This window comes from Flavobacterium sp. F52 (assembly GCF_000278705.1).
GTDB lineage: Bacteria > Bacteroidota > Bacteroidia > Flavobacteriales > Flavobacteriaceae > Flavobacterium > Flavobacterium anhuiense.
Genome location: NZ_AKZQ01000019.1, coordinates 57,672 through 173,014, shown reverse-complemented (window position 1 = coordinate 173,014; position 115,343 = coordinate 57,672). Strand labels below are relative to the sequence as shown.

The window sequence follows — 115,343 nt, the reverse complement described above, 5'->3', positions numbered from 1 at the left end:
TTTGATATAAGACATGATTTTTTCTTTCTGAACAATTGAAGTCTGAGCTCCAATCATAGTTGATTTATCCAACGGATTTCCAGCTATAATAGCTTCAGTTCTTTCAATCACTTTTTTAATGAACTTGTCATAAATGTCTTCGTGAATTAATAATCTAGAAGGACAAGTACAAATTTCTCCCTGATTTAAAGCAAATAACACAGCACCTTCTACGGCTTTGTCAAAGAAGTCATCATCGTGATCTGCTACCGAAGGGAAGAAAATATTTGGAGATTTACCACCCAATTCTAAAGTTACCGGAATAATATTTTCTGTTGCATACTGCATCACTAAACGTCCTGTAGTAGTAGAACCTGTAAATGCTGCTTTTGATACTTTTTTATTGGTTACTAACGGACGTCCTAATTCAGCTCCAAATCCGTTTACAATATTTAAAACTCCAGGAGGAAGAATGTCGCCAATTAATTCCATCAAAACCATAATAGAAATCGGCGTGCTTTCAGCTGGTTTTAAGACGATTGTATTTCCTGCTGCAAGAGCTGCAGCGATTTTCCAGACTGCCATTAAAATCGGAAAATTCCACGGAATAATCTGCGCGACAACACCAAGAGGTTCGCTTAACGCAATAGAAACCGTTTGCGAATCTAGTTCTGAAATAGCACTTTCTTCTGCACGAATTACGCCCGCAAAATATCTAAAATGGTCAATTGCCAGCGGAATGTCTGCCGCAAGCGTTTCGCGGATTGGTTTTCCGTTGTCCACAGTTTCAACTGCTGCAATATATTCTAAATTGTCTTCAATTTTCTGTGCAATCTTATTCAATAAAATACTTCTTTCGGTTACAGAAGTTTTCCCCCAAGTCTTAAATGCTTCATAAGCAGTATCCACAGCCAATTCTAGATCTTCTTTTCCAGAATGCGCTGCTTTAGTAAATACTTTTCCATCAATAGGAGAAACTACATCAAAGTATTCTCCTGTAATTGGTGCGGTAAATTTTCCACCAATATAGTTATCGTATTTTGCCTTAAATTCAGGTCTTTTTACTGCGGTACTCATAATATTCTTTTTTTGATTTACTCCAAATTTAGTTTCATAAAAAGAAACAGAATAGCACTTTTCATTCATCTTGTAGCACAAAAATTACACATTCAGTTTTTTTAGTGTTTTATAATAATCATTTAATAAAATTTTAGCCTATAAATTGCTAAATAATTAGTAGGCAGCATTTTTCGGTCAATTAAAAACAACTAGAAAAAACTACTCAATTTTTTCCTACTCCAACACGCAATCCTTATATTTGTAACCTCATACAAAGAATTAAAGAACTACAATGAAAATATCTTACAACTGGTTAAAACAATTTATTAAAACAGATTGGACATCTGAGCAGACTTCTGAATTACTAACAGATTTAGGTTTAGAAGTTGAAGTTGTCGAAAAATATGAATCTATTAAAGGAGGCTTGGCAGGCGTTGTTGTTGGACACGTTTTGACATGCGAAAAACATCCTGATGCGGATAGATTGAAAGTCACTACAGTTAATATTGGTTTAGAAGCTCCTGTACAAATTGTATGTGGCGCTGCAAACGTGGCTGCAGGACAAAAAGTGCCAGTTGCTACCATTGGAACCGTTTTATATGATAAAGAAGGTGCAGAATTTACCATTAAAAAAGGAAAAATCCGCGGACAGGAAAGTCACGGAATGATCTGTGCTGAAGATGAATTAGGTTTAGGAACTAGCCATGACGGAATTATGGTTTTGGCTGAAGATTTAGTTCCAGGAACTCCTGCGTCTGAAGTTTTCCAAATTGCAAATGATGAAGTTTTTGAAATCGGATTGACGCCAAACCGTGCCGATGCGATGAGTCATTTTGGAACTGCTCGTGATTTGAGAGCGGGAATGTTACAGCGTGGTGTAAACGTAGAATTGATTACGCCTTCTGTAAGCAATTTTAGAGTAGACATGCGTACGTTAAAAATCGACGTAAACGTTGAGGACAATCATTTAGCTCCAAGATATTGCGGTGTAACTATCTCTGGAATTTCTGTTCATGAATCTCCAAGCTGGTTACAAGATCGTTTAAAAGCTATCGGATTAACTCCAAAAAACAATATTGTAGACGTCACTAATTATGTTTTACACGAATTAGGACAACCTTTACACGCTTTTGATGCTGCAAAAATCAACGGAAAAATCATTGTAAAAACAGTTGAAGAGGGAACTAAATTTGTAACTCTAGACGATGTTGAAAGAACGCTTCATAAAGAGGATCTGATGATTTGCGACGAAAAAGGGCCATTATGTATTGCCGGAGTTTTTGGAGGTAAAAAATCTGGAGTTTCTGAAGGAACAACCTCTATTTTCTTAGAAAGTGCTTATTTTGATCCAGTAAGCATTCGTAAAACAGCAAAAAGACATCAATTGAGTACAGATGCTTCTTTCAGATTTGAAAGAGGTATTGACCCAACGATTACAGAATATGCATTGAAACGTGCAGCACTTTTAATTCAAGAAGTAGCTGGCGGAAAAATCACTTCTGATGTTGTGGAAGTGTATCCTAAAAAAGTGGAAGATTTCTCTGTTTTATTGAATTTCAGCCATGTTTCTAAAATCATCGGGCAAGAAATTCCAAAAGATACCATCAAAAAAATCTTGGTTTCTCTAGATATCAAAGTAAACAGCGTTTCTGATACTGGTTTAGGTTTAACAATTCCAGCATATCGCGTTGACGTTCAGCGTGAAATTGACGTAATAGAAGAAATCCTAAGAGTTTACGGTTATAACAATATTAATTTCTCTAAGAAATTTAATGCTACGGTAGCCAATTCGCCAAGAACAGAAGATTATAAAGTACAAAATGTAATTGCTTCTCAATTGAATTCTCAAGGCTTCCACGAAATGATGGCCAATTCGTTGACAACTGCTGCTTACGCCAAATTATCTGCTTCATTAAAAGAAGAACATAATGTATCAATGCTGAATCCGTTGAGCAGTGATTTAGCAACACTTCGCCAGTCTTTATTATTTTCTGGTTTAGAAGCGGTTTCATACAACATTAATAGAAAAAATTCGGATTTAAAATTATTTGAATTCGGAAAAACTTATCATAAGTACTTAAACGGATACGAAGAGCACAAACACCTTTCTTTACTGATTTCTGGAAATAGAAACAAAGAAAGCTGGACAAATCCGCAGAAAACAACAGATTTCTTCTTGTTGAAAGGATATGTAAAAGCAATCTTATCTCGTTTAGGAATTGAAAAAATTTCAAATGCGCCAGTTCAATCTGATGTTTATTCTGAAGGAACTGCGATTACTTACAACAATGATATTTTGGTTGAAATGGGTGTTATTAAAAAGCCTATTTTGAAACATTTTGGCATCAAGCAAGATGTTTACTATGCAGATTTCAACTGGGATTTAGTTCTAAAAATAATTACGGGAAAAATTAAGTATTCTGAGATTCCTAAATACCCAGAAGTACGTAGAGATTTGGCTTTATTAATTGACCAAAACACTACTTACGAAAGCATTTTCAACTTAGCAAAACAAACTGAGAAAGCGCTTTTAAAAGACATTAATTTATTTGATGTTTATCAAGGAGACAAATTGCCAGAAGGAAAAAAATCGTATGCTTTGAGTTTTACTATTCAAGACAATACTAAAACATTAACCGACGCTCAGATCGATAAAATCATGTCTAAATTACAGCAGACATTTGAAACTGAACTTGGAGCGAGTTTAAGATAAAATCTTATATTAATATACAAACCCGACTTGTTTTTAAAAGAACTAGTCGGGTTTTGTTTTTTGTTTTAGATTTCAAGTTTCAGGTTTCAAGTTGATATACTTTGAGTATAGTTTTACCGCAAAGAGTGCTAAGATTTACGCAAAGTTTCGCAAAGGCTAAATTTTTAATTTTTAATTCTCAATTTTTAATTCACGCATATTTCTGATACGCTTTCATCAGCTTTTCGTCATATTTATTGCTTTTATAGGCTGGTCCGTTGTATTTTAAAGCAAACGAAACCCAATTCTTATTTCGCAGCAATCCAATCAAATTATTCTTCTCAAGAAATCGTCCGAAGGCTTTTAGATGCTCTCCTTCGTTTTGATTCATTTTATCTACAAATTCATCAATATTACTATATCCGATAGAGACCGCATTAAAGCCCATAATTTGAAAAAGTCCCCAAGAAGCTGAACAATTTGCCGCATCGGCTATTTTTTTGTCTGAGCCGAGCTTTTTTGCCTTTTCTAATCGCGTATATTCTGCAGTTCCGCCAACGTAATACTTCTTAGTATATTTTTCGAATAAAATGTCCTGTGTATTAGCATTCACATACGTTTTCGGATCGATATTTCTTTTCTTCAATTCATTCCAAAAAATATGCCCTTCAAACAAAATCTTCGGACGTCCATCAATTAAAAAACCTTTTCCATTGCTTTCGACTTCGTTTACCGCTTTTACAACTGCCAGTTCTAATTTAAACTGATTCGAAAAATCAATTAAATCCTGCTCAGACAATAATTTATTGTTTGTCTGAAAACCATTCTTACTTTTTTCCAAAAGTGTCGACCAAGTTTTAAGCCCTACTACTCCATCAACCACAAGATTGTTTTTTAACTGAAAATCTTTGATTGCATTATCTGTTTCTTTTCCGAAATAATCGGAAACAATTACACTGTATTTTAATTTAGCCAAAAGCTCGTTTAAGTAATAAACTTCGGGAGATTTTGTTCCTGCTTTAATAGTTCTCATTAGGTTTGTTTTTGGTGATAATTGATGCTTGAAGAAATAAAAAACATCTTTTTACAATTGATGTACTGTAAAATAAGAGCAATATTGTTCGTGATACTTTTATGAAAACTGAACAATATGAGGGTCGAGAATTGAGATATTGATTGCAAAACAGCCAACTTAACTCAGAACTAATATCGGTTGCAATATGTTCTCAAAAAATAAGCACTAACAGCCAACATTTTTGAATGCCTGTTTTATCTCAAAACTGGCGATGTAAAATTATATTTTTACAAAATACTAAACAACAGTACTTTAACCCGATTTTTTAAATAATTTTACCTAAACAAAAAAGGGTATATTTCCCCTTGCCGGAATTTTCTGTTTCAGATAATTTTGCCCTGTAAACAACTCAAAAATCTGTTAACTAAACATTTAAACCAATTAACAATAAAAAACTATGAAAAATCCACCCGCAAAGCCTAGCCAATTAATTACAAAAGAATTTGCTAGACAATTAAATTCAAATTACAACAATAAAAGAGCTTCTCTTGTTGCTGGGAAAGAAGAAAAAGAAGATGCCAATGCTATTTGGTATTCTTTAGAAGAATTGGAAAACTATATTCATTATATAAAAACTAACGGCGCAAAAGACGGCTACAATGTTGACGGAATACGTTTTTATTTTGGAGTTTATCCAGATGATGAAAAGCATGGAGAAAAAGCAGGCTTAACTACCTTATTTTTAGTTCCTACAGGCAAAAAGGCAGAAAACAATACACAAGTTCAAAGTTTTGCTTTAATAAAAGAAGCTGCATCTTCAGACATAGAAAGCCTAGATCCAATGAATTACGGAAACATCGGAAGACCGCCAAGCTTAATTTACTAAAAAAATATGTTCGAATTTTTAAGATCTTATATCATTTATATGGCTTTATTGTCAGGAACGATTGGTTTGTTTGCACTGCCAAAACTTCCTAGCAATAAAGCTAAATTTTTAGTACTTTTAATCTGGTTTTCTATCGTAATCGAAATTATAGGCTATTATTTCACCGAATGGACTGGTTTGCTGAATTTTTACGTTTATAATTTCTACATGCTTGCCAGCCTCTCTGCCTATATTTTACTTCTAAAAGCCTTATTCGCTAAAAAAGATCATAGAATTTCGGCTATTCTTTTTTTAATTCTGTTTATTGTTTCTTTCTTTTTAAATATTTTATATTTTAAAGAAGACATAAACCGTTCTTATACCTATAGTTTTGCAATTGGTGTATTAGTAGTTTTAATATTATCCTGTCTGTACCTGATCGAGATGTTCAATTCAGAAAAAATATTGAATTTTAAAAAATCGGTTTTTTTCTGGTATATACTCGGCATACTTGTCTTTCATGTTCCTTTTACACCCTTTATGCTGGCTATCAATTGGTTTCTAATCAAGCAGGACGATTCTATCTTTAGTTTGGTCTTGTTTATTTTAAATTTTCTGGCGCATAGCTGCTTTATAATTGGATTTATATGGAGCGAAAAGAAATACAACTATTAGTTATTTCCCTGGGTATTGTTTTCTTTACCCTAATCGTTATTTTGCTTGTTATTTTTTTCTATTTTTTAAAGAAGAAAAATAAGTTTTTGGTAGAAAAAATGGAAGCCGATTTGTATTTCCAATCTGAATTGGTCAAAACAAGAATTGAAATAAAAGACCAGACTTTATCTCAAATCAGCAAAGAACTGCATGATAATATTGGACAAATTATTTCGGTTGCTATTATGCAGCTGAATATCTGCATTAGCAGCAAGGATGTCCAAATCAACGAACTTAAAGATTTAAAAACTCTTCTAGCAAAATCTTTAGACGAACTAAGAATTCTTTCGAGAATTATAAACAAAGACAATCTACTTCAAAACAACTTTCTCGAAGCTATTCAGCAGGATTTAGACAGAATTAAAAAGCTCAAAAAGATTAAATTCAATTTTAAGCAAATTGGAGCAGTTCCTGCAATAAATAAAGAGCATGAACTCATTATTTACCGAATTTTCCAAGAAGCGCTTCACAACAGCTTAAAACATTCCAGAAGCGATTTATTTGACGTTCATATCGAAACCACTGATTTTCATTTTATATTAAAACTAAAAGACTTTGGAATTGGTTATGACCTAGAAAAGTCAAATTCAGGAATAGGACTAAACAATATGAAATTAAGAGCCAAGCTTATTGGCGCAGAATTAATTCTAAATTCAGACAGCACCGGAACCAGTGTTACTATCGAATATCCTTTAACCCAAGACCATGAAGACTAACCTTAAAAGAAAATTAATAATTGTAGACGATCATTTGCTTTTTTCCCAGTCGCTTGAACTACTTATTAAAAGTTTCGGCGATTATGAAGTTATAGAACGTTTTGAAAACGGAAAAGTTTTTATAGACTATCTGGAAGAAAATAATTCTACTGAAATCGATCTTATTTTATTGGATGTTAATATGCCAGTTCTTGATGGATTAAGTACTATGCAATGGCTTAAAGACAATAGGCCTGACCTAAAAGTAATTGCTTTGTCTGTTAATGATGACGAAGAAATTATAATCAAAATGATTACAAACGGAGCAAAAGGCTATCTGCTAAAAGATACCTCGCCTGAAATTTTTAAAGAAGCAATTGAATGTGTCATCGAAAAGGGTTTCTATTTTACCGAGCTTGTTTCTGGAATGCTGATTAATAAAGTCAACAGCGATAACAAAAAGATCTGTTTAAAAGAAAAAGAGATTGTTTTTATCAAACACGCCTGCACCGAAATGACGTATAAAGAAATCGCATCAGAAATGTGTTTAAGCCCTAAAACAATTGACGGCTATAGAGAATCGCTTTTTGATAAATTGGAAATAAAAACCCGAATCGGACTGGTGCTATATGCTATTAAGCATAAAATTGTTTTTGTTTAATATGTCAAAGCTGCAAAAACAGGGTATGCCGCAATTTTTTCTCTTCCGTTAAGAAAAGTCAGTTCCATCAAGAAATTGCATTGCACGATTTCGCCTCCTAGTTTTTCAACTAATTCGCAAACTGCTTTTGCGGTTCCTCCAGTTGCCAATACATCGTCATGTATTAAAACTCGGTCGCCTTTTTTAATGGCATCGGTATGCATTTCAAGACTGTCAGTTCCATATTCTAATTCATAAGAAGCTGAAATGGTGTTAAACGGAAGTTTTTTGGGTTTTCTTACGGGAACAAATCCAGCATTTAATTCTTGAGCAAGCAGCATTCCGAAGAAGAAACCACGTGATTCTGCACCAACAACCTTGTCTATTTTTTGATTTTCTAAAGAGTTCACCAAAATTCTTAAGCAATTTGTTCGCGCTTCAGGGTCAATTAGCAAAGGAGTTATATCTTTAAACAAAATTCCTTCTTTTGGAAATCCCTGAATATCACGTATATAATTTTCAATCTTCATTTTTTTTTATTTTTCTGTTATTTTTCGCTTGTATATCTCACTTTTATGTCTATCTTTGCACCCGCAATAAGCAATCAACAAAGCTACAAAAAAATAGCTAATTGATAACAAAAAGGCCTCGTGGCGCAACTGAATAGCGCATCTGATTACGGCTCAGAAGGTTACAGGTTTGAATCCTGTCGAGGTCACAAAAAATAATAACGCATAAGCGAGATACTATAGCAAAAAAAGCTAAGTATCTCGCTTTTTGCATTTTACGGACTTTTCAAAACTCTCTTACGTATGCTACGAGTACAAAAAAACTTCCACAACTTCCCAATAAACTTCCCAATGAATTTTAGTGGGAAGTTATCAGCGAAAATAGTAATGAAAAAGGATTACGTTCGCGCAGATGGCACATGTGCCTTATACTTGCAAATTTTTTTGAACAAGGAAAAGAAAAAGATAGCTGCAAACATTTCTGTAAAACCGGAAGATTTTGATCCGATCAAACAGCGTGTGAAATCTAAATGCATTTATCACAAGGATTACAATCTTTTAATCGAAAAGATGCTTGCTGACCTAAATAAGATTGAAGTTAATTACAGACTGTCACATGTACCTCTTACTTTGGCAACACTATTAAATGAGTTTGAAAATCCATCATCAAGAATCGATTTTCTTAAATTTTGGGAAAAAGAAATGGAAACTCAGAAAGAAATTTTAAATCCTAGCACATACAGACAGCAGGTTTCAGTCATGAATAAAGTTAAGGGATATCAAGAAGTTATTTATTTCTATGAAATAACAGATGAGTTTTTTGAAAAAATGAAGGCACATTTTAAAAAGAAAAAAAACACTGATTCTACAATAGGATCTTTAATAAAATCGTTCAAAAAATATCTCCACATTGCCAATAAACGAGGCATTGTTACACCTTTGGACTATTCGGATATAAAAAACAAATCGTTTCTTGGAAATAGAAGTTTTTTAGATGCAAAAGAACTAAAGAAAATGCACGACTATTTTAATTCCGATTTTATTAATGCCACACACAAAGCAATTTTAGCAAGATTTCTATTTTCTTGCTTTACAGGATTGAGAATATCCGATTTGCAGAGAATCACAACCGAAAATATTATTGGCGACGTTCTTGTTTTCTCAGCTCAAAAGACTGGAAAATTACACAGAATACAACTAAACAAAAGCGCTTTACTTTTTATAGATAAAGAACAACTTTTCCCAGGTAATTTTAATGAAATTTATATGAATCGCGAATTAAAGTTTATAGCGAAGATTTGCGGCATAAAAAAGAAGGTTAGCTTTCACGTGGGCAGGCATACTTTCGCCACAAACTTTTTGATATGTGGAGGGAGAATTGAAGTCTTGCAAAAAATACTGGGACATAGTAAAATTACAGACACAATGATTTATGTGAAAATAGTCGAAAGCATTACAAATGTCCAAATTCATAACATGGATGAGATATTAAATCCAAATTTAAAGCCTCTTAAATAGAGGCTTTTTTTTTTAAAATGTGACCGTTTGTAGCGCAAACTTAACTTTAAAATTATTTTGCTTTGTCTCAGTAATCTCTGTGGATGCGATTAAGTATTCTTGATTATCTATAAATATTCTTTTACATCTTGCAATTTTGTTTTTCTCAGTTTCTGTAAAAGCACCAATTAATTCGACTGAAGAGCTATTAAATAGAAATTTCAAGAAGACTTTCCAGAAGACGTTATATATTCCCTTTGCACCAGTTATTTGTAAAGTCTGGCCTAAATAATCAGCTGATATGTAAGGTTTATTTGTTGGATCGTAGATCATTAATCCAGCCCCATTTTTGCCTTCAAGATCCTCAGATAAATTAGCCGTGTATGTAACCGGCACATATTTGAATTTAGAACTGAGAGTTTCGGAAAAATTAGATTTTTGCTGATCGTATAATTCTACCGAATCAGTTGTTATCCAAAGCGCATCGTCTACTTCATTTTCATATTTAAGCAAAAAGGCATCAGATTTTGGGGGATCATAGCTACTAAGAAGAAGAGATTTTTTAGAAATATAGGTATCAGACTTAGCGATAGATTCTTCGTTGAAGTTTAATGTCAAAGTTTTTTCAATATCATTCGGTGTTATTTCTAAATTGAATAGATTTTGAAGTTCATTTAAGTAAGTTCCAAATGTCCAATCAGGCAAATAGCGCCCCAACTTAATGGTTGGGTGCATTTGATAATAAACATTAGTGAATCCAATAGTCTTATTGACTGAATAAGATGGATAGGTATCGATTGGTGAATAATATCTAACATAAATGTTTGTCCCTACTTGATCCTCAGATATCTCTATTTTTACGGTACCCTGATAATGTTGCGCGGGTGAATTTTGGTATTGTGTATACACAGTATAAATAGGCTCAGAAGATAAAAATATTTGAAACATTTTCCTATCAATAAACCCATCTACAGGCTCATAGCTTGGTTCTAGAAGATCATATTCAAATATGTATGTTCCCGCAACTGGTGTGTTGATAATCTTTATGGCATAGTAAAATCTATATAGTACTGTCGTTCCATCTTCATCAAAATAATCGTACATAACCAAAGGAGGCATTGTAATTGTCTCCTGGTCTTTAACAGGTTTAGTTTCAGTTAAATTATTTTTTGTACTGAGGAGAAGAATCCTTTTTATAAACTCAGATTCAATGAAATTTCCTTTTAAAGAGTAGCCTAAATATTGTAATGCATAAAATGCTGGGCTGAGCAAAAATACTTGAGGTGAAACTACATTTTTATTATAGGTTTTACATTCATCTCCGATAATTGTGAAATAGTTTTCGATCAATCCTTCCGCATCATATTGATTGATTTCATCTTTAAATAGATACCAAGGGTCATCCGCTTCAAGATTGACGCCAAATTTGTTAAGCCATTTCATTGTAGGAAACTGCCATTTAACATCTGGAAATACTTTTCCCAAAAAAGGCAAAGGATATAATTGCCAATATTCGGATCCCACTATGGTTGAATCTGATTTTTCAGAATACTCAACTGGATTAACTTCTTCAGGAATTACCGAAATGGTTGGCATAAACTCTCCAATTTTTCTAGACATTATGGACAAAATCACTGAAGAATAGCGTAGGTTACATTTGCGAAAACCATTTAGATATGATAATACTTCAAGCTCCCCAAAAAATTTATTTTCTCCATCTAATACAACTACATCTATAACTTTCTTTTTTTTGATTGAAGATAAATCACGAGTGCCTAGTGCCAATTTAGTTTTTTGATTTTCAATGATTAAAAACGGTATTACAGATGCTGAAACTTTAAAATCCCTTGACAATGAATTATTTTCATTTTTTATTGTCAATGTTTCTCTAACAAAATCAAGCTCGATATTATTAGCAATAATTTTTATACTCATAGCTTTATCAAGAATAGTACGATAGTATAGGGTTGCATGTTATTGTGTGGTAATCCTCCCCCAGCAGAGGAAGTTTTAACTGTTGCACCGCCTCCGTTAGGAAATTCCGCTCCACCAATCGAACCGGTAAAATTTCGTGCTGGAATTGTATGGTCGTGAGGAGGGATCTCATCAAGCGATAAAGTGTGCTTTTCGGATCCTCCCATTCCTCCAATTTCGGAGTATTTGTCACTATATCCTAACGGTACGCGACCACCCATTAGCGGTCTTCCCTCTAATCCGTTGCACTGCGCCCAACCTGCTCTTTTCCCTTTTCCTACCCCTGTAGAAGTATAATCTGAAATAAGTTCTTCCTGAGTACAATAAACCATTTTAATATCGCCAGGTAAAAAAATTGATTGGATTAAATTTCTGAGAATATTTCTTACCTCTGAAGCTGTGTTTTGTTCTCTATCTCTTAATCCGTCAATTAAAAAATTAAATCCGTCAAAATCCATATTATGATATTTAAGTTAACCAATCTAGTGGTAGAAAATCTTTATTGTCCCAATCTGCCCCTTCAGAACTTTCATAGTAATTACTTATACTTCCATTTTTTACAAAGGAAAACACTAAGTCTTGCGCATATTGATGTTTTTTATCTCTATACTCAACTATTTTCTTTGTTTTGGATTGGATTTTTCGGTACTGATTGTTGACCTTAAAAAGTATTTCCAGAGAGTTTGCAATTTGATTTACAATAACTCTCTCATTCTGTAATAGCGACCCTGTATTTAATGTGTAAGTAGCCTCTTCATTTATTTCAAATGTGACGCTCGTTCCATCGGCTTGGGAATAAGTTTCATCTGAAAAAGCACCTTGTATTTCCAGTTCTCCGTCGAAATAAGCAGGCAGATAATAGCCAAAATTGTTCTTAAAATATATTTCTTTAACGGGAAAATCTGGAAATCTTATCAACTTATAGATTTTGCTTTGTTCCGAAGATCCACATATAACTTTTAATTCAAAATAAAGCGTGTCTTTTATTAAGACTACTGGAGTTAAATCAAATGCATACAAGTAAATTCTTTTATCATTGAAAGGATCAATTGACTGGCTATGTATTACATTTCCAAAGTTGTCTTTTAAGACAACTGTCAAGATATCGCTAGTATTTTTAACGTAAAAAGGCATAACAATTTTGCCCCAATTTGGTACTAAGATAACAGGTGCAATAATCCCCAATAAGTTTATTTTGGTATAATCGTCAAAGTAAAAAGGAGTCGTATTGTACATTAAGTAGAAAACAGGCAAGTTTACTGTTTCAACTATTTCGTCAGTAGAAAGAGATCGTTCCTGAATAACGATTAGAATTTTCTTTTTTAGGTGAGTTTGTTCTGTTAACCCATTTTCGCTAAATGTTGAAATAGCACTTTCAAAATAAGCATTGTATAGTTTCACCAAATCCTTGCTTGCAACATAATCATCCTTTCTAGACCATCCTTGTTCATCGAACAATTCATCGTTTACATAAATTATAGCACGAAAATAAAATCCAGCTCCATTGGTTGACTGGATAACAATTTCTGTATTATTTGCATCTAAAATAACTCGATTTAAAGCAGGAGATTTTACAATTGTTATCATGAAAATTTCTATTACTATGCGAAATTAACATTCACAACAGGTATTTAATAGGACATAAAAAAAACCGTCTTTATAGACGGTTTCATTTTTTTATTACCATTGATCCGCGGGATCTTTCTTTAAATTTTCCTTCAGGTTTGAAATTAGTGCATTAAAATAGCTTTCAATTTCAGTTTTTGCTTCAGGCTTTTTCAATTCATCTTTCATGTTATAAACGTAATAACCCCTTAGCGCACCTTCACCTTTGAATAACAGCTTAAATTTCCCTGACTTATCATACATGTCAATAGATGTTACTTCAAATTTTATTTTTCCGTCTTTAAAAGAAAGTTCTATCAAATAGTCAGCAGTAATTGGCACTTTGGCAAATGAATTTTTTATTGTGATGAAATTTGGCGCGTGTGTATTAAAACGAATGTATTCATTTTCAACTTTAGCCTTTATTGCTTGATCTGGATTTGCATATGCTTTTACTAAGTACTTGCTTGCGCTGTCAAATAATTGCTTGGCAGTTTTTCCTTCTTCAAGAATTACAATAAATGATTTCTCTGGATCTTCAGCATTTTTTAATCCTTCTGGTGTAACAATTATTTTTTGCCCATAGGTTATTGAGCTTAAAAATAAGACGAACAGTAAAATTTTTCTCATAATAATAAATTTTGAATACTAACAAACCTACAAAATTATTCGTTCACAATGCTATTTTGATCTGAAGCAATTCTTTCTTTATTAAGCTCTTCGATTGATTTTGCATCCTCATACCCAAAAAGAAGATTTGGAGCTACTGGATTGTCTAATCTATGTAGTACAGCTTTTAAAAGTAATTTCATTTCATTATCATTTTCAATGATGACATCCTCAGGGATTACGCCACCTGATGTGGCACCACCTTCAAAGTATCTACGTGTATTTTTCCCAGTTCTTTCATTTTCTAACCATGCGATTGTATTAGCATATCTTGGATTCTGAGTCATTGACTTCGGAATCACATATTCATGATCATGAACTATCCCTGTCATAGGCCCGAATTCGTCAACCCCCAATTTTGCAGAAGAACCTGTATATCCACCAAAATAAAACTTCGGGGTTTTCGGAGCTTTTTGTTTTTTAATGTTTTTTATTTGTGCACCTGTTTGAATTACAGAAGCTGCAGTTAAAACACCCTTTAAAATTGCATCATAAGGTTGCGGAAGTGCTGCAGGCGCAGTCCAAATCGAAAGAATTGCCTGTGCTCCTGAAATGCTTGCCTGTGCGATCGCTAATTCCTTACTTTGCCCAAACATTTCGCCCAATGCGCCTGCCAATGCATTAAATCCACCTAAAGCTGATTGCGTTAATTCAAGTTGACGCTGAAATTCAAGTTCTTTTTGCTTATTAGCTGCTGCATTTCTAAAGCGATTATATTCATCTTCAGAAATTATTTTATCATTTAGAAGTTTTTTATAGTCTGATAATTGCTTTTGGTAATCCTGTTGTTGTTTTATTTGATCTTCCTCATACTTGCTCTGCGCTTCCGCAAGAGCTAATTCATTATCTGCCTGTAATTGTTCTGCTTTTAATACTTTTTGTTCCTCTTCGTATTGTTTTTTTAAGTTAGTAGTAGTTTCAAGAAATGAAAGTTCTAAATTTTGCCTTTGCGTTTCATAAGCATAGTCTATTGTTTGCTTTAAAAGCGCTAATTCCTCTGCTGATTTAGCTTCGCCTTTAGCTTTTTCAATATCATTTAGCCTTTTTTCAGCGAGAGCAGTTAATTGAGCGTCCTTAATTCTATCTAAACGCAAAGTCTCTTCTGCAATAATCTCTGGAGTAAGCTTTTTGGTCGAATCTATTTTACTTCGGTTTGTCGCAATAAAGAAATCCAGCTCTGCCTTTGCAAGATCTGTTTTTGCTTTCGCTAAAGCTAGAAGTCTGTCTAATTCTTCTCTGGCTGCTTTTTCTTCTTCTGCACGTTTTTTCTCTAATGCTTTTCTTCTAGCTTCTTCTTCTTTTTGCCTTGCTGCATCTCTAATTGCTTTTTGTTTTGCTAACGCCTCTTTTAATAAGCGCTCTTCTTCCGCTAATTCTTCAGGAGTCTTTGTTACTGTTTTACTTTCACTCGTCGTTTTTACAGTAACATCTTTTGATTTTAGAGATTCCAATCTCTTTTTCAATTTTTCTACGTTGATCCCAATTGCCTCAAGCAACGGTGCAACTGAAGAAATAGTCCCTTGAATTGTTTCTATAATTATATTCTTTACTTTACCAAAAAAGCTCAAAATTGACTTGCCTAGAGTGGAAAAATAATCGCCAACTAATTTTATGGCTCCTTTAAAATCACCCGTAATAATCGCTTTTATAAAGTCAAAGACAAATTTTATGTAATTAAAGAACGTTTTTACCGCAAATCCAACAATTGTAAACGCCGAAACAATTCCAAACTTCATCTGAAGAAAGGCATTTAGCAGGACAACACCGACAAGCTCGATTAATGGAGCAATGTCTTTTTTAAGATCCGAAAAATAAAAAATGATATCTGCAAGAGCATTTGTAACTTTTGCTTTTATTTCGTCCCACATTGCTCCGAAACCTTGTATTTCAAAAAGTTCAGACTGGGCTTTATTTAATTTCTCATTTGCAGCAAGAAGTTCCAATTGTGCTTTTGTAGAAGCATTAATCTCTGTTTGCGTAGTCTTGGAAATTGCCTCAAGAATTTTAAGTGATCCTCCAGCGTCTTCACCTGCACCTTTAAATATATCAGCTGTCAACTGTGCTTGCTGTTGTTGTGAAAGCTGAGTCTTTTGCGATTCTGCAGCAATTTCTTCTAAAGCTTCTTTAGTTGTGGTTTTTCCAGCAGCAATTCGTGCTAAAATATCATCAGAAAATGATGCTCCAAAAGCATTTTCCAATGCGTCTCGCGTTGCTTTGGTCTGCTCTTTTAAAGCCAAATCAGCTTCTTTCAGAGCATCTGGCAACTTATCGGAGTAAATTCCTAAATCATATCCTTTATTAATTATATCAATAAACTCATTTGCAGAGTATCCTGCTCTTTTAAAGAATTCATCGTATTCACCTAAACTATCAAGAAATTCCTCGTTGTACTGACCTCCATTTGCAAGACCTTCAGCAATTAATCTGTTTGCTTCCGACATAGAAATGCCATAAGTTTTCGATAACGAGTTAGCTTTACTTGCAATTTCATCGAATTCTTTTTCAAAAGTTTGTGCCGTAGCAAGAATTTCAGATCTTACATTTGTAAGCTCTTCATACGCAGTCACTCCGTATGATCTTAAAACATTGTTTGACTTTTCAAGCTCTTGGTTAAATTCAATTAGTTTCTTCGTTCCAATAGCAATTCCTGACATAACCGCGATAGCTGCGCCAAGGGGTGTGCTAACAAATTCCCAAGCCGTAGTTATTAGATTTTTTAGTTCTGTCCTCAAGCCTAGCAGACCTTCACGTGCGCTTTCTAAGTCTCCTGACAGTAAACCATCTCGGAATTTTCGCCAACTTCCTGCTGCGCTTTCATAAGCATCTGAAACGCTGCTAATTTCTCTTCTATATTGTTGCTGTAATTCAATCAAGTCATCAAGATGCCTTCCCAATTCTGCTAAATCTTCGTTGTATGTCTCAGAATTTCTATTTAGGTTGTTTATAGCGTTTCTAGTCTGATTCACCGCACGACCAATACCTGCCAGAGAATTGACAACCTGTTGGTCATTGATATAAATGGAAAGTTCTCTAGGTATTTCTCTTCTTCCTGCCATTATTTCTGGAATTTAATTAAGGCACTAACCTGATCTAATCTGATTTCGGAAATTTCATTTGCTAGATTATCCAGAACATTCGCAGATTGAACCGCTTTTGTAAAAACATCTGTTGCTTTTAATCTTTGGTTTACACTATTCGACTTCTTGCCCTCGAAACCGTAGTGCTGCATAAAAATGTAATAAGGCGCAGTCAATGTAATTCGCTGCAACCTGTTGTTTTTAAATCGGCTTCCTGCTCCACCAACTCTCAAGGCATTTCCAGTTTTCGAATCTGTTGTTTTTCCAATCTGTTCCCTAACAGCTGATCGCAGATGTTTAACAGCTTTTCCTGCTACCTCTTTTTCCTTAGAAAACATGTCAATTATACCAGTCATACCTTATTTTTTATGCTAAAGTATTTGCATGTCAGGCCTTAAAATAGGACATAAAAAAAACCTTTCGGATTGAGAGGTTTCGCGCTATTTACAAATTCCAATTGTCTGGTTTAAATGTTAGGTCTTCGTGATTTTTTAAGGTGTAAAGGACATTCCACCCATACATATTGTCGAATATTGGCCCGACCTTTTCATAGCTTAAAAATTGGGGATCAAATTTGCCAAAAAGCCAGGAATCTCTTTCGCAATTTAATTTTTTAAGATAAGAGGCAATATCAATAACGATGTTTTCCAAACGATCCAGAACTTCTTCCTGCTTATCATAATCATCTGACTTGCCAGCAAAATCTATGACCAAAAATGAAATGCTCCTACCATTGAAAGTAGTAGTTTTGGTTGAGTTGGTGCTTAACTCTGCGGAGTGGCTTTCTAATAGCAATGCAGGCATTTGTACTCCCGATCTAAACTGTCCGTTTATTTCGTTCCAATTGAAGCGATAGAATCCATTAATTCCTTTATGGTGTTCTGCTATACTACGATGAAATTCTACAATTGGCCTATGTGTAACTTCTCTCATTTTTTCTGCTGTGTTAGATCCTCTTCAAATTGCTCTAAAAAGGAATAGATATTTACTCTTTTTATGGACTCTAATTTTGATAGATCTCCTCGGGCCATGGTCAATATAACTTTCGAGAATCCATACTTTTTGTTTTGTGGTTTAGCATTTTTGCTATTCTTAGGAAATGCTTTTGGAAAACGCTTCACAATGCTGTTTTTACATCCGAAATAAGCTAATTCAATTGCAAATAATTTGTGTACCGGAACTTTGTAAAACGGTAAAGCTTTCTCGTGCAAATCGTCCTTATCAAAGACAGGCCTTTTCTTATCTTCAGTGTATAAAGCGGCAGCCATATATCGTAAAAATTCAACGTTTTTGGTTTCGCGCCATTTCAAGTGCAGATCATCAATGACTGCAAATTCATCAGCAGTAAGATTCGCAATTCTCTTTTGCGGTGGATAATATTTTTTTCGCCCTATTTTCAGCACTGAAGGAAAGATCGTTCTGTTATTTTCAGTAAAAAGGAATTCGTATGTTTTCTGTAAATCTGATAACCGATAATTTCGAAGAATAATTCTAAGTTTTGCCTTTCTTGAGAACTGCCACCATTTAACTCCTGAAATGAGGAAAAAGATCTTGACGTAAAACAAAATATTAGTTTCGGATGTATTGAAGAGAAAAGCAATTTTCTCAAACTGCTTTTCTTTCATTTCGTCCCATGATTTCGGAATCCTTAAATGTAAAGCTTTCATTGGATTAGGTTTTCATTTTGCTCGAACAGCAGTTTTTCTTTTTGCTTGATTTCGGCCACTATTTTTCCAAGTCTAGCATACACCGAATCGTGAACTACTGATAACATGGAAATTTCATCATATACAAGGGCTAATCTGTAATTTAGCACCCTTAAGTCTTCTTCAATATTCATACGATTGGTGTTTTGCTTTTATATTTTTTGAAGGCTTTCCAGATAGCATAAATTATGACAACAGGAATTAAAAGCCATAATAGGTTCCATGCGCTTCTGGAAGTGTTTTTTTTGGCGTCCTGCACTCCAGTTTTATCGTTTGTCTTTACAGATGCTTTCTGGTCGTGATTTTCTTTTTTTGCCTTTGATTCTTTTTTTGTTTCTACTATTTTTTGGGAATCTTCTTTATTTATGCCCTTGTTTTCCCGAGTTTTTTTGGACGTCAGTTTTCCGTTTTCTACTACATGCCTTTGCCCATTTGGATCAGTATATATTGCAGGCTTTGAATTATCTTCCGGCTCGAACGTAAACTCAAAAGATTCGATTTTGCTCTGATCCGTTAGTATATTTTTGTATTGCGATTGCAAGACAATATCTGTATTTAGGAATTCCTCGGAATTCCCAGAAATCCTGAAAAATCCTGAAAAATCCTTTTTCGTTTCAATGCTGTTTTTTTCGGTTTCAGTTTTTCTTGCACCACACGAGGCAAGCAATACAGCTGCCAATAGAATTTGAGTGATTTTTTTCATAATTAAAGAAGAATATAGTTCTGCGAATCTCTCTTTTTTGCCTGAAGAACGCGCCAGTTATTAAAACCTATCTTTTCAAAGTGAGGGAAGTCTTTAAAAGAAGTCCAGTTTCCTCCCCAGCTCCAGCCGTATTTTGCAAATATTTTGACGCATTCGTCCCAATCTGCAACTCCATCATTGTCAAAATCCTTTTTAAAGTCCCAACTCGCTGTTTTTCCGTCAAGAATTAGAACTCCATCGACCGCAAAACCATAATTGTGGACAGACTGGCCACCTTTCGCATTTGTAACCTTTTTACCTGGCTTCGTTCGCCCTTGTGCATAAAGCTCATCCTGTTCGGAAAAAGTTCGCAAACCCTGAGAGATTCTAATTTGTGCGCGACCTGTCAAAGCCTTATTGCATTCGTTAATTATACATGTCACTTCATCTCGGACGCTTGGATGGAGCAGTGCAATTCTTTCTTTTGTAATTTTATCCATGATCATTCTTTAATTTCCTTTTTTACTTCCTTATATGCACCAAAAATTCGTTTCAAAATCTGTAAATAGTTAAATCCGCATTTTGGCAGATTCTCATGAAAAATTGAAAACATTTCAACTAAAAAGAACCCAATTAAAGCAATGGTTGCCCATTCAAACTCAGCATCAGATAACCTGCTGTATTTAAAATTTTTAAGAAACAAAACTTGCTGTAATCGAATTAGAATTAACGGAAGCCCTGAATAAACAATAGCTTTTACGCCCATTTTTTTAGCTTTGTCACTTGAAAACCCTTCACCTTTTCCAAAAAACCAACGCTCTTTGTGATCGCTTTTTTTCCACTCGCAATATGATGCGCCCAATCCTGACCCTAAATCAGCTAAAAAAGTATAAAACAGAAGCCAACACATAGATTCGAATGAAACAACCAGATTGGTTACAGCTATTACAGGCACAACTGGCACTAGTAGTGCTGGCTTTTTTACAAGTAAAGCTAGCAATGTAAATTTCGGAACAGATAGGGAAATTACCGTTTTCATATTTTTTTATTAGTTATTAATATTACAGCATCTATGCAATGCTTTTCAGTTAGAATCCAGACCAGTATTTTTCCTGTATAAGAAAGCTTTTTGATCAATATATTTTTGCCTAAAACACCGGAAATAGTTTCATCCATGTTTCCAAATTTGTATCCATCACTTTTAATTAATGTTTTATTCCATAGAGACCTAAATTCCCTATTAGCCAATCGATCCAACGTAAGTGCTGAATCTCTAAAATAACCTTTGGACATCACGACAAAAAAGTTAATTATAGTAAGTGGAAGATATAATAGGTAAGCGACTACAAAAAGAATAAACCCCATTACTGCACAAATTGAAATTGTTGTCCAATCGCCTCACCTTTCATGACTACAGAGTTTAAAATCCAATCTCTCACAAAATCATTTTTTGGAAATAATTCAGGACTTTGAAAGCTTCCTCCATCCAAGTAAGTAAGAGCGTCCTCGAAACTCGGAAAACCCCACTCGACTATTTCACTATTTTCAGGATAAGCACCTTCATTATCAATAAAATATTGGATGAGACCATGAGTCTCATTTGAATCAGTATATTTAAACAATGTCTTAACGTTCGTTGAGATTTCGTCATCATTCATTCCCTGAAAAGCAAGTGACGCTGAAGAAATAACTATCCGTTGATCATTTCTGAAATAATACATCTCAAAATTGATTCTTAAAATCGAATTGTTCCGATCCAATTGATAAGAAGTATCTTCAATATAAACATCGTCGAACTTTCCTTCTGTAATAATTGGAGAAACATAAAGTGTGGTATTTAGTTTCATATTTAATTTTTTAAGCTTCAGTTACTTCTACGGTTATAGCCGCATCCCATAAATTGGTAGATCCAGCTGTCACGCCATCATTTTTGAGAAAAATTCTTATTTGATCTAATTCATTAATTAAAATTGTTTTATTCATGGAAGCCTCGGCAAACTTATACACTTTTGTTCCAGAGCTTCCTGTTTTTACTTCACGAGCTATAATCTTGTTATAAAGAGGCGAAATTCTTTTAATTTGCACAGCTATATCTATATAAAATGTGCTGTTATTAGGCGACATTGAGCAAAATACATTTGAAATATACCCACTCATAGATGATAAATGATGTAAAGTAAGCGACGAATGTCCCGCAAAATCATCAGTATCTACAGCAGTAGTAGTTGTAATTGCAGTATTATACAAACCAGTTGTAGTTCCGTGCGGATATGCGTACCAGCTAGAAGACATAGCAAGTTGACTGCTAAAAAGAAATTGGTAATACACTTTTCTTTTGGTCGGAATAAAAGCACTATTACCGCTGACTATCCAAGTATTTGTATCAATTTTAGTAAAGGTTCTTTTTTCATATTGGGCAGAACTCAAAGAAACATTAGACTGCAGTGTCACACCAGCTGCTCCACTTGTTGTTTTAATGCCTGTACCTGTTGAAACACTTTCAATTGTAGTTCCAATCGGAAAAGCAACTGTTGCATTGTTTGGTATAATTTCCGAAATAGCTGACGAACTTGAATGCACCACCATGCCTCCATCTTCATCTCCCAATTTAAAGGTGTAGTAAATTGTTGCGTTAGGAATAATTGCTTTTCTGATTTTGGCATAGGTTGCTTTTCCAAAATCAAACCATGCTTTAATTGATCCGTAAAAAGAGTCACTAGATTCATTGCCAACTATTACTGTTTTTTTATTTGATGAATCTTCTTTTCCTGAAACATCAGCAGGAATTGATCCTACATATTCCAAGACCAAACTACTTAAATCGTTAGCATTTTGATTAAAGAGAATTACTTCTTTATTTTTTATAACCAAATCTGCGCCATTAGGAAACGAGAATTTATTATTGCCAGTTCCCGAAAATCCCCATAATTTTACGTCATGACCAGTTCTATTTTTGATATAAAAAGGCTTTCCAGGTCTAACGAACTCTAAAGAAACTTGAATTGATTTTAAATCTGTAACGGCTCCTGTCAAGGAAATTGAACTTCTGCGGTCAATTAAATCAATCTTTTCTAATATAGTTGTCGCTCCGTAGTTTATAATTAAATCTTGGCTTTCTGAAACAGGTACGTAATAGCCTTCAATAATAGGAATTTCTGGTTCTCCAATTTCATCACCATATATAGATGTAAACGAAATTTTAATTGTACCATCTGGGGTATCGGGTTCTTGTGCTGATTCTAAAGACTCTTCCCCTCTAATCTTGAGTATACTACCGTATTTAGTAAACACTAATATGTCTATTCTATACATTCCCTCTGCTGCTGCATCAATTGTGGTATGATAATCTTCAAAGTTAGTAATGATGCTACCGTCTAGGGCACAAGTAAATTCACCTGCATCAATAAATAATTCATCCCCAACTTTTCTAATATTTCCGCGTACTAAAATACCGTCTGGCGTTTCAATTGAATTTATTTTGTCTACAATATCTTGAGCGGTACCCATATAGCCACCTCTATCTAATTTCTGTTTCCAGTTATCATCTGGATCGTGCGGAAAAACGTTATTTGAAGCTTTAATTCCCATAAGGCTAAATTGAAATTTTTAGGATTTTTATAATAGGACAATCTTAAAGTGAAAGAATGCCAGGAGTATCATACGGCGTGTATCCTGTACCATTGCTAGGAGACTGCTTTAGTGGAGACTCGCATTGTGTAAATAGAGGACGGTTCTCGAGAATCAGTTCTCTAGCTGCAGATAAATATTGATTTCCATTATTTGAAAGTTCTTTGACTAAATTCGAAACCTGTTCGGCTGTTTTCCCTGCAGTTATGCTTTCTTTTCTCCCATCAATCAGAACATCGAAATTTAGCCTCAAACCATTTTCATCTAAAAGAAATAGGCCAATACTTGCGACTTTTGACACGGTAAATGCTACGATCGCTTTCTGAATTTCTGTTTTAACATCATTTGAAATGCCTGCAACTTCTGACTTTAGGTATTCATAAAGTTCTGAACATAGCATTGTTTTGATAAATTGGTCTTCAACTTGTCTAATTGTGGGCTGAAGAGCTAAGAAAGTCTGTCTCGAGTTGAATATATGATAATATTCATTGAACGTAGAGGTGTTGTTTACGAGCAGCTTTTTATTTATCGTCCCAAATTCAGCAGTCCAATCTGCAAATACATCAGGATTCTTTTCTAAAACCTCCAACAAATAGTCCATAGATTCATGTCCTGAGCGTAAAAGCTCACGGCGAATGTCTTTTGCAATTCCCCAGCTCACGGCCTGACGCTGATCACTTTTAATTTCCGACACTCCCGAACCGTCAATCTGAACAGACATGATTGGAAAGTATATAAACATTCCGAAATTTGCGATTGCGTTTCGCAAATGTTCTCTTGCTTCATTTTTTACTTCAAAATTAATTTCTGGAGGATTTGCCTCATCTTTTAAAAAAATGTGCAGATTGCCAACATATCTTTTCGTAAATGCGTTGACGGCCTTAGTGATGTAAGGTTCAAAGTCATTAAACTCAAAAGACCTAGCAACTGTAACATATTTTTTTAAATCATCAGTAGTTTCTAAAATCATGATGCAGTAGTTGTTTTTGATCCTGTCGGATTTTTATCTAATGTTGTAAGGATCGTATTCTCGAATCCTGCAGTTATAGTTTCGTTCCATTTGTTATACTCTTGAATAAATTCAAAAATTTCTAAAGTGGTTTCGCGGTTTGTCTTGTAGAGTGCAGATAATATTGTGAAAGCTTCTCGTTTGTCAGATCCTGAGCCAGCACCAAGTTTTCCTCCTGGAATTCCTGCTCCTATTAAAGTAGGATCAACACCTAATGAAAAGAGTCCTTCAGAGTTTGCAGCTTCAGCTTCTGGGAGATAAGAACCATCTTTTAATTTATCGTCAATTACAGTTATTTTAATTGCCGAAACTTGCTGTCCCTGTCCATTAGTGTACATCATGGACTGTATTGATTTTCCAGCTTTTTCATTTCCGACAAGTCCAGCATTAATCGAGTCAACTAATTCAGTCCTGATTTTTTTTCGCTGGTCTACAGTCATTTTAACCCATTCTTCGGCGTAAACATTTACGTAATACTGTTCATCAATTTCAATTAAATTCTTAATTGTCATTTGATTCGTAAACAAAGCTTTTTTTAAAGCTGGAACTGAATTTGCTACATCCAGCCAGCCAGATTTTAAAACTGCATGCCATTCGCTTTCAGGATAATATGCTTCATCAATTAAAGGATAAAAAACAGGACGGATGAACTTTGTAATTTTGTTAGCTTTACAATACTCTCTCACTTCGTCAGCAGACCAATAGCTGTCAATAAGAGGAATCTTTTCAACGAATTCGCTTTCAACATCAACCGAACTACCTTTTCCGAATTTTTCAGAAATGTAAACGTGCTCGACTAGGCCGTTTTCTTCATTCATCATTTCAAATCTGCACCAAGCGGTTTTTTGCCTTTTTACACGGTTAATCGTCTGGAAGTTGTTCGATAGAATATATTCAGGAAAAGCAATAGAAAACCACTCTAAATCGGCAATCGTTTCTTTCCAAAATCTGTTCATTTGGGATTTTCGAAAAAATGCATTTATGTCTGTAAGTTCTGAAGCAGGAACGATTTTTGGCTCTTTTTTGCCGTTTTCGGAGACTTCGTTTTTGAACAGTACCAGACCGTTTCCGTAATGGGCTTTTCTAAGAAATCTTAATCCAGATGATAATGCGCCATTTTTCTTTACTTCCTTCAGGACCTGCTGAGGATAATCATTGTTTTTTCCCCAAGAAGCTATTACACCCTGTTTATCTTTTACATCAACTTTTACGGCGGTTACCGCTCCGTCCATTTTATCAATAGAGTTTTTAAAAGTGACAAGTGCGGGCGATCCTTTATATTCAGTTACCGCGATGTGATTACCTATAAAATCGCTCATTAGTAGATTATTTCTTTATTGTTGATACTTATTATAAAATCAATGCAAATTGTGACTACACTAAAATCAGGCAATTCTATGTTTCTAGTTCTATTGGCAAAATGATTCGGGTTTTTACTTGGTTTCACGGGAACGAGAATATTTTCTATTGTATCCTTATGAATTCGGTTTGGATTTTTTTCTAGCAGCAATCTGGCACCATTGTAAAATTTTAGTTTTCCTCCGCGTTTTGAAGTGGCATTAAAAGTTCTATAAGTCATATCAAAAGGAATTAAAGTTCCTCTATGATCTTTTTGGTTTAAAATTGCTAAACCTTCTTTTAATGAAATTTTCTCTTTTTGCATACCGCTAAATTCATTTAATGGCATATTATAAAATAGGACAGGAATTTTTGATCTTTATTTTATTGAATTGGAACACCTTTTCTAGTTTTTGAAAATGTTTTTATTTGATAATCAACATTTTGCTGTCTAAAAATGAATTATTTTTTCTAAAATCTGACGAAAAAGCACGCCTGTCCCTATAAAATTTCACACTTTCCACCCCGACATGATGAGGAAATATGAAAGCGCCCGATCTGGATGTTAGAATGATTGGATTCGGCTTTCGGAAAGTAGGCGGTTGTATCCTTTGAATATGTCGTTAAACATGCTCATGATAGGCACGTCGAAGGCATCCGTTAAATGTGTGGCGTGCTGTTGTGGGAATAGTGGATTGCGTTCATCCTTCTTAACCTTTTCGATGCCTCCCTTAAGTGACTCTCGCGCTTCCGCACGTTCGAGCGCTATAATCAAGTCAGGGTTATTATGCTCATTGATACGGATTTTAGGCAATCTCGTATGATGCTCTTTAAGCATGGCATTTAAAAGAAGATACTTGTCGGTGTGTGTTGGTGCTGCTCCTTTGGTCATTAGGTAGACTGTCCAGCCATGAGCGACTAATAGATCAGTAATCTGTTGGAAGTATGTACGCGTGTCATTAGGTAGCCGATTGTTACCATCATGCCCTCCATATAGGTAGACAAATTTTTCCTGATGCGGACGGTAGTAAGGTATTACCTGCTCAATAAACAGATCATCTAATAACTTTGGCGATTTAGTAAAGAACGACTTTAATACACGATATGTATCATCTTGTTTTTGAGACACAACGCAACAATTAAACACCCCAAAATCAACCGACATTATAAGCGGTTCGTTTGCTCTAACGTCGTTGTCTTGGTTAGAGTTAAAATGTTCAGATCTAGCCAGGACTCCAATTGTCTCGAGATAGCTATTATTGTAGTCCGTGTAGTAATGTCTGCCTGTATTTAAATTAGCGTAGAAACCGTCAACTATTTCTTTAGGGCGTATGTTTAAGATCTCAGCATTATATAAAACTTCCGATATCGCAGCATCCTTCATTTTTTTAAACCACTCTTGATTTAAGTAGGGATTAGACAATGCTGAAGCTTTTATAAATGCGTATTCTTTTGGATTCGCAATAGCGACTTTCTCCATATCGGTAAACCACTTACCCTTTTTATTGATTGGAGTAGATGAGACATAGAATTCTGAGCCTAAAAGTTGGCAATCCTTAAATATTTCCTTTTTAGCTCTATTGGTGGTTTTTACATTAGTAAAAAGCTTTTCAGGATCTAATAAAGCGGCTTCATCTCCTAACTCGGCGTAAGAGTTCAATCCGCGACCAGAGTTAGGATTATCAAGCGACACTAATTGAAAAATAGAACCGTTGGCAAAATGTATTACATTATCCCACTGGTTAGGCGGTTGAAAAGGCATTTCAAATCCCATTTTCTTACCAGATCTGCCAACAACAAAATCTACATCTTGGTAGAGATTGAACATTGACAAACCTTCAATTGTAGAAGGCAATGTTCTGCTAAGAATCTGCGAATAAGTAGCACCAACCAAAGCAAAAGAAGCTTTTGGCATCTGGCGGACTAATTCACGTTTATGATATCCGAGAATTGTAGATTTACCTCCACCGCGCCCCATTTCAACATATTTATTCTTTTGCGGGGCTAAAACAGTCGCAATCTGCGGAATCGTAAGTTTTACAAGCTTTTTTTTACTGATCATCGTCTTCGTCAGTTTTTAATTCCTCGTAATCGATATCAGTAACATTTAAGTTGTTGAAGTCGGCAGAACCTCCTGACAGCATTTCAAGAAGTTTCGATTGAACCTGCTTGTCTACATTAACATGAATTTCCATGTTTTCGAATTTCTCTGGATTGAAGTTAGGATTTTCTTCATTTGCCAAACCGCCATATTCTGCAAGCATTTTTATTGCTTTAGCTTCATTTGATCTATCTCCTTCTTGAATGCATCTTTTCAAAAAATCTCTACAGTATTCAAGCCAAATAACACGAGATCCCTCTGCATCGGCTTTCATGACGTTGCCAAAAAGCTTTTCAGAATTTCGGATATCGATGTAAACTTGCGCTTGAGAAAGACCTTTTTCCTTTACAAATTTGTTTAGGATCTGTTGTGTAGAGAAATGATTCAAACGAAGCGCAAAAACCTCATTAAGACGAAGCAAAATATCTGCATTTGTTTCGCTCAACGGAAAATGTTCAGGATTGATATAATATGCAATAATCTTATCTAGCGTGGAGTCGCCCCGCTTGATCAGCATGTCTCTTTTTTTACTTCCCATCAATCAAATTGCTAATTGCTAATAAATTTTCTTCTTGATTCAATAAATTTTCTTCCTGCTTAAGAATCTGACGTTCAATTTTTGATCTAGTCGCCACGGTTTCTTCACTTTTCAAAATTTCCTTATTGCAATTTATCCTGGACTTTAATTTTGAAATCGATGCATAAAGCAATTGCTGCCGTTTTATCAGACCTGCTGGAGTCAGCTGTTCAAATTCATTTTTAGGCGCATCTGCAATAATTCTGTTTTCTAAAAAGAAATCAATTCGGGACCAGCAAAGAGCATTTTTTTTTATATTGCTATGAATCTTTAATTGAAGTGCAATCGATTCTTTTTCTGCATGTTGAGGAAGTTCATTTAAAGCTACTTTATACATGCAGTTTTCCTTAAACAAGCTACTTGCTTCAAGAAGAACCGGACGTAACTCTTCGGGTAATTGATGAAATAACAATGCAGTTTTCTGTTCTGTTTTTAGCTCTTCTTTTTGAATAGGATTGACAATGGAAGCAACTTCTGTCTTAATGCGGTCGGAAAAAGAATCTTCAACATATTTCTCGAGAAACTTTTTAAGCTCGTACTTAAGCTTTTCAGTATTAAATGAATTATGCTTCTTCTGCAAATTTTTTAAAAGCAGTTTGTTGTGCTTTGGAATGCTAGCATAAATAATTAAACCTGTAGAATAATCACAGCCGTTATTAAACCATTTTTTTACAATATCCATAAAGCACTTGGAAAAAACTGATTATGACAACTACAATTAATGTCGAAATGGTAATAAAAAGCATCACTTTTAAATATTCTATAAAGCCGATTTTCCACTCGCAATCAAAAATGTATTTGTAAAGGATGATTTCAAAATAAATTACTACATAGAATACGATAAGCCCCAAGACAACTAACAATTTTTCTTTCATGACAATGCTATTTTATGTCACAAATATGGAAAGTGTGAAAGTTTAATAATAGGACATAAAAAAAGCCACTCCTTAAGTGGCTTATATTTTTTCAACTTCTTGCGTGTGCAGATCAAAAGGAGATTTTAAACACCATCCAATTGTCAATTGCTTTCTAATCTCATAGATCTCCGAATCATCCTTTTCTACAGTATGATAAGATTCAACTACATAGGTAAATCGTCTATAATTCAAAGAAATCAAGATATCGTTTAAATCATAATCAGAAATACATCCCTCAGGAAATGTCCTGAAAAGAAAACTAAGCAGTTGTTCTGTCGTAAAATTAACATTAGAGCTTTCAGGATTGCTCGGTTCAAAATTTTCTTTTAAGAATTCTTCGATAATGACTAAATAGTTTAGCATTTGGATTTAATTTTTTCCAAAAATAGTTGCTTAGCTTAAAGCTAAATAGGATAGTTAGCGGTTAGTGCTTCCGTTTTCCTTTTATTGCTTTCTCGGCTCGCAGAAAGAACCATATCTTTATCATTTTGATACCAGTTGAATTCTTTTCTGTACTGTGTCAGTAATTCATTCGGATAACTGGAAAGTAAAAACTTTCCCTTTATTTGGCTCAAAGCATGAAGCAAGTTAGCAAAATGTTCTTGAGTATAACCGCCGTAATGTCCTTGATTCGCTCCAACATAAGGAGGATCAATATAAAAAAACGTTTCTTCAGAATCCTGTTTATATATTAATTCTATTGCATCTTTACATTCAATTTGGGTTAGCTCTAGTCTTTTGCTTAAATCTTCCGTAAAAGCCTCCTTTTTATTAAAATTAAGCACGCTTTCCTTGCTTCGAATAGTTGCACTTCGCCAAGAACCAATTTTATTTGAGAATCCTTGAAGTGTGCCAACCCAAAAAGCCCAGGCTCTTGTTACAGGATTGAATATATATGGAGTTTCATACACAACCATAGCATTTTTATAAACCTCCCTGCTGTATGGTGTAGACGACACCAAAACTTTCAATTCTTTAAAATTTGATTTTAGCTGCTGGTAAAAATTAGAAACATTTCCATTAAGATCATTTATAATTTCAACTTCGGAAACTTCTTTTGCCCAAAATACAGCGCCGCCACCAAAGAAAGGTTCTACGTAAACCCGATGTTCTGGGATTAGTGGAAGAATAAATTTAAGCATGGATTGTTTGCCTCCATAATAAGAAATTGGAGTTTTTTTAATTACTTTCGCTGGTTTACAACCAGTTAAATCACTTGATTTTACACTCATTTTTTGTTCGATTTTTGATTGATGATGATTATATTTGCAATTCTCAGGTTAATTTAAAAAATACAGCAAAGCCACCATAAGAAGACTTTTGTCCTCCAACGGTGGCTTTGTGCTAAATTAAATTACCCTGAGAAAGTATTAATTTGTTGGAGGGCTTTTTTTCTCTTCCCTCCTGAGAGATTCTAAACTTCCGGCACTAATTGAATTGCTCCTTCATAGATTGGCGCTGGCCCAAAATTCTTATCAGTAAATGTAATTACCGCAGAATTGTTTCCTTCTACAGCTGCTTCAATATTATGCTCAGCACTTGCTAAAGCAGGAAGCCTTGACATTCCAAGCTGTCTCACATTCCCTGTTCCAAATTCTTCAAAAAGAATTACAAGTTTTTTATTTTTTATCCAACGCATAAAACCTAATAGGTCAGCGGAAGAGCCTGCAACAGTAATTGCTAGCTCATTTTGATAAAGCTTTCTACCAATTTCGCCAAGTGGCGTAACTTTGATTGTACCAGTTTCCGTAACACTTTCAATTTTATGAAAACATTTACCCGTTTTAAAAGTGTGTGCCGTTTCAATTGTAGATAGTTCCTTATAAGTAGCTGCAACATTTGCAGGAACTGGATCACACATTTTCTTTGGTTCGTTTATGGTTACAAAATCGCTTTGTTCCGCATAATAAACAGTCCCAGATAATCCTGAAACTGGTTCACAGCTTTCGCCGCCAATATCTGTTAAGTCAACTGCCATTTTTTTACATTTTTTTTATGAATGGGCTATTTCCTATAATTAATGTAGTCATAGCTTCCTCATTGTTTAACAATTCGTTTTTTGTGTATAGAACACCAGATACTTTTAATTTTTCTGGCATTCGATTACTAAAACCGTACTCCTTATCATTAAAAGTAAAAGTCTCATTTAACTTTTTGGCTTCCTGAACTTCTTGAACTTCTTGAACAGTTTGAGTTTCCTGACTTTCCTGAACTTCTTGAGCAGTGTGTATCTCCTGATTTTCCTGAGTTTCCTGAACTTCTTGAACACTTTGAGTTTCCTGACTTTCCTGAACTTCTTGAGCAGTGTGAATCTCCTGATTTTCCTGAGTTTCCTGAACTTCTTGAACACTTTGAGTTTCCTGACTTTCCTGACTTTCCTGAGTTTCCTGAGTTTCCTGAGTTTCCTGAGTTTCCTGAACTTCTTGAACACTTTGAGTTTCCTGACTTTCTTGAACTTTAGTTTCTGAAGCAGATGCTTCAGAAACTATTTTGCTTTTTTTGTTTGCCATATGAATTCGATTTATGGAGTTACAACCAAGTTTTCGGAGTCATAGTACAATTTGTTTTGCGCCACGTTTCCTAGACCTCTATCCTCGTCACCGAAAGTAGCCACATAAACTAATTGATTTATTAGAAAATCATATCCTAAGAAAAACTCCAAAAAGATTTTCAGTTTATAGTCTGAAACTTGAGTGTCCGTGATAGCTGGTTTATCAAAAACATCAATCAAACGAACCATATTTCCATCAACTGTAGTGAAAATAACATCATCTGGAATACTTGGTAAGCCAACAATTTCAAGCTTACTCAATGGAGTTTTCATGTTTCCGTCTGCAGTATAGTTTACGTTTGTTCCGTATTCTTTTTCATACTGATCAGCAAAAGTCATTGCTAAAGAATCACTCATAAACAATTGTTTGCATTTTCTGCGTGTTTTCTTTGGCAGCTGCTTCTCAAATGATTTCACTTCATCTAGAATGTTAACTGCAGTAATTGCATTCAGAGGAATTTTAAAAGCAGGATGCACTAAATTGTTCAATGCATTTTCGATTTGCTGAGCAATTCCATCTAAAGATGAACCAAATTCACCGTCAGCGTTCGCATCGTCACGAATACCAATTTGAGATAAATCTTCCAAATCATCCGTAACTTTAGCCATAAGTTCAGTAATGATGTATTTAGAAATTGGATGTTCTTCTGCAGTTTTTCCAGTAGAGTATAGTTCAGCAAGCCATGAGTTTAAAATCTCAGAAGGAACAACTGGAAAATTTACCTTATGATGGTAATTTTGAAGCATTTTATGCTTGAACTGAGCTTCTCCAAGTTCCTGCCATTCTGCTTTATACCCTTGGACAACACGAGTAAGGATTGAATGAAACTGAGGGAACTTTCCTTTAATTGCAGTAAGTACTTTGCAATATTTATTTATAGTCACTTCAGAAGAATATACTCCAGCTGCAATTACATCAGTGTTGTTTTTTACATATTCGTTGACTTCTTTAGCAACGTCTTGTACAGAAATTGTTGACATATTTATGATTTTATCGAGTTAGCGATTTGATTGTGAGAAGCATTGGAGTCTACAAAATCATTTTTTGAATCTGCAGTTTCCTTTACTTTTATAACAGTTGGTTTAGAACCATCAGCTTTTCCCATTTCCGTAACTTTTGCACTTAATGCTGCAGTTTTTTCGGTTAAAGTTCCCTTAACATCTAATCCAGCAGATGTTAGCATACTATCAATTGAAGTTTCAACAGCTGAAACAATACTTTGAGAGGCAGTAAGCTTCTCGTTCAACTCGGTATTTGATTTTGCTGCATCCAAATCAGTTTGCAAGGATGTGTTGGAGTTTTCTAACTCCACAAAACGGCTTTCAATCGCGTCTAACTGATCAGCATTTAAATAAGTTCCTTTTTCTTCAGTAGAAGCTAAAGGAGAATTTAAACCCAAAACAGATTGCAACTGTGGCAATTCTTTTGTGTTCATAGTTATATTAGTATTTGAATTATTATTTGAAGCTTCTTGAAACACCTCCGCAATAGCATCTAAGAGAGTACCATTTTTATCAATTAATCCCATGCCAATTGCAGTATCGCCTGTCCATGTTCCTCCTTTAAAAACTTCCTCGTTTAGTTGCGGTCTAGCGTTTTTCATATCAACATGAAAAGTTGAAACCATTGGATTTAGATCTTCTTTTATATAGCTGCTGTAATCTGAATCGCTACCATCAACAACAGCTCTGTAGCCTTTATTTTTATCAGGAGATAAATCAGAATAAATAGTATGCACTTTCGCTCCAAATTTTTCAAGAAGTCCATTGTAATCAACGATAATTGTACAACCGCCAATAGAGCCAATTGCATCAGCTCGTTTGTTGGCCATGATAAAAGATCCGGGTGCAGCAATGTAGTATCCGCCTGAACATAAGTAACCATTAGTGTAAAAACCAATTGGCTTTGTGTTCTTAAAATCTGCCACTGTATCGTACATTTCTGGCGTGCCATATACTTGACCTCCTCCTGTATCAATGTCAATTACAACGCCAACAACAGTCGGGTCATTTTTTAATCTTTGAAGTATCGTAATGTAAGTTTGGGTTCCTAACCAGTAATAAGTACTATACTTTACAACAGGTTGCTTAAAATCCAAAACCACGACTTTATTTGAAGAATTATTTAAAGCAGTATTGGCCTCTGCAACTGAAGAAGTTGCCGATAAGTAAATTTTTGTAACGTTTTGAATTTTTTCATTTTCAGGCTTTTCTGTAGACGCTTTACCTGTATACATTGAAACTAAAGAAGGCACGAGACTAACGCCGTAACGTCTGTCAATGTAAAAATCGCCTGTAAATAAAGTATCTAAGCTATTACTCAAAATAAAAAAATTTGTATTGTTATTTTCGACAATACAAATTTTCAGTAATATGAAATCTTAAAATAGGACAGTTACAATACTGGAGTATAGTATACTGGACGTTTGCGGGTTTCGCCTTTAATATTAACTAATGTGTACGCCTCGCCGTCTGGCTTTGTTCCATCATTAATTTCATAATTCATGTATAGAGGTTCAAGCTCTGTGCCGTATAGTTTTTTAAAATCATTATTTAGCTTACCCAACCCAACACATGGTTTGTTTGCGTACTGCTCCAGCAACTGCTCTAAAGCTTCACTTCTGGTAATAAGTCGGAATGAAATTGATATCTGCTGTATTTCGCCGTCAGAAGATTGTTTAGGATCTACTTTTACATTTATAGAATCTGGTTCTAAAATAGCCTCAACATTATTTTCATAAGGAGTAAAGACTACATCAGATGAATTTCCATCCGTAACAACCAATGGCCAGTTACTGGTTTCTTCAATTAAGAACAAATCAAATTCGGCAAATCCAGGCCATTTTTCATCGCAAGTAAAATTCATAATTATTTAAAATTTATTTTTATAAAAGTGTCGTATTTTTCCGCCTTATAAATCAAAGCATCAGCGCGTTTTTTAACTATTAATATGCTATTAATTTACTATCAGTAAACTTTTTTTCTTTTTTATATTTTCCTCGCAATGCCTTTGATAGTTGCGATACATGCTCTCTAATTTCATTTCATTTTCATTGATGCAATATAAATCCAGAAAAAGCTGAACACTTTTATATGCATTGTTTACACCTTTTGCCAATTCGATATCAACAAATGAGTAAAAATCCTCAAAAAACAGACGTTCTAAGCAAACACCCAAAAATTTCAATTTGCTTCTATTGATTTCGTAGCCTTTTGTATTAAAATACATTTCTGGTATATCAAGACAGTATTTATCTAAGCCCTTAAAATCAATATCAGAAGTATCGGCATCCTTACTTATCAGGTCAAGAAGCAATAATCCCAAAAAAGATTTTTTAGAAATAGTGTGAACGGTGCCATACTTTCTAATCAAATATTTCTTAACTGGTTTTTTGACAGGAATGTAGATTTTGATCATTTACTAACTTTTTGGCTGTTACGAATTTACGATAAAATCAAAAAAAATAACTTCAAAAAAATAGAATAAATGATGAGTAAGTATGTTTTTTTCTAGAAAAAAGTTCCTTTTGTCCACATCGTTAATTTTCAGTCATTTAAGAGCTAAAAACATCAAGTAAACCGTGGAACTACCCTTATCAATTGTGGAAGTCAAAAAAATAGTTCCACAAATTCCACAAAAGTTCCACGTAAACATTAAAATATAATTTTAACTTAATATATTGATATTTAAATAGATAAAATCTATTTAAATTCTTTAATTTTAATTTGTGGAACTTTGGAACATTTTTACCCGTTTATTTTCAGCAAAAGAAAAATTTGAAAAATTTTTTAAATTGGGGGGTCTGGGGGGAATCTGAAATTTGAAAAACTGGACGTTATGATATGAAATAATTCAACATTCCTTTTTATAAAATAATATCCGGTTCGATACTTTTGATACAAATTGGAACAACACCATATTTCATTTGAATTTAACTTTGCATGTCTAAATTTGAAACGTTATGGACAGTAAAGTAAAAAATGAAGTGGAAGCCCATATTTTAAAAGCTTCTGGATTGGGAGAAAAAAGCAGAGGATACAAAGCTATTCAACGGTTATTTTCCAAAGAAGAGTTAATTATCTGGTTTGAATATGAATTATTAATGGATATCAGAAGAGGATGCCATAAGCTGGGACTTGAAATAAAATTAAAGAGAGAATTAATCTGTATTGACGAAGAAGTGGTTCGAAATTATTATGAAAAGGTAATGGGGATGAAATATCCAGATCCAAAACCAGAAATTTCATATTACGAGAGATTTAATTTGAATAAAAAAGATTAAATGTATGTGCTATTACGTAGATCAAGGAGCAAGCAGGAACGATGTAAAACTTCGCTTCAATATTGCAATTAACAATACTGGACAGTTTTATGAAGGAGTTTTTGTGAACGGATTTGAGCATCCAAACTTACCGATTATAACAAATGACAATTCAGAAGAGCTTTCTGTGGATTACCATTGGGGATTAATGCCGTCTTGGGCAGGATCCAAACAGCTAGATTTTAGAAAGGGGAAACTAAATGCCAGGATTGAAGACATAGACGAAAAAGCATCATACAGAAACATAACCCAAAATAGATGTCTTATAATTGCTACCTCATATTACGAATGGCGCTGGCTTGATGCCAAAGGTAGAAAGAAAGAGAAGTACCAAATCTTTAGCCAAGAAAATGAAATATTCACATTCGCTGGACTTTACGATTCGTGGATCAATCCTGAAAACGGACAATGCTTAAATACTTTCACTATGGTAACAACTCAAGCAAATGATACCATGAAGTATATTCATAATCACAAGGAGAGAATGCCTGTAATGCTGAAATTGTTAGATGAACAAGCTTGGCTTGATTCTGAAAACGATATTAATGAATTCGCTTATCCAAATTATAACGCAAAATTATTAGCTTTTAAAGTTGCTTAATTTATTAAACTATGGATTATTTCAACGGAATTAAATCGGGAATGTTTGCTTCTTATTTTGTTCAGGAATTAAGAAGCAAAATGAAATTAACACAGATCATTTATTCTGATGAATTTCTGGAACCTCACGATGAAATTGACAATCATATCATTAATTGTCAAAATAAATTATTTGAGTACATCGCTCAAAATATAAATACTGCAGGACTAACCAATGAAAAGTTTTTAGATCTATTGGATCGAAAAAAGAAAGATGTGCTTGCGTTAGTTGAAAAACAGATACAACAATATATTGAAGAAGTGCAAGTTGATTATATAAACGTCGATGAACCTAGACCATCTGATAACTGATATAAGCTTACAAGTAAATAATAATATCCTTCTCATCCGCCTTAATTTCTATATTGGCGGATTTTTTAATTTGATCCAAAAGAAGTTGATCAACCTCATTCTCATTTAGCGAATCGTAATCTATTGATTCTTCAGTGTCGAAGAAAAATTCAAAGTACGTAATTGTTTCACTTAATGCTTTCATATCTTCTTCGACATAGCATTCAGGATTATCAATTTCTACACCGAAATAATCAATGGCAGTCAATCCTCTATTGATTAAACTTGTTATAAAATCAATTGAAAGTTGATGAGGAATGGCAACTTTTGCAGTGGATAATATGATTGTGTGGCTTTTCATACAAAAGATTTTACGTAAAGTTACGCAGAATTCATTGTAATTAATTACTTATGTTTGTTAAAAAATAAGTAATGGACACAGTTAAAGATTTCTTTCAGAGCATTTATGATAACTACAGAGATCGGATAAAAAATCCCTTAGTAGGATCTTTTTTATTATCCTTCTTCTTTTTCAATTGGCGGTACTTTGCAATATTATTTTCCTCCGAATGGCCAGTACATTGTAGGATCGAATGGATAGATGAACGATATACAATTCTTTACAACTTTGGTTGCCCTCTCCTAATCGCATTGTTTTACATTCTAGGATTACCTTATATCAATTTAGTATTTGACAAATGCTTAAATTACTATTCCGATCAAAAATTTGAAAAGAAAAAAAGGAATAGAAAAAAAGATTTAGAAACCGAACGAGATGAAGCTTCATTAATCAGAGATATCGCAGATGCTAAAGCAGGGACTAGTGAAATTAATAATTTAAAAGAAAGGAACGACTCTTTAGTAAAAGAATTAAACAACGCTGTTTCTCAAATGGAAGAAGACTTGAAAAGGCATAATGCTACAATACAACAATACCAAGCTAGAGAGAAAGAACTAAAAGAGCAAAATAAAAATTATGTAATAGCTGAACTTCTAAGTAACGATTTAAACATCTCGGTTAGCTCAAAAGAAGTGAATACATTAAGCGAAATTTATAATTTAATGACAGATAAAGGTAGAGAACGTTATCTGGATGCCGTTAAAATGCTAGAAATGGGAGATTATGAAGAAAGCTTAGATAATTTGCTTAGGTATGTAGATTTGGATTTGGTGGAAGTAGATTTTAATAATAAAAATAAAATAAGAACGTATAAAGTCACTAAATTGGGTAAATTGCTAAGTACCTACATAACCAATGGATATAATTTAATGTAAAAGATAAGCCGCTATTAATTAGCGGCTTTCTCATTCTAAAGTTTGTTATTCATATACTTTAAAATCTCATTAAAAATGTACTTTAGGAGATAAATCAAGTTTATTGTAGATAAAAGTAAAGGCAACAAAATTTTTCCTTCTCCGTATAGCCCAACAATAAATATCAAACCAAAACCAGTAAGTCCCACGTTATAACAAGCACGCATAAAATAAAAACAAATGAATATTGGCAAGGCTTTATAATAATTGCATTAAAAAAGGCTTGGTAAATATTTTTTGGTTCAAATTCATCAATAGCGAGCCCAAATAATGAGGATTCAATTTTTTCAATAAAATCGATATACTTTTTCATCAACATATTTTAATGCTTTAAAGAAAGCTTGCTCTGCTTTCCATTGTTAGAGTTAGTTTTACTTAATGGATAATTGATCCAAATGCATTCTTGAACTTGTTTTGATCGGATGTTGTTCTTTTTGGTCGGAAACTCAATTTTTATCCATCCTTTGCTTTCAAAAAGTTCATACATTAATGGATGATCATATCCAGAAATCATGGCATAACCTTTTATTTTATATAGAATAAAAGCCATTTTTCTATAATCTTCTTCGGAAAATTCAAACATGTAATCATCTTTTGAACCTCTCGTTTCCAATAAATATGGAGGATCTAAATAAAAAAACGTTTTGGGAGAATCGAGCTTTTTAATAGCCACCAAGGCGTCGATTTTAATAATCTGAAAATTTGCTCTAATCACTCTGGCCACTTCCAAAAGTTTAGGTAATGCATTGTTCCATTTTGAAACCGTTTCTCCAACTTGAGCATGAAGTTTTGTTTTAGCCATGTGCCAAGATTTATTTTCTCTTTGAGCACCCAAACCGTAAAAACTTTGTCGAGCTCGTACATAAAATTTACGAGCTCGTTCAGTTTTATCTCCCGTAATTGGCCAGCAAGAATTGTAATTTTCCTCAGAACATGGAGAAAGCTCTAGTTTCATAATTAATGTTTCAGTATCATCTCGTAAGACTTCAAAGAAATTAGTCACGTCACCATTAATCTCGTTTACTGTTTTTATGCATTTTCCTTTGTAATTAAGCGAAACGGCCATAGAGCCTCCAAAAAGCTCAGCTAGGTGCACAAAGTCGTTCGGAAAATAGGCGTACAAATATTCTAGCCAAGTAAATTTTCCTCCGAAATAATTAAATGCTATTATTTTGCTTTTGTTTCCTGACATAATAAAAATCATGAGGTTTATCAATTCTCTCAAACTCAATAACCCAAACCCAAGGATTTAAATCTAAACTTTCCTTTCCATTAATTTTCATCCATAATGACATAAATGATATAACAGTTCCGTGCATCGCACCATAAAATTTATCTTTAAGATATTTCGAGGGATTGGTGTAATGCTTCCAGCCAGGAGCCCAAGGTGCTTTTTCAATTCCTTCAGATAATGCGTCTTCAATAGTTATCTCATGCAATCTTTCGGCACGAACTGATTTAACTTTTAAAAAAACTCTACAGCTCGTTTTTTTCATATGAATTGCTGGAGTCCATTTATATCCGCATTCTTTTAGAAAATCGCTTGTTAGAGGGCGTTCTTCAGTCTTGTAATAAATATTCCCTTCTCGGCCTTCTAAATGCTCATCTCTTAAAGTTATTGATGTTTCGCGAACCCAAAGGATGTTACCAATTTGATAAGGAACCTTTATTTCTAAAGTTTCACTATCAGAACGAAAGAATATAAACAAATCTCGACCTATTCGATTAACACATCCAGAGAAAGGGACTTTACTGCTAAAATTTGATTGCATAGCCCTCCATGCATCAGGATTTTTATTAATCTCCTCCAGTCCTTTTGTTCTACGTGTTTGAGTTTTCTCATCATCCAAAATGGCTTTCACCATTGGCGTTGAAAACAATATTGGCTTAAATATATTTCCCATATTTTACATTAATAGCAGTGAAACAATTGTACAAACCCCAAAACCGAAACCAAACCAAACTAAACGTGTAACACGGCGATCGTACTTATCTTCTTTCAGTTCTCTCTGATGTAAGCAGGCTCTTTTAGGCAACCCGCAAACTGGACAATTACTTAGCATTAGTATCACGTTTAAATTTGATAATATCCTCTTCTAATACATCTTTTGAATATTCAAACATTTTCGGGACGATCTCATCGAAACTGTGGCAGTAAACAAATTTTCTCCTTGTAACTTTCCTGTTTTTGTTGTCCGTTTTGAAACGATCTCTTTCTAAAACAACTATCTCAATTAACCATCCGTTATAATCATTTATGAATAGTAGTTCTGCAAGGCTTTTATTATCGCTATAGAGCCCCCACTGGTCTTTCGAAATTTTCGGAAATGTTTCTTCAAAATTTTCGAAATTATCAAGCAGTTTATTGAGCTTTTTTGATTTTAAGCACATTGCCAAATAATACATTGAGTTTATGTAAGCACAAGTCTCTTCCACTTCTTGTGCTATTTTTTCATTTGAGTTTGAAATATTTTTTTCCATTAGTTTAATATCTTAAAGGTTAAAGATTACTCTTGATTTTCTGTTGTTGTAGCTATTAGTAAAACACTATCAGATTCAAAGTTTCCCGCTTCTATTCTGTAGTTTCTTTCATGCCGTTTTTTGGTATAACGAGTCGATTTCTTTTCATTGTTGTCAATCAGTATGATTGATGGTGCATTTTCAATCTGAAGCTCATTTACCTTTGCAATTGCTTCTTTGCTTCTAGTAGTTGTTAAAACTTCTTTTTTTTCGACGATTACTGAAAACTGTTTGGTTTTCGTAGTCTCTGTTTTTTCTGTCTGATTTTTCATTTTTAATTTCTTTTAGAGGGTTATTAAATACTTCGTCCAAATATTCACGTCTGGACATTTTTAAAATTAGATTTATATAATTTTCGATTGTTGCGGAGTTTGCAGAAACACGGTCTGGCCGATCGCGCTTTTCCTTCTGCCTTTTTTTTGAGTCCATACCTCTTATTTTGAATTATTGGTTTACGTTTTTGAGTAAATTGTACTTCGTCAAAGATTCCCGCCAAAACCCAGATCTGTTTGCTGTGGTAGAGTTCCCTAAATACTTCCATGTTCGTATTTTCATTGAAAAAAAACGGCTGATTACAAAAACTACCGTCATAGGCTTGCTGAAAATACATGCACCCGAATTTCTTTCTTCCTAGTTCGTCTGAGAAATCTTCTGCTCGGGCTACTCTTAAGTTTAATATAACGGCTTGTGTCATTGTTCAATCGCTTTTAGCCAATCTGGATCATTTTCAGCGTCAGCGCTCACAGGAACTTTCGGCTGAGCATCATCTGATTTTTTTGGACTGTTTCTCAATAGGTTTAAAATTCCATTCTCGTGCATCATACTGTAATTAAAAACATAAGCAGATGTGGAAGTGTCATCGAAATGGACAGATTTGACGGCCCCGATGAAATACTTCTTCGATTTGAAATAGTTTCTAAGTGTGTTCTCATGGATTACATCGACACCTTCACGGGTTGAAACCTCCTTATGATACAACTGGTGCACAGCATTTAGTCGCAAGTATAGAACTTGTGATCTGTCTTTATTCGGCCATTCTTCTGAAGACTGGTCTTTTCTTCCTTGAAGCTTTAAGCTAATCGGGGTATCAATCATAAAGTGAATGTTTTCAATTAGCAATGCAAAAGGCTTGCGATCTCTTAAGTACTCCAACGTTTTCCAAAATTCTGCCAGTCCTTCACTTTCCACAATGAGATCAGATGTTTCTATAATATTTTCCTTAAACTGATCATGCATTTCCTGATAGGTAAAAGGAAACTTAAACTTGTCAAAAAGAATTTTAATTGGAGTAAGGATAACCGTATAGTTCTGGAGCATTCTTTCCTGATAATCGACACCACGCAATTCTTTTTTCAGCTGTTTTATAATATCCGAATAAACCTGTCTGTAGTTTTCTTCAACTAAAGTGCGATATTTCACTATTTCCAAAACAAAACTTGTAATGCCTTCCTCTTCCCAAGACTGCAGCAAATTATAATCTGCTACTTCCTGATCTGTATAATTTTCCTGCGGTTTAATAACATGCTCAATGATGCTTCGTGAGGTAATAGAGTTATCGTCCCAGCTTGACAAATACTGAGAAAGCAGAATTAAGAAGCAGTTCACTTTTGTAACTTTGGTCTTATTGTCACCTGAATTCTGGCCGATTTCACGACCACGGTTATCATAAGATCCTTTTATTGATTGCTTGATTTTTACATCTGTCGTCAAATCACTGAATTCCTCCAGGAGCGCAATGGTATTAGTTGTTCTGCTAATCCTTCTTGAAAATGCCGATATCGTGCCGGCATTTAAATCGAAAGCAGGCTGTTTATAGCAAAACATCGCAGCAAGACTCTCAGCAAACTTCGATTTTCCCGAACCTTTTTCACCAGCCAAAAACAGAAGCGGTGATACTTGGTACGTTTTCACGAACAGATCGCGGAAAAGTGCAAAGAAAGCGCAGGCGATGCCTGTAACAGCCTTTTTACCATATACCTTGTGCATTTGCTTCATCCAAGTATGAAAAGCGATTGGCGCTTCCATGTATACCATATATCGGTCATTCTCATACGGGTCATCGCCTTCACGGGAATTCTTGTACATCACCGAAGCTGAAGGAGAATAAAAGTGCTTTACATCTTCAATGTAATCACTGTCAACTTTAACCCCAGTTTCCAGCTGTACAATTCCGTAATCATTAGGTACTTTTGTAACTCCGTTATGATAAATCAAATTTGCATAAGCATAAAAGCCTGCATGTTGCCAGCCCAAAGTTTTTAACTCATGAGCCGTGATAAAATGCCCTAAAATCTCGTTTCTAAGGAGCTTAAACTGATTTGCCGATACTTGTGATGTGAAAGTGAAATTTCCTTCATCTAGGAGCTTTACTTCAAATTTCGTCATTTGCGAAAAGTCTGCCGTATCAAAATCGATAAGCCTTTTAATTCCGCTTTCAGAAATCACTTCACAAAGTCTTTTATTTTCCTGCTTTCCGTAAACGTGAAAAAGAGGTGTTATCCTAAAATTCGTTCCTTTATAAAAGCTGTCTTTTCCTCGGAAATAGACATTGTTTTGATGGATAACAAAACCTTTTTCCAAAAACTGCTTGTATTCAGCTCCGACAGGCAAACCAAGCTTTTCAACTGACTCAACATGTACTTTTTCTGTTTGAGCAGCCTTAGCTTCAGCAATTTTATAGAAGCTTTCTATCTTGTCTTTAATGACTTTTGCAGGCTGTTTAATTATTTTAGCACATTGCTTTAGGTAAGCTTCACGCTTAATGTCATCTTTAATCTGCGAGAGCATTAAAGCAATTTCCGAAACTGCATACGAAAGCTCATTTGGATCGTTAGCTGCTCTATTTTTTAGTTTTATTGTTTTCCAGTTTACAGCGTCTTCAGCATTGCCGAAGATCATTTTTTCAACGTGAGGCGTTTTGCGAGCGTAACTGTCTGGGTCTTCTCCTTCAGGCAAAATCACTACAGAAACTTTCAGACCAACTGCCAAAAGCATATTTACGTCTTTTAGTGCAGCTAAAGTCCCTTTCTGCTCATTCCCCTTTTCGTCCAAGCCGTCATTATCACGGCAAATAATTACATGATCTGCAAAACGGTGAAGCAATTTGCATTGAATTTCGCTCAGTGCAGTTCCTCCAGTTGCCACTCCAAGCTCACAGCCAAATTGAGACAATCCAGTTACATCTGTATATCCTTCAACCAAAACTGCAGTCTTCTGTTTGGATATTGCATCTTTATTTTCATATAGGCCATATAGTTCATGGCTTTTTTCGTAAATTTCAGTCTGTGCTGTATTAATATATTTAGGGCCATCTGCATTGTCGGCTCTCCTACCTCCAAAAGCCACGATATTTCCTCGGATGTTGCGAATAGGAAACAGTAATTTATCTCTGTGAAAATCGTAATTACTTCCATCTTTTGATACTGTCAATCCAACAGCTACCGCCTGTTCCAATTTTCCATTTTCAAGAAGAGGATTTGTTATAAATTTATAATCCTTAGGAGCATAGCCTATTCTAAATTTTTCAACTGTTTCTTCATTGATATCTCGGGAAATAAGCATCTTTTTCACCCAATGGTCATCTAATGCGTTATGAAGCTGCATTTCGTATTTTAACGCAGCAACTGATTGAATATCATATAAGCTTTGTTTTCTGGTCCTAAGGCGCCTTTCCTCCTCTGAAATTTCGGTCTCCTCCAGAACAATATTGCAAATGCCACCAATAACCTTTACAGCTTCTGCAAAATCTACATTCTTATACGTCTGTACAAATGAAATTCCATCACCACCTTTTCCGGTAGAGAAACACTTATACATGTTTAAGGAAGGAGTAACATAAAAGGAATCTTTGCTATGATTAAAAGGGGATTCGCAGGTATATCTTGATCCCGATTTTTTTAACTCGCAGAAATGGCCGATAATTTGAACGATATCGGCATTTCGTACTAAGTCTATTGATTTTTCTGTGTACATGGGTTATTGCAAATAGAGATTAAAATATTGTGAAACAGTCAGATCTTTATGATCTATCAAAAAGAGTTGTTCTAACAATAATTTTCTCTGAACTTTTGCAGGGAAGTTCGTAGACAAGGATGTTAATACGTTTTTGTAATTCATCCTGCTTGGCAAGATAAAAGGAACGCAAGGTTTCTTTGTCTTGTTTTGATATGCTGGTTGTCTCTTCGAGCGCGATAAGTTGGTTTCCATAAGCGAGTTGATCGGATTGCAGTTTTTTTATTTCAGGAGTATCTTTTATTTGTATCAGCAATAAATGAAGTGCAGCTAAAGTGCAAATACCGTTAGCTGGCGAGCCATTTATCCTTAAGTATTTTGCAAAGGCATCTGTAGCTGATAACTGGTACATTCTCATCAAAGCTTTAATAAATTGCTGACCTTCTTCGATTTCCTTTTCCCAAGTTTTAGGAAAAGTGTTTTTGATCATTTCTAATGCTTCTGGACCTGTATATGTAAAGTTTGAAATACTCATGATTACTGGATTATTTTTTGGTTTATAGCTTTAGTGATTAATCCTGACTTTGATTTAACATCTGCCTTTTCAAAAAGATTTTGCTTGTGCGAGTTTAATGTGCTTTCAGAAATTTTCAGATAGTCTGCAATTTGTTTGTCTGCTAAATCTGAGGCCATTAAAGTGACAATTTCAATCTCACGTCTGGTTAGCGGATTGCCATCAATCGTAAGAGACTTTGTTTTCCATTTCAAGCATCTGCAATTGTTTGAGCAAATGAAGTTGTCTGCCTTGTTGAGTTTTCCACTATCTGTAAAATCAGCTTCATGATCAGCAGCTCCATAAATGCAGAAAGAATAATTCTCGATTGCCTCGTCTGGGCTTAAATGCTTTAAATCTTCAACTGCAACTTCATCTGATAACATTTGTTGAAAGATTTGAGCTTTCTTTTCTGGTGACAATTCTTTAAATAAATAGGTCTGGCCATTCGAAACGAAATAGGTTTTCTTTGTTTTTCGGTCTCCAAATATTTCCGTTCGGTAATCTCCAATAAGCATTCCTGCGGGTATTTGGTGAATTTCATTTTTAATTGTAGATTTGCTTTCCATTAGTTTAATCTGTTAAAGGTTAATACTTAAAAACTACCCGAAGTTCCCGCTTCGGGTTTTTTTGTGCTAAAAATTGATTTCTTCTCTTCTTTGATTCGTTTTTCTTCATCGAGTTTTTCGGCATACAGTGCGACAATTGTCTTTTCAATCTCTGAATTTTCATTTCTGCCGTTAAAAACATGAGTGATGTAGGAAATGCCAAACGGCTCACCTTTTTGGTTCATGATCCCATTTGCATTTAGCCGATCCAAAACCTCTTTTGAATAGCCTTTTTTGAAGACTTTTTTCATTTTTTTTCTTTCACTGACTTTAATCATAGATAAGTACTATTTTGAATTCATATAATTGTTGTAGATTTACTACGAGTTAACTACGAGTTGACTACGATTTAACTATTACAAATATAATGACTATTGTCGGTAAAAAAAATATTTTACTGACAATTTTCGGATTTTTCTATGAAAGCTATAAATAGATTTATAAAATACTGTGATTTTAAAGGGATTGCGCCTAGTAGGTTTGAAAAAAATTACGGCCTATCTAATGGATATTTCAGCATTCAACTTAAAAGAAATGGCAGTTTAGGTGAAGATGTACTAAAGATAATCATCGACAATTGTCAGGAAATTGACGCTGAATGGCTAATAACGGGTAAAGGAAATATGCTTAAAAAACAACTTACTCCAAGTGAAAATAGCAATCAAAGTGATAAAAACGAAAAGGAAGTTGCTCGGCTTTTAATCGAAAATAGGAGACTTGAAGAGACTAACGATTTGTTGAGATTTAAAATCACTACTCTAGAAAATCAATTATCCGAAGGCAATCAAATTAAGAATAGCCCCATTATTCATACACCTATGGCTGAATCAAAACCTGAATTAACTAAAAAAAATCAGAAAAAATGAAATTGCAAAGTGATTCAGAGGAAGATAAAGTAGAACATTTACAATTAAATATCGGAGAAGGAGATAGCGAACTAATTGAAAGATTGAAAGTAATTATAAAACAAGAAATATATGAAAGAGCAATATACAGCTCCAGACTTAGATTTAAAGGCATTTAATTGCCCACATTGTCATGCATATGCAAATCAAGAATGGTCTACCATGCGTGCTGAAAAAAAAATGTATGGCGCATCGCACGGATATTATCTAAACGAATTTAGAGTTTCATATTGTTCGAGCTGTGCAAGGAATACTATATGGAACGGACAGAACATTATCTTCCCGCTTAGTACAACTGTTGAACCGGCAAATATAGATTTGCCAGACGATATACAGCAAGACTATAATGAAGCGGCAATTGTTCTAAATTTTTCACCAAGAAGTTCAGCTGCTCTTTTACGACTTGCTATTCAAAAATTGTGTAAACACTTAGGTGAATCTGGCGATAACATCAATAATGACATTAAAAACTTAGTGGCAAAGGGTTTGCCTCCACAGGTTCAAAAAGCTTTGGATACAGTAAGAGTTATTGGTAATGAATCTGTACATCCAGGAGAGATAAATCTTAACGATAATAGGGAAATTGCAAATACTCTTTTTAAACTAGTAAATTTTATTGCTACTAAAACTATTTCTGAACCAAGACAGATTGAAGAATTGTATAGCTCTTTGCCTCAAAGTAAACTTGATGCGATTGAAAGAAGAGATAACGCATAAAAGAATATGTAATGTTTGACGAAACAAAAAAATCTGTAGAATCAATATTGTCACAAAGGCTTTCAAGTCCTTTTTATGGTACACTAATTATTTCTTGGCTTATCTGGAACTGGAAAATAATATACCTAACGATTTTTGTTAGTGAGGATACTATCACAGTAACAAAAATCCAATATATAATTCAGAATTATAGTGAGGAAAAGTATATCGTCTGGTTTCCACTACTTTCAACATTTTTACTTTTAACAGTAGTTCCATTCATTACTAATGGTGCGTATTGGCTTGATTTATTATTCACGAATTGGCGTGAATCAAAAAAACAAAGTGTACAAAACAAACAAATGCTGAGTTTGGAACAGTCAGTAAAAATAAGAGCGCAAATCGTACAAATGGAAAAAGAATTTAAAGATTTGCTTTCTGATAGAGACAATGAGATTGAACAACTGAAATCATTATTAAATCAAAATCCTAATCACGACACAATAATATATTCTAATGATGATGATGAAGATGAAGGATATTATAGTACTGAGATAGACAATCTTGTAAAAACGATTAAAGTTAATTCAGAACTCTATGAAGGATTTAAATTAGTTGACAAATATATAGTCGGAGGAAATACCGGTTTAAGTGAGAAAGTCTCCCACGAAATTATGAGTTTCTTCATCTCAAATAAATTAATTAGCCATATCCGCTCTGGTGTCTATAAGTGGACTAGTAAAGGAAAAGAAGTCAATAAAGTTTTGATTAATGAATATTTCTCACGTCCCATAAACTTCCCAATACAAGAAAATGAAAACTGATTTACAATACGTTACAGCATATGTTTGTTTCCTGTCGAGGTCACTACTCGGGACAAAAGAAAAATATCATCTTTTGTTCCGTTTTTTTTTGCCCGTAATCTATTGTTTACCAGATAGATGCACTTGAACATTTCGTTGACCCTAGCGGTTTGGATTTTATTGTTTTGAAATGTGAAATTTTCGGGAAAAATTAAACCGATTATCTCTCTGGAGTCGACTAAAGACCCGTCACCAAAGGCCTCGCCGAGCTTTATTAGGTTTTGCAGTCCTGTGTTCATTAAAGATTCAATATCGGCTCGGTCTTCATCCACATTTCCAATCTCATTTTCAAGCCTGCTGATCTCAGCATTGTATTCTGTCTTCATTAAATGATAGTCATCGGCATCTATCTTCTCGGTAACCAGCAGGTTTCTGGCAACAGCCAGTTTTTTTTCGTAAACCCCAATCTGTTCCAGGGATTTCTTTTTCTCATTTATAACCAATCCTGTATGTTCCCTGTATGCTTCAAGCAGAACTGCACTGTATAATTTTCTTACTTCGGCCAGAGGCTTGAACTTATTTAAATGCCCTTTAAATACACTATTGGCCATTTCGGAATTTACCCTCCACTTGCATACTTTATCGCAGTGGTAATAGAAGTAATCTCTGCTTCTGCCCCTGCACTTGCTGCCTCCCAATTTCTGTCCGCATTTAGGACAGACAAAAAATCCCCTGAGGGGAAAATTCTCAATTGTTTTGATTTTTGGCCTGTACGTCCTTGCTTTACTATTGAGTATATCCTGAACTTTATAGAACAGATCTTGGCTGATTATTGGATCATGCTGCCCCTTTACAAGCCTTTCCTCCTCATCTCGATACTTTGGAACTACTATCATTCCGCAGTATAATGGATTTCTTATAATCAGCCACATGTTGTTCTTAGAGATCCCCATGCCCTTTTCTTTGGCTGTCTGATATATTGATTCGGTACTGAAAATATTTTTTGCAATCTGTTCATATACCCAAACAACGTTTGCAGCCTTATCTGGCACAATTGCAATATACTTTTTTCCATCTTCGGTAACTTTGTTAGCATAGCCATACGGAGCCATTCCCATATGCCTGCCCTCTTTTTTGCCCCTTCTGAGGCCCTGAAACGTATTTAGCGCCCTGCGGTCATTTTCAACCTCAGGCGCAGCAAGATAAAATGCCAGCATCATCTTATTCTCCGGAACACTAAGATCCAGCGGCTGCTCAATTGCCTGCGGTTCGACTCCCAACGCCCTTAATTGATTTATCATCTGATAGGCATCGCCCGCGTTTCGGCTGAACCTATCCCATTTCATAAAAAGGACCAGGCTTATTTTATGTTTGCGTTTTTTTATGTCGGCAAGAAATTTTTTCCATTGCGGCCTGTTGAAAGTTTTTGCCGAATGATCTTCGTAAATCACATTGCGTATCTGAATTCTGTTGATGCCACAGTACTTTCTCAGCATCTCTTCCTGATTGCGCTGAGAGAAGCCTTTCTCAGCCTGCTCATCAGTGCTTACCCTGATATACAAATCTGCTATCTTGCTCATTCTGTTTTATTTAAATGTTTAACCACCGCGATATTAGCAATTTTTCTCAAGAAATACAAGATTTCTTCAGCCTGTTCAAAAGTCACCTCCAAGCCTTCAGTTTTAAGCATCTGCAGTGCTTTTTCAGTTGTAATTTTCGACTCATTGTAACCTGTCTCGTTTTCCATCTCATTATCCATTTTAGATTATAATTACACTAGATAGAAATTTATTTTAATTAAATGTCATGATGTATAAATCGGTTTTCACTGGCATAAAGTGGAAGCACATGTCTATCAATTAGAGATAGCTGATTTGTTATTTTTAAAGAGTATATTTACATTAGAATTCCGCCAATAATCAGCATTTTAATTAAAAAAATGAAATCGCTATGGTATTTACAGCAGTAAATTTAAAAAAGCATTTGGGCAAGACGCTGCCGCAGATTTTGTTTGCCGATTTAGATTATTTCATTTGGGCATACGAGAACAACGTTTTCAGAAATCCGCCTCTTAAGCTGGAAGCAGAGTACATATTTAAAAGGATTAAGAACATAAAAATTCCAAAAGAAAACCCAGAAGAATACGAAGTGGAATACCTGATCCATCAGCCTACCGGCAAATTCGGTCATTTTGAACTGGTGCCTAAAACTACACCCCTGCACAAGGGTGGAAGTCCCGCTTTCAGAACCGAAAATATAGATCTAACTGTTGCCAGATCTATTGCAGCTTACGACAAAAGCGGATGCCGTACCATGATAGAATACTTAAAAAAATATTATTTCGGCGATAGCAGCTATAAAATGGTTAAAAAAAGGTGTGAGGATTTTTTCAATAAGGATTCAAATTTCGTCTTATTATAATTTCACATAATTATGAAACCGAGTTTTAATTATTTTATCGGTAAAAGTACCGCAGCAATTTATAAACTCTGCATTGGAAAAGGCAACGCAAAGGAAAGATTGATTGAATCCGAGCTTGAGATAAGGTCCGCTTTGCGCGCTCCTGTTCCTGATGAATTAATGCCCTTGAAAAATAAGATAAAACACAATCTGCTTTACAGCGGACAAGGAGCATCAGGCGCTGCGAAGGGTTCAATAGCCAGATCCCTGCTTGGAAAGCGGAATTCAACAGCGTCCAAATTCATCGCAGACATAATTCGGCTCCATCTTGAAGTTGAAGCTTACATGAAATATTCCAGCCGGAACTAGCTGGCTTAAAAATCTATTATATCAGCAGATCTGCAAATAACCACCCCTGATAAAATATAAAACTTTATGGCAAAAGAACTCTCAAACAAGAATTCCAACGATATTTCCGTTACCGATCTTATCACATCAGCAACTGTCAGAATAGAAACTTTTGGCAAAAATGGCGGCACAGGTACCGGCTTCTTTTTTGATTTCGATCCGCAAACCCCAGAAACACTGGATAGCTTAGTGATTGTAACCAACTGTCATGTTGTAGATGGAGTCCAGAATGGCCAGTTTACCCTAACCAAGAAAGACCAAAATGGAGAACAGATTAACACTGAACATTTGACAATTTTCCTTGAAGACTTCCAATCGCACTGGATTAACCATCCCGACGACGAAGTCGACTTATGCATTCTGCCGATAAAATCAATTAAGCACTTAATCAAAGAAGATTTTTTTTACGGAGCGTTTGACTCCAGCCATATCCCCACTAAACAGGAAATTGAAAACTTATGTGCCATCGAAGAAATCATAATGGTCGGATATCCTGAAAACATTTGGGATGACCACAACAACAAACCCATTGTCAGAAAAGGAATTACTGCAACCAGCCCAAGACTGCCATATCTTGGCTACGATGAATTTTTAATTGATGCGGCGTGTTTTCCCGGCTCAAGCGGATCGCCGATCATTATTTACAATATCGGCCAATATATGGATCGAAATGAAAACCATTATTTTGTCAAATATCGGATAATCCTGCTTGGTATTTTATACGAGGGACCGCAATACACCGCTGAAGGAGAAATAGAAAGAGTGCCAATCAAAAAGAAAAAGATTGTAAAGACGCAATTGCCAATTAACCTTGGAGCGGCTATAAACGGCAGCAAGATCCTGGATTTTGCCGAGCGTTTACAGTAAAGATAATCGTCTTGCACAGATTTAGATTTTGAAAAATCTTAAACCTGTTTCATTTACCTAAGCTTCTCCTAAAATTTCAGAAAGCAGAACCTTTCTAAATCCTTCCGGCGCCGCTTCTGACGCTAAAGCAAGTTTTACAGCAGTAAGGCCTTCGACAGTCTGCTGAACCGCTAAATTGCTCCAGTCGAAATCAAAAATCTCCTGAAAATATTGCGCCACTGGCCTGTCTCTTATCAATAAGCTGGCGTCCCTGTTGTACATGGCTCCCGTCGTGGTTAAATTATGGCTTCCGAATAAAACCTGAGCATTGGCTTGGTCTGAAGAATCAACAATTATTGCTTTGGTATGGCATCGGCACTGTACTTTTATATTATCAGTATTAAAGCCAAATTTTTTAAGCCTTGTGAGTGTTTTAACCAAACCAGCCTGCCCTTTAGCCCCAAATTCACGCGGATCCCTGAAAATTATCCTCACCGCCACGCCATTGCTCTGCTTTTCGACAACCGCCCTGTAAAAGCTTTCATAAACAGGATCGTTGTTCTCCAATAATGAAAAAGACTGGTTTTCAATGTCAATGCTAACCTTTGCACTTTTAACCATTTCTGTCGCATGATAAAGGAACATACGCTGGCCCTCAGAATTTTTATCCGGAGTCAGCAGAGGCTGCACATCAAGTATGCGCTTAACTGTCAACGGCTTAAAATATCTTACTATCGGAGGTACTGGAGGACAGATCCCCTTAGAGATAAAGACATAGGAATTTGCGAGCTTTTCTTTAACATCGAAAGGCACACGCAGCGCTTCCTGATAATCCCAATCTATGTACTTTCTGAAAATGGTAGCCAACGTCGCATTTTTTATTACCACATTCCACTCCCGGTTATGTTTCGCAAGCGGTCCGGGAATAGCCTGGCCCTTGCCTGCCGGATCAATATCGGCTTGGTTCGAATTCTTCCAATTTCCGCTGCTCAGCCAGAACTCCTCATCATCTCGCGCTGCTACTTTTATATGATAGTCGCTCGCAATTAATTTGCCGCTTCCTACAGATGACCAGACATGCTCAAATTTACTCCCTAGACGGCTCTTCATATTATTCACCGCTCTATCAGTGCCATCGTTTTGGGTAACCATTCTAAGGCTCCCGTTGCAGTTTTGCACAGCCTCAAAAATTGCCGAACTAATGTGCTCAGCCTCCCACTCGTACATGGTTGCAGTAAGCCTGCTGCTTACTCTTTTAAGAAAATCCTTCAGATTTGGCCATCCCGAATCAGGGCTAACATGAAAAACCGCTTCCATATACTCAACTACACGGGGCAGCCCAATATTTGCAGGCTCACGATAATTGCCTGGCTTTGGCGCAGCCCAAAAGCTTACATCCACCCCCAAATATTCAAGCTGCTGTTCGAATCCCGCAGCCACCACATCGATTCCGTATCCCATGAACTCTGCAGGCAGAGGTTTCACCGCCAGTTCAAGCAGCGTCTTTTCATTAATTTTTTCCGCAACTTGCACAGAGATGACCTCTTCGTCCGTAATCCATCCATTTTTAAATCTAAAGCCCTGCTCAATATTTAGGACGCCAGGAATACCATAAAGTTCCTGCTTAGCCATCTCAACAGCTTCCGCCAGTTCCATTTTATAATTTTCTCCCATAACAAATCATATTAAATGACACTTAATATTTATGTTCCAACCAATATTCATCTTAGTTTAATTCAGGTATCGAATCTTATACAATTCAAATCTGCGCCCAATTATTCATAATTCTAAATCTAGAAAAATGTCAAACGCAAAACACACAATAAATATAGAAAAAACATCAAACAGACAACAGGTACAAATACCTGTTTTCCAATAATATATACCAATTTATCTAATTCAGAATTTCAGATTGCATCCTATTCCCGCTCTAATATCCTAGTCACATGGCTTCCCGTTATTTTTTTGCCAACAGCCTGTATGCTTCTGTCTTATTTCAGGAGCAAAGGTATCTCCGTGTTCTTAACCCAGAAGCAAGGCCATGTCCTGCGGATTTGATATAAAATCTCCACCCATACGGGTCGTATTTTCCATCAAAGCCTTGCTTCTGCTAAACACTAACCTTTTTATGCTCATGAAACAAAACATAGCATACACCGGCTCTTTAAACGAATAAAAAAAATGTCAGCAATGAGAAATAAAATATTGGAAGCGGAAAATGAAACAAAACAGCTCCACCTCGTCATTGCCGAATAAATAAAATTTCAAAAAAAATTAATCCTTAAAAATCAGAAATCATGAACATCATCGGAAGAGTAACAAAAGACGCAGAGGTACGCACCTTGTCAGGAAACAGACAGGTCGTGAATTTTTCAATAGCGACAAACGATAGCTACAGAAGCAAGGAGGGCGAGCGAGTGGAACAGACCACTTACTTCGACTGCGCCTACTGGATTAGCCCGAAAGTAGCGGAAATACTGAGAAAGGGAACTCTTGTGGAACTGTCAGGCAGGGTAAGCGCAAGAGCATGGAAAGGAAGCGACGGGGAACTGCATGCGGGACTGAACTTCAATACCTCGCAGATTAAGCTGCACGGAGGCGTAAAAAAGGAACAGGGCGAAGTTACGGCAACACAGAACAAAAGCAGCAGACCTGCTGTGCAGGAACCTGAGGAAGACCTGCCGTTTTAAGGCTCACATAGGAATTAATATCAAGTTTCAACTTTAAAACAATTATCATGGCACACAATATCAATTACAACAGCAGCACAGGAAATTATTCATTTTTCAGCGTAAAGCAGAAAGCATGGCACAATCTCGGAAAAACGGTGCAGGACTATCCGACAAGCGCAGAAGCCATCAGGCACGCCCAATTGGATTACGAGGTCGCCAAAACGCCTTTATACACCAAAGCCTTGGCAAAGGAGGAAATGCAGGACGGTACTGTGACGGCAGGCGCAGAACTGCACGTTCCCGATTATTTCTCGACCATCCGCACCGACAGCAATACGGTTTTGGGCGTAGTGGGGAAAGACTACCATATAGTACAGAACCGTGAGGCGTTCAGCTTTTTTGACGCCATAGTCGGCGGCGGCGAAGGCATCCTGTATGAAACCGCAGGGGCGTTAGGGAACGGGGAACGCATCTTCATTACAGCCAAGCTTCCCGACTACATCAGGGTCGGCAGCGGGGATGATGTGACTGAAAAATATATTTTCCTGACCACCTCCCACGATGGAAGCGGAAGCATTACAGCAGCCTTCACTCCCATCCGAATCGTATGCCAAAACACACTTAACGCCTCGCTCCGCAGCATGAGCAACGTGGTGCGCATCCGACACACTTCGGGAGCAAAACAGCGCCTTGATGATGCGCACAAGGTCATGGGACTGGCAAACACGCTCAGCAGTCAGCTGGAGGACATCTTCAACCATTGGGCTAAAGTAAAAGTTACGGATACAGAGGTCAAAAAGTTGATTCAGCTGGCATTATGCCCGAACAGGGAAACTCTGGAAATGCTTAAAACTGGCGCAGATGATGCAGTGTCCGCCATTTTCAGAAACACCGTGGAAGATGCTTTTGCCTATGCCATGGCAAGCGACACCCAACAGATGGAAACCACAAAAGGAACGCTTTATGGCGCATACAATGCCGTGACAGGATATTATCAGAACGTGCGCACCTACAAGGACGATGAAGCAAAACTGCAGTCCATCGTGATGGGAGGAACGGCACAGCTGAAATCGCAGAAAGCCTTCGAACTCTGCACCTCTTTTGCCGTGGACGGCAATAAGGCGCTGATGCTGAATTAAAAAAAGACGGGCGGCTGCCTTCAAAGCGGCCGTCTTACAGCTTCTCAGTATGTGAAGCCGATAAAAAACAGACATTAAAATCTACAGCTATGAACAGCAATTTTTTCAATCAGATAAGACAGATGGACATTTCAGGGGATCTGCACCTGACCATCGCAAAATCGACCGAAGGCATCCTTGTCGTATCGGTCATGCTTAAAAACGAAGCCTGCGGGGACAATGCCAAAAACATCATACCCCCGCTCAACCTGAGAGGAACAGCAGAGGAACTCGACAGCGGTTTCTTTCACACCATTACCGCCCCGATGCAGAGCGCATCGGGACTGATGGCAGACATGGAATCTTTCATGAAACAGCTGGAACAGGTGAAAATGCAGTCGGCAAAGGAGAAACAGAAAGCCGATGCGCAGAAAAAGCAGCACGAAGCCAAAGACAAAAGATTCAGCGATGCCATGACAAAGGCTGAAGAACTGGAAAACAGGGCAGATTCCGTGAGGCTTGGATGAAAGTTCCCGAAGCGGCGGAATTTCCCGACAGAGCCGACGAAATACGCAGAAAGAGAACATCCCTGTCGGACAGGTTCTCCGCTCCGAGCCTTTTCGGTTCAGAACAGGAAAAGCCCGAACCGCCCAAAGAGGCGCTCTATCCCGAACATGCAGAGATTCAGCCCGATGAGGAAATGTCCTTTGAGGAGCAGGAATATGAAGAGGAAGAAGAAGACCAAGAGGAATATGAATATTAAAATGCAGCGATATGTTACTAGCAACACACCTACAGCGGGTTTTCATAATCATTGAAAAGGGTCAGCAGATAAGGCTGAGCGACCCCGAACCTAGATGGAGCGTCGAGGCGGTGCTGAATTTCTACGCCCCGACATACCCTATCCTGACGACCTCCAAAATTTCAGCGCCAGTCATCAGGGACGATGCGGTGGAATACAGATTCGAAACCGTAATGGGAACAAAAGGATAACCTAATTTAAAGGCAATGAACCATGCAGAAAAAAAACGATAGCAGGCACAATAAGCCTGCCGCGGCAGAAAAGACAAAGACAGCTGCACGACCAGCTGGGAAATTTCATGGCTTGGATGCACAGACCCAAAGACGCGGGGGAAATTCAGAAAGACAGAGCAAAATCAGTCCCTGTCGGAATGCTTCCGATAATTTTCTGAGAATATCATTCCTGCCCAAACTGGAGCAGTGCAAAACCGTACAGCCCCGTAGGGAACACAAAAGAATGCAGCCGCAGTTCTACAAATCCCTTTCGCATCTGACAGCGCATTACGGCATCACCCCCATGCAGACCGACTGCTTTGAATATCCGTACAATTTAGCGCTGTCGCTGTGGGATGCGGAGCGGATGCTGAAAAAACAGTACGCGGACTGCCCCGAAATCAGTCTGATACAGGACGGTGCTGAAACCTATCTTGAAAGCGAGGAAACCTGCGATACAGGGACGACCCTGTATTACATACCCGTCGAACCGCTGTATTGGATGAGCCACGATGCGTGGTACAAAAGAAATGCCAAACTGCTTTTAAGCCTCTTTTCCTATCTGTACCATATTGCGGAAGTCCCCTACTACAGACAGCAGGACAGCTACCTGTACTGGATGTATGAAATGCACAGGGAATGGACGGAGCAGGACGACGAAGGCGAACAGAGAGAACGCTTTTTGCATGAGTTCGACAGGGCGGAGATTATAGGGGACTTTATCGAAAAAAAAATATACAATCCAATCAGCCTGAGGCTATTTGGACAGCGCCTGCGCAGCTTCAAATGCCGTGATGCATTCGACTGGGAATGCCTGTCGGTTGCCCAAAAAGCGCATAGGCTTTACAGCGACTATCCCAACGAGGGAATCTTTAGAAATGCCCCCGCCTGCAACGGGGACGTGAATGACGAAGAGGACACCGAAAGCATCCCAATGCACAAATACATTTCCTTTATTTCGCATACCAAAGGATGGCTCTATGAAACCCTTGAGCAGAGCATCAACAATGAATTCAACGAATACAGCCAGATGCACGAGCCGACCATCTCGAAAAGATTCGACATTGGCACGCGGAAGCACCAAAGCCTGGATTTCGAGCGCAGGTTCTTTTCCCTCTTGGATGACCTGTGCGGACTGCTGTACAACTACAAATCAAACGACGATGAATAATAGAAACTATATTTCCGAACAGCTGGGCGTCCTTTACCATCCCACCTCCGCACTTGTGTTCTATCAGAGCCAGTCTGCGGACAGGTCGGTGTATGTCGAGCATTTCGATATGGACGGGGACGGAATGCCTGTCAACGCACACCCGCTTACCGAGCGTGAGGCGCAGGCGCTTGCAAAGGCTTTAATGACCGAAAAGCAGAAGCAGACCGCCTTTCTGAAATCCGAAGGCATCCTGCCCGCAAACATACTGCATATCATGCCAAGCCCTGACAGGGGCGCTGTGCTTTGGTATACCAAACCCCAAGAGAGAACCCTGCATTTCATAGAAAGCCTTGAAATTGCGGACGGCAAGGCGCACATGCCTGCCATGATATGGCAGGCGACAAGAAACAGCCTCAGGGTATTTGCCATTGCCGGCAATAGAAGACCTACCGAAAAGACAGCCCTCTGCCATGCACCTCTTTTGAACATCTACGAGGACGGCAGGGTATGCATGGGGTCGGTCAGCATCAGCATCAAAAACTCCGCCTCGCTTGAAGAATTTACAGGGGCGTGGGAGGATTATTTCTTCAACAGCTACTTCAGCCACCTCATAGGCAAAAATAGTCCCGTAAAAGGATGCTGCATAAGCCTGTGGAAAGACCTGATTGCATCAGGAAGACCTTTCCCTGCCGAAGTATTGAAAAAAAACAGCAGAACACTTAAAAGCCTACTGCCATGAAAACAGAAAAGACCAAAATGCATTTTGCCGACACCTATCTCATCAGCCCCACAAACCCGCTTACAGTAAACCTTATAGGCGCTGGCGGTACAGGCTCGAAAGTGCTGACCGCCCTCATGGAAATGAACTTCAGCCTGATAGCGCTCGGTCATGCAGGGCTTTGTGTCCGCCTTTGGGATGACGACCTGATAAGCGACGCCAATCTCGGAAGACAGCGTTTTGCGCCCTGCGAAACAGGACTGCACAAATCCGTTGCCCTTATCAACCGTGCCAACCGCTTCATGGGTACGGACTGGAAAGCCGAAAGCGTAAAATTTGAAAAGGATGCACTCGGCAGACTGCCCAAAAATGCGCAGGCAAATTTGTACATCACCTGCACCGACAGCGTGCAGTCCCGCTTCAAGGTTGCGGAAATCCTCGCCTCGCTTCAACGAAACATTCCGCAGAGGGACACTCCAAAATATTGGATGGATTTCGGCAACAGCCAGCATGCGGGGCAGGTCTTACTGTCCACCATTTCTGAAATCAGACAGCCCGATTCCCAAATCTATCAGACTGTCCCTGTCCTGCCCTTTGTCACCGACGAATTCGGGGAACTGCTCCAAGAGTCCGAAACTCTTGACGGCACACCGAGCTGTTCGCTTGCCGAAAGCCTTGAGAAGCAGGATCTGTTCATCAACTCGGCTCTTGCGCAGTTGGGATGCTCCCTCCTTTGGAATCTGTTCCGTTTCGGGATGACTGAAAACAGGGGATTCTTCCTAAACCTCAAAAACTTCCAGTCCAATCGCCTCAAAGTGGGATGACCCGCAGATGCGGGCGGCAAAAATGGCTCCCTTCCTCCGGTCGGGTGCCTTTTTGCGTTTTGGCGGTGCATCCCTAATGCCAAAAGGCACAGAGCGCCGTTTTACCATAAGCGATGCGGGAAGCTTTCATAAGGGATTCCATATCCCTTGAGCTTTCCTGCGGGCTTCTTTTCTTTCCGCTCCGGCGTCCAAAGAAAAGATTCTGTGTTATAATTCAAGTTTTTTATCAGTTTTATTTGAAATTGAAAAGGTCTTTTCTAAATCTCTTAAATAAAAAAAGGAAATATTTTTGTTTTTAAATACATTATCGTAATATTGCGATGTATTATTACAGACAAGATGGGCGTAACAAAAACAGAAATATTTACAGAACAGCAAAATAGTTTAGCAACCACTTTAAAGGCACTGGCTCATCCTGCCCGAATTGCTATCCTGCAGTACATCATTAAACAGAACGCTTGCATTTGTAATGACTTAGTGGAAGAATTGGGATTGGCACAGGCTACGATTTCACAACATTTAAAAGAACTTAAAAATATTGGTATCATCAAAGGAAGCATCGAGGGAACCAGTGTATGTTACTGCATTGATGAAAATGTTTGGCAGCAGATAAAAAATGAACTCAATATGTTCTTTGTAGATAATGTAGGGGTTTATAAATGCTGTTAAGCATTTTTTTTAATATATTAATCGTAATAAAGCAATATAACAATTAAATAAAAAACAATGAAAATATCAAAAATCAAAGAAATCTTACCAGCATTAGATAATGTTGAATTCCAATTAGAGAACGGAATATTTGTACCGGAACATTTCCACGTTACGGAAGTTGGGCAAATCACTAAAAATTTTATTGACTGCGGTGGCGTAGTTCGCACCGAAAAAGTTGTCAATTTTCAATTATGGAATGCCAACGATTTTGAACACAGGTTAAAGCCAACCAAATTATTAAGCATCATCAAACTTTCGGAAGAAAAACTGGGTATCGAAGATGCCGAGATAGAAGTGGAATACCAAAGCGAAACAATTGGTAAATATGATTTGGATTTTAACGGAAACCATTTTGTATTAAAGAACAAACAGACCGCTTGTTTAGCGCAAGATACTTGCGGTATTCCTACTGAAAAGCAAAAGAAAAATTTGGCAGCATTACCAGCGAATAATGCTTGTACACCCGGTGGCGGATGCTGTTAATCATAAAATCAAAAGAGAAATATGGAACATTTCAATCGAAAATCCCACTGGGAAAATATTTACGAGAGCAAACCTTTAGAAACCGTGAGCTGGTATCAGCCTAATCCTGAAACTTCTCTCCATTTTGTTCATCAATTCAACTTGCCAAAGACGGCTAAAATTATTGATATAGGTGGTGGAGATAGTTTTTTTGTTGACCATTTACTTGAGCTGGATTACGAAGATATTACTGTTATGGATATTTCAAATGCCGCTATCCAACGGGCAAAGGAAAGATTAGGCAGTAAAAGCGATAGAATAAAATGGATCGTATCAGATGTTTCAGATTTTATACCTACGGAGCAATATGACTTTTGGCACGACAGGGCAGCATTTCATTTCCTGACGGATAAAAACGAGATAGAAAATTATGTAGAAACTACAACCAAAGCTATTCCCCAAAATGGCATTTTGGTAATTGGCACTTTTTCCAAACAAGGTCCTACAAAATGCAGCGGTATTGAAATTAAGCAATATTCAGAACAGACAATGACAGATTTGTTTCAAAATCATTTTCAAAAAATAGGCTGTATTACCATTGACCATACGACACCATCTGAAACCAATCAGAATTTTGTATTCTGCAGTTTTCGTAAAAATTAAAGATCAAATTATGTATTCAGTATTAATAAAAACAATCGAGCAGTTACAACTGCAAAATATCAGCGAGGAGCGCAAAGTAATATTACAACCGCTGATCGATTTTGTACAGCAAAAGATAAACGACAAACAAGATATAAATATCAACTTCATTTGTACGCATAATTCCCGCAGAAGCCATTTGTCGCAGGTTTGGGCACAGGCAGCAGCAGCACGTTTTAACATACCAAATTTAAACTGTTATTCGGGCGGTACAGAAGAAACGGCACTATTCCCTAAAGTAGCAGAAACATTAACTAATCAAGGATTTAACATTTTCAAAATTACAGACACTCATAATCCTGTATATGCTATAAAGTACAGCGATAATACTTTACCTGTAATTGGCTTTTCTAAAAAGTATGATAGTCCTTTCAATCCTGTATCAGCGTTTGCAGCTATTATGACCTGTTCACAGGCTGACGGCGGATGCCCCTTTATTGCAGGAGCGGAAAGGAGAATCCCCATCACATTTGAAGACCCCAAAATTTCAGATCATACACCAGAACAATCAAAGGTGTATGCTGAAAGAAGTTTGCAGATAGCAGCGGAAATGTTTTATGTCTTCTCAAAAATCAGCCGATAAGTCATGCAAGTAAAATTAAAATTTCTTGACCGTTACCTGACCTTATGGATATTCCTTGCCATGGCATTAGGTGTAGCATTGGGTTATTTCTTTCCAGAGATTTCAAAAATTACAAATGCTCTATCCGTTGGCACTACAAATATTCCATTGGCAACAGGTTTAATACTGATGATGTACCCGCCATTGGCAAAAGTGGATTATTCATTGTTGCCACAAGTCTTTAAGGACAAAAAAGTAATTGGCATATCGTTAATGCTGAATTGGGTTATTGGTACTGGGTTGATGTTCGGCTTAGCCGTTCTGTTTTTACACAACGAACCTGATTATATGACAGGCTTGATATTGATAGGCTTGGCAAGATGTATTGCAATGGTAATCGTATGGAGCGACTTGGCTAAAGCAAATAGAGAATATACAGCGATGTTAGTAGCCTTAAACAGTATCTTTCAGATACTTTCTTACAGCTTCTTAGTTTGGCTGTTCATCAACGTATTGCCAAGCAAATTAGGTTTAGCCAACTACAACGTAAGCGTATCGATGAAAGATGTAACAGAAAGTGTAATCATATACTTGGGTGTTCCATTTTTAGCAGGTTTTATAAGCCGTTACGCATTGGTAAAATCAAAAGGCATAGAGTGGTATAACAGAATATTCGTACCCAAAATATCACCCATTACATTATATGCTTTACTGTTTACAATCGCATTAATGTTCAGTCTAAAAGGCGATAAAATAGTAGAGTTGCCATTGGATGTGGTAAAAGTAGCCATACCGTTAATCATCTATTTTGTACTGATGTTTTTCGTGAGCTTCTTTATCAATAAAACCTTAAAAATTCCCTACGATAAAAACGCATCCATCGCCTTTACTGCCACTGGAAACAATTTTGAATTGGCAATAGCTGTAGCCATAGCGGTTTTCGGTATCCATTCGCCGCAGGCATTTGTGGGCGTTATTGGGCCATTGGTTGAAGTGCCCGTATTGATACTTTTAGTCAAGGCAAGTTTATGGTTGAACAAGAAATATTATAGTTAATTTTATAAACATCAAATATAGAAGTTATAACGGATTGAAAAAGACCATATCCATAAAAACCAAAATTGAAGCGGCAGCATTATTAAAAGTTGCACCGTTCAGAAAAGAAATTCGCAAGACTGAACCGCACAAACACAACAGCTATTTTGAAATTATTTATTTAAGAGAAGGAAGCGGCTTTCACACCATAGACCATACTTCATTTTCAATAAAGCCGCCAACTGTATTTTTTGTCCGTAAAGAGCAGGTGCATCATTGGGATATGACCGATACACCAGACGGTTTTGTACTGCTCTTAAAGAAGAGGTTTGTCGACCAGTCGATGGACAGTGAGCTTAAAAGTCTTTTATCTAAACTAAGCGGCTTAAGCTGCATTCATCTGAAAGAAACAGAAAATATAGATACTTTATTCCAACTGCTCACTAGAGAAAAAGATTTTACCGTTACCGAAGGATTACTAAAAGCACTATTTGCTAAAATATTGATTGCGGCAAAACCTTTGATAATTAAAACCAGTAAAACGGATAATATAATTGCAGTATTCAGGGAACTACTCAACCAAACAAATGATCTGCGAAATAATGTTGCCTACTATGCAGAAAAACTTTACACTACACCACAAAATCTCAATGCAATTTGCCGTAAAACATTAGACCAGTCGGCAGCAGAAGTAATTGCAGTGCATATCATTAGCGAAGCAAAAAGACAATTGATTTATACAGAAAGTAGTGTTTCTGAAATTGCCTATAGTTTGAATTTTAATGACACTTCCCATTTTGTTAAGTATTTTAAACGCCACACAGGTGTTACGCCACAAACCTTCCGAAATACCTAAAATACACTACGTTATTTTCAAATATACCGTTCTAAATGATTTGTATTGTACGAAATTTGTGTAATGTAAAGTTGTAAACAATGAGATATTTAACATCTATATTAATATTTCTTTTTCTTTTGGCTTGTAATCAAAAACAAGAAGCTGTTCAGGGACAGTGGATAAAAGGAAACGAGCAGAAGAAACTTGAAACGATAGAAAATCAATTTCGTGGTTTTGACATGGCAATGGTGGAAACGGGCTATCGCTACCAGGAATTGTATTGGGCGGGACAGGACGAAAACTGGGAGTATGCCGATTATCAACTCGAAAAAATCCAAAAGGCGATAGAAAATGGATTGGAAAGAAGACCTAAACGGGCACCTTCCGCACATCATTTTTTAACTGTTACACTCCCTCAAATGAGTGAGGCACTAAAAAAAAGGGATACAGTTGTTTTTAATAAGAACTTCCAAATGCTTACCAATAGCTGCGTTAGCTGTCATGCAATGGAAAAAGTACCTTTCTTCACTGTAAAAACGCCGACAGAAAGACAATCACCCATCAGAAAATAATGCTTGAACACATTAAACAGATAGATACAAATATTCTATTATGGCTAAATGGAAGCCATAATGAATTTTGGGACAATATAATGTGGTTTGCCAGCGGTAAATACACATGGCTGCCTTTTTATGTTGCATTGATAATTTTGCTAGCCTTGAAATATAAAAAGGATGCTATCCTGATGATTTTACTAATTGCCTTGCTCATCACAATGAGTGACCAGCTGGCTTCCGGCATATTTAAGCCATTATTTGAAAGGCTTCGTCCAAGTCATAATCCAGAATTAGAAGACCAGCTGCATATAGTAAACAATTATCGTGGCGGCAAGTTCGGTTTTATTTCTTCACACGCTGCAAATGTCTTTGCCTTAGCATTTTATTTGACCATAGTAGCTAAGCATAGTCTAAAATGGCTGCCATTTATTCTTATCCCTTGGGCAATTTTTGTTAGTGTAAGCAGGGTTTATTTAGGCGTACATTATCCCACTGATATTCTAGTTCCTGCTATTTTAAGTATACCAATTGCATTCATGGCAGCTCATTTATATAAAAAATACAATCCAAAATTCATAAAACTATTTAATCATGATGTTTCAAAAAATAACTAAGACAGACCTATCAAAAACTGCCATACTTATTCGACTGATGGTAGGTGCCGTATTTCTTTCTGAAGGAATACAGAAGTTTTTATTTGCTGATACATTGGGGGCAGGTCGCTTCGCTAAAATCGGTTTACCAAATCCTGAGTTTTTAGGTCCGTTCGTTGGCAGTTTTGAAATTAGTTGCGGACTTTTTATTCTTGTTGGGCTTTTGACAAGATTGGCAAGTATTCCATTGATTATAATAATGATAGTTGCTATTGCAACAACCAAATCGGAAGTATTGGCAGAAAAAGGATTTTGGGAAATGATGCACGGAAGCCGGACAGACTGGGCGATGCTGTTGGGGAGTATCTTTCTATTTATAAAAGGTGGCGGTCTTTGGTCTATTGATAATAAGATAATGAATAATGGGAAATAAGGCTAGCCAGAAAGAAATTGCTAAACTATTTCTCAAATTAGGCTTTATAGGTTTTGGAGGTCCGGCAGCTCATATTGCTATGATGCGGGATGAAGTGGTAATAAAACGAAAATGGATGAGCGAACAGCATTTTTTAGACTTGCTTGGAGCAACCAATCTTATTCCCGGTCCAAATAGTACGGAGATGGCCATTCATATCGGTTATGACAAAGGAGGTTGGAAAGGATTGATAATAGCAGGTTTATGCTTTATTCTACCTGCCGTATTTATCACTGGAATTTTCGCATATTTATATAATCTTTACGGACAGCTACCCGAAGTACAACCTTTTATCTATGGTATCAAACCTGCTATAATAGCCATCATTCTGGCAGCAATTTATCCATTGGCAAAACAATCTGTCAAGTCCATAAATTTAGGTCTTATCGGCATTACTGTTTTGTTAGCGGCAGTGTTTGGAGTTAATGAAATTTATTTGATGTTTGGTGCAGGTTTGTTAGCATTTGGATTGCATACGGTTCAGAACAGACAAAATGATACTTTGCAAAGTATTGTTCCGCTTACCTTTCTTCAAATTGTGCAAACAACTTTTTGGACAACCACAAACTCAAAACTATTTTGGACGTTCCTTAAAATCGGTTCCATACTTTATGGTAGCGGATATGTACTTTTTGCCTTTTTAGATACGGAACTGGTAGCGACAGGTTTACTCACAAGACAACAACTAATGGATGCAATAGCGGTAGGTCAGTTCACGCCTGGACCAGTCTTTTCTTCGGTAACGTTCATTGGATTTCAGATAAACGGACTTTATGGAGCAATTATCTCAACCATTGCCATTTTTCTTCCCTCATTTGTTTTTGTGGCACTGCTTAACCCGTTAATCAGAAAATTACGAAATTCTAAAGGGCTGTCCGATTTTTTAGATGCCGTAAATGTCGCATCTGTATCTATTATAGCAGCAGTATGTTTTACAATGGGCAAAGAAACCATTACCGATTGGCGAAGCATTACCATCGCTCTCATCAGTGGCATTATCGTTTTCCAATTAAAAAAAATCAACAGTGCATTCGTTGTTTTAGGTGGTTCTTTATTGGGATACTTATTATTTCAATTTTAAAATACATAATGGGTAATAATACACCCATACTAATAACTTGAGTGCTATAAATTATCAAATCAACTTGATTCCGGAGATACATATAATGTTTTTGAAAAGCAGGATTGCTTTAAATTCAACAAGTAGAATCCTAAGATAATAGCAAACAAGCTAATACCCTTTTTAATTGTACGATTTAGTTTCAACTTATTTTATAGTTTTTATGCTTTTATTAATGCTGATGGAACTTGGTCGTGATTAAAACCTGAATCGTAAAATGCATTGTTTTTCCATAAGATAAAAGTCAATTCTAGTAGTTTTCGTTGGATGGCCACTATAGCCTTCATTTTAATACCATGCCTTGAAACTATTCTTAAGAAAATATCTCTGAACCTTTCATCAGTCCTGATTGCAGCCAGTGCCGGAAAGTGCATTACTTTCCTTAAATTCCGATTACCCCGCTTGGATATTCGGGGTTTGGATTTCACTGAGGTTCCAGATGTCTTTTCCCTTACATCTAATCCTGCATAACTCACCAACTGCCTTTTATTCTTTATTAACTCAAATCCATTGGTTTCTGCGATAATGGTTACAGCGGTTAAATTTCCAATTCCTGGAATAGAAGATACTATTTTTATCTTCTCTACTAGAGCTTGATCTCCTTTGATAAGTACAGCAATTTCTTCTCTTATCTCCTTCTCCTGCAAATCAATAAGAGCTATTCTTTTTTTAGTTCGTTTCACTGAGCTTTCACTTGATGTTGCAGAAGTGTGTTCTGCATGCAGTTGATTTTTTAACATTGTACGCTCATGTACCAGCTGCTCTCGTTCTCGACAAAGCTGTCTCAAATTATTGAATATTTTTAAAGGAGGTTGCCAAATTTCCAATTGCCTTTCCAAACCAAATCTCGAAATGGCTTGTGAAGCGCTCTTGTCAGTTATGGTTTTTATATCTAGTGTTCTAGCATAATTACTGATCTTGTTTGGTAAAACGATACTGACTTGTTTTTTTATACTGAATAAGTAATAAGCTAAGGATTCATGATAGACCCCTGTAGCTTCCATAATGTAGCGTACTTCTGTTGTAATTGATGTCTGCTTATTTACCCACGATACAAGACTTGAAAAACCTTTTTTAGTATTGGGAAATACTTTGTAGGCATAGACTTCTATGTTTATCTGTTCATCCATTCTACCAAGTGATACAACTAATTCTTTTTGTGCAACATCAATTCCTACTGTCTGCTTTAATAATACCTTCATCTTATATGGTTTAGGTAAGTGATAACCTTTCTTAATCTTTTCTCCTGACTGGATATACTGGCTATAAGACTCATTATAATGAGCAAATTCCTTACATTCTGTTCAGATTCTAAAAAGGTTAAAGAAGAGGAGGCAGTCTCTTTTCTTGAATATACCATAAGGCTATTTAAAGCAAAATCTGCTCTCGCCCTTCTTCACTTAGATTATATTATACAAACATAGGAGAAGCAAAAGAAACCCCTTTAAACACGCCTATTATTATTTCAATCCAATTCCATCATTTTGTATATTTGAAATTATTCCATGGAAAATGAAAATAGACACTAAAGACCTCGTCGGAAAATCGGAGCGGTTTGCCCTTGATGTGGCGCAGCAGATATCACAAATTACGTTAGAACCGTTTCTGGAAACCTCATTCCACTGCTCGGAGTTCAGAAACAGTAAAGTGCTTGGGAAACATCTGCACAGGATTGCCAAAAGCGATTATCCGCTGATCTATGTCTTTGAAATCAAGTCCGCATCAAAGGTAAAGGCAATGCTGAAGGCATTTGAAGCTTATCATGCGCTGAACCTTCTCAAAACAAAAAACAGGGACAGGGTGAATCTTTCCAAGTATAATAAAAAAACCTCCACAATCCTTTATGTCGGCAGCTCGACAACCGATTTCCGCAAAAGGGTCAAGGACCATCTCGGAACCCAAAGCTCCCGCACCTATGCCATGCACCTCTGCAGATGGGACGGGGATGCGGATTACGAGGTGTCCATATCAGCCTATCAGGTAATTTCGCAAAGCAACCAGGCCATCGGGCGCTTCATTGTCGAGATCCTCGAACAGCAGCTCTGGGATGCTCTCCAGCCCGTATTCGGCAAACGCAGCGGTCTATAGATGCAGAAAAAATCATTAAAGCAAAACTTAATAATAAGACGCTTAAAATATTACAAAACAAACTATTGAAGTTTTACAAAACAAAAAACCGACCTATATGGCCGGTTTTATTTTGTCCGTCTGTTAAGGAATTTACGTCGGACCTGCACTTCTATCCTGCACGGATTTCCTCTATGGAGTATCCGGAAGACACGCCTTCAGAAGATCCGAATTTTTAATCTTCAGGGTCTGCTGCCTTCCTCCGTTCTTCTCGTATATCTCGATAAGCAGCAGCTTGCCGTCCGTAAGGGTGAAAAGGTCCAGTACGTATACGCAGCGCTCTGAGCCTCCGGCCTTGATCTCGCCAGCCGGCCTGTAGACGCGCAGAGGCGATATGGCTTTCTGCTGCACCGCAGTGCGTCTGGCCTTGTTCCTGTCGGCTATTTTGAAGTTCAGAAAATCGATCCTGTACGGCACATTGGTGCTGTTGTACAGGGCGATATGGAAATAGTATTTTCCATCATGGACATAGATCCCGTTCAGCCTGAATTCTGCTCCGGCATTCCTAGTCCTGATATGCCTTATCACCCGCTTATCATTGTCATAGATGCGCTTCATCACAGATTCCGCCGTGCTTGGGGAGCTTTCACCAAGCTCTTCAAAAAGGGTGCTTTGCGATCCTGCATTCCCATTCGCACCTATATTATAGCCCAGAATCTTCGGATTTGGATCATAGTGCACATCAAAACTGTAGAACCGGCCGTCGGTCGTAATGACCGAAAGATTGGTCTGCTGTTCAAAATCCCTTACAGCCGCCTTGACCCGGAGCACATTATTCGCATCCTCGGCCTTTGCAGCCATGAGCAGCCCGCTTCCAAGGTCGGCATAACGGATTTCCGACGGGAAAATCAGGTGCGAGGTCTTGTCATAGGTTATGCCTAACCGGCAGGCTTTGATCTCGTCCATAACCGGCAGGCTGCTCTGCGGAAAGCACAGCTGGACGCAGAGAACTGCAAGCACCGCCGTCCAGTATTTTTCATAATATCTTTTCATCTTTATATTCTTTTGATTGCTATTGTTTTTTGGAGACCAGAAAAAGCTGGTGCCCAGCCTTGAGCATTACCTTTGGCGTCTTTACCTTTTTGGAGAAATATCCTGATATCCCCTGCAGGACTCCCCTGCTGAGATCTGCGGCCACCTGCTGTCCTGCCGACTGGGTCAGCATCAGGCTCGTTGCGGACTGCTGTCCCATATTGCCCGCCATCTGCCCCGCAGCCGTCCTTTCCGCCGAATAAGGCACCAAAAGGCCCAGCTGGCCGTCCAGGTCAAAAGCGCTGATATCAACAGGCAGGATGGTTCCATTGAAGGCAATGGAGCTGATCTTCAGCTGCAGGCGCCCGCCCTGTATTTTCGCTGTGGCGGTGAGCACGCTCCCTTTCTCAAGGGTGCCGCCGGGTATGGCCGCCGGCTCCAGCAGGCGGAGCTTTACAGCGCTCTCTCCTGCCACGGACTGCGTCTGGTCCACGCAGGCCTTGATGCTGTTCCTGACAGGAACCTCCCGCTCTTTGGCATCCGCCGTGTAAAAAGACCGGGCATTCGGCCGCACGCCGCGTTCAGCATCCGCACCAGCATTCGCCATAGGGCGAAGAACCGATACGGCAGTTTTCCTCTCAGGTGCAGCTCCCGCAAAATAAGGCGCATCTGCAATTGAAGGCCTCTTGGCACGTGAAGACGAGTCAGCTCTCTGCAGCGGCTGGGCGGCAGGTGCAGAAGGCAGGTACTTCGCGGCCATCTGATACGACTTTTCCATAAGCGCCAGCTGTCCGTCTACCGTCACCGAAGGCGCAGCATCCCTCTGGGCAAGCTCCGATTTGAGCTCGGCAACCTCCCTGCGCAGCATATCAGCCTCACCACCGCTGTCCTGATAGAAGCTGCCAAGTGCGTTCTGTGCCTTTCGGTACGTGCCGAGCGCAGAATTTGTCTCCCTGGGTTCCTGTCCTGCCGTCTGCACCGCATTTGCAGATGAGGGGGACTCATCTGCCGTTACGCTGTCCTGTTTCCAATAATCCGCCAGCGTGGTAAGCGCTCTGCGCTTATCCTCCTGCTTCTGCTCGAGCATCTCCTGCTCATAGGCCTTTGCCTTGTCCGCCTGCATTTCATTGTCTGCGGCCTGCGGAACGATGTTATTGAGCCCGATGGCCTGCCCGCTCTCCTTCTCGGGCGAGGGCCTGAATATCAGATAAAGGCAACCTGCGCATACGATTCCCATCAGCCCAAATATGAGCGATTTCTTAAGCTTCTCCATTTTGCCGCTTTTTTCGTCCACACTGTCTGATTTTTCTTCAGCGCCATGCTCCCAAAGCATAACGCCTTCTTTTTTCTTATTTTCTTTCATATCTTAATCTTTTAATTTATTCATGCAGCCCTTTATTACCGCAGGACTTTCCTTTCCTGCTGGCGAAGGATCCTGAATATGTTCCAGTCTCAGGCAGCTTCTCGCCGCCTTGACATCACGGCATATATTCAAAAGGGCAATCGCCGTCAGAAGGACGTACGCGGCAAATAGATGAATGATCATCCTCCGCCGGCTCTTGGCCGGCATAGCGGTCCATTTTCGGTCTAGCTGCCCAAGCCAGCGGTCAATGCGTTCCTTTAAGTTTTCCATTTCCTGATATTATTAGCCGGTCACATTCTAAATCCCCTATTTGCCCGAGCCGTCTCCTGAGTATTCTTAACTGCCGCCCCGGCAATCAATTCCCTTCTGGTTGGAAAAGAATCTGAATTAAGATTGCAGAGCTTAAAACTCTTCAATATCTGGCCATACCGGTCAGTTTTTGTGATGTTCAGTTCGGCCGCGTCCAAATCAAATTTGCCATCCGCATATCCCACCCGGATATCGCACCTGATCTTATCCCTGTCCTGGCCATTCCATTCGAGATAGGTCGATAAATGAAGGGAATCTGCCGACCGCGGGGCATCCATTCCGTTTTTCCATTTCTCCAGAAATTCGCTGATGCTCTCCTTCATCCGGCCCGCACAGCAGCCCTCCGTGTGGAAATAGCCGTCATATCCTTTATCTGCAAGGATTTTTGCCATTTCATCAAGGTCAATCAAAACTTTCATATCTTCCTTTTTCACCGTTCAATGATCTGCATATCCTTATTTTCCAGCACTGCGAATTTTTCAATATTGAAGCCCTGCGGATTGCTGTCCGAGCGCACGGAATTAACCAGCAGACACGAGGTAACAAGGCTCCGCTGTGTCACATTGCTCGAACGTATGATGAATTCCCTGGCGTACGACCTAACCGAATACGGATAGGATTCGAAGCTGCACACCACGCTGTCAATCTCGATGCGCTGCTGCACATTGCCCGATATGATGCGGTTGTAATAGCCCTTCTCGGACAGGTCCTTGTAGTAGTCGAAGGCGCTTTTGTCGGCAAGGCTGAAGGCGCGCTTCATATTGCTTTCAATGGCGTCCTTGTCCGGAGCCAGCGTAAAGAAAAGCTCGTGGAAACGCCTCACATGCTCCCTTGCCTCGACGGGCCTGTTGACCGCCGCATCCTGCGACAGTGCCAGCATCAGGGATTTCCCGTTGTCCAGCACATAAATCTTCTCGCGCTGCCGATCGGCAAAACGGTAGGAATACCACAGGGCGGATCCCGTGATTCCCGTACAGAGCAGTGCAAAAACGATGGCGTAGAGCCTGATCTGCCGGAAACTGTTTTCTATGTTTCGTAATGTCTTGAATTCCATTTTCTTTGTTTTTATCGGTTGTCAGGATCTGCTGACCAGCCTTCCTGCTATATTTCCTGCGGCGGAACCCGCGCCCGCTCCGGCGATGTTCCCGGCTTTCATGGCCGTCTGGCTCACATTGCGCATGAAATTGCCTCCGCCTCCGGCCTGGATGATCCAGCCCGTCACGGTCGGCACCGTGAAATAGCCCACAATGCCTATGATCATGAAAATCACGTAGACGGTATTGGAGGTGTCGGGTATGAAAGCCGGGTCCGAAAGCATCTCGATGTCCCTTTCGATGATCAGCGACTGGATGCGCGCCAGCATGGAACTGAAAAGGTCCGCTACGGGAAGCCACAGATACACGCTGACATATCTGGTGATCCACTGGGTGAGCGTCGACTGGAAACCGTCCCAGACCGATATGGCAAAAGCAATCGGCCCAAGGATGGAAAGCACTATGAGGAAAAACGTCCTTATGGTGTCGATCACCAGCGCCGCGGCCTGGAAAAGCACCTCCAGAAAGTTCCGGAACCACTGCTTTATCATCTTTTCCATCTGATAGGCCTGCCGGTCCATATACATCCCCGCCATGGTCCCGATATCCGAGGGCGACCATCCCAGCTCGTCGAGCTTCTTCTCGAATTCCTCATCTGAAGCCATATAAGAGGTTTCGGGATTGCGGACCATCGCCTCATATTCCAGCTGGTCCTTCTGCTGCTGCAGCCTGTTAAGGTCAAGAACCTGTCCCTGCAGTATGCCGTGGGTTCCGCTGACTATCGGACTCAGCACCGCATTGATGCTTCCCAGAACGATGCTCGGGAAGAACATGATGCACAGGCCAAGCGCGAAGGGACGCAGCATCGGATAGACGTCAATGGGTTCCGCCCTTGCCAGCGCCTGCCAGACATGCAGTGCCACGTAGAACAGCGCTCCAAGCCCTGCCAGCCCCTTCGCAACCGCCGCCATATCCCCCGCAAGGGGCATCATGTCATCGTAAAGCGAGCGGAGCACCTCATGGAGATTATTGAACTCCATGCCTACCAGTATTTCTGGTTGGAGGTCCCGTACAGGTCAAGCACGCTTTTGGCGTCGTTCTTCTTTTTCGCCCTGAGATAGCTCACCGATATGTTCTTGTTGGTGTAGTATCGCACCAGGCTGTGGTATTCCTTGACTTCCTTGTAGATTCTGTTGATCAGGTCCATGCGCTCCTTGTCATTCAGCGACAGGCTCGATGTGCTCACGATCTGTTTGAGCTCCTTCAAAAGCTCGGTGCTTTCTCCCAGAAGCGCCGTATACCCATTCCCGATGGCGATGAGCTCCTGCGGCGTAAAATTGGGGTCATTGATCATCCTGCCGAAATTCTGCACGTAGATCTGCGATACATCTCCCACCAGAAGCACGGTCTGCTGCACCTTTCGCGCATCCTTCACCAGGTTGTTCACCGCCTGCAGCTTGTCGTAATACTCCTTTCCCTGATTGTAGACCTTCTGCACCTCCTTGAAGTTCTTCACTACATTGGAGACCGTCGAGGACGTCTGTATGATTTCATTGGCACTGTTGAGTATGCCCGAGGCCAGATTGGCCGGGTCTGTAACCACAAACTGCGCTTTTGCGCACGGCGCAGCGGCAAGCATGACTGCCGCAAACGCCATTGATAGCATTTTTTTCATTTTCTATAGATTTTGGATTATTGATTATTCTCGTTTTCCCTCTCCCATCTCAGCTTCGCAATATGCCTGATGGCTAGCTCGACGTTACCGTCCAGCTCTGCAGCCGCCTGCATGACCTCCATCTTTTCGGTTTCCTCGGTCGTGTAGGCCAGGTATTCCTCCAGGCTCACCTCGGTGGCATACACCGCGGACTGGGTTCCTCCCAGACCTATCCAGACTTCCTTGTAGAGACGAGAGGGACTGTTGTTCATATTGATCGAAAGCACCTGCGCCTTTTCCTTGTCGGTAAGTCCGAGCATCGCCTGTATGTCATCGAATTTGTTCATGTACTTGCGCTGGTCCAGAAGGATCTTGCAGTCGGAATTGTTGATGATGCTCTCCTTCACAATGGGAGATTTGATGATATCGTCCACTTCCTGGGTCACCACTATGGCCTCGCCGAAGAACTTGCGCACGGTCTTGAAAAGGTACTTTATGTACTCGGCCCGGGATTATTGGACATTCATTTGGAGGATATGAAACTGATTATATTATTACACAAACAGATCTTTTTGCCACAGCTGTTTCAGGTTCGGCTGTAACAGATCTATCCACCTTTTATCTATCAATTGGACCGGCAGTGGGGAAACCAGATATCTGGCGTTTTGAAAGTCAACAATTTCGAATGGGGAAATCACTTTTTGATGATCGTGATGGGTATAGGAAGAACTCGCCTATTGAACATGTTGAAAAGATTAGAACGCCATTACTCTCATGGACAGGAGACAGCGACCTTGAAGTAAAGTTAGATCAAAGCGTTGAATTTTTTCTGGCTTTGCGCCGCCTTGAAAAAAAACACATCATGTTAGTGTATCCTAAAGAAGGACACACTTTAAGAGACCATAGAAATCAAAAAGATCTTTCGGTTAGGTTAACTCAGTGGTTTGCCTATTTTTTAAAAAATGAACCACCAGCTCCATGGATCAATGAAGGATTAAAATAACAATAGTTAAATTAACAATGCAGTTCTTTCGAACTGCATTGCATTATTAAATATTAGAACCTGGCTTATTCAGGATCAACACGAAAAACTGTGCGACTACAAGATGTCTCATTTGGAAACATTGCCTTCGCTTCTGGACCAGAATCATCAAATTGGCGACAGATTTCATCTGTGGACTCTATTTGACAGGTTACTGCTAAGTCACATGGGCTGCCTCCATCATTGTTATCAACATATCCTGTAATATCGGTAGCCTCTAATTTATCGCTACTCTGCATTGAAACAGTTGAAAAAGCACCTGCGATACCCAAAACAAAAACAGCAAAGGGCATCATTCTTCTTGAAATTGTGGTTTTCATAACGTATTATTTTTTAAAAAGTTAAATGATCTACTTTTTTTTACAGGTTTTCGATCTAATTCCTGATACATGCGCAAGTATATTTTTAATTAAGCTTCAGGAGCTTTTAAATATTTTTTGTTTACTTCATTACTAAATTTATAGATAGCTAGTTTTGTACCTATTAAAACAAAGATTTTACCATGAACAACATAAAAGTTGCGAAGCTTTTTACCATTCAAGCGATCAATTGTAAAACTAAATACGTAAGACCTTTTTTTTAAATCGTAGACGTCAATAACAGACTGCAATTCCCATTTTTGTCTTCCTTCAAATCTGCCTGGGACATTTGAGTTTACATATAGAAAAGTTTCATTTACACTGCTTGATCTGTTTACTGTAATTGCTGGAGCAGACATTACTCGTTCTGATTTTCCTTTTAAATAAGCAACTTTTATTTTGGCATGCGAATTGGTGTCGATAGTATGACTTCTAAAGTTTAATTTTCCTTCCCTATCTGCTACTAAATATTCATTTCTATATGAGTACAAGTATATAATGCTATTCAACTCTTGACTGAAATGCAGCATGCCGTCCGTATCAAAAATTCCGTCGATTTGCTTCTGGAGCAAATGAGGACTTATTATTGTTCTACTGTTTTTTCCCCATCGGTAAGTTCCTATGACATTATTCCGCGTTTTTGAACTCATTCCCCTAAAAACAACCAAAGTACTGTCGGCAGGATATGCAATGTTAAAATACGGAGGGGTGGTGGCCAATTGCAGGGCTTTCCACTCAGATGTTTTACCCTGGAATATGACAGGGACAACCCCGTCCAAAACATAAAAGAATGGAGGGCGGACTGCTATTCTGACCGATTTGAAGTCAAAACGTTCCCTGTCTAGCCTTATTCTTATTTTCTTCTGTTCCATCTGGCTACTAATGGAAAGAAGGCTGAAAGGTGCCGTTGAATTTCCGAGATACAGATTTCCCTCTCCGTAGCCTGCGAAATAATAGGAGTTGTATTTTAAATCTATGGTTTTTTCTATTGAAACAGGATGATGCGGGTAGCGTCTTATAAACGGGTTCTGATAATGCATAATTTTTTCAGAAGCAAGAAACAGAACTGCTACTGCACCACTTCCTGAAATAAAGATCAAAGAAAGAATTACTGAATTGGAAATTTTTGAAAACAACCTGTTATGGTCGGGATATACTGTAATAGCCAAGGCGGCAAGCAGAACAAAAACGATATTGAATGCCAAATGCGTCCCCCAGCTCATTTTTTCCAAAATCCCGCCACAGGAACATGGCACAAAAGAACTGTAATTAAGAATTATAAAAATATATGCACTGAACATCGTCATCAGACAGAAACCTGCGTAAAGCCCGATTTTCCTGCTTCCAGGAAAAACCAGCATTAGAGCAATTCCTAATTCACTTATAATAACTCCCCAGGAAACAGGAACAGCAAATGCACTAAGAAGGGGAGATTGTCCAAGCTGCACCTGAAAATTCTCAAAATCAATAATTTTGCTTACAGAAGCATAGACGAAAAGAAGTATATAAAGCAGGCAGATGGCTTCAACTATTGCACTTTTAAAAGAATCTGATATTTTCATGTCCTATATTTTTTTCTACTACATCATTAATTTCGTCAATAGACAGTTTTTCTGCCGATGGAAAACGATTTAGTTTGCAGTATAATTTCAAAGTGCCAAATTAGATCAAATGCTTTGAGTGATTATTATGAAAATTCATCCATTATTTATAAAAAATGGTCTATTTTTCCTATAAGTATTTTTTTTCTGCCTCTTCACTGCTAGGTCTTAAAGAAATATTCTTAAGGCATTAAAAGGGGACAGATTTTTAGCAAACCGCATGCAATTGGTTATCAAAACGTTGCTGGAAAAGCGGATGAATCCTCAGCATATCAAGCGCCATACTCCCGTCCATCCCTTGTAAGAGCGCGGATTTTGCCTAAATTTGCGGCATGAACCACGAAGAAATAAAACGCTATTTTGAAAGCAATCCACCGCCCAAGGAACTAAGACTGACCGAATGGGCAAATATTACCGATACGCAGGTTTTTCTCAGGAGCTGCTACAGCACCATCAGAAACTTCAGCGGACCTGTGGACCGCTGTCCTGCATGGTGGCATCTCAGGGATTTTTATATCCTAATGAAAAAAACCGCCGCACCTCAGGCTCAATCCCGGGAAGCGGCTGCGGAGAATATTCAGGAAGACGTATCTGATCAGGCACTTTCAGAAGAAGAAGCCGCTCTGTAAAACCGGCTTTAATTTATAAAATAACAGCCCTGCAATGTGAACTGCAGGGCTGTATTTTTTTTATGATAAACGCCATCTCAAACCAGAAGGAACTCTGCCCTGTTTCTTCCTGCAATGCTCCAGTCCATATCCATTACGTTCTGCAGAAGGTCTTTAAGGGCCTGGAAGGTGCTGGGCTTCACGGCATAATAATCAGCTCCCAGTTCATAGGAGCGCTGTATGTTTTCAGCATTGCTGCTGGTGGAAAGCATGATCACTTTTACGCCGCTGCGTATCTGCTCCAGGCATTCAAAACCGTTTTTGCCCGGCATGTTGATATCCAGAAAGATAATCTCGTGCAGTTCGAAACCGGGCTATGGCAAAATGGTTGAAACCACTTATAATCTAAATTCAGGGGCAGCTAAGCGGATCATGAGCTCGGACACCGCTTCTGCAGATTACATTGAAGTTGAAAAACAAGGAAATATTTTTATATTTGAAAACACACATAATTCCATTTTTAAGGTTTCAAAAAATCCTTCCAAAATTGAAATTATTGATGCTCAGGACAAAACCTCCACCTACATGGAAGAAAGAGGCTATAAGATCACAGCTAAAAAAAACAGAGATACTTTAATTATCCGTTTTTTCCCAACCAGATCTACGCCGGCATCGGTATTTAAATTTGGAATTGAATATAAATTTTACAAGTAATGCCATGAATGAACTAATCTGCCACTTTTTATCCACGCTTACTGATCAGGAGATTGTAAATCTGTTTAATGGATGCATCTCGGCTCCGAATCCTGATAATGCATATGCCTTAATTTATAATTCAGCAGACCCGCAGTTTTATTTTACGGATACCTTCAATGAAGACGTTAAGCCAAATTCCCATTATATTTTAGTTGGACTGTTTTATCTCCATGAGATTAACGACCTGTCTGCACTAAAGGCAAAGGTACAGTCATTAAAGACAAAATGGTGCGGTTCATAAATACCGTGAATCTTTTTTATCTTTTCTGTGTTTTTTTCCGAGTTACTGAAACATGTCACCAATTTTACGCCAGGCCTTTTGAAGATATGAAATCTTCACGGATTATATAAGCTGTAGAAGAAGCGCTCTGATCTATCAGCTTGTCCAGCAGCGCAATAAAATCATTCCTTAATCTGGCGGTTGCCGTGATTTCTCTTCTCATGCGGCCGTCATAATAGGTCTGGATAATAATTTTTTCAAGATAAAAATCCCAGCCTTTATTTCCGGGCCACTCTTTTTTAATGCGTTCAGCCAGCCAGCTGACAGCGTCAGGCATTAATTCCTCAAATCCAATGCCGGCAGTTAATCTTCCCGAAGATTCAAGGTCTCCCCCCTGGAGTATAAAAGTTTCAAAAAAATGCTTTTTATTTTTTAGGGGATTCCAATCCAACTGCGTTAAGAACAGTATGCGATGGTTAAAAAGAAAGGCTTTATCAAAAATAAACATCTTAGCCGTTAAAATCTTATGGCTTAAATAACTCCATAAAATCCAGAAATTTGCCGCTTTGGATTCATCATTTAAAAACTGGTTTACCACTTCCTCCAGGCACTTAACGGTAAATTCATATTTTTTATTGGAATACAAGATTTTTACGCCATCTGCATAAGCCCAGTCAATTAATGCTTTAAAGTTCTCAATTGCAGTATCCTCAGGCTGGCTGAGTAAAAACAGTGCAAATTTTTCTTGAAAAAACTGCTGCAGGGAATGATGGATCGTGTCGTCATATGGATCGGAATCTTTTGCAAAGGTTTCAAAAATGAAATTCAAGACATTCTTGAAATAGTCCCGCAGGATTTTGAGTTCTGTTTCAGCCGGCACCAGTTTCAAGGCTTCAAACAGCCAGTCCCCTGCATTTGACTGATATTCGGGAATTGCAATCTCCACTGGGGTTTCCTCTTCAGCGACCCTATTCATAATGGCATCAAAACCGGCGCTGTATTGTTTAAGGGCATCGTTGTATTTGATATGCCCCGCAATGCGGCCTTTGGGTTTATAATGCGGATTTATTTTTAACCTTATTCTATAATGCGCTGTTTTTATAATGGAAAAGAAATTTCTTTTATAAGATTTATATCCGCTTAAATGCTCCAGCCTGTGCTTAAGGTGCGAGAATTTTGAATACTCCACAATGCAGTAGATGCAGTTTAATACAAAACCGGGATCATGCTTCCATAGGCAGCTGTTAATTGACGCTCTCAGGGAATTATGCTCGGATCTCTGGTGAAAATGCGTTAAGTAATAAAGAATATTCTGCTTGTAAATCTTTTTTTCCCTCTCATCCGACTTGAGCATCAAAATTGGAACAACAGAAAAGGCAGCATCTGTTTCATACACCGTGTATTTGGAATTCATGAAATCCAGCAGCCTATTTTCGAAGAGTTCGTATTTAAACAGCTCGTTTACTTTTGTTTCACACCATTCACTTTCTGCTGCGCTTAATGATGAATAGAAATCCCTTATTCCAATTGCTGCCACCAGCACAGGCTGCTTATGCCGCCCGGCGATGTTTATATTATCTTGGGCATCCACAGAGATTTTGTGAAACTCCGACCATTTTTCATAACTGTCCTCTTCAGCGGTTTCATGCTTTAATTTCTGCATGCACCAGTGGGCGGCATATAATACCAGATGGTTCGCCTCCTCCTTTGTCTTATTTTCCTCGACAACCTTTTGTAAGTCATCTTCCAGTTCTGTTTCTAATAGAAATCCGTTTTCAACCTCTTTTACTATTCTAAATTTTCTGCGGTCGATGCGCGCAAGTGCAAAACGCCAGTTTTGGTCTGTCGGGCTTTCCAGATAAAAATTATCTATTATCTCAAAGATTTCGGTTTGAAACTCTCCAAAACTCAGGTTCATAACCAGATCTTCAATGCTTTTGCTTCTATGCTTAAGTGTTTGGAAGTTCTGCAGCTGCAAATGGCGCAGCTGTCGGTGCTTTTTATAGCTCAGCGGACTGTAGGCTTCTGATTCTTTAAGGCACCTGTGGAAATCCAGATGATAAATCTCCCTTATTTTCAGTAAAGGAAAAATTCTTCTACCGGCAAGATCCATATGCTCATTAGCGACACTTATAAGCACTGCCGACCCCATGACGCTGTTGCATCTGGTTAAAAAAGCCTCAAAGGTGTAGTCCCAGGAAGCCTTTAAAAATTTAGTGTACTGGTCATGCTTGTTCTCTTTTATATCCCGGCCGATCTGAAGCAGATAGCACTCGGCTGCCATTAGGCAGGATTTCAGAACATCGGGCGAATTAAAATAGGTTCCCCTGAACATCATCCATAATGAAGGGCTGGCATGCTGCTTAATCTCTCTTCCGTCGTCCATTATAACAGTTATCTGCGAACGATGGTCGGAAGGATGCAGAAATTCATTGTCCCGGCCGAAATCGGACTTGATATAGGAATCGGCAGCGTGATTAAACAGCTTCACTAAAAAATCTACAGTTGCAAAGGGAGAATACAGCAGAAGGTTCAATATAGGCGTTTCATAAGGGCTTCCAGGTGAATAATGCCTTTCTGTGCTCCTTCTGAAGCCGAAATCCTGCTCGCTGTGCATCATCGACCGGTGGTACGGCCCCAGGATGGACTGCCTCTTCATTTCTGCAATCTGCTCAGGAGTCGGCGGATAATAAAACCATTTGCTTTCTGCAATTTCAAGGACAAGTTCAGGAAAATTTTTGCATATTTTCTGCCCTTCGTACCCGTCAAGGGCATACTCTAAAATCTTGTCATACAGATTGCCGATTTCAAAATCAGCATCCCTGTTTTTATTTCTGAATGCATCCTCTATTAATGATTTCAATTGATCTTTGACAAAGTCAGAGAGACGGAAAAGCATTAATATTCCATTTTCAAGATTCTCAGTTTTAGCCCTTCCCTGGTCAGATGAGACGCCTGATGTAAAATTATTGTAAAACCATATTAAAATTTTAGCCGCATGCTCGGCCCCGGCAGGAAAAGGTCCGTTTTTTTTCAGGCCTTTCTCCCACTGCAGCAGCATTGACAGTATCAATCTCATCTGCGGCTGCAGCAGATTCAGGTTTAAGAAAATAAATTCAATGAGATTGGCCCATACTTCACCGTAGGGCACCAGATTGATATTGTGATATACCTGAGTCCTTTTGTCCACATCCAATGCGTTAAGGAGGGAAAAATCCGGCTTCTGGCACGAAACCCGAACTAAAAAAATTATCCTTATGAAATATTTAAACTGATCTAAAAATAGAAAATCCTTGTTTTCCCGCAGAAAATCACTGCTGTAATGCGACTGCATGACAGCAACTAATATTTCATCCTTCCAGTAGTTTTGGATTGCCGAACCGTTGAGGGTTGATTTTACGAGCCGGCCTGCAGATCCGTCCATTGCCTGTATTTTTTCTGATATCCAGATTCTGAAGGCTCGCCGGACTGCCGGAGAGGTTCCTATTGCATCATAAAAAGCGCCGTAATTGCCCTCTTCAGCAATGTATTGCAGATAATTGCTGTCAATATGCCTTGTCAGTGCCCAGTCCTCATAGATGTCATGAGCTGCCGCAAAGCTTCTTCTGTATACCGGTTCGGGATCAATAATATGGTCAGCGGTCAGCTCGTGAAGTATGTCGGCACGCGCGTGCCCAACAGTTGCATATGCGCTCATTGCCGAAGCCCTCTTCAGGGCAATTTCCATAAATGTCTCGCCGCGCAGCTGTCTTTTTAGCGGATCTGATTCCTTTTCGCGCCCTTCAATCACATATTCCCACATGATCTGTTTGAACCTAGCTTCAGTATCAATATCATCTTCTAACGAATTCTGAGGTAAGGACACTGCCTTATCCAGATTAAAGGGAATCTGGAGAACTTTCAAAAGGGATTTATTTTTTGCTAAGGTTCTCAGCATCGGATAGCTCTCAGCGATGCATTCCAGCTCCGCTCCATCAAGCGCAGGCACATCAAAATCGGGAAAAGCGGGAAACTGCCTTAAAAAACGGATTTTTAGATGCTCGGCCGCATAGCTCCTGCAGGTAAACACTAATGTAATATCCTCTCTTCTAAAAAGCAGTTCAAAAAAATCCAATATCGTCTCAGCATTATCCGTTTCAAGTATTTTTTCGATGCTGTCTATAAGGAAAATTTTCTTTTTAGCGAATAGCGGGGAATCAAGAACCTCTGAAAGGGATATGCCGAAGCAGAAAGGCTTATCTGCAAATATCTCTTCGATGCTTTTTTTGTCCAGCTGCTCACCCTGAAAAGCAAATATTTCAAAATCATTTTTTAATCCATCCAAAATCTTCTTAACCATCGCTGATTTTCCGCTTCCCGGCTTTCCTGTAAATATTGCCAGCTTGCCGTTTCTTATAACTTCCAAAGCAGCTGCTGAAATTTCGGTCCTAGGCAGGTTGACTTTGCCGACGCTGTCTCGTATTCTTGAAAGCACCCTGAAAGAATTTTCATTAAGCTTTTCAGCTGCTTCAAGCACGGTAGGGTCTGTCTCTATCTGCAGCAATGATAAAAGGGGCAGCGATCTTGATGCCAGAAGATTATTTACCAGAGAAAGATCGATCCCCAATATCCTTTTATTTTTTGTCTCATAGGCAAGAAATAGGCCGCAGCAGAAATATCTGCCATTCAATTTGACAAATACCGGACTTCCGGAATAGCCTTCCACAAGGTTGTCGTCATTGTATTCCCCGGTCAGGGGATCCGATACTTCAATCTGTATCTGCCTTTCGTAATCTCTATCCTTAAGGGGCTTCAAATGGTGCAGTGTTCTTTTTAATTTATTAAGAACCACTTTGGGGAAACCGGTTATCTCAAGTTCATGGCCTTTAGCCGGAACAAGGCAGATTCCAGGACATCTATCATAGTCAAGCGATACGGGAAGGAACTGCTTTTTGATTACCAGTACGCCTAAATCTTCAGTTGCATTATTTTCGCCAAATAATATTACATCCCCTTCCTGCAGCTTATATTCAGACCATCCATTATCAGTAAGAAATCCGACTGACAGCTCATCGTATTCCCATGGAATCCCATTATCCCCAACAAGGGCGTGTCTTGCCGTAAGCACATAGGCCTCTTCCGATTGGCCGGCCGGCGAATATAGAAGTCCGCTGCCGAATCCCTGGGGATTTTCAATTCTTACTATAAAATCTTTTTCTGCTGTCATCCTATTTCAAAGTGGAGGTGGCTGTTTCCCGGCGTGGGAAATGTTAGATTAATATTAAACTCTGGATCTGCTTTAAAAATGTTCCTTGTAAGTTCATTTTCCTGCGTTATAAAAAATTTGATATTTTTATCGGGATTGGCGCGAAGCACTTTCACTAAAGTTTCCTTGTTGGGAAGATTTGACCGGTTGTATCCATCTGCTGAAATAATGTAATTTTCGCAGTCAACCAGCTCCAAAAGAGCATTGCTTGTATTGTACCTGCTTCCGTGATGCGGAATCTGCATATGCTTCAGCTTAATCTTTTCTTCCCCGAATCTTCTTTTAATGGCTGAAGCAAGAACATCAGGGTGGCTGTCGGCAGTGAACAGGAACGATTCGCCGTTGAACTGCAGCATAAAGCTGATGCTTGATCCGTTTTCCACAGATGCATCCTTCACTTCTCTTGAAGTATCGAAATCCTCAATTCTTCTGCCGTAGTCATTACTTCTTATGCTTTTTAAAGATGAAGGCTCCCTATCCCTCATTTTCACTTCCTCATTTCTCCACAGCTTGAGAAGCGAGTTGTATCTTGCATTGTCGGGAGACAGGATAATCAATTTGGCTCCCCATAAATCAATCAGGGGGTGGCTGTCAGTTATGTCCTTTTTTACTTGAGAATAGGCTGCAAGGTACTCCCTAAGGGTAATTCCCTGCTTAACATTTTTTAGGTTATTGGTCCGGATGCCGGTGTCATAGTCCCAGATCGAATAATTGAACCAGAAAGTGGTTCTGGACAGATCCACGGCTTGCAGAAGGTCAGCATCTTTAAGAAGGCGCAGAATTCCCCCTATATGATCATCATCAATGTGGGTAATGATCCATATATCAATTATTTCTTTTCTGATGTTGACTATCTCATGCAGTCTCTTTCTGAGCCCTGTCTCATAAAGGCGGCCCTTCTCGCTGCCGCCGTCAATTAAGATGTTGTGCGTTTTATCATCAGTGCCTTTAAAATTAATATGGATGGCATCCGCACAGCCTGCATCCAGAAAATCAATGTTCATCAATGCGACAAAAGTTTTTAGTAAGATTTTTTATAAAATTACAATTATTTGCAGCATATGCAAGACTAAAAGTTCAGACCTGCCAGTCTGGTAATGGAATGCGATGCCCTGTATTGAAATTATGCTGAGCTTCCAATATTTCAGATCCTTTCGGGCTTCCTTCGCGATTTACTGAACGGCCCATTGTATTGCTCAGCCAGTCTTACCGCATCATCCTAAGTTTCTCCAATATTAAAGGCATTACTGTTTTGGCAGAATTGTTGATATCCAATAGCCTGTATGACAAGAGCAAAACCGGAGACACAATTTTTTTAACCCTGCCAAAAATTAATAGACCATGAAAACAGCAGTATTTTCCCTTATTATTTGTTTTATCGCCCTGACCGCACCGGCTCAAAGCCATACAGAGGCACCTTCTTATATTTCTCCTGACATGGGCATCGCCTACAGGCTTATTCCAACCCATTACATTTCCGCTTTCATTAAACTCGACACAAGAAATGGACAGCTCTGGCAGCTGCAGTGGGGCACCGATAAAAAGAAGTCCCTGCAGCCCCTTTCCCTGCAAAGCCTGGTTCCTGCCGGACAGGAAAAGAACGGAAGGTTCTTCCTCTATCCTACAGCCGATGCGTACACGTTTATCCTCGCAGACCAGCTCGATGGCCGCACTTGGCAGGTCACCTGGTCTGAAAAGGCCGAGAAGCGGGGGATTTCACCAATACCCTGAGCCTCCGAGGCAACGTGTTGAGGCAATGCTGCGGGGATTTTTTTTCCCTTGCTAGTCCGTCATGACGGCATCCAGCAGCCTTTCCCCACTGATGAAAGCCGCAATGTACTGCATCGCTTCTGCTGTCTTATCAGATGGCGTTTCAAAGGTATTGATATGGAACTCCTCGTCCAGATCCAGTATATGGATGATCTGGGTATATCCTTTTGAAATGAGGGTGCCTTTCAGCCTTATGACGCTGGACTGCTGCTGTGCATCCAGATCTTTCCTCACTTTGAGCCGTATCGTTTTTTCCATTGCAGAGATCTCTTTTTTTTTGTGGCAGATTGCCGTCCAAAAATAGCCATTTGCCCACACATTTCCAGCCGATGCGGTGTTAAAACTTACTTAAGGGTTCCGCAGCGCGGAGGCAGAAAAAAACCCGATGCCCCGCTGGGGCATCGGGCTTGTCCCCGTCCGCCGGGCCGCCTGATGGCGCATCCCCCTAGAAAAAAAGGAAGTAGAGCAGCGCAAAAGCCGCCGCCGACATGATGATAAGGGCAATGGCACCCAATGCGTTTGAAAGCATCGAATTGGTGTTTTCGCCCATTATTTTCCTATTGCTGCCGATATGCAGGACCACCGCAACCATCACCGGCGCAGTCAGCCCATAGCAGACCGCCGTGTAGAGCAGCGCCTGTATCGCGCTGATCCCGAAAAAGTCAAGCCCTACGCTGACCGCCAGCGAGAAGATTATGGAAATGTAAAACAGCCTGGCCTTATGGAATTTCTTATCAAGGCCCGTTTTCCAGCCGAAGGTCTCCGCCAGCATATAGGACTGCGAGCCCGCAAGAACCGGTATGGACAGAAATCCAGTCCCCAGAACGCCCGCCGCGAAGATAAGATAGGTCAGCCTGCCCGTCAGGGGCTCAAGGGCCGCCGCCGCCTGCGCCACCGTATCGATCCGGCGTATGCCGGCAGGATAAAGCACGCTTCCCGCAGTGAGTATGATAAAAAACATGACCAGATTGGAAAGCAGCATCCCCGCATTTACATCCTTTCTCATATCGGCCAGACTGCGCCTGCCCAAAGCGGGGTCCTGCCTGCCGTGGGCCGCATCCTCCGCTTCCATGGTGGCCTGCCAGAAGAAGAGGTAGGGCGAAATCGTCGTGCCGAATATGGCCACCAGTATCAGGATAAAATCCTTATTCAGGGCAATTGTCGGTATAAAGGCATTGCGTGCGACAGCCACCCAGTCCTGGTCCATCATAAAGGGCACCGCCATGTAAAGCAGCAGCGAAAGGCAGAGCCACTTTAGGATATTGGCGATCTTCCGATACGGAAAGGCGATGATTGCAGCTATCAGCACCGCCGTGATGCAGAGGCAGAAGGCCGGCACCGGCACAGCGGGGAAAATCATGTTTGCCACCGCAGCCATGCCTTCTATGTTGGCCCCGATGTTCAGGGTAATGGCGGGAAAGCTCATCAGCAGCACGCCGTAGAGCAGCCCCTTTGGATAATGCTCCCTGATGGTCAGGGTGAGGCCCCTGCCGGTAACCAGTCCGATCCTGGCGCACATTCCCTGGATGGCGGCCATCAGCGGGAAAGTCAGCAGCGCGGTCCATAAGGTCGCAAGGCCCGTCTGGGCGCCCGCCTGCGAATAGGTTGCGATTCCCGAAGGGTCGTCATCGCTGGCCCCCGTAATAAGGCCCGGACCAAGCGCTTTTGCCATTTCCTTTATTGCTGATGTTATTTTAGCGCTTCCCATTTCTGCTGCTTTTTTTAGATCTTCTATAGATGATGACAGCCGACAGCAGATACGCCAGGGTAACAATGGGAGTCATGATATTAAGGGCCTTCGCCGTTTCCGGGATTCCCCCTTCTGAAAAATAGAGCGCGGCATTCGAAGCGAGCGCAGCCGCCAGCAGCAGCATTGCCGCCGCATAGAGCGCTTTGGATATTTTCTGCATAATGTAATTCTAAAATTTTTGAAAAGCCAAACGGCATGCCCCTGCATCCGTCCATGGCTTGCGCTTTGCCGTCCTTATGGCGGCGGGCGGCGCATGGAAAGCGCAGAAATGGCGGCCGGGCTCAGACGCTGATGCGCGAGCCCCGCCTGCAGCGGTCTGGACGTGAATGGAAGTGCGGAAGCTGCAGCAGGTATGCGCAGATCCGCTCCTATGGCCCCTCTGAACCCTAGGAGGATAAAAAGCGGCCAGTCTGCGGAGGCTGCCAGATGGAGCAGCGGAAGGCGCAATAGGCTTTAGGCCTGATATAGCCTGCGCATGGGAAAGGTGACCAAGGCGGCACGGGAGCCTGCAGCGCAGCGGCAGGCGCAAGAGCCGGCATGCTGCGGCAGCACAGGCAGGTGCAGAACGGACAGCACGCATCGGCAGGCTGAAAACTGCCCGAAGCCATGCTCAAAGCGGGGTGCGCCCCACGCGAAGAGCCCGCTCCCTTCTCGCACGGAATGCTGGAAAGGGCGACTATGATCAGGGCCAGTATGCTGCAGATGAATTTCACGGAACTAAAATTAGCAAATTATGCCATGCGCACCCTTATATAATCTAAATTTTTCAATTATAAAATTCTCGGCCTCCATGCCTCCATTATCTGCCGCCTTTCCCGCGGCGCCGGAGATTATTTTTAAGAAAAAGCATAACCCGTAAAGCGCTGTATGCAAGCGAATTGAAGCGTGCAGGATTCCTCCCGCCGCTATTGGAGGGGCGAAAATTCAGGATGATTACAAAATTGGATTGTAAACTTTCGGCAAAAATAATCCGATATGTTTTGCCCTGGTTAAGCCAATGTAAAGCCATCATTAACTAAGTCCTAGACAATGCGCCAGCTATTCCTTGAAGATGCCGATGGGGGCATCCAGAAAATCAGGTCCGAAAAGGTGAATCCCTTGATGGATATTTATGTCTCATTCAATTTCTCCAGGCTGCGTCCATCGCTTTTCGTCCTGCCTGCGCTCCTGCTGCTGCTCATCGCCGCATTCCTGTTCATGCTTGATGCGCTGCGCGCGGAATCCTACATCATGGTCCAGCGGGAATATTTCTTCCTGCTCAATTCGGCCCTGTCCAGATATCCCGAAGTGCAGTACAATCTCACCGAAACCGGAAATGCGCTGGTGGTGGTTTCCCTGCTCAGCATTTTTGTGCTCCACGCCCCGAAAATATGGGAATGCCTTGCCTCCGCCCTCCTGGTTTCCTGCCTGCTTTCCAGCCTGCTGAAAAAAATCTTCCATGTCCCAAGGCCGGCGGCTTTTTATGATACCGGCAGCTTTACCATAATCGGAAAGGTCCTGTCCGGGCAGAGCAGCCTGCCGTCCGGGCACTCCATCACCATTTTTACGGCGCTTTCCCTCCTGATGTTTGCCTTCATGCCTGCAAGATTGAGGCACAGGATCTTATGGTGCGCGGCTTTTGTGGCCGCTGGAATCGCGCTCATCCTCACACGTGTGGCCGTGGGCGCCCATTACCCTATTGATGTTCTTATCGGGGGCATCTTGGGATACTGCTGCGCCCTTGCCGGAATTTTCATCTCCCTGCGCCTGCGCATCTGGAAATGGATAGGCTGCAGAAGATACTATCCCTTCTTCATCATTGGCTTTACGGTGTGCTGGCTTGCGCTGGCCGGAAAGATCCTGCAGGAGAACCTATTGGTATTTTACATCTCAATTGCCGCATTATCCGTATCTTTATTTAAAATAACCGCCGCATATGTTAAAAGGTAGTCTTCCGGCAGCCCGTCTGGCGGCTTTAGCAAGCCTGGCCAACTGCATATTTTTCCATATCCCCTTCTTCGCTTTTGTGGTCGGGAACCTCAATTACGCGGGATTCAGCGGCATGATGACCATAGCCAGCCTCATCCTGCTGATGCTTGTGCTGGATTTCCTGGTCTTCTATCTGCTGGTCTACCTTGCCGGACTTATCGGCAGAATTATCATTTCGCTTTTTTTTGCCCTCAGCGCGGCGGCCCTGTATTTTATCAATGCCTACAGCGTGATCATAGACGAAAGCATGATCGGGAATATCCTCAACACCAATTATGCGGAATCAAGCGCCTATTTTTCTATCACCCTGGCCCTCTATGTGCTCGTGCTCGGGATACTTCCCTCGGCGGCGCTCTTGAGGATCAGGACCGTAAAAGAGCCCCTTAAAAGGTTTGCAGCGCTCTGTTCGGGAAGCTTTCTCATTGCGCTTGCACTGGTTTTTATCAATTCTGCCGGCTGGCTTTGGATCGACAAGAATTCCAAAAAATTGGGAGGCCTGGCAATGCCTTGGTCCTATGCGGTCAACACCACTCTTTTCTACGTGCACCAGTATAAGAAAAACCAGAAGGAAATCCTTCTTCCCGATGCCCGCATCAGCAGCAGGAAGAAATCCATTGTGGTGCTGGTCATCGGGGAATCCGCAAGAAAGGCCAATTTCTCCCTGTACGGCTATCCGAAGAACACCAATCCGATGCTTGCAGACATAGAAAATGTGCACCCTTTGGACGCGGTTTCCGCCGCAACCTACACCACGGCCGGGGTAAAGGCGATCCTGGATTACAAAAAGACGGATGAGCTGTACGAAATACTGCCCAACTACCTCTTCCGGAACAATGTGGAGGTCATATGGAGGACCGCCAACTGGGGAGAGCCGCCGCTGCACATCAAAAATTACCAGGACAGGAAATACCTTGGCGCAGCCTGCAGGGGAAAAGCCTGCGGCTATGACGAAATCCTGCTGGCGCTTTTCAAAGAGCAGATACTGGCCAGCAGAAAAGACAAGATACTCCTGGTGCTGCATACCAGCACCAGCCACGGCCCGAATTACAGCGCCAAGTATCCGGCAGGCTTCCGGAAGTTCAGTCCGGTCTGTAGCAGCGTCGAGCTTGCCGACTGCTCAAAGCAGGAACTGATGAACGCCTACGACAATACGATAGTCTATACCGATTACCTGCTCAGCCGCGTGATCCAGAACCTGAAAGAGCTCAAGGAATTTGACAGCACCATGATTTTTGTTTCCGACCACGGAGAGTCCCTCGGGGAAAACAATCTCTACATGCACGGCCTTCCGATGAGCATTGCCCCGAAGGAGCAGTTCGAGATACCCTTTATTGTCTGGGCATCGCCCGGCTCAAAAAAGCTGAAGGCCAATAAAACGGTGACCCAGTACCATGTCTTTCACAGCGTGCTGAACTTTCTGGATGTGGAAAGCCCCATCTACGACGAAAATATGAACATTTACCGATAGGATCAACAACCGGCCTCGGCCATAAAAATAATTTCATATGAATGGAACAGTATTTATCAACCGGCTCAGCAACAGGTCAAGGCTGGCAATTTCCGCTTCGGCGGGGCTGCTCACGGCCCTTGTCCTTGAGATAGGAACCAGCAGGCCTTCGGTGCACATCATGGCGGTCTGGCTGGCTTTTTCGCTAACCCAGCTGTTTTTCTCCTGGTTCACCATATTCACCTGCCGTGTGGCCGAGCTCAAGAAGAACGCCAAAGACCAGGACTCGGGACGCGCTGTGCTGTCCCTGTTCATGCTACTTACAACGGCAGTAAGCCTTCTGGGCATAGTGCTGCTGTATGTTTCAGCCGACCAGAAGACTGGTTCCGAGCTGGCGCTGCACGTGGTGATGACGCTCTCATCGGTGGGAACTGCCTGGGCGGTGGTCCATACCACCTTTGCCTTCAAATACGCCAACCTCCACTATTCGCTCAACGGCCTTGATTTTCCCGGAAAAGGCGAACCTGACTATCTGGACTTTGTCTATTTCTCATTTGTGATCGGCACCACTTTCCAGGTATCGGATGTCGCCATACTGGACAGGAAGATAAGGAGGACCGCACTGGTGCACGGCGTGCTTTCCTTTATGTTCAACACCACCATACTGGCATTGAGCATCAATATTATTTCCAGCATGGTCCAGCGCTGAAAAATAAAGCCTTACAAGAACATTTATATGTTCCCAAACCGTGTTTTTTTTGATCTGATTCTCCCGGCATCCAGTTTTCATGGCTGGGGGAATCTTTATCAAAGCCCGGATAGGTTAAGGCAGTTTTTGAGGCAAAAAAACACGCTGCAGGCAAAAATTCAGAATTAATTCAAAATTGAGCCGTATTATTACAGACTGTAATATATAAACGGCCCCGCCGTTTAAAAAAAAATGATGCCCCGCAGCGCACATATTGCCATAAATTCTTAAATTTAGTGGGCATATGCACTGTCATGGGGCGGTAAGAAAATGGCATCATGAAAATTTTAATCATAGAAGACGAACAGGATATCGCTCAAAGCATACAGAGCTATTTCAAGGACAACGGCGTAAAATGCGAAACGGCGCACAATTATGTGCAGGCCATCCATAAGATCGACAATTATGACTACGACTGCATACTTCTTGATCTTGGCCTTCCCGACGGGGACGGTTTTGACATCCTCAGGGAGCTGCGAAGCAAAGACAAGACCGACGGGGTGATAATCATTTCGGCAAAAGAGACCCTGGAAACAAGGCTGGAAAGCTTCAGCCTTGGCGCCGACGACTACCTCACCAAACCCTTCCACCTTGCCGAACTGCTGGTAAGGATGCAGGCGCTGGTGCGCCGCAGGAACTTCAAGGGTAGCAACAGCGTGGTGTTCCAGGAGATCAGGATTGAAGTGTTCACCAAAACCGTGCTGGTCAATGGCCAAAAGCTCGAACTGACCAGAAAGGAGCTCAACCTTCTGCTGTTCCTGATCGGCAACAATGACAAGGTCCTCTCAAAGGCAGCCATCGCCGAGCACCTATCGGGCGACATGGCCGATATGCTCGACAGCCATGACTTCATATATGCGCACATCAAAAACCTCAAAAAGAAACTCGCCAAAGCCGGATCGGGCGACTACATTAAAACCGTTTACGGCGAAGGATACAAATGGGAAAAATGAATCGTAAAAAACTGCTCAGCAAAACCACGCGCGATTTTCTCGTGCTTGCCGCCGTCATCCTTCTAATCTGCGCTCCGATCTTCTACTTTGTCAGCCAGTGGCTTTTCATCTACGAAACCGAGGAGGTCCTCGTGCAGCATAAAAACGCATTCATTAACCAGTCCAGCCGCAATTTCACTCCCGAAGACATCAAGACCTGGAACAGGTACAACCTGCATTTCACCATTATGCCCGATATGGGCGTCACCAGGGATTCCATTGTGGGCACCGTGATCGAAGACTCGACAGCGGAAGAGAAGGAGCCGTTCCGCATCATATACGCCCCTGTGGAAATTGCCGGCAAAAAATACACCTATACCGAAAAGATCCACCTGCTGGAAATGGAAAGGATGGTTTTCACCATCGCAGGCATGTTCACCTTTATCCTTCTGGTGCTTTTCATCGGCATTGTATGGCTCTCCAAAAAGACGGCCTCCAAACGGTGGAAGCCCTTCTATGACACCCTGGACCAGATCCATGAATTTGAGATCGACAAGAACAAGCCCCCCCATTTCCTGGAGACTGACATCGACGAATTTGAACGCCTGAACAGAAGCCTTGAGGCACTGATCGAAAAAAATACGGCCATCTATAAAAGCCAGCGGGAGTTTGTCGAAAATGCGGCCCATGAGCTTCAGACCCCCCTGGCACTGTTCCAGAACAAGATCGACACCCTTTTCCAGATGAGGCTCGACAAGGACCAGACACGCGTGCTGGGAGCCTTGAGCAGGGATGTGGCAAAGCTCAACAGGCTCAACAAAAATCTGCTGCTGCTATCCAAAATAGAGCATGAGATCTATCTGGAAAAAACCTGCATCTCGGTCAATGGGCATATAGAAAAGCATCTGGACTTCTTTACCGAGCAGGCCGGCCAGAAATGGGTCGCCATCAATGTGCAGCTGTCCCAAAGGCTCGAAATAGAAGCCAACCCGGTCCTTGCCGAAATCCTGATCAACAACCTGGTGCTTAACGCCATCCGCCATAACCGCACCGAGGGAAATATCATAATCAGGACGCTGGACCGCGAGCTGATGGTCCTCAACACCGGAAAGGCCGAACCGCTTCCCATTGAGAAGCTCTTCGGGCGCTTTTTCAGCGGCGGCGCCTCGGCAAACGGCAGCGGGCTGGGTCTGGCCATCATCAGGAAGATAACCGAGATAAGCGGCTGGAAGATCTCCTACTCCTATTATAACGATTTCCACTGCTTCAGCGTAAAATTCTAGCGGCGGCACCTGATTGCGCAGGCAGTTTCCGCTCGGATGCGTCATAGGAGAACGGCAGGCCGCAATGCGCTTTTTTTTCATAAACAGGGCTATTATTTCTTAATAAAAACCAAAAATTCAGAATGACTACAACATTGCAATGTAAACTTTGCTGAGTTATTATTGAGTTATGGGTAAATTGTCTATCAGAACCGGCAGATACGCACTGCTGGTTCATTTTATTGCATGGTTTCTGCTGTTTTCGCAGCTGCTGCGCATCATCCTTTTTATCTGGCAGCATGGCCAGGTCTCGCAAAGCCTTTTTGATGTCATCCGCACGCTCCTTACAGGGCTTTTTTTTGATATCGGAACCATTGCGCTTATTTCTTATCCTGCCGTTCTCTACTATACCGTATTTGCGGGACGATGGACAGGCTCGCTGGCCGACAGGATCGTAATCTGGTTCTTTACGGCGCTGAATGTTTTCATACTGGTTTTCACCTTTCTGGCCGAAATCACCTTCTGGGAGGAATTCAGGACCCGCTTCAATTTTATTGCCGTGGACTACCTGATCTACACCTACGAGGTCATTGCCAATATACAGGAGTCCTATCCGCTGCCACTTCTCGTATCAGCTGTCGTGATAGTTACCGCACTTGTGCTTTTTGCCTTTTACAGATCAAGAGCCTTTGCCGCCGCATTCTCCCGCAACACGGACATAGTGAAGAGGGTTTCCATATTGCTGCTCTTCACGGCGGCGGCATCCTTTTATATCACTTTTATCTCCAGCAGCCAGGCAGAATGGTCCGCCAACCGTTACAATTCCGAAATTTCCAAATCGGGGATCTATTCCTTTTTTGCCGCTTTCCGCAATAACCAGATGAAGTACGAACAGTTTTACACCTCCATCGAAAATGACCGCGCGTTCAGAATCGTCAAATCAAAACTGGCAGACAGCACGGTATCCTTTGCCACCACAGGCTACTCGATCCACCGCAGCATAAAGGATGCCCAGTCGCCGCTGCAGCGCAGCAACGTTGTCTTTATCCTCATGGAAAGCTTCAGTGCGGATTTTATGGCAGAATTCGGAAACAGGCAGAACCTGACCCCTTTCCTGGACAGCCTTGCCCAGAAGAGCGTCTTTTTCACCAACATGTACGCCACCGGAACCAGAACCGTGCGCGGTATGGAGGCGCTGACACTGTGCATACCGCCAACCCCGGGACAGTCGATTGTCAAAAGGCCTGAAAACCAGGATCTCTACACCATCAGCAATGTCTTCAGTTCCAAGAACTATGACTGCAGCTTTTTTTACGGAGGTGACGGCTACTTCGACAACATGAACTCCTATTTCGGGGGCAACGGCTTCAGCATTTATGACCGAGGGCGCGGAAGCGTGCTCAGCGACCGCATCAGCACGGTGAGGCGCAATATCGCAGACAGCGAGGTCACCTTCGAGAATGCATGGGGAATCTGCGATGAGGATATTTTCAATAAAATGATTACCACTGCCGACCAGAAGCATAAGCAGGGAAAACCGTTCCTGAATTTCGTGATGACCACCTCCAACCACAGGCCGTACACCTATCCTTCGGGCCGGATAGACATCCCGTCCGGCACGGGACGCGAGGGCGCCGTCAAATATGCCGACTATGCCCTGAAAAGGCTCTTTGCAGAAGCGTCCAAAAAGCCCTGGTACAAGAATACCGTCTTCATCGTCGTTGCCGACCACTGCGCCAGCAGCGCCGGAAAGGATGAGATAGACATTGCCAACTACCATATCCCAGCCTTTGTCGTGAATATGCCCCAAACGGCCAGCCAAAAAGTGGACAAGCAGTGCTCGCAGATCGATCTCTGGCCTACCGTCTTTTCGATGTTCAAATGGCACTACGAATCCGATTTCTTCGGCAGGGACATCCTTGACCCCGATTTCGAGCAGCGTGCCTTCCTGGGGACTTACCGCAAGCTCGCGCTCATGAAAGGCAGCCGGGTCATGATACTCTCCGACCAGAAGAAGCAGGCTTTCTACAGCTGGAAAAAATCGGACAACAGCCTGAGCCCCCTTCCGATGGACAGGCCCTTTCTTGAGGAGACCATCGCATGGTACCAGACCGCCGATTACCTTTTTACAAACAAACTTTTAAAATAAGCGATGACCTATATACATTTCATAATAAATCCGGTCTCCGGAGCAGGACGGCACAGCATGCCCGATTTTTACATCAGGCAGTTTTTTCCCTCTGACCGGTATAAGATCAGGACAGACTACACCATGAGCAGAAAGCACGCGCTTGTCCTCACGCAGAAGGCCCTCGAGCATAATCCCGACATTATCGTCGCCTGCGGAGGCGACGGAACCGTAAATGAGGTGGCTTCCTGCCTGATCGGCACCGATGTGAAGCTGGGAATCATCCCGCTGGGGTCGGGAAACGGCCTGGCCTCGCATCTGAACATACCGCATGAGATCGGAAAATCCCTTGAAGTGATCAGGGAAGGAAGGAAAATAAGAATAGATGCGGGAAGGATCAACCAGCATTATTTTTTCAGCAACACCGGCATCGGCATCGACGCCATGATCATCAGAAAGTACGAGCATTCCGGAAAAAGGATGCTTTTTGCCTATGTAAAGGCCGCAGTTGCGGCAGCCTTTGAGTACAGGGCACAGCCGGCCATCGTTTCTTTTGATGACAGGGTGATTCCCATCAGGCCTTTTATCGTTTTTGTTTCCAATTCCAATGAAATGGGCTATAATATGACCCTTACCCCCGATGCGATGCTGACCGACGGAAAACTTGACCTGGTGCTCATTCCCGAGCTTTCCTTTTTCGAAAAGATAGCCCTTGGATACCGCATCCTGACCCGTTCGGTGAGCAGATTCAAAAAGGCACAGCACCATCTGGTGCAGAGCCTGCAGATCGAAATGCCAATGAAGATCTTCACCGACGCGCAGATCGACGGGGAGCATTATAAATTAAGGACCAACATCTGCCGGATTTCGGCAGAGCCTGCCGCACTCAGCGTGCTGGTCTGAAAGCTTAATTAGGCTTTTCCGGAACTGCCTTCCCTTCGGGGAAGGCTCTCCGGAAATAAAGGCTTCCGCCCTTGATCCTATCAGCTTCATTTGGCAAGCCTGCATCGGTCGGTCTCAAAATCCAGAAGGATCATCTTCTGGTCATCCAGAAAAATCAGCATATCCAGAACCGCCGCCTGGTTCTGCTTTTCGTCTTCCTGCCCATCTCTTGGAAATAAAAGCGCGGAAAGCTCTTCGAGAGCAAAATCCCTCTCCGGGTTGTCCTTGAGGACGGCCAGAATTGCATTGGAGATATTTGAATACTTTTTCATCATTTTTTTATTTTGCCGCAGGGGTCTTTATTTTTTTAAGAATATAAAATGAACCGCAGGCCCTTTGAAAAGCCTGCGGTTCTGAATCAACAATCGCCTTTTATAAGTTTTTTTTATCTATTTCACTTCGGGGATGCAGGAAGGCGTCCGGCGCCTTCATTGGTCAGTTTCCCGTTGGCCTGCTCATGCGGCCTGTCCTGCACGTGGTACAGGATGAAATGTCTTGCCCTTGCAAAAATTCCAAGAACAATAATAAGTCCCAGTATTGCCAGTATAATCGTTTTTCCGATATTGACAGCCGAATATCTGTTCTTTTTTCTAACCGGCCTGCCCTTCTGTCCCCTGGAGGTCTTCTGTATGTTGGGATAGTATTTCTTCTTTCGTTTTTTCATTTCGCATAAAATTCGATTCCAGGCACTATACCAGCAGATACGGCAATGCATTACCATGGACTGCCGGTAAAACTGCACGTTTGATATTTCTGCCTGAGCGTTTGCGCCAGGCGTTTCTGATGGTTGGCATCTTTGGATAAGGCACAGAAAATTCCCTGCCGTCCACGCCAGATGGCTATCCGATAGGCGGATACCATTTGGCCGGCAGCTGAATGATGGCATTAAATCTTTTGGATTTAAGCCTTTAGGATTTCTGCATTATCCAATTTAGAATTTCATTTTCTGGATGCGCACGGCATTCAGAATCGCAATAAGCGATACGCCCACATCGGCAAATACGGCTTCCCACATCGTGGCCAGTCCGCCTGCTCCGAGAACCAGCACTACGCCCTTCACTACGAAAGCAAGCGTGATGTTCTGCCATACGATTTTCTTGGTCTGTCTGCCGATATTGATGGCCATTGGTATTTTTGAAGGCTTGTCATCCTGTATCACGACATCGGCCGTTTCGATGGTCGCATCGCTTCCCAGCCCGCCCATTGCGATGCCCGCATCGCTGAGCGCCACAACAGGCGCATCGTTCACTCCGTCACCGACAAAGGCCACCGTTCCGTACTGCGCCTTGATCTCCTTCACCTTGTTTACCTTGTCCTCAGGAAGCAGGTCGCCGTAGGCATTGTCAATGCCCAATTTGTCGGCTACAAATTTCACCACGCTTCCCTTGTCCCCGCTGAGCATCGTGGCTTTGATATTGAGCTTGTGCAGCAGGTCGATGGTCAGCTGCGAGTCTTCCTTGATGCTGTCCGCTATGGTGATATACCCGACATATTTCCCGCCGTAGCCCACCGCGATGGTCGTGTATACGATCGAAGCCGGATCCACATCATAGGCAACGCCGAACTTGTCCATCAGCTTGAAGTTTCCGGCAAGAAGCTCCTTTCCTCCGATTGACGCCTTCAGTCCGTGCCCTGCAATTTCTTCGGTCCCTTCCAGCTTTATCGAACTGTCGACTTCCCCCACATATTCGTGGATTGCCGTGGCAACAGGGTGCGAGCTCTGGCTCTCCACCGCATTGACCATTTTCAGGATCTGGTCCTTATCGAACTCCGGCTTGAAGACAGTCTCCTGCACCTTGAACACCCCTTCTGTCATCGTTCCGGTCTTGTCCATCACCACGTTCTGGATCGAGGCCATCACGTCAAGGAAATTGCTCCCTTTGAACAGTATCCCGTTGCGGCTGGCCGCGCCGATTCCTCCGAAATAGCCAAGGGGAATGGAAATGACAAGAGCGCATGGGCAGGATATCACCAGAAAGACAAGGGCCCTGTAGAGCCAGCTGCTGAAATCATAACTGTCCACGAAGAAATATGGGACAAGACAGATTCCGATAGCCAGGAAAACCACGATAGGCGTATAGATCTTGGCAAACCTGCGGATGAACAGCTCTGTCGGCGCCTTCTGCGAAGTCGCATTCTGGACAAGCTCCAGTATTCGGCTGAGCTTGCTGTCGGTAAAGGCTGCGGTGACTTTCACCTGCGCCGCAACATTCAGATTGATCATTCCCGCCAGGACCGCCTCACCTTTCGATTTGGTGTCCGGCTTGCTTTCCCCGGTAAGCGCGGCCGTATTGAATGAGGCGCTCTCGGTCAGAAGCTCGCCGTCAAGCCCAAGCTTTTCCCCCGGCTTTAGCTGGATGATGTCCCCGATCTGCGCCTGCTCGGCTTTGATGGTTTTGGCCTTTCCGTCTGAAATGACCGTCACTTCATCGGGCCTCTGGTCCAGAAGGCTTTTGATGTTGCGCTGCGCCCTTGACACGGCAAGGGTCTGGAATACCTCCCCTACGGCGTAAAAAAGCATTACCGCCACCCCTTCCGGATATTCCTTAATGATGAAGGCGCCCACCGTGGCTATGCTCATAAGAAGGAATTCGGAGAATATCTCCCCTTTGGTGATGCTCTTGAAGGCATCCCTGATAACCGGAAATCCGACGATCAGATAGGCCGCGAGATACCATGCGAATCGGATGGTCCCGGAAAACCACGGCATCTTGATCCAGTTGTCAAACGAGATGGCAAGAAGCAGCAGCGCCAGGGAAATTATCGAAGGAAGGAACATCTTAAACGCTCCTCCTTCCGCGGTGCTGTGGTTATGCCCGTCGTCATCGCTGTGCCCATGGTCATGGCCGTCATCCCTGCTGTGCGCATGGCTGTGGCCGTCATCGGCTGTGTGCCCCTTCAGGAGCTCCTTTGCGCCGGCGTTCACATACACCTTCTCGGTCTGCGTGCAGCAGATCTGTTTCCCGTCTTTATCGTATTTATGTTTGTGTTCCATGATATATAATTTATAAGGTTAAAAAATTCGGCACCAATCTGCTCTGAGCGTCCAGGTGCCGATAAAAGGCAGTCCATTGGTTTAGTTAGTCCTTTTTTTACTCTTAATTAATCTATCGACCAGTCTTCTGTACCATGAAAAATGGTTTATGCTGAAAATCAGCAGTATGATGAGTGTCGCCGAAACGGCAATTACCAGCATATCCAATGCCACGGCCATTCCCACCGCCGATGTGGTCCAAAGGCCCGCGGCGGTTGTGATGCCTTTGGGCAGATTGCGCTGGTCCCTGAAGATTATGCCCGCCCCTATGAATCCCAGCCCGGTCGCGATGGCGGCAAGCATCCTGGCTACAGCCGACACATCTTCGGTAAGATGCGCCGCAATGGAGACAAACAGGCAGGAAGCCGCACAGATGCAGGCAAAGGTCCTCAGCCCCGTGTTCTGCTGCTCCCTTTCCCTTTCCAAGCCAATGATCCCGCCCAGGAAAGCGGCCAGAACCAGTTTGGCAGACATATAAAGTTCAAGCTGGATATCCATCATATAAGATCTTTAGAAAATGCATCCCCTACATCTCGTAGTACAGCGTATTTTTAGGCTTCTGCGGAATATCCTTCGCCCCGGTCATCTCAAGCAGGTTGATCTCAATGGTCTGTGCCAGCGAGGTCATGGGAGTATCCACCGGCGTGTTCTCAAAGGGATCCTGCATAATGATTGCCGTGGTTTCTATTGCAATGAACAGCAGCGGAATCAGTATGGTCATCAGCACTTCCACCACCAGCTGGGAATCCTCGAGCCCAAAGGGAAGTATGGCCGCAAACACATAGATAAGGGTGTGCACCAGCAGGCTGTATGACTTTGGAAAAACAGTATTTTTGATCCGTTCGCATTTTCCCATGTGGTCGCAGAGGCGCGAAATGGTTTCATTGAGCTGCACGGTCTTGAAATCCGTTATAATGCCCTTATGCTCCATTTCGGCAACATCCTGCGAATGCCTGTCCAGCAGCGCATTGGGAATATTTGCCCCCGCCACGTTATGGAATTTCAGGTAGGCTTCCACCTTTGGGCTGAAGGGCTGGCGGCGCAGCGCCTCCCCAAGGGCATACACCCAGATGATCTGCCTTTCGGCAAACTGCTCTGAAAAATGCCTGTTTTCTTTCGAAGCGGACTGCATGACCTGTCTGATAAGGGTGCGCGAATCGTTTACGATCGCCCCCCATACCATTCTGGCTTCCCACCATCTCTCATAGGACTGCGCCGTCCTGAAGGCCAGCAGCAGCGAAACTGCGGTTCCCACCAGTGCGGGGATGCTCAGGGGAAGCGACACTTTCCTGAACACCGGAAGCATATCCAGCATCCCGATAGCCGCGGCAAAAATGACAATGAGAATGATCTGGGATCTGATTTCCCTGACAAAGTACAGCACTGATATTTTACGGTTTAGAAGCATATTTTAAAATTAAGATTTTACATTTATCCTTTGTTCCCATTATATGATCTGAATTATTTCGCAGTCAGGCATTTCTCGCAGATTCCTTTGGCCAGAATCTGGATCTCATCGATCTGAAGGCTGCCCGAGAGGCTTTCCGGAAGCATGATCTCTTCGCGGCAGGTAGTCTGCCCGCACCTCCTGCAGTAGAAATGGAGATGCCTGTCATTATGCTCTTCCTCTTCGCATGAATCGGCGCATAAGCGGTACCTGGCCTGGCTGTCGTCCATAATCTTATGCACGAGCCCTTTTTCCAGAAATGTCTGAAGCGTCCTGTAGATGGTCACCTTATCGGCCTTGTGGAAATACTTCTCGATCTCCGCAAGCGATAATGCCGCCGTGAGGGTTTCCATATACTCGTAGATCAGAATGCGCATCGTGGTAGGCCGTATGCTTTTGCCGTTAAAGGCTTCTTCTGTCGTTTTCTTCATATAATTTTTACATTAAAAATAAAACCGGCAACAAGACCTATCTGTTAGGCAGTTACAGTAAATTTACGAAGCTTATTCTTAATTTCCGCGTTCGCAGCTTACTTTTTTAGCAGGCAGATACTTCATAATCGGCCTTTATTGCCGGCATATTTTAAATTAATGCAGGTTTTCCTGTCCGAGACCATGAAATGGAGATTAAAGGGGGTGAATCCCTATTTCCATGGCTTAATCACAGGCAAACACTTACTGTCGGACAGGAACCTGCATTAAATCCTTAGTGTCTCTTAATGTTCGTGGCCTCCGGAATTGCTCAGTTTGGCATTTACGAAAAAGGTTCCCTTGGTCACGATCCTGCTTCCCGCAGGTATTTCCTTCACGGGCGTAACTGCCGTATATCCCACTTCCGAAACTCCTTTAGTCACTTCCACTTTTTCAAAGTTCATGCTTGCCGCATCGATTTTCTTTTCCTCTGCAGGACTGTGCTTTTCGCCCTCTTCGGTGCCTCCTTCAGCTTCCGCCTCCTCATGCTCCTCAGGTTTCTTGTCCGTTTTCACAAAGATGTAGAACTTCCCGTCCGCCTCAGCAATGGCATCATTTGGCACTGCAGCCGTAAGGGCTGTGCCTACGCCTACAAGCGCTGTGACGTTCATTCCGTCGATAAGCCCTGCCTTATTGCCCGTCACGGTGCAGTGCACCGCAACGCTCTTGCTCTGGTTCTCAAAAGAAGAGCCGATATTGAAAACCTTTGCCGTGTAGGTTGCCTCAGGGTTATTGGTCAGGCTGAAGCTTACGTTCTGCCCCACCTTTACCTTGGGAAGATCCTTCTCGAAAACCTGAAGGTCAAGATGGATCAGCTGGTTGTCCACTATCTCCACAACAGGAGATGAAACGTCAACATAGCTTCCGATCTTCGCAAATTCGGCGCTTACCGTGCCGGTAACCGGACTGGTAACCGTCAGTGCCGCCCTTAGGTTCGCCGGGGTGATGCTTCCGGGATTTATTCCCATCAGCTGGATCTGTTTGGCAAGCGAAGCTTTGCGTGCGCGCAGCGCATTTACCTCCGCAGTGGCATTCTGAAGATTCTTCAGGGCTCCGGCATTGCCCGCCTGAAGGTCTTTCTGGCGCTGCAGCTCCTGTTCCGCATTGGTGATGCGGCTGTTGATGGTGATGTACTCCTCCTGCTGCTGCACGAACTGGGGATTCTCGATTGTTGCGATCACCTGGCCCTTGCGCACCTGGTCGCCCAGCTGCACTTTAAGGGTCTGGATAACCCCTCCGTACAGAGATGTTGCATTGGCCTTGTTATTGTTGGGAACCCTTAAGGCGCCGTTTACTTTAATCGATGCAGTCAGGTTCTTGTTCTCAATGGTTCCGAGCTGAACCCCTACCGATTTCATCTGCTCCTGGGTCAGCACCGCAATTGTGGCAGCCTCCCCGTCGCTGTGTCCCTCCTCTTTCGCTCCCTCGGCCTTTTCAGTTTTGGCTCCGCTTTCGCTTTCGCCGCTTTTTTGTCCGCAGCCTGCCAGTGATAAAATTGCGGCCGCCGCGATTAATAATTGAATTTTGACTTTCATGAATGCTCTATATTTAGATTTATCCTGCGGAAGGGCTCTGCCTCTCCCGCAGGCTGTTATATTATTTATTTATTGTTGAAATAATCAAACTGCACCGCAGACAGGTTGTACTGGTTCAGCACATCAAGATAATTCTGGCGTATTCCCACGGCCTGGGTCAGAAACTGTCCAAGCTCGGCAAAGCTGATTTCCCCTGAGCGGTAGCTCAGCGTGGAAGCTTTGATGATATCTTCCGCCTGCTTAAGCCCTGAAGTCTCGTAGAAGTTCAGCAGGGCAAGGTTTTTCTCAATTTCCGCAGCCGATGAATTCTTCTGGGTCGCCAGCAGCTGGGTCTGATAGGCAAGATTCTTTTCCTGCACTTCCTTCTCGGCCTTTGCCGCCTTTACCTTGTTATGCGCCGATACGGCTCCGAAAAGCGGGAAAGATGCAGTGGCAGAAAACCCCGTGTATGGATCGTTAAGCCCATAAAGCTTCTGGCTGAAGACCCTTCCGGAAAGCTCAGGCATATTGCTGTTTCTCATTACCGAAACATTTGAAGATGCAATCTTCACATTCTGCTCCTGCAGGGTAAGCAGAGGATGCTTCCCGCCGCTTTCGGTGAAGCTCACTTCCGCCTTACCAAGCGGGGCTTCCACAGGAAGCAGCCATTCGTTAAGGTTCATAAGCATCATCAGCTGCTGCTGCTGCACGGTCATGTCTTTCTTGTTCTGCTCTGAAAAAGCTTTCAATTCCAGAAGCTTGGCCTCTGCGGCAATCCTGTCCAGCTGAGCCACATCCCCGGCCTTCAGGCGCACCTCCGCAGTTTTTGCCAGCTGGGTATAGATGCTGTCCAGACGCTGGTACAAAAGCTGCTTGTCCTGAAGGTACCAAAGCTTGTAATAGGCGGTGCGCACATCCCTTTTGATGGTGGCGTTTAAAAGCACCGTATTGAGCTGGCTGTACTGGAGCTGGTTTTTGAAATAGCTTTTTCTCGCGGCATAAAGCCCCGGCCATGCAAAACTCTGCGAGATACCGATTTTCAGAATCCCTGTCCTGTCAGACGGCCTCAAATCCTCGTTCTCTGCGAAGACCCCCGTTTTAGGGATGTCTACGGCTGTCTTTACATTCAGCCCGGCAGCCTGGATTTCGGATTTGTTGATATCCAGCTGCTGATTGCTCTGCAGGGCGGTTTCCACAGCCTTCTCGATCGGGATGCGCTGCTGCGCATTTGCAGATCCCAGACCTGCAATGAAAAGGACAATGATGGCAGTTGTATTTCTCAATTTAAATTTTCCTTTAAAGTCAAACTTTGTATTAAAAATGATATAAAGAAGGGGAAGAACGAAAAGCGTAAGGAACGTTGCGGTTACCAGACCTCCGATTACAACGGTGGCAAGCGGCTTCTGCACCTCGGCGCCAGCGCTGCTGCTGATGGCCATCGGCAGGAATCCCAATGAAGCCACCATCGCGGTCATAAGCACCGGACGAAGCCTTGTGATGGTTCCTTCCTTCACCCTTTCAAAAATGTTGTCCATACCCTCTTTTTCAAGCTGGTTGAATGTTCCGATAAGCACGATTCCATTTAGAACCGCCACCCCGAATAATGCGATAAATCCGATTCCGGCACTGATGCTGAAAGGCATGCCCCTAAGCATAAGGGCAAATATGCCCCCAATGGCGCTCATTGGAATCGCAGTGAAGATCAGCGTAGCCTGCTTGAAGGAACGGAACGTAAAATAAAGCAGACCGAAAATCAGAAGAAGCGACACCGGCACGGCAATCATAAGCCTTGCGCTGGCTGCCTGAAGATTTTCAAACTGTCCTCCATAGGTGAAATAGTATCCCGGCGGCAGCTTCACTTTTTCAGCCAGCTTTTTCTGGATGTCCTGCACTACGCTCTGGACATCACGTCCAGCCACATTAAATCCGATTACAATCCTTCTTTTCCCCGCTTCCCTGCTGATCTGCGCAGGTCCAAGCTTATAGTCGATTTTTGCCACCTGGGACAGAGGCACCTGAACCCCTGTGCTGGTAGGGATCATAAGGTTGCTCACATCGTCTATGCTGCTTCTGTGAACGCTGTCAAGGCGCACCACAAGGTCGAAACGTCGCTCATTTTCATAAACCTGTCCGGTGCTCTTTCCTGCGAATGCCGTGCTGACAACGTCATTCACATCCTCTATGGTAAGCCCGTAATTGGCAATTCTGGTCCTGTCATATTCGATATTGATCTGCGGAAGGCCGCTCACCCTTTCAATCTGCGGAGAAGTCGCTCCGGGAACGCTCTGGATCACCTGCCCCACTTCTTTGGCGTACTGCGAAAGCGTGTCCAGGTTCTCACCGAAAATTTTCACGGCAACGTCCTGTCTGATACCCGTCATAAGCTCATTGAAACGCATCTGGATCGGCTGGTTCTTCTCAAAGAACACTCCCGGAATCACTTCGAGCTTCTCCATTATGGCCTCTGCAAGTTCCGTGTAGCTCCTTCCCGACTTCCATTCCTTCTGCGGCTTTAGAACCACCATAAGATCGGTAGCCTCAGGAGGCATAGGATCTGTAGGGACCTCTGCGGCTCCCGTCTTTCCAACCACCATTTTAACCTCGTCAAACTGCTTGATGATTCTTGAAGCCTGCATCGAGGTCTCAATGCTCTGGTTCAGCGAACTTCCCTGAGGCAGGATGCAGTGGAAAGCATAATCGCCCTCCTGCAGCTGCGGGATGAATTCTCCTCCCATTCTTGTAAAGCAGAATACGGCAATAAGGAATATGGCAACCGTTACGCCGACCACGGCATACTTGATCTCGATCACTTTAGCAAGCAGCGGCTGGTAGATATTCTGGATTCTGTTCATCATCTTATCGCTGAAAGTCTCCTTGTGCTGCGGCTTTTTGGACAAGAAAAGCGCGCACATCATCGGGATGTAGGTCAGAGACAGTATCAGGGCTCCAAAGATTGCGAATCCTACCGTCTGAGCCATCGGACGGAACATTTTCCCCTCAACGCCCACAAGGGTAAGAATCGGGATATATACAATTAAAATGATAATTTCCCCGAAGGCAGCACTGGTACGTATTTTGGATGCCGACTCGAAAACTTCCTCGTCCATCTCATCCTGGGTAAGATTATTGAGCGACTTGCGCATGGCTAGATGATGGAGCGTTGCCTCCACAACAATTACCGCACCGTCGACAATAAGGCCAAAATCGATGGCACCCAGTGACATCAGATTGGCGCTTACGCCAAAGACATTCATCAGTCCAAGCGCGAAAAGCATGGCAAGAGGAATCGCTGATGCCACAATAAGCCCTGCGCGGAAATTCCCCAGGAACAGCACCAGCACGAATATCACGATCAATGCACCTTCAACAAGGTTCTTCTCTACGGTGCTGATGGCACGTCCCACAAGATCCGTACGGTCAAGGTATGGCTCGATAACGACGTCGTCCGGCAGCGATTTCTGGATGGTCGGCAGCTTCTCTTTGATGCGCTTCACCACCTCGTTGCTGTTTTCGCCCTTAAGCATCATCACCACGCCTCCGACTGCATCTACCTGCCCGTTATAGGTCAGGGCACCGTATCTCACAGCTTTTCCGAAGCGCACCTCGGCAACATCGCTTACATAAATTGGCGCGGCTCCAGTATTCTTAACCACGATATTTCTTACATCATCAAGAGAGGTAACAAGACCGATTCCCCTGATGAAATAGGCGTTTGGCTTCTTGTCAATATAAGCTCCTCCGGTATTCTGGTTGTTTTTCTGAAGTGCCGTAAAGATATCCGGGATGCTCACCCCCATAGCTTTCAGCCTGTCAGGGTTCACGGCTACCTCATACTGCTTGAGCTCCCCTCCAAAGCTGTTCACTTCGGCAATCCCCGGGGTTCCGTACAGCTGCCTTGCCACAATCCAGTCCTGCATCGTGCGCAGGTCTTTGGCATTGTATTTATTTTCGCTTCCTTTTTTAGGATGGATGATGTACTGGTATACCTCGCCGAGACCGGTGCTCACAGGAGCCATCTCAGGAGTTCCTATCCCCTGCGGGATCCGGTCTGTTGCCTCCTTCAGCCTTTCGCTGATGAGCTGTCTGGCAAAATAGATGTCCGTTTCTTCATCGAACACAACTGTGATGACAGAAAGCCCGAATCTCGATATGCTTCGGATTTCCTGGATCTTCGGCACAGTGGCAATGCTCTGTTCAATGGGAAAGGTTACCAGCTGCTCCACTTCCTGTCCTGCAAGCGTAGGGCAGGTCGTAAAAATCTGAACCTGATTGTTTGTGATGTCAGGAACGGCATCTATGGGCAGTTTCGTTGCGCTCCAGGCGCCCCATAATATGAGAACCAAAGTCATTAACCCAATAATGATTTTGTTTTTTATGCTGAATTTAATTATACTATCTAACACTATGCATTTAATTTTAACGTTTAGAAAATAGTCTGTCCGCCCATGCAGAAATGGGGACATTGAAAAGCGCGCGCAGGCATCCCGAATGGATACGGAAAATCAAATGCATGCTGGGCAGGACCGTTAAGGCCTGACAAAAATCACTTCACGTGATAAGCGCAATCCGAAAAATCTAAACGACAAATTTAGGGGGCTGCCAGATGCTGCCCGTATAGGTTGAATTTACCTGGCAGTCCTTAATGACAGTATTCTTGGAACTGATAGGCTGCTGGGGAAGATTAAGGTCCGGCATCTTAAAGCTGAACTTTATTACCGAAACGCTGCAGCAGGAGCACTGGCAGAATGGCGAGCAGTGGTCGTCATTATCACTGCTGTGGTTATGGGACAGCTCTTTCTGCGCAGTTTTAGAGGAAATACAGCTATTGTATACGTCACTGCACGGAACCGCAAGCAGCCCTAGAATGTAAAGTAATAATATTGTTGTTTTCCATCTCATGGGACAAATGTAAAAAATAGTTTATGCAATCCGATTGCAAAGTGATACGCTGCATTGCAATTTGGAAACCTGCCCTCCGCAGTAAAGCGGGATTGCAGGCAGGCGTTTGGCTCCTTCATATTTTTATGCTATACAAAGTAACAACCTGATTTTGTAGACATTCTGAATTTTTGTACGATCAGCTGAAAAAACTTGTTTTTTTTGCATCCAATTAATGAAGAAATAACTGCGCAGGCCTCCCATGCAGCAATTATAGGTGAAGCTTCATGCCTTCATGGGTCGGCATAAAGCCCAGGCTCTCGTAAAACTTCACGGCCTCAGGCCTTTTCTTGTCTGTGGTCAGCTGGACCAGATGCGCCCCTTTCTGCTTTGAAAGCTCTATTGCCCATTGGAACATAAGTTTTCCGAATCCCTTTCCGCGGTCTTCCCGCCTTATCCTGACCGCCTCAATCTGCGCCCTTACTCCCCCCTGATAGGTGAGATACTGGATATAGCTCAGCTGCATGGTTCCCACCAGATCGCCTTCCAAATTAGTGACGGCGATAAGTTCCTGAGAGGGATCGGCATCGATTTTCTCGAACGCACTTATGTAGGCCTCAGGTAAAGGAAGCTGGAAATCCTCCCTGCCCTGCCCAAGGGCATCATCCGCCAGAAGTCGGATGATTTGGGGCAGATCCGCTGCCTCAGCAGTTTTAAATAGTAAATCCATTATATTGGTTTGATTGAAATTTTAAGCTCATATGTTATTCGTTAAGCGCCACGTTTCTTCTTAATTTTCTGTTCCATTTTTCCCGGGAGAATGATAAGCTTCTCAGAATTGCGCATTATTTCAGCTTTTAAAGATTTCGATTCCAATATCTTTCCGCAATTGCAGCCGCTGCAGTTGCGAATCAATGGAAGATAATCCATATCTTTAAGCGCAGTTCAATAATTTTCTTCCAATATTTCCATTTACGGCTTCAAATGTAAAGATACAATATTTTATTTCTCAGCTTGGATCCGCAAAGCCGTCCATGCAGACCTGAAAAAAGATAGCAATAGCAATCACCCGCAAAAGAATGCCGTGCATTTTTGATTTTACATATAATTAACGAAATTTGCATTCGCGATTCCCATCGAATCGTAATTAATCAACGCAAAAGGCAATAAGCAGCTGCAATTCAAGCGTAACCTTAATCTGGATTTGGTGCCGGAAGGATCAATTTCGCTGAATTAAAGAGAGGCACAACTGGCCGCAGGAAACGCAGCGCCATCAGAAAAAATGCAGATCAAAATAGATACGATAGAAGCCCGTCAGAAGGATAAGCTCAATAGCTGTGCAAATTACCAGATACTGCTGCTGCGGGAGGGCTCATCTTATGAAATTGATTTTAGAAAGTTCCAATCTGCCGCATACTCCATTTTGTTTTTAACACCCTACCAGCATGTAGCATGGCATGAAAATACTCCGCAAAAAATGATGCGCCTGCAGTTTCATGGAGACTTCTACTGTATCGAATACCATAAGAAGGAGGTTGCCTGCAATGGTCTTCTTTTCAATAACATATACCTGCATCCCTATGTTGAAATGAGTCATGCGGCCTTTACGGAAATTGAAGAAATTTCAAATAAAATCAGCTCCGAGCTCAAAGGAATGAATTCCGACTTTTCGGAATCTGTCATTAAAGCCTACCTTCAGGTTATCCTGGCTTTATCCAGCAAAGAAAAAAAACAGCAGATTTCATCCCAAAGCCAGGGTACTTCCAGAATGGACGAAGGGCTGAATTTCCAGCAGCTCCTGGAAGAGAATTTCCTTGCGGAAAGATCCGTCCAATTCTATGCAGAAAAGCTTAATCTGACCGCTGAGAACTTCAGTAAAAAAATTAAATCGCACCTGGGCAAGCCGCCTTCGGGCTTTATATATGACCGCATTGTGCTTGAATCCAAGAAACTGCTTCATTTAACCCATATGTCAATAAAAGAGATATCGGCAGATCTCCATTTTCAGGACGAGCATTACTTCAGCAGGTTTTTTAAAAAGCATGTCGGAATCTCGCCTTCCGATTACAGAAACACTACCGGAATTTCCATAGCGGCAAAATAGTGCACGGAATTTCCCAATTCGTCCATTTCTTTGAAACAATGTTCATCGTAGCTTTGCTTTATAAAAAAAGCGATCATGAGCAGAATACTATATTATCTGGCCGAAAGTAAAGACAAATCAGTCTACATGATACATATTGCCATTGCAGTGGTCATGATTTGGATCGGCAGTTTAAAGGCTTTTCAATATGAGGCGGACGGAATTGTCCCCTTTGTGGCAAACAGCCCACTGATGAGTTTTTTCTATGCCAGGGAAAGTCCGGAATACCAAAAGCATAAAAATCCCGAGGGGCTGGTGGTCAGATCCAACATTGAATGGCATCGCGAAAACGGAACTTACACATTTTCATATGCATTAGGAACCGTAATCTTCCTGATTGGTCTGATTGTGCTGCTGGGAATATGGTTTCCAAATGCAGGTCTGGCTGGCGGGCTGCTGACCGTGGCCATGTCGTTTGCCACCCTTTCGTTTCTTATCACAACGCCGGAAGTTTATGTTGCGGATCTTGGAGGCGACTATCCTGCGCCGCAGACAGGTTTCCCTTACCTTTCAGGAGCAGGACGACTGGTGCTGAAAGACATTATTATGCTCGCCGGAGGTTTTATGATCGCATCACATGCCGCCGCAAGGATCAGGCTTAGGACAGCTCAGCCATACAATTAATTTAATCGCTGGATTCCGTGGCGGCATGCAGCACCTCATTTAATCAAAGAATCAAATAAAAAAATGCAGAGTTCCCCTTACCTTAAAAGATTTATTAAAACCCAGAACAGCACAGTTAAACTTTTAAAAAGCCTTCTTTTTGTCACGGCAATGGTGCTTACAGCGCAGCTTGCAGGCGACAGGGAGATAATACTGCCTGAAATGGCCGCCTTGAGTATCGGCTGCTATTTCTATTCCGAGGAGGAATGGAGAAAAAGGCCCAGGGATCTGTTTCTGCTTCCTTCGATGACCGCCGCAGCAGGATTTGGGATAAATTATCTGCATGCCCCCTTGGCGGTCAAGCTTTCCATCTGCATGATAGTGATGGCTGCTGTTCTGAAACTGATGAAAAATATGATGGGACCGGCGCTGGCTACCGGCCTGCTTCCGATCATCACCAACTGCACCTCGCCCGCTTTTCTCGCCTCGATACTGCTCTTTACCCTGATCCTGTCACTTTCCGTTGGATACAGACAGCAGGCAGAGGCGCAGGATCAGTACAGGCAATCGGACATCCCCTGCGGAAAACTGCTTTGCTTCCTCTACCTTGTTATACTCTGGTTTGCCTTATGCCAGCGCTACGGACTGCTGAACATGGCGGCGATGCCGCCTATCATAGTGACCGGTTTTGAGATGCTGGGCGGCACCGGGAAACGGCATTCTTTCAAAAAACTGTTTAGAATTTCGGCCGCGCTGACCCTCTCTGGCTTTATCGGATCGGCCTCGCTTTATCTTTTTCCCGCACCTGCCATTGCTTTGTTTGCCGCAATGCCCCTGGTATTCGGGATGCTGAGAGTCCTTGATCTGAAGCTTTCCCCTGCCTATGCCATGGCTCTGCTTCCGATGGTGCTCCCTGCCCAGCGTCCTGTGATTTTTTCATTTAACGCACTTGCAATGTGCACTTATGTCATGGGAACCGTTTTTTTCCTTCAGATCGCATTTGCTGGACAGCAGAACGATCAGATGGAGGGATAATTTCTGCAGGCGCATTTACAAGCCAGTGCATGCTGCGAAGACAGCCATCTGGAAGTCTGCCTAATTTCGGCACATTATTTGGTGCTTTTATACGGATAAAATCTTCATATCCTTTTAATTAAAACCGATCTGAAAATATGAAAAGAACTTTATTTTCCTTTCTTGTCTTCGCCATCTCCATGGCCTCGTCCGCACAAAGCCAGCCCGCTGCCATTACCAATACATTTCCCTGCATCGACACGGCATACAGGCTTTACCCCACTAACAATATGTGGACCTATATCAAACTCAACACCCGAAACGGACAGATGTGGCAGGTCCAGTGGGATACTGGAAAAAACAGGTTCGAGTCTCCCCTTTCGCTAAAGGCACTTGCCGCACCCGATCAGGAAAAAAACTGCAGATTTGCCCTTAGCCCTACCACCAACATATACAATTTCATTCTCCTGGACCAGATCGACGGACGCGTTTGGCAGGTCCAGTGGTCAAGCAAACCCGAAGAGCGCGCCGTTTTAGCCCTCGAATAGAAAAATGCCATAAAAGCATTGCCCTTTATCAGTCCGTAGCATTAAGGCAGCATTCTTGCCGCACACCCGCCATTTAAAAATATTGGATAGGCATTGCTGCATAAAGGGATGAAGTTAAATCTTTGCTATATTTATTTTATGCCGGCTGATTTTATTTAAAATGCGCTATATTTGGCGGGATCAAAAAACTTAAACTGGCATTTCCTCTTAAGCATGAAGCATTTTAAAGGCATATTGATAATGGCGCTCCTTGCCATGCGAATGCTTTACGGCGTTGAAATCCACAGCGTCTCTTCCGTGCTTGCCGATTGTGCCGAGATACAGAATATTTCAGGCAGGAAAGCCGACCAATGCGCTGTTGATGCTCCACATAGTAAAAAGAAAATCCGCATAAGCGCTTCTTGTCAGGAAAAGAAAGAGAAGCATAAAACCGCTGCGCTTTTAAAATCCCTAACAGAAAAATTTACTGATGACGCGCTGTCGCTTCCTCATAGCAAAAGCACCGCATATTTTAAGCTGAACACGGCATTTGCAGATGCTTCAAAAAACTCCCTGCACAGACTCCATTTTTTCTAGACTCAAAATTAAATTCCGGCTTTACCTATTCGATTAACTGTCAATAGCCAGTTCAGCACATCGTAAAAGAAGGCTGCTTTTACAGTTGTCTGCTGCCCGCTGCGACTGCCAGCCTCTAAAACAGCGTCCTCTCCGGCTGCAAGTCCAGATAGAAAAGTGCCGGCTTACAAGAACAGCCCGTTTTTTTTACCATTCGGCTTGAAGAGTCCGATATGCCCCGTAAAACTATGGCGGTCCATACTCCTGCGGCGGTCTGCCGTACAGCTGAAAACCTTAACACAATTAATTCCAGACCTTCCGAAGGTCTGCAAACCAGCATGGCTATTCTGGATTCAGACAGAATAATTATCGATCATCTAATGCAATGAAAAATTTAATCTTTTCTTTTATATCCCTTTTGGCAATCCATAGCGCCCAGTCGCAAAAGAACTCGCTTAAGAAGTACCTGGAAAAACAGGATGCTTCGATAACTGATACGGTCATCTGTCTGAAATCCTCGGATTCGGTTTGGGCTGACCTTCCGGTAACCCTTATCAGGGGGCGCGAAAAAGGTCCAACCCTTACCGTAGCGGCCGGAATCCGAGAAGGCGGATTTTACGCCGCCGCTTCTCTTCTGCAGCTTCGCCGCGAATTAAAAACTGAAAAGCTCAAGGGGAATCTCATTATTATTCCCGACGCTGACGTGCTGCACTACAGCGGCCGCAGTTCCCAATCCAGCAGTCTCCGGATATCCCATCTTTCCGATGCTTTTCCGGGCAGCGCCAGAGGAACCGCGGCAGAATTGATTGCCGATTTTATTTCGACATCTGTCTTTGACGCCACTGATGTATTCCTAGAGCTGAACGGCTGTGATTCCGGCAGCGATCCGATAGCTTTCATGTGCTACTACGACAATCCGGAATTCATGCAGCAGACAATGCTGGCGTACCGCCTGAGCGAAGCAAGCGGACTTGGCACCATATTGAGCTATACTTACCCGCTCTCATCCGGAGAGCCCTCAAAATGCGCCGTGTGGTATTCGTCTTAACATCCGTGATACTACAATTTCAAAAAATGAGGCTAAGTGCAATGAGTTCCTTGCAATAGGAAAGACTATAGGCTGTTTTTATATTGAGAGCCCAGCCATGCGGGGACTGCTTCGTCGTTTAAATTGTGATAATTACAAAACTTTGGTAGCGGCTTCCTCTATCATACGCCCGGGCGTGGCGCAGTCAGGAATGATGAAAGAGTATATCTTCCGCCATAACCATCCAGACAAATTTGAGTATTTCCATCCTGTTTTTCAGGAACAATTGGGCGAGACTTACGGTATTATGGTATATCAGGAAGATGTTATCAAAATCGCACTGCATTATGGCGGACTGCCAGCAGCTGATGGAGATATACTGCGCCGTGCCATGTCAGGGAAAGGACGTTCTAAGGCAGCACTGCAGAAAGTGAAGGATAATTTCTTTCTATCTTGTGTACAGCAAGGCCATCCGCTAAAGCTAAGTGAGGAAATATATCGCCAGATAGAGTCTTTTGCTGGTTATTCTTTCTGTAAGGCACACTCTGCATCTTATGCGGTAGAGAGTTATCAGAGCCTTTATCTCAAGGTTTATTATCCTGTTGAGTTTATGGTGGCTGTAATCAACAATCAGGGAGGATTTTATCGCACAGAAGTATATGTCTATGAAGCAAAAATGTCGGGAGCTGCAATTCACAATCCTTGTGTAAACAAAAGTGAATTTGAAACCACACTATACGGCACAGATGTCTATCTGGGCTTTATGCACCTTCAGAGTTTTGAATCTAAAATCGCTCTTCTTATACAGCAGGAACGTGAAAAAAACGGATCATACAAATCGCTTGAAGATTTTATCAACCGCATTCCTATCGGTATCGAAGGAATACAGATCCTTATTTTCATCGGCGCATTCCGTTTCACAGGTAAATCAAAAAACCAGCTGCTTGTAATTGCACGGCTTATTTTAGTCAACTTTAAGCCTGAGAACCGAAACCTGATGCTTATTCAGGAACCTGTCAAGGAATATGAGCTTCCAAAACTGGAACGTTCTGAATTTGAAGATGCCTTTGATGAAATAGAGCTCTTAAGTTTCCCTGTATCCTGCTCCCCTTTTGATTTATTGCAGACAAAATTCAGAGGTGATGTAATGGCAAAGAATTTATTGATGCATCATAAGAAAACTGTCCGCATGCTGGCATATCTCATCTCACGCAAGCATGTCCCTACTAAGATGGGTGCTATGTATTTCGGAACTTGGATTGATGCTGATGGGGAATTTTTCGATACTGCACATTTTACAGACAGTCTTGCAAAATATCCATTTCAGGGAGGAGGCTGTTATTTATTACTAGGAAATGTTGAGGTCGATTATCACTTCCCTACTATTACTGTAACCAAAATGGCCAAAATGCCTTTCATTGCTGACCCCAGATATTCAAATACCAATGACAGACAATATAAAGTGCACGAACAGATTCGAGAAGATGTAAGTATGACACATCGTAAACCTTATCCGCAGGAACATGAGATTAATCTGCCCAGACAGAAAATGAAATCATAACAAATCA

General features: G+C 40.9%; 122 protein-coding genes, 1 tRNA gene and 3 pseudogenes (1 of these 126 only partly in view). 55 read left to right on the top strand and 71 right to left on the bottom strand.

The features are described 5' to 3' along the window. Window positions 1-1,056 carry the 5' portion of an aldehyde dehydrogenase family protein gene (locus tag FF52_RS06495; RefSeq protein ID WP_035691075.1) on the bottom strand. 450 nt of this gene lie to the left of the window's left edge, so 1,056 of the gene's 1,506 nt are visible here — the first part of the coding sequence; its start codon is at window positions 1,054-1,056; its stop codon lies off the left edge, out of view. A gap of 274 nt (window positions 1,057-1,330) precedes the next feature. Here FF52_RS06495 and pheT point away from each other — a divergent pair, with 274 nt between their 5' ends. Continuing rightward, window positions 1,331-3,751, top strand: a complete 2,421-nt coding sequence (gene pheT / locus FF52_RS06490) for a phenylalanine--tRNA ligase subunit beta (RefSeq protein ID WP_008463974.1) — start codon at window positions 1,331-1,333, stop codon at window positions 3,749-3,751. A gap of 190 nt (window positions 3,752-3,941) precedes the next feature. On the opposite strand, the gene FF52_RS06485 is transcribed toward pheT, so the two are convergent. Then, window positions 3,942-4,763, bottom strand: a complete 822-nt coding sequence (locus FF52_RS06485; protein ID WP_008463971.1) for an N-acetylmuramidase domain-containing protein — start codon at window positions 4,761-4,763, stop codon at window positions 3,942-3,944. Between the two features lie 439 nt (window positions 4,764-5,202). On the opposite strand from FF52_RS06485, the gene FF52_RS06480 reads away from it, so the two are divergent. The 4 genes from FF52_RS06480 (at window position 5,203) to FF52_RS06465 (ending at window position 7,680) form a co-directional block, all read left to right on the top strand. Beyond that, window positions 5,203-5,631, top strand: coding sequence for a hypothetical protein (locus tag FF52_RS06480; protein WP_008463966.1), 429 nt, complete (start codon window positions 5,203-5,205; stop codon window positions 5,629-5,631). Window positions 5,632-5,637: 6 nt separating this feature from the next. Next, window positions 5,638-6,285, top strand: coding sequence for a hypothetical protein (locus FF52_RS06475; protein ID WP_008463965.1), 648 nt, complete (start codon window positions 5,638-5,640; stop codon window positions 6,283-6,285). A gap of 86 nt (window positions 6,286-6,371) precedes the next feature. Then, window positions 6,372-7,040, top strand: coding sequence for a sensor histidine kinase (locus FF52_RS06470; RefSeq protein WP_237718533.1), 669 nt, complete (start codon window positions 6,372-6,374; stop codon window positions 7,038-7,040). Next, window positions 7,030-7,680: a response regulator transcription factor gene (locus tag FF52_RS06465; protein WP_008463961.1), complete on the top strand. Its 651-nt coding sequence runs from the start codon at window positions 7,030-7,032 to the stop codon at window positions 7,678-7,680. The genes FF52_RS06470 and FF52_RS06465 overlap by 11 nt, the downstream gene beginning before the upstream one ends. Here the strand turns inward: FF52_RS06465 and FF52_RS06460 are convergent. Beyond that, window positions 7,677-8,189 carry an adenine phosphoribosyltransferase gene (locus FF52_RS06460; RefSeq protein WP_008463960.1) on the bottom strand — a complete coding sequence of 171 codons (513 nt, stop codon included), beginning with the start codon at window positions 8,187-8,189 and terminating at the stop codon, window positions 7,677-7,679. The two genes, FF52_RS06465 and FF52_RS06460, sit on opposite strands and share 4 nt — an antisense overlap. Window positions 8,190-8,303: 114 nt before the next feature. Here FF52_RS06460 and FF52_RS06455 point away from each other — a divergent pair. Both FF52_RS06455 and FF52_RS06450 read left to right on the top strand, forming a co-directional pair. Next, window positions 8,304-8,377, top strand: a tRNA-Arg gene (locus FF52_RS06455). Between the two features lie 94 nt (window positions 8,378-8,471). Beyond that, window positions 8,472-9,686, top strand: coding sequence for a site-specific integrase (locus FF52_RS06450; RefSeq protein ID WP_008463958.1), 1,215 nt, complete (start codon window positions 8,472-8,474; stop codon window positions 9,684-9,686). A 12-nt stretch (window positions 9,687-9,698) separates the two neighbouring features. Here the strand turns inward: FF52_RS06450 and FF52_RS06445 are convergent, their stop codons facing one another. The 28 genes from FF52_RS06445 to FF52_RS06310 form a co-directional block, all read right to left on the bottom strand. Then, a complete protein-coding gene (locus FF52_RS06445) occupies window positions 9,699-11,600 on the bottom strand; it encodes a hypothetical protein (protein WP_008463956.1) in 1,902 nt (633 codons plus the stop codon). Next, a complete protein-coding gene (locus tag FF52_RS06440; protein ID WP_008463954.1) occupies window positions 11,597-12,097 on the bottom strand; it encodes a hypothetical protein in 501 nt (166 codons plus the stop codon). Before FF52_RS06440 ends, FF52_RS06445 begins: the two co-directional genes overlap by 4 nt. Window positions 12,098-12,107: 10 nt before the next feature. Continuing rightward, a complete protein-coding gene (locus FF52_RS06435; protein ID WP_008463953.1) occupies window positions 12,108-13,226 on the bottom strand; it encodes a hypothetical protein in 1,119 nt (372 codons plus the stop codon). A gap of 93 nt (window positions 13,227-13,319) precedes the next feature. After that, complete coding sequence (locus FF52_RS06430) at window positions 13,320-13,874, bottom strand: hypothetical protein (RefSeq protein WP_008463951.1); 555 nt, start codon at window positions 13,872-13,874, stop codon at window positions 13,320-13,322. A gap of 35 nt (window positions 13,875-13,909) precedes the next feature. Further along, on the bottom strand, window positions 13,910-16,786 hold the full coding sequence (locus FF52_RS06425) for a phage tail tape measure protein (protein ID WP_157498543.1): 2,877 nt from the start codon (window positions 16,784-16,786) through the stop codon (window positions 13,910-13,912). A 182-nt stretch (window positions 16,787-16,968) separates the two neighbouring features. Next, the gene (locus tag FF52_RS06420; RefSeq protein WP_008463949.1) at window positions 16,969-17,346 is read right to left on the bottom strand and encodes a hypothetical protein; all 378 of its coding nucleotides are present in this window, start codon (window positions 17,344-17,346) and stop codon (window positions 16,969-16,971) included. 88 nt (window positions 17,347-17,434) lie between these two features. After that, a complete protein-coding gene (locus tag FF52_RS06415; protein ID WP_008463948.1) occupies window positions 17,435-17,923 on the bottom strand; it encodes a hypothetical protein in 489 nt (162 codons plus the stop codon). Further along, on the bottom strand, window positions 17,920-18,657 hold the full coding sequence (locus FF52_RS06410; RefSeq protein ID WP_008463947.1) for a hypothetical protein: 738 nt from the start codon (window positions 18,655-18,657) through the stop codon (window positions 17,920-17,922). The genes FF52_RS06415 and FF52_RS06410 overlap by 4 nt, the downstream gene beginning before the upstream one ends. Then, a complete protein-coding gene (locus FF52_RS23610; protein ID WP_157498541.1) occupies window positions 18,654-18,830 on the bottom strand; it encodes a hypothetical protein in 177 nt (58 codons plus the stop codon). Before FF52_RS23610 ends, FF52_RS06410 begins: the two co-directional genes overlap by 4 nt. Next, the gene (locus tag FF52_RS06405) at window positions 18,827-19,399 is read right to left on the bottom strand and encodes a hypothetical protein (RefSeq protein ID WP_008463946.1); all 573 of its coding nucleotides are present in this window, start codon (window positions 19,397-19,399) and stop codon (window positions 18,827-18,829) included. The genes FF52_RS23610 and FF52_RS06405 overlap by 4 nt, the downstream gene beginning before the upstream one ends. Before the next feature lie 2 nt (window positions 19,400-19,401). Then, window positions 19,402-19,878: a M15 family metallopeptidase gene (locus tag FF52_RS06400; RefSeq protein ID WP_035691072.1), complete on the bottom strand. Its 477-nt coding sequence runs from the start codon at window positions 19,876-19,878 to the stop codon at window positions 19,402-19,404. Window positions 19,879-19,880: 2 nt separating this feature from the next. Continuing rightward, on the bottom strand, window positions 19,881-20,417 hold the full coding sequence (locus FF52_RS06395; RefSeq protein ID WP_008463942.1) for a phage holin family protein: 537 nt from the start codon (window positions 20,415-20,417) through the stop codon (window positions 19,881-19,883). A 325-nt stretch (window positions 20,418-20,742) separates the two neighbouring features. Continuing rightward, window positions 20,743-21,225 (bottom strand): hypothetical protein, encoded by a 483-nt coding sequence (locus FF52_RS06385; protein ID WP_008463940.1) that lies wholly within the window; start codon window positions 21,223-21,225, stop codon window positions 20,743-20,745. Window positions 21,226-21,235: 10 nt separating this feature from the next. Next, window positions 21,236-22,966, bottom strand: coding sequence for a hypothetical protein (locus FF52_RS06380; RefSeq protein ID WP_008463939.1), 1,731 nt, complete (start codon window positions 22,964-22,966; stop codon window positions 21,236-21,238). Between the two features lie 43 nt (window positions 22,967-23,009). Beyond that, entirely contained in the window at window positions 23,010-23,975 is a 966-nt protein-coding gene (locus tag FF52_RS06375) for a DUF6712 family protein (RefSeq protein WP_008463938.1), read from the bottom strand. Then, a complete protein-coding gene (locus FF52_RS06370; RefSeq protein ID WP_008463935.1) occupies window positions 23,972-25,333 on the bottom strand; it encodes a hypothetical protein in 1,362 nt (453 codons plus the stop codon). Before FF52_RS06370 ends, FF52_RS06375 begins: the two co-directional genes overlap by 4 nt. Further along, the gene (locus FF52_RS06365; protein ID WP_035691067.1) at window positions 25,333-25,677 is read right to left on the bottom strand and encodes a hypothetical protein; all 345 of its coding nucleotides are present in this window, start codon (window positions 25,675-25,677) and stop codon (window positions 25,333-25,335) included. Before FF52_RS06365 ends, FF52_RS06370 begins: the two co-directional genes overlap by 1 nt. 240 nt (window positions 25,678-25,917) lie before the next feature. Then, window positions 25,918-27,414 carry a hypothetical protein gene (locus FF52_RS06360; RefSeq protein WP_008463931.1) on the bottom strand — a complete coding sequence of 499 codons (1,497 nt, stop codon included), beginning with the start codon at window positions 27,412-27,414 and terminating at the stop codon, window positions 25,918-25,920. Beyond that, window positions 27,404-27,970, bottom strand: a complete 567-nt coding sequence (locus FF52_RS06355) for a hypothetical protein (RefSeq protein WP_035691066.1) — start codon at window positions 27,968-27,970, stop codon at window positions 27,404-27,406. The genes FF52_RS06360 and FF52_RS06355 overlap by 11 nt, the downstream gene beginning before the upstream one ends. 10 nt (window positions 27,971-27,980) lie before the next feature. After that, on the bottom strand, window positions 27,981-28,712 hold the full coding sequence (locus FF52_RS06350; RefSeq protein ID WP_008463929.1) for a hypothetical protein: 732 nt from the start codon (window positions 28,710-28,712) through the stop codon (window positions 27,981-27,983). Between the two features lie 274 nt (window positions 28,713-28,986). Next, window positions 28,987-29,310 carry a hypothetical protein gene (locus FF52_RS23120; protein WP_008463927.1) on the bottom strand — a complete coding sequence of 108 codons (324 nt, stop codon included), beginning with the start codon at window positions 29,308-29,310 and terminating at the stop codon, window positions 28,987-28,989. Window positions 29,311-29,351: 41 nt separating this feature from the next. Next, window positions 29,352-30,179: a DNA adenine methylase gene (locus FF52_RS06340; RefSeq protein ID WP_008463926.1), complete on the bottom strand. Its 828-nt coding sequence runs from the start codon at window positions 30,177-30,179 to the stop codon at window positions 29,352-29,354. 182 nt (window positions 30,180-30,361) lie between these two features. Further along, the gene (locus FF52_RS06335) at window positions 30,362-30,925 is read right to left on the bottom strand and encodes a hypothetical protein (RefSeq protein ID WP_008463924.1); all 564 of its coding nucleotides are present in this window, start codon (window positions 30,923-30,925) and stop codon (window positions 30,362-30,364) included. Between the two features lie 4 nt (window positions 30,926-30,929). Continuing rightward, complete coding sequence (locus FF52_RS06330) at window positions 30,930-31,457, bottom strand: hypothetical protein (RefSeq protein ID WP_008463922.1); 528 nt, start codon at window positions 31,455-31,457, stop codon at window positions 30,930-30,932. 11 nt (window positions 31,458-31,468) lie between these two features. Continuing rightward, window positions 31,469-32,479: a hypothetical protein gene (locus tag FF52_RS06325; RefSeq protein WP_008463921.1), complete on the bottom strand. Its 1,011-nt coding sequence runs from the start codon at window positions 32,477-32,479 to the stop codon at window positions 31,469-31,471. 2 nt (window positions 32,480-32,481) lie between these two features. Then, a complete protein-coding gene (locus tag FF52_RS06320) occupies window positions 32,482-33,822 on the bottom strand; it encodes a S49 family peptidase (protein WP_008463919.1) in 1,341 nt (446 codons plus the stop codon). A 71-nt stretch (window positions 33,823-33,893) separates the two neighbouring features. Continuing rightward, window positions 33,894-34,364, bottom strand: a complete 471-nt coding sequence (locus tag FF52_RS06315) for a hypothetical protein (RefSeq protein WP_008463917.1) — start codon at window positions 34,362-34,364, stop codon at window positions 33,894-33,896. Between the two features lie 90 nt (window positions 34,365-34,454). Further along, window positions 34,455-34,916 carry a hypothetical protein gene (locus FF52_RS06310; RefSeq protein WP_008463916.1) on the bottom strand — a complete coding sequence of 154 codons (462 nt, stop codon included), beginning with the start codon at window positions 34,914-34,916 and terminating at the stop codon, window positions 34,455-34,457. Window positions 34,917-35,460: 544 nt separating this feature from the next. On the opposite strand from FF52_RS06310, the gene FF52_RS06305 reads away from it, so the two are divergent. From FF52_RS06305 to FF52_RS06295, 3 genes are read left to right on the top strand one after another with little or no spacing between them, the layout of a single operon-like run. Continuing rightward, the gene (locus FF52_RS06305; RefSeq protein ID WP_008463915.1) at window positions 35,461-35,781 is read left to right on the top strand and encodes a hypothetical protein; all 321 of its coding nucleotides are present in this window, start codon (window positions 35,461-35,463) and stop codon (window positions 35,779-35,781) included. Between the two features lie 4 nt (window positions 35,782-35,785). Beyond that, window positions 35,786-36,421, top strand: a complete 636-nt coding sequence (locus tag FF52_RS06300) for an SOS response-associated peptidase (protein ID WP_008463914.1) — start codon at window positions 35,786-35,788, stop codon at window positions 36,419-36,421. 11 nt (window positions 36,422-36,432) lie between these two features. Beyond that, window positions 36,433-36,771 (top strand): hypothetical protein, encoded by a 339-nt coding sequence (locus FF52_RS06295; RefSeq protein WP_008463912.1) that lies wholly within the window; start codon window positions 36,433-36,435, stop codon window positions 36,769-36,771. 7 nt (window positions 36,772-36,778) lie between these two features. Here the strand turns inward: FF52_RS06295 and FF52_RS06290 are convergent, their stop codons facing one another. After that, window positions 36,779-37,111 (bottom strand): hypothetical protein, encoded by a 333-nt coding sequence (locus FF52_RS06290; protein ID WP_008463910.1) that lies wholly within the window; start codon window positions 37,109-37,111, stop codon window positions 36,779-36,781. Window positions 37,112-37,182: 71 nt separating this feature from the next. On the opposite strand from FF52_RS06290, the gene FF52_RS06285 reads away from it, so the two are divergent. Continuing rightward, the gene (locus FF52_RS06285; RefSeq protein WP_008463908.1) at window positions 37,183-38,025 is read left to right on the top strand and encodes a hypothetical protein; all 843 of its coding nucleotides are present in this window, start codon (window positions 37,183-37,185) and stop codon (window positions 38,023-38,025) included. A 361-nt stretch (window positions 38,026-38,386) separates the two neighbouring features. Here FF52_RS06285 and FF52_RS06275 read toward each other — a convergent pair whose 3' ends face one another. The 9 genes from FF52_RS06275 to FF52_RS06235 form a co-directional block, all read right to left on the bottom strand. Next, window positions 38,387-39,256, bottom strand: coding sequence for a DNA adenine methylase (locus tag FF52_RS06275; RefSeq protein ID WP_157498539.1), 870 nt, complete (start codon window positions 39,254-39,256; stop codon window positions 38,387-38,389). Continuing rightward, window positions 39,222-39,968, bottom strand: a complete 747-nt coding sequence (locus FF52_RS06270; RefSeq protein WP_008463902.1) for a hypothetical protein — start codon at window positions 39,966-39,968, stop codon at window positions 39,222-39,224. Before FF52_RS06270 ends, FF52_RS06275 begins: the two co-directional genes overlap by 35 nt. Before the next feature lie 148 nt (window positions 39,969-40,116). Next, window positions 40,117-40,545, bottom strand: a complete 429-nt coding sequence (locus FF52_RS06265; protein ID WP_008463900.1) for a hypothetical protein — start codon at window positions 40,543-40,545, stop codon at window positions 40,117-40,119. A 26-nt stretch (window positions 40,546-40,571) separates the two neighbouring features. Beyond that, entirely contained in the window at window positions 40,572-40,856 is a 285-nt protein-coding gene (locus FF52_RS06260; RefSeq protein ID WP_008463898.1) for a hypothetical protein, read from the bottom strand. Between the two features lie 44 nt (window positions 40,857-40,900). Beyond that, window positions 40,901-41,278 (bottom strand): hypothetical protein, encoded by a 378-nt coding sequence (locus FF52_RS06255; protein WP_008463896.1) that lies wholly within the window; start codon window positions 41,276-41,278, stop codon window positions 40,901-40,903. Next, on the bottom strand, window positions 41,275-44,556 hold the full coding sequence (gene dnaG, locus FF52_RS06250) for a DNA primase (RefSeq protein WP_008463894.1): 3,282 nt from the start codon (window positions 44,554-44,556) through the stop codon (window positions 41,275-41,277). Before dnaG ends, FF52_RS06255 begins: the two co-directional genes overlap by 4 nt. A 46-nt stretch (window positions 44,557-44,602) precedes the next feature. Then, on the bottom strand, window positions 44,603-45,070 hold the full coding sequence (locus tag FF52_RS06245; RefSeq protein WP_008463888.1) for a hypothetical protein: 468 nt from the start codon (window positions 45,068-45,070) through the stop codon (window positions 44,603-44,605). 2 nt (window positions 45,071-45,072) lie between these two features. Continuing rightward, on the bottom strand, window positions 45,073-45,657 hold the full coding sequence (locus FF52_RS06240; protein ID WP_008463886.1) for a response regulator transcription factor: 585 nt from the start codon (window positions 45,655-45,657) through the stop codon (window positions 45,073-45,075). A gap of 26 nt (window positions 45,658-45,683) precedes the next feature. Next, window positions 45,684-45,947 carry a hypothetical protein gene (locus tag FF52_RS06235; protein WP_192811806.1) on the bottom strand — a complete coding sequence of 88 codons (264 nt, stop codon included), beginning with the start codon at window positions 45,945-45,947 and terminating at the stop codon, window positions 45,684-45,686. A 168-nt stretch (window positions 45,948-46,115) separates the two neighbouring features. Between FF52_RS06235 and FF52_RS06230 the strand changes: the two genes are divergently transcribed. The 3 genes from FF52_RS06230 to FF52_RS06220 all read left to right on the top strand — a co-directional run bounded on the left by FF52_RS06230 (window position 46,116) and on the right by FF52_RS06220 (window position 48,121). Then, window positions 46,116-46,562 (top strand): phage repressor, encoded by a 447-nt coding sequence (locus FF52_RS06230; RefSeq protein ID WP_008463881.1) that lies wholly within the window; start codon window positions 46,116-46,118, stop codon window positions 46,560-46,562. 111 nt (window positions 46,563-46,673) lie between these two features. Continuing rightward, window positions 46,674-47,318, top strand: a complete 645-nt coding sequence (locus tag FF52_RS06225; protein WP_035691005.1) for a DUF4145 domain-containing protein — start codon at window positions 46,674-46,676, stop codon at window positions 47,316-47,318. An 11-nt stretch (window positions 47,319-47,329) separates the two neighbouring features. Continuing rightward, on the top strand, window positions 47,330-48,121 hold the full coding sequence (locus FF52_RS06220) for a hypothetical protein (protein ID WP_008463876.1): 792 nt from the start codon (window positions 47,330-47,332) through the stop codon (window positions 48,119-48,121). An 11-nt stretch (window positions 48,122-48,132) separates the two neighbouring features. On the opposite strand, the gene FF52_RS06215 is transcribed toward FF52_RS06220, so the two are convergent. Beyond that, window positions 48,133-49,680 (bottom strand): recombinase family protein, encoded by a 1,548-nt coding sequence (locus FF52_RS06215; RefSeq protein ID WP_008463875.1) that lies wholly within the window; start codon window positions 49,678-49,680, stop codon window positions 48,133-48,135. Continuing rightward, complete coding sequence (locus FF52_RS06210; protein WP_157498535.1) at window positions 49,677-49,847, bottom strand: hypothetical protein; 171 nt, start codon at window positions 49,845-49,847, stop codon at window positions 49,677-49,679. Before FF52_RS06210 ends, FF52_RS06215 begins: the two co-directional genes overlap by 4 nt. A 203-nt stretch (window positions 49,848-50,050) precedes the next feature. Between FF52_RS06210 and FF52_RS06205 the strand changes: the two genes are divergently transcribed. The 3 genes from FF52_RS06205 (at window position 50,051) to FF52_RS06195 (ending at window position 51,775) form a co-directional block, all read left to right on the top strand. Next, window positions 50,051-50,521: a hypothetical protein gene (locus FF52_RS06205; protein ID WP_008463874.1), complete on the top strand. Its 471-nt coding sequence runs from the start codon at window positions 50,051-50,053 to the stop codon at window positions 50,519-50,521. 12 nt (window positions 50,522-50,533) lie between these two features. After that, window positions 50,534-50,869, top strand: coding sequence for a hypothetical protein (locus FF52_RS06200; protein ID WP_008463873.1), 336 nt, complete (start codon window positions 50,534-50,536; stop codon window positions 50,867-50,869). Between the two features lie 66 nt (window positions 50,870-50,935). Beyond that, window positions 50,936-51,775: a S1 family peptidase gene (locus FF52_RS06195; protein WP_008463872.1), complete on the top strand. Its 840-nt coding sequence runs from the start codon at window positions 50,936-50,938 to the stop codon at window positions 51,773-51,775. A gap of 57 nt (window positions 51,776-51,832) precedes the next feature. On the opposite strand, the gene FF52_RS06190 is transcribed toward FF52_RS06195, so the two are convergent. Further along, window positions 51,833-53,428: a phospholipase D-like domain-containing protein gene (locus FF52_RS06190; protein WP_008463871.1), complete on the bottom strand. Its 1,596-nt coding sequence runs from the start codon at window positions 53,426-53,428 to the stop codon at window positions 51,833-51,835. Window positions 53,429-54,051: 623 nt separating this feature from the next. Between FF52_RS06190 and FF52_RS06185 the strand changes: the two genes are divergently transcribed. The 17 genes and pseudogenes from FF52_RS06185 (at window position 54,052) to chrA (ending at window position 66,266) form a co-directional block, all read left to right on the top strand. Beyond that, window positions 54,052-54,444 carry a single-stranded DNA-binding protein gene (locus tag FF52_RS06185; RefSeq protein ID WP_008463870.1) on the top strand — a complete coding sequence of 131 codons (393 nt, stop codon included), beginning with the start codon at window positions 54,052-54,054 and terminating at the stop codon, window positions 54,442-54,444. Between the two features lie 47 nt (window positions 54,445-54,491). Further along, complete coding sequence (locus FF52_RS06180) at window positions 54,492-55,565, top strand: DUF932 domain-containing protein (RefSeq protein WP_008463869.1); 1,074 nt, start codon at window positions 54,492-54,494, stop codon at window positions 55,563-55,565. Between the two features lie 89 nt (window positions 55,566-55,654). Then, window positions 55,655-56,307, top strand: a pseudogene (locus FF52_RS24025) (PRTRC system protein E). Window positions 56,308-56,318: 11 nt separating this feature from the next. After that, entirely contained in the window at window positions 56,319-56,537 is a 219-nt protein-coding gene (locus tag FF52_RS23390; RefSeq protein WP_008463865.1) for a PRTRC system protein C, read from the top strand. A gap of 22 nt (window positions 56,538-56,559) precedes the next feature. Further along, window positions 56,560-57,729 (top strand): hypothetical protein, encoded by a 1,170-nt coding sequence (locus FF52_RS06165; protein ID WP_008463863.1) that lies wholly within the window; start codon window positions 56,560-56,562, stop codon window positions 57,727-57,729. Beyond that, complete coding sequence (locus tag FF52_RS06160) at window positions 57,722-58,450, top strand: PRTRC system protein B (RefSeq protein WP_008463861.1); 729 nt, start codon at window positions 57,722-57,724, stop codon at window positions 58,448-58,450. Before FF52_RS06165 ends, FF52_RS06160 begins: the two co-directional genes overlap by 8 nt. Continuing rightward, a complete protein-coding gene (locus FF52_RS06155) occupies window positions 58,447-59,253 on the top strand; it encodes a PRTRC system ThiF family protein (protein ID WP_008463859.1) in 807 nt (268 codons plus the stop codon). The genes FF52_RS06160 and FF52_RS06155 overlap by 4 nt, the downstream gene beginning before the upstream one ends. 339 nt (window positions 59,254-59,592) lie before the next feature. Next, a complete protein-coding gene (locus FF52_RS06150; RefSeq protein WP_008463857.1) occupies window positions 59,593-59,922 on the top strand; it encodes an ArsR/SmtB family transcription factor in 330 nt (109 codons plus the stop codon). Between the two features lie 57 nt (window positions 59,923-59,979). Further along, complete coding sequence (locus tag FF52_RS06145) at window positions 59,980-60,447, top strand: DUF6428 family protein (protein ID WP_008463854.1); 468 nt, start codon at window positions 59,980-59,982, stop codon at window positions 60,445-60,447. A 21-nt stretch (window positions 60,448-60,468) separates the two neighbouring features. Further along, window positions 60,469-61,089 (top strand): class I SAM-dependent methyltransferase, encoded by a 621-nt coding sequence (locus FF52_RS06140; protein WP_008463852.1) that lies wholly within the window; start codon window positions 60,469-60,471, stop codon window positions 61,087-61,089. A 10-nt stretch (window positions 61,090-61,099) separates the two neighbouring features. After that, entirely contained in the window at window positions 61,100-61,711 is a 612-nt protein-coding gene (locus FF52_RS06135) for a low molecular weight phosphatase family protein (protein WP_012025036.1), read from the top strand. 3 nt (window positions 61,712-61,714) lie between these two features. Further along, complete coding sequence (gene arsB, locus FF52_RS06130; RefSeq protein ID WP_012025037.1) at window positions 61,715-62,746, top strand: ACR3 family arsenite efflux transporter; 1,032 nt, start codon at window positions 61,715-61,717, stop codon at window positions 62,744-62,746. Window positions 62,747-62,780: 34 nt separating this feature from the next. Then, window positions 62,781-63,581, top strand: coding sequence for a helix-turn-helix domain-containing protein (locus tag FF52_RS06125; protein ID WP_008463844.1), 801 nt, complete (start codon window positions 62,781-62,783; stop codon window positions 63,579-63,581). A gap of 80 nt (window positions 63,582-63,661) precedes the next feature. Continuing rightward, complete coding sequence (locus FF52_RS06120) at window positions 63,662-64,135, top strand: hypothetical protein (RefSeq protein WP_008463842.1); 474 nt, start codon at window positions 63,662-63,664, stop codon at window positions 64,133-64,135. Beyond that, window positions 64,135-64,734 carry a phosphatase PAP2 family protein gene (locus tag FF52_RS06115; RefSeq protein WP_008463839.1) on the top strand — a complete coding sequence of 200 codons (600 nt, stop codon included), beginning with the start codon at window positions 64,135-64,137 and terminating at the stop codon, window positions 64,732-64,734. Before FF52_RS06120 ends, FF52_RS06115 begins: the two co-directional genes overlap by 1 nt. Next, window positions 64,712-65,146 carry a DoxX family protein gene (locus tag FF52_RS06110; RefSeq protein ID WP_008463838.1) on the top strand — a complete coding sequence of 145 codons (435 nt, stop codon included), beginning with the start codon at window positions 64,712-64,714 and terminating at the stop codon, window positions 65,144-65,146. The genes FF52_RS06115 and FF52_RS06110 overlap by 23 nt, the downstream gene beginning before the upstream one ends. After that, the gene (gene chrA / locus FF52_RS06105) at window positions 65,136-66,266 is read left to right on the top strand and encodes a chromate efflux transporter (RefSeq protein WP_008463837.1); all 1,131 of its coding nucleotides are present in this window, start codon (window positions 65,136-65,138) and stop codon (window positions 66,264-66,266) included. Before FF52_RS06110 ends, chrA begins: the two co-directional genes overlap by 11 nt. A 200-nt stretch (window positions 66,267-66,466) precedes the next feature. On the opposite strand, the gene FF52_RS06100 is transcribed toward chrA, so the two are convergent. Next, window positions 66,467-67,507 carry an IS110 family transposase gene (locus FF52_RS06100; RefSeq protein ID WP_008463836.1) on the bottom strand — a complete coding sequence of 347 codons (1,041 nt, stop codon included), beginning with the start codon at window positions 67,505-67,507 and terminating at the stop codon, window positions 66,467-66,469. Between the two features lie 310 nt (window positions 67,508-67,817). On the opposite strand from FF52_RS06100, the gene FF52_RS06095 reads away from it, so the two are divergent. Next, window positions 67,818-68,393 (top strand): hypothetical protein, encoded by a 576-nt coding sequence (locus tag FF52_RS06095; protein ID WP_008463835.1) that lies wholly within the window; start codon window positions 67,818-67,820, stop codon window positions 68,391-68,393. A gap of 171 nt (window positions 68,394-68,564) precedes the next feature. Here FF52_RS06095 and traN read toward each other — a convergent pair whose 3' ends face one another. The 8 genes and pseudogenes from traN to FF52_RS06055 all read right to left on the bottom strand — a co-directional run. Then, a complete protein-coding gene (gene traN, locus FF52_RS06090) occupies window positions 68,565-69,425 on the bottom strand; it encodes a conjugative transposon protein TraN (protein ID WP_008463834.1) in 861 nt (286 codons plus the stop codon). Window positions 69,426-69,444: 19 nt separating this feature from the next. Then, on the bottom strand, window positions 69,445-70,767 hold the full coding sequence (traM, locus tag FF52_RS06085; protein WP_008463833.1) for a conjugative transposon protein TraM: 1,323 nt from the start codon (window positions 70,765-70,767) through the stop codon (window positions 69,445-69,447). A 3-nt stretch (window positions 70,768-70,770) separates the two neighbouring features. Next, window positions 70,771-71,037, bottom strand: a complete 267-nt coding sequence (locus FF52_RS06080; protein ID WP_008463832.1) for a hypothetical protein — start codon at window positions 71,035-71,037, stop codon at window positions 70,771-70,773. Window positions 71,038-71,057: 20 nt separating this feature from the next. Further along, on the bottom strand, window positions 71,058-71,495 hold the full coding sequence (locus FF52_RS06075) for a hypothetical protein (RefSeq protein ID WP_035690998.1): 438 nt from the start codon (window positions 71,493-71,495) through the stop codon (window positions 71,058-71,060). Between the two features lie 11 nt (window positions 71,496-71,506). Further along, window positions 71,507-72,130, bottom strand: coding sequence for a conjugative transposon protein TraK (traK, locus tag FF52_RS23385; RefSeq protein ID WP_008463830.1), 624 nt, complete (start codon window positions 72,128-72,130; stop codon window positions 71,507-71,509). 21 nt (window positions 72,131-72,151) lie between these two features. After that, window positions 72,152-73,150: a conjugative transposon protein TraJ gene (gene traJ / locus FF52_RS06065; RefSeq protein ID WP_008463829.1), complete on the bottom strand. Its 999-nt coding sequence runs from the start codon at window positions 73,148-73,150 to the stop codon at window positions 72,152-72,154. Window positions 73,151-73,152: 2 nt separating this feature from the next. Further along, on the bottom strand, window positions 73,153-73,785 hold the full coding sequence (locus FF52_RS06060) for a DUF4141 domain-containing protein (RefSeq protein ID WP_008463828.1): 633 nt from the start codon (window positions 73,783-73,785) through the stop codon (window positions 73,153-73,155). 17 nt (window positions 73,786-73,802) lie between these two features. Next, a pseudogene (locus FF52_RS06055) lies at window positions 73,803-74,270 on the bottom strand (TraG family conjugative transposon ATPase); the annotation flags it as partial. Between the two features lie 5 nt (window positions 74,271-74,275). Between FF52_RS06055 and FF52_RS23380 the strand changes: the two are divergent. Further along, on the top strand, window positions 74,276-74,767 hold the full coding sequence (locus FF52_RS23380) for an alpha/beta hydrolase family protein (RefSeq protein ID WP_083847500.1): 492 nt from the start codon (window positions 74,276-74,278) through the stop codon (window positions 74,765-74,767). Window positions 74,768-74,832: 65 nt separating this feature from the next. Here the strand turns inward: FF52_RS23380 and FF52_RS06045 are convergent, their stop codons facing one another. Beyond that, window positions 74,833-75,126, bottom strand: a complete 294-nt coding sequence (locus FF52_RS06045; RefSeq protein WP_008463825.1) for a DUF6520 family protein — start codon at window positions 75,124-75,126, stop codon at window positions 74,833-74,835. 89 nt (window positions 75,127-75,215) lie between these two features. Then, window positions 75,216-76,727, bottom strand: coding sequence for a MauE/DoxX family redox-associated membrane protein (locus FF52_RS06040; protein WP_008463824.1), 1,512 nt, complete (start codon window positions 76,725-76,727; stop codon window positions 75,216-75,218). 371 nt (window positions 76,728-77,098) lie between these two features. Between FF52_RS06040 and FF52_RS06035 the strand changes: the two genes are divergently transcribed. Then, window positions 77,099-77,395 (top strand): DUF6965 family protein, encoded by a 297-nt coding sequence (locus FF52_RS06035; protein WP_008463822.1) that lies wholly within the window; start codon window positions 77,099-77,101, stop codon window positions 77,393-77,395. A gap of 77 nt (window positions 77,396-77,472) precedes the next feature. Here the strand turns inward: FF52_RS06035 and FF52_RS06030 are convergent, their stop codons facing one another. Beyond that, window positions 77,473-77,706, bottom strand: a complete 234-nt coding sequence (locus FF52_RS06030; protein ID WP_008463821.1) for a response regulator — start codon at window positions 77,704-77,706, stop codon at window positions 77,473-77,475. On the opposite strand from FF52_RS06030, the gene FF52_RS23740 reads away from it, so the two are divergent. Together FF52_RS23740 and FF52_RS06020 are read left to right on the top strand one after the other, a co-directional pair. Next, complete coding sequence (locus FF52_RS23740) at window positions 77,705-78,088, top strand: hypothetical protein (protein WP_008463819.1); 384 nt, start codon at window positions 77,705-77,707, stop codon at window positions 78,086-78,088. The genes FF52_RS06030 and FF52_RS23740 overlap by 2 nt on opposite strands. 4 nt (window positions 78,089-78,092) lie before the next feature. Beyond that, entirely contained in the window at window positions 78,093-78,371 is a 279-nt protein-coding gene (locus tag FF52_RS06020) for a hypothetical protein (protein ID WP_123875688.1), read from the top strand. Window positions 78,372-78,435: 64 nt separating this feature from the next. On the opposite strand, the gene FF52_RS06015 is transcribed toward FF52_RS06020, so the two are convergent. Together FF52_RS06015 and FF52_RS06010 are read right to left on the bottom strand one after the other, a co-directional pair. Further along, complete coding sequence (locus tag FF52_RS06015; RefSeq protein ID WP_008463815.1) at window positions 78,436-83,556, bottom strand: ATP-binding protein; 5,121 nt, start codon at window positions 83,554-83,556, stop codon at window positions 78,436-78,438. Continuing rightward, the gene (locus FF52_RS06010; protein WP_008463814.1) at window positions 83,553-84,599 is read right to left on the bottom strand and encodes an MBL fold metallo-hydrolase; all 1,047 of its coding nucleotides are present in this window, start codon (window positions 84,597-84,599) and stop codon (window positions 83,553-83,555) included. The genes FF52_RS06015 and FF52_RS06010 overlap by 4 nt, the downstream gene beginning before the upstream one ends. A gap of 337 nt (window positions 84,600-84,936) precedes the next feature. Between FF52_RS06010 and FF52_RS06005 the strand changes: the two genes are divergently transcribed. Beyond that, window positions 84,937-85,326, top strand: a complete 390-nt coding sequence (locus FF52_RS06005; protein ID WP_035690985.1) for a hypothetical protein — start codon at window positions 84,937-84,939, stop codon at window positions 85,324-85,326. Window positions 85,327-85,377: 51 nt separating this feature from the next. Here the strand turns inward: FF52_RS06005 and FF52_RS06000 are convergent, their stop codons facing one another. The 3 genes from FF52_RS06000 to FF52_RS05990 form a co-directional block, all read right to left on the bottom strand. Continuing rightward, window positions 85,378-85,623 carry a hypothetical protein gene (locus FF52_RS06000; RefSeq protein WP_008463813.1) on the bottom strand — a complete coding sequence of 82 codons (246 nt, stop codon included), beginning with the start codon at window positions 85,621-85,623 and terminating at the stop codon, window positions 85,378-85,380. A gap of 187 nt (window positions 85,624-85,810) precedes the next feature. Further along, on the bottom strand, window positions 85,811-87,073 hold the full coding sequence (locus tag FF52_RS05995) for an NRAMP family divalent metal transporter (RefSeq protein ID WP_008463812.1): 1,263 nt from the start codon (window positions 87,071-87,073) through the stop codon (window positions 85,811-85,813). Further along, window positions 87,060-87,275 (bottom strand): hypothetical protein, encoded by a 216-nt coding sequence (locus tag FF52_RS05990; RefSeq protein ID WP_008463811.1) that lies wholly within the window; start codon window positions 87,273-87,275, stop codon window positions 87,060-87,062. Before FF52_RS05990 ends, FF52_RS05995 begins: the two co-directional genes overlap by 14 nt. Window positions 87,276-88,144: 869 nt before the next feature. On the opposite strand from FF52_RS05990, the gene FF52_RS23375 reads away from it, so the two are divergent. The 7 genes from FF52_RS23375 (at window position 88,145) to FF52_RS23350 (ending at window position 96,503) form a co-directional block, all read left to right on the top strand. Further along, on the top strand, window positions 88,145-89,044 hold the full coding sequence (locus tag FF52_RS23375; RefSeq protein WP_008463810.1) for a phosphatase PAP2 family protein: 900 nt from the start codon (window positions 88,145-88,147) through the stop codon (window positions 89,042-89,044). Beyond that, window positions 89,031-90,551: a phosphoethanolamine--lipid A transferase EptA gene (eptA, locus tag FF52_RS23370; RefSeq protein ID WP_008463809.1), complete on the top strand. Its 1,521-nt coding sequence runs from the start codon at window positions 89,031-89,033 to the stop codon at window positions 90,549-90,551. Before FF52_RS23375 ends, eptA begins: the two co-directional genes overlap by 14 nt. Window positions 90,552-90,588: 37 nt before the next feature. Next, a complete protein-coding gene (locus tag FF52_RS23365; protein ID WP_008463808.1) occupies window positions 90,589-91,239 on the top strand; it encodes a DUF1345 domain-containing protein in 651 nt (216 codons plus the stop codon). 317 nt (window positions 91,240-91,556) lie between these two features. After that, a complete protein-coding gene (locus FF52_RS05965) occupies window positions 91,557-92,231 on the top strand; it encodes a response regulator transcription factor (RefSeq protein WP_008463807.1) in 675 nt (224 codons plus the stop codon). Beyond that, a complete protein-coding gene (locus FF52_RS23355) occupies window positions 92,228-93,493 on the top strand; it encodes a sensor histidine kinase (protein WP_235023016.1) in 1,266 nt (421 codons plus the stop codon). The genes FF52_RS05965 and FF52_RS23355 overlap by 4 nt, the downstream gene beginning before the upstream one ends. A gap of 169 nt (window positions 93,494-93,662) precedes the next feature. Further along, entirely contained in the window at window positions 93,663-95,621 is a 1,959-nt protein-coding gene (locus FF52_RS05950; RefSeq protein WP_008463802.1) for an LTA synthase family protein, read from the top strand. A 3-nt stretch (window positions 95,622-95,624) separates the two neighbouring features. Next, a complete protein-coding gene (locus FF52_RS23350; RefSeq protein ID WP_044047782.1) occupies window positions 95,625-96,503 on the top strand; it encodes a diacylglycerol/lipid kinase family protein in 879 nt (292 codons plus the stop codon). 86 nt (window positions 96,504-96,589) lie between these two features. Here FF52_RS23350 and FF52_RS05940 read toward each other — a convergent pair whose 3' ends face one another. The 10 genes from FF52_RS05940 to FF52_RS05900 form a co-directional block, all read right to left on the bottom strand. Then, the gene (locus FF52_RS05940; protein ID WP_237718532.1) at window positions 96,590-96,814 is read right to left on the bottom strand and encodes a hypothetical protein; all 225 of its coding nucleotides are present in this window, start codon (window positions 96,812-96,814) and stop codon (window positions 96,590-96,592) included. A 122-nt stretch (window positions 96,815-96,936) separates the two neighbouring features. Beyond that, entirely contained in the window at window positions 96,937-97,206 is a 270-nt protein-coding gene (locus tag FF52_RS05935; protein ID WP_035690958.1) for a hypothetical protein, read from the bottom strand. Window positions 97,207-97,473: 267 nt separating this feature from the next. Then, complete coding sequence (locus FF52_RS05930; protein ID WP_008463797.1) at window positions 97,474-99,537, bottom strand: heavy metal translocating P-type ATPase; 2,064 nt, start codon at window positions 99,535-99,537, stop codon at window positions 97,474-97,476. 81 nt (window positions 99,538-99,618) lie between these two features. Beyond that, window positions 99,619-100,077, bottom strand: coding sequence for an MgtC/SapB family protein (locus tag FF52_RS05925; RefSeq protein WP_008463795.1), 459 nt, complete (start codon window positions 100,075-100,077; stop codon window positions 99,619-99,621). A gap of 25 nt (window positions 100,078-100,102) precedes the next feature. Beyond that, on the bottom strand, window positions 100,103-100,984 hold the full coding sequence (locus tag FF52_RS05920; RefSeq protein ID WP_008463792.1) for a bestrophin family protein: 882 nt from the start codon (window positions 100,982-100,984) through the stop codon (window positions 100,103-100,105). A gap of 53 nt (window positions 100,985-101,037) precedes the next feature. Continuing rightward, window positions 101,038-101,454: a Fur family transcriptional regulator gene (locus tag FF52_RS05915; protein WP_008463790.1), complete on the bottom strand. Its 417-nt coding sequence runs from the start codon at window positions 101,452-101,454 to the stop codon at window positions 101,038-101,040. Window positions 101,455-101,738: 284 nt separating this feature from the next. Then, the gene (locus FF52_RS05910; RefSeq protein ID WP_008463789.1) at window positions 101,739-103,028 is read right to left on the bottom strand and encodes an efflux RND transporter periplasmic adaptor subunit; all 1,290 of its coding nucleotides are present in this window, start codon (window positions 103,026-103,028) and stop codon (window positions 101,739-101,741) included. A gap of 65 nt (window positions 103,029-103,093) precedes the next feature. After that, entirely contained in the window at window positions 103,094-107,410 is a 4,317-nt protein-coding gene (locus FF52_RS05905; RefSeq protein ID WP_035690955.1) for a CusA/CzcA family heavy metal efflux RND transporter, read from the bottom strand. A gap of 172 nt (window positions 107,411-107,582) precedes the next feature. Then, window positions 107,583-107,906 carry a DUF6660 family protein gene (locus tag FF52_RS24020; RefSeq protein ID WP_416371845.1) on the bottom strand — a complete coding sequence of 108 codons (324 nt, stop codon included), beginning with the start codon at window positions 107,904-107,906 and terminating at the stop codon, window positions 107,583-107,585. Between the two features lie 250 nt (window positions 107,907-108,156). Continuing rightward, entirely contained in the window at window positions 108,157-108,615 is a 459-nt protein-coding gene (locus tag FF52_RS05900; protein ID WP_008463786.1) for a GNAT family N-acetyltransferase, read from the bottom strand. Between the two features lie 552 nt (window positions 108,616-109,167). Between FF52_RS05900 and FF52_RS05895 the strand changes: the two genes are divergently transcribed. The 8 genes and pseudogenes from FF52_RS05895 to FF52_RS05865 all read left to right on the top strand — a co-directional run. Further along, the gene (locus FF52_RS05895) at window positions 109,168-109,989 is read left to right on the top strand and encodes a helix-turn-helix domain-containing protein (protein WP_008463785.1); all 822 of its coding nucleotides are present in this window, start codon (window positions 109,168-109,170) and stop codon (window positions 109,987-109,989) included. A 75-nt stretch (window positions 109,990-110,064) separates the two neighbouring features. Continuing rightward, a complete protein-coding gene (locus tag FF52_RS05890) occupies window positions 110,065-110,652 on the top strand; it encodes a DUF417 family protein (protein WP_008463784.1) in 588 nt (195 codons plus the stop codon). 63 nt (window positions 110,653-110,715) lie between these two features. Further along, window positions 110,716-111,666 carry a hypothetical protein gene (locus FF52_RS05885; RefSeq protein WP_008463782.1) on the top strand — a complete coding sequence of 317 codons (951 nt, stop codon included), beginning with the start codon at window positions 110,716-110,718 and terminating at the stop codon, window positions 111,664-111,666. Between the two features lie 137 nt (window positions 111,667-111,803). After that, window positions 111,804-112,193: a hypothetical protein gene (locus FF52_RS05880; RefSeq protein ID WP_008463781.1), complete on the top strand. Its 390-nt coding sequence runs from the start codon at window positions 111,804-111,806 to the stop codon at window positions 112,191-112,193. A 171-nt stretch (window positions 112,194-112,364) separates the two neighbouring features. Continuing rightward, window positions 112,365-112,769, top strand: coding sequence for a hypothetical protein (locus tag FF52_RS05875; protein ID WP_157498531.1), 405 nt, complete (start codon window positions 112,365-112,367; stop codon window positions 112,767-112,769). 212 nt (window positions 112,770-112,981) lie between these two features. Further along, a complete protein-coding gene (locus tag FF52_RS23600) occupies window positions 112,982-113,137 on the top strand; it encodes a hypothetical protein (protein ID WP_157498529.1) in 156 nt (51 codons plus the stop codon). Beyond that, window positions 113,134-113,796 carry a succinylglutamate desuccinylase/aspartoacylase gene (locus tag FF52_RS05870; protein ID WP_008463779.1) on the top strand — a complete coding sequence of 221 codons (663 nt, stop codon included), beginning with the start codon at window positions 113,134-113,136 and terminating at the stop codon, window positions 113,794-113,796. The genes FF52_RS23600 and FF52_RS05870 overlap by 4 nt, the downstream gene beginning before the upstream one ends. Beyond that, window positions 113,783-115,336 (top strand): annotated as a pseudogene (locus FF52_RS05865) (DNA polymerase III subunit alpha); the annotation flags it as partial. The gene FF52_RS05870 and the pseudogene FF52_RS05865, both read left to right, overlap by 14 nt. Window positions 115,337-115,343: the final 7 nt, after the last annotated feature.

Coding starts and splice junctions, on each gene's coding strand:
- FF52_RS23390 (WP_008463865.1), top strand. CDS start 56,319: ATGTTACTAGCAACACACCTACAGCGGGTTTTCATAATCATTGAAAAG.
- FF52_RS06310 (WP_008463916.1), bottom strand. CDS start 34,916: ATGATCAAAATCTACATTCCTGTCAAAAAACCAGTTAAGAAATATTTG.
- traJ (WP_008463829.1), bottom strand. CDS start 73,150: ATGGAGTTCAATAATCTCCATGAGGTGCTCCGCTCGCTTTACGATGAC.
- FF52_RS06060 (WP_008463828.1), bottom strand. CDS start 73,785: ATGAAAAAAATGCTATCAATGGCGTTTGCGGCAGTCATGCTTGCCGCT.
- FF52_RS05880 (WP_008463781.1), top strand. CDS start 111,804: ATGAAAAGAACTTTATTTTCCTTTCTTGTCTTCGCCATCTCCATGGCC.
- FF52_RS06185 (WP_008463870.1), top strand. CDS start 54,052: ATGAACATCATCGGAAGAGTAACAAAAGACGCAGAGGTACGCACCTTG.
- FF52_RS05890 (WP_008463784.1), top strand. CDS start 110,065: ATGAGCAGAATACTATATTATCTGGCCGAAAGTAAAGACAAATCAGTC.
- FF52_RS06000 (WP_008463813.1), bottom strand. CDS start 85,623: ATGGAAAAAACGATACGGCTCAAAGTGAGGAAAGATCTGGATGCACAG.
- FF52_RS05920 (WP_008463792.1), bottom strand. CDS start 100,984: ATGCTTCTAAACCGTAAAATATCAGTGCTGTACTTTGTCAGGGAAATC.
- FF52_RS06435 (WP_008463953.1), bottom strand. CDS start 13,226: ATGATAACAATTGTAAAATCTCCTGCTTTAAATCGAGTTATTTTAGAT.
- FF52_RS06040 (WP_008463824.1), bottom strand. CDS start 76,727: ATGAAAATATCAGATTCTTTTAAAAGTGCAATAGTTGAAGCCATCTGC.
- FF52_RS06080 (WP_008463832.1), bottom strand. CDS start 71,037: ATGGAAAACTTAAAGGAACGCATTGACCGCTGGCTTGGGCAGCTAGAC.
- FF52_RS24020 (WP_416371845.1), bottom strand. CDS start 107,906: ATGAGATGGAAAACAACAATATTATTACTTTACATTCTAGGGCTGCTT.
- FF52_RS06415 (WP_008463948.1), bottom strand. CDS start 17,923: ATGAGAGAAGTTACACATAGGCCAATTGTAGAATTTCATCGTAGTATA.
- FF52_RS06440 (WP_008463954.1), bottom strand. CDS start 12,097: ATGGATTTTGACGGATTTAATTTTTTAATTGACGGATTAAGAGATAGA.
- FF52_RS06270 (WP_008463902.1), bottom strand. CDS start 39,968: ATGGGAAATATATTTAAGCCAATATTGTTTTCAACGCCAATGGTGAAA.
- FF52_RS05910 (WP_008463789.1), bottom strand. CDS start 103,028: ATGAAAGTCAAAATTCAATTATTAATCGCGGCGGCCGCAATTTTATCA.
- FF52_RS05885 (WP_008463782.1), top strand. CDS start 110,716: ATGCAGAGTTCCCCTTACCTTAAAAGATTTATTAAAACCCAGAACAGC.
- FF52_RS06115 (WP_008463839.1), top strand. CDS start 64,135: ATGCTTGAACACATTAAACAGATAGATACAAATATTCTATTATGGCTA.
- FF52_RS06370 (WP_008463935.1), bottom strand. CDS start 25,333: ATGAGCGATTTTATAGGTAATCACATCGCGGTAACTGAATATAAAGGA.
- FF52_RS06305 (WP_008463915.1), top strand. CDS start 35,461: ATGGACAGTAAAGTAAAAAATGAAGTGGAAGCCCATATTTTAAAAGCT.
- FF52_RS06190 (WP_008463871.1), bottom strand. CDS start 53,428: ATGGGAGAAAATTATAAAATGGAACTGGCGGAAGCTGTTGAGATGGCT.
- FF52_RS05950 (WP_008463802.1), top strand. CDS start 93,663: ATGGGTAAATTGTCTATCAGAACCGGCAGATACGCACTGCTGGTTCAT.
- FF52_RS06430 (WP_008463951.1), bottom strand. CDS start 13,874: ATGAGAAAAATTTTACTGTTCGTCTTATTTTTAAGCTCAATAACCTAT.
- FF52_RS06075 (WP_035690998.1), bottom strand. CDS start 71,495: ATGAAAGTTTTGATTGACCTTGATGAAATGGCAAAAATCCTTGCAGAT.
- FF52_RS05870 (WP_008463779.1), top strand. CDS start 113,134: ATGAAAAATTTAATCTTTTCTTTTATATCCCTTTTGGCAATCCATAGC.
- FF52_RS06095 (WP_008463835.1), top strand. CDS start 67,818: ATGAAAATAGACACTAAAGACCTCGTCGGAAAATCGGAGCGGTTTGCC.
- FF52_RS06035 (WP_008463822.1), top strand. CDS start 77,099: ATGAACCACGAAGAAATAAAACGCTATTTTGAAAGCAATCCACCGCCC.
- FF52_RS05990 (WP_008463811.1), bottom strand. CDS start 87,275: ATGCAGAAAATATCCAAAGCGCTCTATGCGGCGGCAATGCTGCTGCTG.
- FF52_RS05915 (WP_008463790.1), bottom strand. CDS start 101,454: ATGAAGAAAACGACAGAAGAAGCCTTTAACGGCAAAAGCATACGGCCT.
- FF52_RS06360 (WP_008463931.1), bottom strand. CDS start 27,414: ATGATCAGTAAAAAAAAGCTTGTAAAACTTACGATTCCGCAGATTGCG.
- FF52_RS06375 (WP_008463938.1), bottom strand. CDS start 23,975: ATGATTTTAGAAACTACTGATGATTTAAAAAAATATGTTACAGTTGCT.
- FF52_RS05995 (WP_008463812.1), bottom strand. CDS start 87,073: ATGGGAAGCGCTAAAATAACATCAGCAATAAAGGAAATGGCAAAAGCG.
- FF52_RS06400 (WP_035691072.1), bottom strand. CDS start 19,878: ATGGATAAAATTACAAAAGAAAGAATTGCACTGCTCCATCCAAGCGTC.
- FF52_RS06210 (WP_157498535.1), bottom strand. CDS start 49,847: ATGGAAAACGAGACAGGTTACAATGAGTCGAAAATTACAACTGAAAAA.
- FF52_RS05935 (WP_035690958.1), bottom strand. CDS start 97,206: ATGAAAAAACGAAAGAAGAAATACTATCCCAACATACAGAAGACCTCC.
- arsB (WP_012025037.1), top strand. CDS start 61,715: ATGCAAGTAAAATTAAAATTTCTTGACCGTTACCTGACCTTATGGATA.
- FF52_RS06160 (WP_008463861.1), top strand. CDS start 57,722: ATGAATAATAGAAACTATATTTCCGAACAGCTGGGCGTCCTTTACCAT.
- FF52_RS06355 (WP_035691066.1), bottom strand. CDS start 27,970: ATGCTGATCAAGCGGGGCGACTCCACGCTAGATAAGATTATTGCATAT.
- FF52_RS06145 (WP_008463854.1), top strand. CDS start 59,980: ATGAAAATATCAAAAATCAAAGAAATCTTACCAGCATTAGATAATGTT.
- FF52_RS06180 (WP_008463869.1), top strand. CDS start 54,492: ATGGCACACAATATCAATTACAACAGCAGCACAGGAAATTATTCATTT.
- traK (WP_008463830.1), bottom strand. CDS start 72,130: ATGGAATTCAAGACATTACGAAACATAGAAAACAGTTTCCGGCAGATC.
- FF52_RS06300 (WP_008463914.1), top strand. CDS start 35,786: ATGTGCTATTACGTAGATCAAGGAGCAAGCAGGAACGATGTAAAACTT.
- FF52_RS23355 (WP_235023016.1), top strand. CDS start 92,228: ATGAATCGTAAAAAACTGCTCAGCAAAACCACGCGCGATTTTCTCGTG.
- FF52_RS06465 (WP_008463961.1), top strand. CDS start 7,030: ATGAAGACTAACCTTAAAAGAAAATTAATAATTGTAGACGATCATTTG.
- FF52_RS06450 (WP_008463958.1), top strand. CDS start 8,472: ATGCTACGAGTACAAAAAAACTTCCACAACTTCCCAATAAACTTCCCA.
- FF52_RS06410 (WP_008463947.1), bottom strand. CDS start 18,657: ATGAAAGCTTTACATTTAAGGATTCCGAAATCATGGGACGAAATGAAA.
- FF52_RS06150 (WP_008463857.1), top strand. CDS start 59,593: ATGGGCGTAACAAAAACAGAAATATTTACAGAACAGCAAAATAGTTTA.
- FF52_RS06010 (WP_008463814.1), bottom strand. CDS start 84,599: ATGAACATTGATTTTCTGGATGCAGGCTGTGCGGATGCCATCCATATT.
- FF52_RS06215 (WP_008463875.1), bottom strand. CDS start 49,680: ATGAGCAAGATAGCAGATTTGTATATCAGGGTAAGCACTGATGAGCAG.
- FF52_RS06475 (WP_008463965.1), top strand. CDS start 5,638: ATGTTCGAATTTTTAAGATCTTATATCATTTATATGGCTTTATTGTCA.
- FF52_RS06420 (WP_008463949.1), bottom strand. CDS start 17,346: ATGACTGGTATAATTGACATGTTTTCTAAGGAAAAAGAGGTAGCAGGA.
- FF52_RS06480 (WP_008463966.1), top strand. CDS start 5,203: ATGAAAAATCCACCCGCAAAGCCTAGCCAATTAATTACAAAAGAATTT.
- FF52_RS06240 (WP_008463886.1), bottom strand. CDS start 45,657: ATGGAAAGCAAATCTACAATTAAAAATGAAATTCACCAAATACCCGCA.
- FF52_RS06295 (WP_008463912.1), top strand. CDS start 36,433: ATGGATTATTTCAACGGAATTAAATCGGGAATGTTTGCTTCTTATTTT.
- FF52_RS06395 (WP_008463942.1), bottom strand. CDS start 20,417: ATGAAAACGGTAATTTCCCTATCTGTTCCGAAATTTACATTGCTAGCT.
- FF52_RS06235 (WP_192811806.1), bottom strand. CDS start 45,947: ATGAAAAAAGTCTTCAAAAAAGGCTATTCAAAAGAGGTTTTGGATCGG.
- FF52_RS06485 (WP_008463971.1), bottom strand. CDS start 4,763: ATGAGAACTATTAAAGCAGGAACAAAATCTCCCGAAGTTTATTACTTA.
- FF52_RS23600 (WP_157498529.1), top strand. CDS start 112,982: ATGCCCCGTAAAACTATGGCGGTCCATACTCCTGCGGCGGTCTGCCGT.
- FF52_RS06405 (WP_008463946.1), bottom strand. CDS start 19,399: ATGAAAAAAATCACTCAAATTCTATTGGCAGCTGTATTGCTTGCCTCG.
- FF52_RS06255 (WP_008463896.1), bottom strand. CDS start 41,278: ATGACACAAGCCGTTATATTAAACTTAAGAGTAGCCCGAGCAGAAGAT.
- FF52_RS06220 (WP_008463876.1), top strand. CDS start 47,330: ATGTTTGACGAAACAAAAAAATCTGTAGAATCAATATTGTCACAAAGG.
- eptA (WP_008463809.1), top strand. CDS start 89,031: ATGTTAAAAGGTAGTCTTCCGGCAGCCCGTCTGGCGGCTTTAGCAAGC.
- FF52_RS06135 (WP_012025036.1), top strand. CDS start 61,100: ATGTATTCAGTATTAATAAAAACAATCGAGCAGTTACAACTGCAAAAT.
- FF52_RS06380 (WP_008463939.1), bottom strand. CDS start 22,966: ATGGGAATTAAAGCTTCAAATAACGTTTTTCCGCACGATCCAGATGAT.
- FF52_RS06200 (WP_008463873.1), top strand. CDS start 50,534: ATGAAACCGAGTTTTAATTATTTTATCGGTAAAAGTACCGCAGCAATT.
- traM (WP_008463833.1), bottom strand. CDS start 70,767: ATGAAAGAAAATAAGAAAAAAGAAGGCGTTATGCTTTGGGAGCATGGC.
- FF52_RS06195 (WP_008463872.1), top strand. CDS start 50,936: ATGGCAAAAGAACTCTCAAACAAGAATTCCAACGATATTTCCGTTACC.
- FF52_RS06165 (WP_008463863.1), top strand. CDS start 56,560: ATGCAGAAAAAAAACGATAGCAGGCACAATAAGCCTGCCGCGGCAGAA.
- FF52_RS06445 (WP_008463956.1), bottom strand. CDS start 11,600: ATGAGTATAAAAATTATTGCTAATAATATCGAGCTTGATTTTGTTAGA.
- dnaG (WP_008463894.1), bottom strand. CDS start 44,556: ATGTACACAGAAAAATCAATAGACTTAGTACGAAATGCCGATATCGTT.
- FF52_RS23610 (WP_157498541.1), bottom strand. CDS start 18,830: ATGAATATTGAAGAAGACTTAAGGGTGCTAAATTACAGATTAGCCCTT.
- FF52_RS06265 (WP_008463900.1), bottom strand. CDS start 40,545: ATGGAAAAAAATATTTCAAACTCAAATGAAAAAATAGCACAAGAAGTG.
- FF52_RS06230 (WP_008463881.1), top strand. CDS start 46,116: ATGAAAGCTATAAATAGATTTATAAAATACTGTGATTTTAAAGGGATT.
- FF52_RS05940 (WP_237718532.1), bottom strand. CDS start 96,814: ATGAAAAAGTATTCAAATATCTCCAATGCAATTCTGGCCGTCCTCAAG.
- FF52_RS05900 (WP_008463786.1), bottom strand. CDS start 108,615: ATGGATTTACTATTTAAAACTGCTGAGGCAGCGGATCTGCCCCAAATC.
- FF52_RS23375 (WP_008463810.1), top strand. CDS start 88,145: ATGCGCCAGCTATTCCTTGAAGATGCCGATGGGGGCATCCAGAAAATC.
- FF52_RS06285 (WP_008463908.1), top strand. CDS start 37,183: ATGGACACAGTTAAAGATTTCTTTCAGAGCATTTATGATAACTACAGA.
- FF52_RS06140 (WP_008463852.1), top strand. CDS start 60,469: ATGGAACATTTCAATCGAAAATCCCACTGGGAAAATATTTACGAGAGC.
- FF52_RS06340 (WP_008463926.1), bottom strand. CDS start 30,179: ATGAGTGTAAAATCAAGTGATTTAACTGGTTGTAAACCAGCGAAAGTA.
- FF52_RS06100 (WP_008463836.1), bottom strand. CDS start 67,507: ATGAAGGTATTATTAAAGCAGACAGTAGGAATTGATGTTGCACAAAAA.
- FF52_RS06325 (WP_008463921.1), bottom strand. CDS start 32,479: ATGTCAACAATTTCTGTACAAGACGTTGCTAAAGAAGTCAACGAATAT.
- pheT (WP_008463974.1), top strand. CDS start 1,331: ATGAAAATATCTTACAACTGGTTAAAACAATTTATTAAAACAGATTGG.
- FF52_RS06330 (WP_008463922.1), bottom strand. CDS start 31,457: ATGGCAAACAAAAAAAGCAAAATAGTTTCTGAAGCATCTGCTTCAGAA.
- FF52_RS06120 (WP_008463842.1), top strand. CDS start 63,662: ATGAGATATTTAACATCTATATTAATATTTCTTTTTCTTTTGGCTTGT.
- FF52_RS23365 (WP_008463808.1), top strand. CDS start 90,589: ATGAATGGAACAGTATTTATCAACCGGCTCAGCAACAGGTCAAGGCTG.
- FF52_RS06205 (WP_008463874.1), top strand. CDS start 50,051: ATGGTATTTACAGCAGTAAATTTAAAAAAGCATTTGGGCAAGACGCTG.
- FF52_RS23350 (WP_044047782.1), top strand. CDS start 95,625: ATGACCTATATACATTTCATAATAAATCCGGTCTCCGGAGCAGGACGG.
- FF52_RS23740 (WP_008463819.1), top strand. CDS start 77,705: ATGTTGATATCCAGAAAGATAATCTCGTGCAGTTCGAAACCGGGCTAT.
- FF52_RS06020 (WP_123875688.1), top strand. CDS start 78,093: ATGAATGAACTAATCTGCCACTTTTTATCCACGCTTACTGATCAGGAG.
- FF52_RS06245 (WP_008463888.1), bottom strand. CDS start 45,070: ATGAGTATTTCAAACTTTACATATACAGGTCCAGAAGCATTAGAAATG.
- FF52_RS06335 (WP_008463924.1), bottom strand. CDS start 30,925: ATGGCAGTTGACTTAACAGATATTGGCGGCGAAAGCTGTGAACCAGTT.
- FF52_RS05965 (WP_008463807.1), top strand. CDS start 91,557: ATGAAAATTTTAATCATAGAAGACGAACAGGATATCGCTCAAAGCATA.
- traN (WP_008463834.1), bottom strand. CDS start 69,425: ATGAAAAGATATTATGAAAAATACTGGACGGCGGTGCTTGCAGTTCTC.
- FF52_RS06275 (WP_157498539.1), bottom strand. CDS start 39,256: ATGTCAGGAAACAAAAGCAAAATAATAGCATTTAATTATTTCGGAGGA.
- FF52_RS06225 (WP_035691005.1), top strand. CDS start 46,674: ATGAAAGAGCAATATACAGCTCCAGACTTAGATTTAAAGGCATTTAAT.
- FF52_RS06155 (WP_008463859.1), top strand. CDS start 58,447: ATGAAAACAGAAAAGACCAAAATGCATTTTGCCGACACCTATCTCATC.
- FF52_RS05925 (WP_008463795.1), bottom strand. CDS start 100,077: ATGATGGATATCCAGCTTGAACTTTATATGTCTGCCAAACTGGTTCTG.
- FF52_RS06015 (WP_008463815.1), bottom strand. CDS start 83,556: ATGACAGCAGAAAAAGATTTTATAGTAAGAATTGAAAATCCCCAGGGA.
- FF52_RS06290 (WP_008463910.1), bottom strand. CDS start 37,111: ATGAAAAGCCACACAATCATATTATCCACTGCAAAAGTTGCCATTCCT.
- chrA (WP_008463837.1), top strand. CDS start 65,136: ATGGGAAATAAGGCTAGCCAGAAAGAAATTGCTAAACTATTTCTCAAA.
- FF52_RS06460 (WP_008463960.1), bottom strand. CDS start 8,189: ATGAAGATTGAAAATTATATACGTGATATTCAGGGATTTCCAAAAGAA.
- FF52_RS05895 (WP_008463785.1), top strand. CDS start 109,168: ATGCAGATCAAAATAGATACGATAGAAGCCCGTCAGAAGGATAAGCTC.
- FF52_RS06030 (WP_008463821.1), bottom strand. CDS start 77,706: ATGCCGGGCAAAAACGGTTTTGAATGCCTGGAGCAGATACGCAGCGGC.
- FF52_RS06350 (WP_008463929.1), bottom strand. CDS start 28,712: ATGGATATTGTAAAAAAATGGTTTAATAACGGCTGTGATTATTCTACA.
- FF52_RS06110 (WP_008463838.1), top strand. CDS start 64,712: ATGATGTTTCAAAAAATAACTAAGACAGACCTATCAAAAACTGCCATA.
- FF52_RS06045 (WP_008463825.1), bottom strand. CDS start 75,126: ATGAAAACCACAATTTCAAGAAGAATGATGCCCTTTGCTGTTTTTGTT.
- FF52_RS06385 (WP_008463940.1), bottom strand. CDS start 21,225: ATGAAACTAAATACCACACTTTATGTTTCTCCAATTATTACAGAAGGA.
- FF52_RS06365 (WP_035691067.1), bottom strand. CDS start 25,677: ATGCAAAAAGAGAAAATTTCATTAAAAGAAGGTTTAGCAATTTTAAAC.
- FF52_RS06260 (WP_008463898.1), bottom strand. CDS start 40,856: ATGAAAAATCAGACAGAAAAAACAGAGACTACGAAAACCAAACAGTTT.
- FF52_RS23120 (WP_008463927.1), bottom strand. CDS start 29,310: ATGCTAAACTATTTAGTCATTATCGAAGAATTCTTAAAAGAAAATTTT.
- FF52_RS06315 (WP_008463917.1), bottom strand. CDS start 34,364: ATGAATTTTACTTGCGATGAAAAATGGCCTGGATTTGCCGAATTTGAT.
- FF52_RS06005 (WP_035690985.1), top strand. CDS start 84,937: ATGAAAACAGCAGTATTTTCCCTTATTATTTGTTTTATCGCCCTGACC.
- FF52_RS05930 (WP_008463797.1), bottom strand. CDS start 99,537: ATGGAACACAAACATAAATACGATAAAGACGGGAAACAGATCTGCTGC.